Here is a 110,477-nt window from a genome sequence, read left to right as displayed (position 1 = left end):
CCTCCGCGTCGATACGCGAGATCGTGTTCGCGGGCAGGAGGACCTCCTTGCCGAAGATCCACACACCCGTGTCGACCACGAGGTAGGCGTCGTCCACCTCCTCGGAGTGCTTGTCGACCTTGCCGATGCTGCCGTCGATCGCCTCCACCTTGTAGCCGGTGAGGTCCGTACCGACGGCATAGTTGAAGGACGGCCGGTAATTCCACGCGTTCTCAGTCACGTACGAAACAACTCCTGATCCGGAATCGGCGGCGGTCTCCCTGAACGGGGCTCGGACTTCCGACCTTCTTCATGCCGGCCCGGGCCCTGTACGTCGACCACTCCCCTACGTGCCTTCGCGTGCCCCGTTCCGCAATCCGTACACCTGGGGCCCTGCTCACGGTGGCTCCGGGCGGCCTGCCGGGGCGGCCGGGTCTCGGCTCCGCTGGGCGAACCTGCGGTGTGGCCCGCCCGAACACCGGCGGCAGTCGCCGCCCCGTGCGGCCCGACGCCGCCGCGAAGTTGATCGCGGTCAGGGCTCCATGGTCACCTTCCCGACACCGGCCACCACCCCGCGGGCGTATCACCACCGTCAGCGGCACCACCCATCTGAACAAGACCCACGACGCGTCCGGCACGAGGCTCGATGAGATCCGCCGTGCACGACTCACCGGACGACCACGCCCTGAGAAGCGACCTCTCGGTGGACGGACACATCCGGTCAACTGTGGGACTGCGTGGGCGCGGGTGTGTGGACGAAACCAGGCGGGTCACGGGGCGAGAAGGGCCAAAGCCGCACCGAGGTGTCGTCGCCGCCTGTGGCCAGCCTCTTCCAGTCGGGGGTGAGGGCGACCGGCATGGAGCCCAGTCCTTCGGCGACCTCAGCCTCGCCGGTGACGGTTCGGGTCGCGGTGGACCACAGGAGCAGTTTCGTGGATCCGTCGGCGTAGGCGACGGTGGCGATCGCGCCGCCGTCCGGACCGGGCATCACCCAGTTCGGAATCACCCCCGAGGACGCCGAACTGCTCACGAACGGATGGTCCGCCATCCGCACCGCAGACCTCGACGTCCTGCGCTGCTGCGCCCTACGCCCCTGAACGCCCTGCTCGCCGCTGCCGGACTCCGGGCCGGTCTTGAGGACTCGGAGGCGCTGCTCGATGATCCGCACTGGGTGGTTTGGCGCGGCCGAAGACCGCAGGCGTACAGGGCTGCCTGAGGCACGCACGTGCCGAGGGTCGCGGGCAGGGCACGTGCCGCGCCGCGACGGCTGCGGGGCCCTTGAAGGCCAAGCCCGTTCGAAGCGCGGCACGGTGCTGTACACGGCCTCAGGTCGTGCCCTCCGCCCTCGCCGATCTCCCGAAGCAACCTGCTTCGGCACAGGTGCAGTTCGGCAAGCAGGCGCGCCAAGCCGGGACCGTACTTCGGATCGGTGCTCCCCCACGGCCCGTGCGCACGTCAGCAGTCGTGGGCCATCCGGAGTTCCGGCAGGTGGCGAGCGCCGAGGAGGCTCTCCCGGATCCGGGTGAGGCGCGCGTCGTCCACGATTGCGAGGCGCATGGCCGGTAACCACGGACGTCCCCACAGCACGCATCGCAACTCTTCACGGCATTCATCCCACCCGGCCTCGAAATCGTGGCAGAGCGGCCTGTCAGCACCAGGCCGCCTGCTCAGATCACTTGGGAGGGACCTTGTGGACGCTCGTGTCGTCGGGGCCCAGCCGTCGCCCGTCCGCAGACAGCACTTCCAGTTCGCGGAGGCGATGTCCCTGTCGGCGGTCGACCAACTCTGAGTGCGGTTCGCCGGGGGCGAAGAAGTTCTGTTCGCCCCACTGTCTCAGTGCCACGATGACGGGGAAGAGCGCGTTGCCCTTCGGAGTCAGTACGTACTCGCGGTAGGCGCTGCCGTCCGAGGCGGGGACGGATTCGAGGACACCTCCGGCGACCAGGGTGCGCAGACGCGCCGTGAGGATGTTCTTTGCCACGCCGAGGCTGCGTTGGAACTCCCCGAAGCGCCGACTTCCGTCGAAGGCGTCCCGCACGATCAGCAGGGACCACCAGTCGCCGATCGCGTCCACCGACCGGGCGACGGGGCATTCACTGTCGTCGAAGCGCGTCCTGGTCACCATGGCGTCCCTCTCTCTCACGACGGTTGCAACATGCTACCAATAAAGTTACCGTCATCACTGGTTGCAAGATGAGACCAGATGAGCTGAGGAGTGCTGATGTCGGGCGACGGTAGGACTGCGACACGACGAATCGGGACCCGAAGCGGGGAGGGTTCCCCGCCCGCCCCGCCCCGAGGCGTCTTCATCCTGTTCGCCGTCGCCTGTGGGGCTGCGGTGGCCAACGTCTACTTCTCCCAGCCGCTGCTGGTGACCATGGGGCACGACCTCGCCATGAGCCCAGCGCTTGTCGGCAGCGTGGTCACCCTCACGCATGTCGGATACGGGCTGGGGCTCTTCTTCCTCGTGCCACTGGGCGACGTGGCCAACCGCAGACGGCTCATCGTTGCCCAGTTGCTGCTCCTCGTTGCGGCGCTGGTCGCGGTGTCCGTCGCCCGCACGGCAGCGGTCCTGCTCGCGGGCATGGCTGCTACGGGGCTTCTCGCGGTCGTCACGCAGACCCTGGTGGCCTTCGCCGCGTCGCTGGCCCCTCCCACCGGGCGCGGACGGGTCGTCGGTCTGGTCACGAGCGGCGTGGTCATCGGAATCCTTCTCGCCCGCACCGCATCGGGCCTCATGGCCGATCTCGCGGGCTGGCGCTCCGTCTACCTCGCCTCGGCGTCGCTCACCGCTCTGCTCGCCCTGGTCCTGTACCGAGTGCTGCCACGCCACAGCGACGCCGCGTCGGCAACCTTGCGCTACGGACAGCTCCTGCGTTCCACGATCACCCTGTTCGCTCGGGAACGACTGCTACGCCTCAGGGCCCTGTTCGGTCTGCTGATCTTCGCCGCCTTCAGCACCCTGTGGAGCAGCATCGCGTTGCCGCTCAGCGAGGCTCCGTACTTTCTGTCTCACAGCGCGATCGGGGCGCTGGGGCTGATCGGCGTCGTCGGCGCGCTGGCCGCGACCGCGGCGGGCCGCCTGAACGACCGCGGACACTCTCGGCGGACCACCGGCATTGCCCTGACACTGCTCGCCGCCTCATGGCTGCCCTTGGCCTTCACCCGCAGCTCGCTCTGGGCCCTGGTCGTCGGGGTGATCCTTCTTGATCTCGCCGTGCAGGCGGTCCATGTCACCAACCAGACCCTCATCTACACCCTGCACCCGGACGCGGGCAGTCGGCTGATCGGCGGATACATGGTCTTCTACTCGATCGGCAGCGCCACCGGCGCCATCGCCGCGACTTCCCTCTACACGGTGGCCGGCTGGGGCGCCGTATGCGCGCTGGGCGCGGCGTTCAGCTGCCTCGGACTCGCACTGTGGGCGTTCACCCGGCACGGCACCCCGGCGCCCGCCGCCCACGTGACCTCTCAGAGCGAAGCCCGAGCGGTCTCGCTGAACGTTGAACGCTGATTGACGCGAGCGAGGGGTCGCCTCAGAGCCCGGCCTCACTCACGTCGGTAATCAAGAACCTGGGTCACGCCTCCGTGTTCTCTCCCCCCTCGGCCCCTCCCCTTCCCACCAAGGCCGCCGCTACGGCTACGGCTACGGCCGGAACGGCGGCTCCGAGAACGCGTGTCGGCGTCCCGGACTCGGTCGTGCCGACGAGCAGCAGCGGGCAGCCGTCCGCGCCCACGTACAGGGCGTCGATGAGGCCGCAGGTCGGGTCAGGCCCTTCCAGAACAAGGCGTGAACGAGGGCCGGGGGGATCGGCGAGCCGGCCATGGCGGCGGTGTGGGAAGCGGAGCAGAGGACGCCCCAGGCGGGCAGGAGGCCTGCGGGTGCCGAGAGCTGGTGTACGGGGCCGCGCCCCTCGCAGCAGGGAGTTCTGAGTCGGGTCCCGACCGGTCCCTGTCGTACCGGGAAGAAACAAGCGGCGTATGTCTGAATCCTTCGTCGACCTGGCACACATCAGTGCGCTGACTGTTGGAGAGCGCGTCCAGCACCTTGGGACGCGCTCTCCAGGCGGTCACCTGCGAGGACTGGAGATGCTGCTCGGGCCGGCGTCCAAGCCGGTGCGGGCGCTCGTCGGAGGGCGGCCCGATGTCGCCGAGCGGCTCCGGCGCCGTGACCATGCCCGTTCCGCACCGGACCGGACTTCGACTCCGCCACGTCCGGCGCTCCGCGGACTCCCACGGGACCCCGCGGTTCGCATCCCCGCGCCGTACGCCCACGGTGTCGGGATTCTGTCTCCGTGCCAGCGGTGGCAAGCCGGCATCGCCGCTACAGAGCGGCGCCAAAGAGCTACCTGCCTCCGGGTCGTGCTCCCCGGACATCCCGGACATCCCGGACATAGCCCGCCACCTGCGACGACGTCCGCGTCACAGGCATCGACCGGGGTACGAGGCGCCACGCCCACCACGGGCTCATCAGTTGTCCGTCCGCCTTCCGGGAAGCGCCGGAGCGCCACCGTCGGCACGACCGGGTCCCGGGCTGCCTGTGGATCGGCTTGGCCGTGAACCCGGCACGCGATCCACGACGGCACTGATGGGGTACCGCTTCCCTAGCCCGGCCTTCAGACCATACTGGTCGGGCCCCGATCGCCTACTGAACGGTTCCATGGCCAAGAACAGCACCTCATCGACCACCGCCCCCGATACCGCCTGGCTCGGGCGTGGGCGTCACCTCGGGCCCGAGCCCGAGCGGGACGTCCGGCGCAACCTGCTCGCTCTCAAGGCGGCCCGGGTGATCGACGACTTCCTCGACCTCGACCCCGTCGAGGCGGCGCGCTCCACCGACCTGTACCCGCGGGACGAGTCCGCCGACCCCGGCCCGTCCGCCCGCCGCCTCTTCGAGGCGCGCTGGCGTGTGGCCGACGACGTCACGGTGCGTGCGCAACTGACCACGTACGAGCCCGAGTCCCGCCGACCGAAGAACGAAGGTGTCACCTGGGTCCTCGCCGCCGAGGCCGAGCGGGCGTGGGAATCGAGCTGGCCCTCACCAGCCACCGTGTTCTGGCCCGACAGCGACCAGATCCCATGGGACGAGACGGTTCCGGACGTGCGTCTGCGGACGACGAACCACCTGCCGAAGGACGACGACGAGTTGCGCCGCCTGCTGCGGGCCTGTACCCGGCAGAGCTGGTTCATCCATGTCGTGGTGCACGAGGCGATGACGCCGGACGCCCTGGGGCGCCGGCCGATCACGGCGTTCCTGCCCCCGAGCCTGCGGCACCGGGTGGTCGAACACCGGGCCACGCCGGAACAGGCGCTGATCGCCGACTTCGTACTGAAGCGTGAGCTGGGTGTGGGAATACCGCGCGGCGGCGCCGTCATCCTGCCCCCGACACCGCAGGTGCCTGGCTACGACGCGGAGCACTTCACGATTCGCGACGTCTTCCTGGACGGCACGGAACCCACCAAACTCCTGGACAAGATCAAGGAGTTCGCCGCACTCCCCCAGCCACTTCCGGCCGACGCCGAACAGGTCCTGACGCGGCTGCGCCAAGGCTGGCACCTGCTCACCCCCGCGGAGGAACTGGTCCACGCACAGGCCATGGTCACCAGGTACGCCAAGGCACTCGAAGCCATGACAGCATCCTGCGACCTGTACCGGGAGGCCGCCGAGTCGGCGCTCGACGCGCTCGCCGAGGCGAACAGCGGCGCTGGCGTCCCCCGGACGGCATCACCGGCGACGGCAAAGGAGGACTCCTCGCCGTGGAAGAGCCTCGCGAAGACACTCGGCCGCCTTCGGGGCCCGAACCCCCAAGCGCCGGATACGGAGGTCCAGCAGCGTCCTCACGGCCAGTGAGACGGCCAGAACCCGGGGTCTCAGCAGTCACCGACAGCGAGGCCCCCATGGGCGAGGTCGACCACGTGGACGATCTGGCCTGCGGTGGCGAGGACCCTCCGGCCAACCTGATCGTGCTGTGCCCGAAGTGCCTTGCGGTCAAGTCCCGCGCGGCAGAGCTGCCTGAGGTCGGCACGGGGCCTCCAGGGGTATCGCCGTTCCGCCCTCCAGGCTCACCACCACAGGTCGGCCGCCGGGCGGCCTGCGGCAGGGGGCCCGGTTCATGCGGCAGCGGGACTCGCCGGGACGCTGCGGAGCGGCGTCGAGCCACCGTTCCGGAGTGCCGTCGTGCGGCCGGAATACGCGCCGAGCCAGCTCCCACGCGCAACGGTCTCACCCTCCGGCGGGGCCGTTTCGCATGTCGGTGTGCGAGTGGGCCGACACCTATCTCTGACTCGCTGGTGCCGCTCGTTCGCGGCGATCACGGACATGGCGACTGCTCCGGGTGTCGTAGCGGCTCAGTTGCCAGTCCCAGGTGCCGTTCCTGGAGCGCGTCCAGCACCAGTACCTGTCGTCGCTGCCGACAGGTACTGAGGGCCGTTGGGGAAGTTCGTGGTCGAGGCGCCGTACTCGCAGAAATCCTTCTGCCTCTCGGCCGTGCAGCCGCATGGTCTTGGGTGGTGCCGTGGATAGCGTAGTGTTGGACCTACCGACGCGGGGTGGAGCAGCTCGGTAGCTCGCTGGGCTCATAACCCAGAGGTCGCAGGTTCAAATCCTGTCCCCGCTACTGAAGTGATACGAGGCCCGGATCCTGTGGATCCGGGCCTCGTTCGTGCACCCGCACGTCGCCCTGAGGCTACCGGGCGTCGCGCCGCCGACGCGCGCGCTCGAACTCTGCGACATCCGAGATCCAGGGGCCGTGCTGGTCGAGTGCGACGCATCCGCCGCGGACGAAAGCGCTCACCAGGGTCCGGTACCCGCCGATCCCGTCGACCAGGCCGTACTCGACGCGGTACTCCGGCTCCGACCCGCCCACCCCCTCGCGCAGCGTCGTGATCCGGGCGATGGAGTCCGCGTAGAAGTGGAGCTGGATCCCTTCGCCCCTCTCCTCGTCCTCGATGGTGAACACCTCGTTGTCCGAGGCAGTGCGATCGCCTACGAACTCCCAGAACTCCGCAGTGGCAGTTCGGGGACCGTCCTGCAGCCACTTCTTCTCGACGCCCTTGTCGTCGGTGAACGACAGAGCCGTCTTTCTCGTACCCCCGCGGAAGTCGGCGCGGCGGCCGGCAGTCTCCTCGTCATCCTCCATGGGCGTGTTCCTGGAGCGGTTCGCGGCCTCCGAGCACATCAGGAAGTTCACGGTACGCACCGCGTCGTCGACGAGCTCAGGGTGTGCACGGCGCACGGCCGCTTCGACCGTCCTCTCCATCCGAGTCCAGTCGCTCTTGTCCGTGGCGCGCTTCCCGCGTCGCGGATCGCGGCCGATCCGCATCCCGGCGCACGCCTGCTCCGCGGTGGCGATCACCCGCATGACCTCGGGCAGCAGCGCGGGGTCGACCGCATCGGGCATCCGCCTCGGAACCGTCGAGCCGTGCACATACTGACCCGTGTACCGCAGAATCGCGGCGTCGAGCGGGCCGAGCACTGATCCGCGCTCGGCGCGACGGCGATCCGCGTGGTACTCCTGAGCTCGTTTCACGTTCGACGTCTCGGTCGCCGCGCGCATCGCCGCCCATACCTGACCACGCTCAAGGAGACCGATGTCGGCCCCGTGGGCGACGAGTCGGCTCCTGTCCCACCGGACGCGTCGGAAGAGCGCGTCGACGTCCGCGGGCGCGGCAAGCAGGATCGGGTCCAGGAGTGCGACGGCAGCGTTCTCGTCGAGCTTGCCCCGGGTTCCGGCAGCGTCGCACAGCGGAAGGACCGCACTCCACAACAGCAGGTGCCTGGCCAGGTCCTCCCGGATGACCGCAAGATGGGCTTCGCTGATCGAGAACGTGAACGTGCGAGGCTCGTGGTTGGCGTCGGCCCCGGCACCGAGCATCAGTTTCAGCTCGCCGGTCTCGCGGATCACCTTCGGGATCCAGCCGCTCGTGCGCGTGAAGACGATGTCTCTCATAAACTCAGTCTTTCCCCGGGTGGCACCGGCCGGCATCCCGGTGATGCTGCAGCCCCGCCCCGCGCCATCTGTTCACGACCACCGTGCGAATTCAACGTCGAGGCGTGGGTCGGTGCGAACCCAGACTTCGCCCCCGGCGGCCTCGGCCGGGGCGTCGGCTCGTTCGATCCCGAGGAACTCGATCAACGTGAGCAGTTCGGCTCGTTCGGCTCGGTCATCGTCGACACCATGCGAGTCGAAGAAGACGTAGTACTGGTCGCTCGGGTCCACACAGCCCGAATCTCCCCAGATCCGAGCGACTTCCTCGATGGCCGCTGCTTCCGTCGTGATCGTGGCGGCGCGGGCGGCTCCGCGAGTCTCCGGTGACGCGTCGAGGTCGGAGAGGTCGGAGAACCACTGGCCGAAGCGGTCGAGGCCGGCATATCCGTTCTCGAAGAACAGCATCGCGCTCGGAAGGTAGCGATTCCCCCTGTCGACCTGGAGGTATTCCGATCGGGGTCGGTCCGCATCTTTGATCCGGGAGATCACACCTTGCCCGGGCATGAGTACCAACCTCTGCCCCGACGCCTCGTCATTGATCGTGTAGGTGTCAGAAACTCGATCACGGAAGAACGCAGCGAACGCTACGTAGGCTTCCTGAGGGTCGCCCACGGAGACCTGTTGGTCGTTGCCGTCACCGACAGCGAAGACGAACTGTTTCGGTCCGGGGTTGTAGGGGCGAGCCATATGCGTCCTTCTTTCACGTGTAAGAGTTCCACCAGCGTAGGCAGGTCAGAACGGACGTACCGAGGGAGGCCCTCACGCGGGCCTTCACCGTGCCTTCCAGCGGTCGGTGACGAATTCGGTGGTGTGGTGGAGCACCCTCTCCGTCGACGCCACGGCAGGGAGCCAAGGCCGACGGGCTACCCCTCTCCGGGAAGATCCGATCCCGGCTGACTCCGCTGGTCCACGAGCCCATCGACTTCCACGGCCGCCATCCGATCGTCCTCGGCCACGGCGACGGGGCCTGCGGGAACTGAGGCCAGCTGGACCAGCCCTGATCGTGGAGCGCGGCACCGGACCGTTGCCGGTGACCTTGAGGAGCGCCGCCGACACCTCTGCCCGCTCGGGGCCGGCTCGGCGGGGTCCTTCGGCATCCGCGGAGCCATCGGGACCTCCGCCGTGATCGATCGTGCTTCCATCGCCGTCTCCTCCACATCGCTGGCGGCCGGCGCGTTCCTTGCACGGCCGGTTGACGTCCGTCACCGCTTTGACGGATCGGAACGAAAGCCTGTGGCAGGTCAGCGAGAACGAATGTCCGGCCGAGCGCTTCGAGGAGCGCCGCTCCCAGCTGCGGGCGGTCGCCCACCGGGTGCCGGGCTCGATCAGCGAGCCCCGACGATGCATCAGAGGAAGCCGCATGGCGGATCGGAGACGAGCACCGGGCCCAGCTCGACGTGCCCGGCTCCACCGGCCTGCTCGCCTAGAACCTCCCCCTGCGGCGGCACGCAGCCTGCGCCTGAGGAGACGGTCGAGGGTGCGCCTTCCCCAGCCCGGCTCTGAGGGCTTCCGCCCACTCCGTTCCGGCCGTTGGCCGCACCCCTGTGCATCGGCGGCCTATTGCCGTACGCAGCGCGGACCGGAACCGGTTTCGCGCCGGTTGGCCGGCACGTGGCACAGGTGCGGCGCGAGCGTGCCCCTGGACCGGGTTCGTAAAGCCCGTTGCCTCTACCGCTCCCGGCCGCACATGATCGGAGGGCTGTCGCGAAGCAGCAGTGGCGTCCCACGCCGCGTACCCGTCGACCGCCACCGCATCTGATCAGCCTTCAGGAGGACCGGGATGCACAGTCTGCCCTTCCCCAAGCCGGGACGCTTCTGGCGAGGGAATCTCCACACGCACTCCGACCGGTCCGACGGTGCCCTGTCTCCCGAGGCGACGGCGCGGTACTACCGGGACGCCGGATACGACTTCCTGGCCGTCACCGACCACTTCCGACCCGAGTACGGGTTCCCGCTGACGGACACCACTCCGCTTCGCGCGGGAGGATTCACCACTCTGCTCGGCGCCGAGTTGCACGCGCCGCGTACGGAGGCCGGTCCGTCGTGGCACATCGTCGCCGTCGGGCTCCCGCTCGACTTCGCACCGCCGAAACCGGAGGAGACCGGGCCCCAACTGGCCCGCAGGGCACGGGCCGCCGGTGCATACGTCGGCATGGCCCACCCGGCCGCCTCTCTCCTGAGCATCGCGGACGCCGAAAGCCTGGACGCCGCCCACGCTGTGGAGGTCTACAACGCGCTCGCCGCTCGGGAGGACCGCGGGGACAGCTGGCACCTGACCGATGTGCTCCTCAACCGGGGCCACGCGCTGCACGCCTACGCGGCCGACGACGCCCACCTCCAGCCTCAGGACCCACCGGGCTGCGCGGCCTGGGTCCAGGTCCGCGCCGAGTCCCTCGATCCGGACCGGCTCCTGGCGGCTCTCAAGGCGGGGCACTACTACTCGTCCACCGGCCCCGAACTGCTCGACGTCAGCCTGACGAGCGACCACATCACCGTCCGTTGCTCCCCCGTCCGCAAGATCCTGATCACCGGCGGCGCCCCCGGGGCCCAGGTCGTACAGGGCAAGGGCCTCACGGGCTGCACGCTCCCCCTGGCCATGTTCCATGGCGGATTCTGTCGGGTCACGGTCGAGGACCACACCGGCGGACGTGCCTGGAGCAACCCCGTCCACCTGGTGCCCACGGCGGCCGCCGACACGAGGTGACACTCTGCGCACGGTGGGCCTGAGCGGTCGGGGGACGATTCGGGCGGGGGTGCGACCGGCCTTGGGGGGTACGTGGTGGGGTGTGGGTGATCCGAGGGGCCGCCGTCGGTGCGGCCGACGGAGCGCGGGAGTACGCGGGTGCGCTCGACGGTGGTGCTGTCGGCAGATGGCACGGTCCCGGGTCCGCCGGGCTCCGTCGGGTGCCACCGGGCGTCGCGACGGCGCTGTTTCCCGCGTAGTTCAGTACCGTACATAGCAGCCGTTCCGTACCGTGCGGAGCGCCGGAAGGGACTCTCGATGGCCGGTCTGAGGCTGGGCCCGCTCCTGCGACACGTGGACTGGGAGTCGGGCACGAGCGCGACGGTATGGGTCGAGACGGACCGGGCGTGCACGGCAGAGGTCCGATGCCCGGACGGTGCCGGTGGATCGGCTCCCACCTTCTCCGTCGCCGGCCACTACTACGCCCTGGTGGTCGTGACCGGTCTCGCCCCCGGGTCCGCCACACCGTACGAGGTGCTGCTCGACGGCGAACGGGTGTGGCCCCTCGCGGACGCGCCCCAGCCGCCCAGCACCATCCACACGCCGTCGGTCCCGGCGACCGACGCGGTGGTCGCCTTCGGCTCGTGCCGGTGGGCGGCGCCCGCCGCGGGCAAATCCGATCCGGTGGGCCCCGACGTCCTCGACACCCTCTCAGCCCGGCTCGCCGCCGACCCGGAGGCCGAGCGTCCGGACGTTCTCCTCCTCCTCGGCGACCAGGTGTACGCGGACGAGACGTCCGCCGAGACCCGGGCCTGGATCGCCCGGCATCGGCGGGGCACCGACTCCGCCGCCCCACCGGACCAGGTCGCCGACTACGAGGAGTACACCCACCTCTACGACGAGTCCTGGGGCGATCCCGAACTGCGCTGGCTGCTCTCGACCGTACCGACCTGCATGATCTTCGACGACCACGACGTCATCGACGACTGGAACACGAGCGCCGCCTGGGTGGCCGACATGCGGGCGACGCCGTGGTGGCACGAGCGGATCACCGGCGGGCTGATGTCGTACTGGGTCTACCAGCATCTGGGGAACCTGTCCCCCGCCGAGCTCGCCGAGGACAAGCTGTACGCGGCGGTCGTGGCGGCGGACGACGGCACCGAGGCGCTGCGCGCGTTCGCCGAGCGCGCCGACGCCGACCCGGCGACGGTGCGCTGGAGCTACCGCAGGGACTTCGGCCGCACCCGGCTGCTGATGGTCGACACCCGGGCCGCACGGGTCCTGGAGGAGCAGCACCGGTCGATGCTGGACGCCGAGGAGGGAGCCTGGCTGCGGACGCAGGCGTTCGACAACCCCGGCGGCGTCGACCACCTGCTGGTCGGAACCTCGCTCCCCTGGCTGCTGCCCCCTATGGTCCACTTCGCCGAGAGCTGGCACGCGGCGCTGTGCCGGGGCGAGCGCGGGCCGCGCTGGGCACGCTTCGGCGAGTGGCTGCGCCGACGCGCCGACCTGGAGCACTGGGCGGCGTTCACCACGTCGTTCGAGAGGCTGACGGAGACGGTCGCCGAGGTGGGGAGGGCCGACGCAGCCCCGGCAACGGTGTGCGTGCTTTCCGGGGACGTACACCACGCGTATGTGGCGGAGCCCGTCTGGGCCGCGGGGAAGCAGCCACGCTCCCGCGTCTACCAGTTCACCTGCTCGCCCCTGCACAACTCGGTGCCCGCGGCCATGCGGGTCGCGTTCCGTTTCGGCTGGAGCCGCTTCGCCAAGGGGATCGGGCATCTCCTGGCCCGCCATGGCCGGATCGCGAGGCCGGCGGTCCGTTGGGAGCGCTCCGGTGGACCGTGGTTCGGCAATCAGCTGATGACGCTCACGCTGCGTGGGCGTACGGCGCGACTGCGGTTGGAGAAGGCCTCGGCAGGTGCGAAGCGGGGGCGCCGCGGGACGGACCGTTCGGGAGCGCGGCTCGTGGGTGTCCTCGACCGGAGTCTGACGGAGAGGAACTGACGCTCCGCCGGGGGGCTCGGCCCGCCTGCTCCATCAGGCCCAAGGTGGCGAGCCGCCTGCGGGGGCCGCGCCCCGCGAGCTCAGCGTGCCGCCGAGCGCCCCGACAAGGGTCCACGAGCTCTGAACTGGAGGGGGTTCGGCTCTCGGCGAGGCCGTCGGGGCAGGGCCCGGCCTCGGTCCTCCAGCGGACATCGACCGGCTCCGACGCCGCATTGTCGCCTTGGAGGACGAACTCCCTTACGTCTCAGGTGAGTCGGTGGCACGAACCGAGGAACCCGAGCCAGCCCGGGCAGCCCACCGCGGAGTGACTCGCGCCCCGGGCGTCTGACGAGCAGACCGACATCTCAGCGGCCTGGAGTCGGCACGCTCGACGGGTGCCACTCCCGCCTGAGCAACCCGTAAACCCACGAGTCGGATACCTCGCCGTTCACGACGCAGTCTTCCCGCAACGTCCCTTCCCGCACGAATCCGACCTTCTCCAGTATCCGGGCGGATGCCTCGTTGCGCGTGTCGGCCTCGGCCTGGACTCGATTCAGGTCAAGGGTGTCGAATGCCCACTGCAGCAGGGCGTGCGCGGCCTCTGTCGCGTAACCGAGGCCCCACATCGCGTCGTCGAGGCAGTAACCCAACGACGCACTGCGGTAGTCCGGGTCCCATCCGGTCAGGCCGCACCAGCCGACGAAGGCACCGTCAGAGGCACGGTCGATGGCCACCCGCGCCCCGGTGCCCTCGTCCTCGATCTTCCGGCACATCGCGATGAAACGATCGGCGCGGGCAGGTTCGGTCCAGGGTGGGGAGTCCCAGTAGCGCATCACATGGGTGCTGCTGTGCAGAGCGAAGAGGGGGGCCGCGTCCGCATCGGTGACAGGCCGGAGTCGCAGGCGGGCGGTGTGCAGTATGGGGGTGGCCAATGTCATGCGCACCATCTTGTGTCCTCGTGGGGCGGGAAGGACACCGAATTCTTCAGGGCGGATGCTCCTCACGGCAGCACGGCCCGCCGCCACGGACGGTGTCGGCGAAGACCGACGGGTCAGTACCCAGGTCCCTGGGGAGAGCCACGGGATGGGCCGGCCGTCGCGTCCCGCCGCCTCAAAGGGACAGGCGGGGATGAGTCACTGGGCAGAGGAGCCACCGGCGACGCCTTGAAGGCCCTCTACTCGGCGGATCCGGGTCGGTGACGCAACAGCCACCCGCCAAGGAGCGCCGCGCAAACTGCGACGGAAAGCAGGCCGCCGGCTAGGAAGGTGCCCCGCACCTCGGGAAGCGACAGGGTCCGTCTGCCCAGAGCGGCGCCCGCCGCGATGCCCCGGCCATTTCGCGGGGCTTCGTGACCTCGGGGGACCGATCCTCCGGCTTCGACGAATTCGTACAACCATCCGCACGCTCAAGAGTCATGTAAGGCGAGTGTGCGCCGTAGGCGTGTTCGTTTCGTTTCCAGGGGGATCCACATGACTCACCACATATCGCTGCGCGCCCGGGTGCTTCCGGCCGTGGCCGCGGCCGGGATGCTCGTGCCCGTCGTCGCGGGCGCGGCGCCCGCTTCCGCCGCTACCGCGCCGCAGGTCAGCTGCACGTCGGGCAAGGCCGGGCTCGCGGCCAAGCTCCAGAAGGACATCACCGCCGCTGTTGCCACACGCGGCGGAACTGTCGCCGTCGGCCTGCGCGACCGCACCACGAACACCACCTGCACCCTGCGCGCCACGGCCTCGTACGACTCGGCCAGCGTCGTGAAGGTGACCGTCCTCGCCACACTCCTGTGGGACGCCAAGAAGACCAACCGGCTACTGACCTCGCGCGAGTCCACGCTCGCCACCGCCATGATCACCAAGTCCGACAACGCGGCCACCACCTCTCTGTGGAACCAGCTCGGCGTCACCAAGGTGAAGGGCTTCCTGGCCGCCGCGGGCATGACACGGACGGTGCCGGGGTCCGGCGGCTACTGGGGGCTCACCCGGATCAACGTCACCGACGAGCAGCGGCTGCTCTCGCTGATCACCGCCAAGAACACGGTCCTGAGTGACAACTCCCGCGCCTACATCCTCAAGCTCATGGGGAACGTCGTCACCTCTCAGAAGTGGGGCACGCCCGCCGGCGCGCCCTCCTCCGTGTCCGTGCACGTCAAGAACGGCTGGCTGCAGCGCGCCACGCGCGGCTGGCGCGTACACAGCATCGGCACGTTCAAGGGCGGCGGCCACGACTACACGATCACCGTGCTCACCGACGGCAACAGCTCGATGAACTACGGCGTGAACACGATCCAGTCCGTGTCCAAGGTGATCCACCGGGATCTGACCCCGACCGCGTCCGCCGCACACCGCTTCAAGCCGACCGCCACGCCCAAGGAGGCGTACGTCGCTGTGCCCCAGGGCTGACAGCTGACACCCCGATCGGGCCAGCTCTGAGCCCAGGAGTGGGAGCCGGTCCCGGAAGGCGAGGTACCGGCCACCGGAGGCGAGGTACCGGCCTCCCGCGGCGACCGCGCGAGGCATTCGCCTCCGCCCGATGCGGCGAGGTCGATCGAGGGCGGCCGATGCGACGCCGAGCGTCATCGCTCCGCGGACATCGAACCAGAGACACGCCGGGTTCCGACTCGGCCTCTGGGGTCCGTGGCTGTGGGCGACCCGGTAGCTGAGAGGTCGCGGACGCGATCCTGGGTGATCCGGCTTCTCTCGTCAGCACCGGTCGACGAGCGGGGTCGGGTCGTCTCCTGCTGGTGCACACAAGGGTTCGCGTTCGAAGCTGCCGGTCGTCCGCTCCGGCGGACCGCCCGGGTCCGCCGGAGCGTCTGCCCGTCAGGCGACGTGGTTGTACGAGGCACCGTCACGGTGCATGTCGGTCTTCGCTCGGGCCTTGAACGGCGCGCGCCAGTTCCCGGTGCCGGAGTATAGGTAGACCGTCTTCTCGGACGGGCTGTAGGCGAGGAAGTCGGCCCTGCCGTCGTGGTCGACGTCTCCGGCGCCGACGAGCTCGGAGTAGACGCCCCAGCCGCGGCCGATCCTCTTCCGGGCCTCGTAGCTGCCGTCGCCCCTGCCGAGGTAGAGCCACAAAGTGTCGGAGGAGTCGCGGGCCACGAGGTCTCCCGCGGGGCCTCCGGCGATGTCGCCTGCGGCGGTGAGCTGGTTGTAGACGCCCCAGCCGGTGCCGACCTTCTTTCGCGCGGCGAAGGGGGCGGTGGCGGATCCGGTGGCCCTGTAGAGGTACAGGCCGCCGGTCTTGTCGACCGCGACAAGGTCGGGGCGACCGTCGCCGGTGAGGTCGCCACCGCCTGTGATCTTGTCGTACGTCTGCCAGCCACCGCCGATCTTGTAGCGCCCGGCGGCGAAGTACTTGTCATTGGCGCCCTGGTAGAGCCAGAGGACGCCGGCCTTGTCCCGGGCGACGAGGTCGGCGTGAGCGGAGCCCGCGACGTCGCCGACGGACTCGACCCTGTCGTAGATCTGCCAGCCGCCGCCGATCCTCGCCCTCGGTGCACCGTCCCTACTCCCGTCCGCCCAGAGCCCGCCGGAGGCGTCCCGGGCCAGCAGGTCCGCGGTCCCGTCGGCGTTGAAGTCGTGCAGGACGGCGTCGGGGTTCTTCGTCCGTGCGACGAGCGTGACGACCGGCTTGCCGTTCGCCCCGAGCGAGACCCGGTGGAGGGCACGTGGCTCGGTGCTCACGCTGCCGTGGACCAGCAGACTGCCGTCAGGAGCGTCACTGCTGCCGACCAGGTCGTCGAGCAGTCTGATCTTCTCGCCGGTGATCAGGTTGTGGGCCGTCAGGCCCCGGAGAGCCTCGGGCTGCGACCGCCCGCGCTCACCGTGGACGAGCCAGTCGCCGATCAGCGAGATGTCGATCTGCCCGGGCGTCTGCGTCGCGCCCAGAACGACCTCTCCGGTGCCTCGCGTCTCCCGGTTGCGGACCATCGCACGCACGGTCCCGTTCTCGGCCACGAGCCAGGCCACGTAGGTGGCTGAGGCGGCGGCGTCGAGGGTGTACGAGTTCCACGGGACGATGTGCGGCTCCGGCGTGAGTGTGGCGGTGGCGAGGTCGACCAGCCCCAGCGTGCGACCGGCGGGCCCCCGGTACCGGACGAGGGCCTCCGTGGACGTCCCCGGCTGCACCTTGTCGAAGACGCTCCCTCCCTCCGGAACGTCGGTGACGAGACGGCTCTCCCCCTCCTTGGTGTGCATCCGCAGTTGCTGTTCGCCATGGGCGTGCGTCCCCGTGAAGACGGCCCTTCCGGCGCCGCCGAGGTAGAGGAAGTCCTCGACGCCGTCTCCGGACGTCTTCTGTACGGTGAACGAGGTTCCGGTCGCCATGTCCGTGACCGGGAAGGACGCGCTGTCGGAGAGCACCGCGATCCTGTCGCCGGTCACCGAGACCCGGTTGCCGATCACGTCGATGCGCAGGTCGCGGGAGGCTCCGCCCGCGTAAGGGGTCCAGCGGAACGTGTCGGTGCCGTCGCTGTGGTCCGGGACGCTGGTGATGAACCCTTCCGCACCAGCGGAGACGAGCGAGGCTCCGGGTGCCAGCGCGAGGACGCTGTCGGACGTCGAGGCCGCGGCGGCCGCCGCGGCGACTGCGGGCGTGCCGCCGGTGGCGAACGTACCGGCGGTGACCGCGAGGACGGCGGTCACAGCGGCCGCCAGACGACGGCGGGGCGAACGGTGGTGCAAGGCTGATCTCCTCAAAGAACCGGGTACGGCGCGTGCTCGACCGGTCAGACACGCGAGTATGCCCAGCGGTTGTACGAGCGGCCCGACGGAGCGAACGCTAATCGCGCCGGGGGGCCAGAACAGACCGATGTCCCTCAGTACCGACTCCTGCCGGGGTAAGCGGGACAAGTGGTACCGGCGCTCGAACACGCGCAGGTCGCAACGGCCTGTCGGCTTCTCCTCCACCGGCGCGTGCCGGCCCGTGAGCCCGCTGCCTGGCCCGGACCTTGCCGGCTTGGCCGACGCCGGCGCACCGGGCGTTGTCGGCTTGGGCTACGACGTCGCATCCGGCGACGCGGGCGAGTCCGAGGTCGGAGTCGGAGTCGGGATCCGAGGCGGGACCGGGTCGGGGCCGGGTGTGACCTGGCGTACGGCGCCGTACTCGCGCGGTCATCGCGGCGTAGCGGCCCGGCTTCGACCGCGCAGGCCGAGGTAAGCCTCTCATCGTGGGACCGCTTCCTGCGTCGTCCTGCTCATCCGCCAGCTCTTCGACCGGCCCGTCCGACCGGGTAGCCACCGCCGAAGGCCGCCCGGCGCGACTTTCACCGGGCGGGTGGCTGCCCCGCATCACCTGGGGTCCCTGTCGGTTCGGCGGGCGCTGTGGGGTGGGCTGCGAGGCGGTGGGCTTCGGCCATGACCTCGGCATCGACCTGGCTCACGGCTCTGTCGCCGTATTCGAAGATGTCGTACTCGTCGTCGAGTTCGGCGAGCCGCTCGGTCAGGGGCAGTTCGTGTCCGAAGCGCTGGTGGATCCGGAAGGTGAATTCCCGAGGTGTGAGCTCCCCGGCAAGCATGCGGCGTGCGAGGGCTCGGGCGGCGGCTGCCTGGCCGCTCTCACTGGCGACCGGATAGAAGGTGAGGCCGAGTTCGTCGAGTGCGGTGGGAAGCAAGTCGTGGACGTCGTAGTCGGCCTCGGCGCGCGTGCGGGCGGCGAGGACGCGAAGGCCGGGGGTGTCGAGTCCGGCGACGAGCGCGTCACAGGCCGCGTCGACGACGTCGCTCGCGCGGATCTCCCCCGCGCTCCAGAGGGCTGCACGGTCCTGTAGAGCGATTGCCGCTGCTTCGGTGGACTTCACTCGCCCATGATTGCTTTCACGGTGCGCACCGGTCGAGCGAATTTGGTCGAAGCTGCTGTTCAGCGGTATGATCCGGCAGGGCCGCCATGCCCGCCCATCTGAGGGTCTCGACACGGGCGATCGGCCACCCCGCCGTGGGTGGAAGCCCGGAGCCGGCCAAGTAGGTCAGGACCGCGGGACGGCGAGGCGTGTCCTGGCCCTCGACCCGGCCGCGCTCTCCATGGCCCGGCTCCTGACGATCCAGCCGCGATGGCCGTCGACGAAGGTCTGCGGTCTTCGCCCGCTGTATCCGCCGGCTCCGCCGGACTTCTCCCCACGGCCGCCGCCTACCTGGAACGGTCGTCGTGGCGGTCCTCCACACCGAGGGCGCGCTGTCAGGGATTCTGGAGGCCGGAGCTGCTGGGGCTGTCGGGGGTGGAGGGAAGGATGTGGGATGTGTCGGTGGAGGCGCCCGCGGGGCCTTCGGGAAGCCGGCCGGGTTCTGTCGTGTCGTCGACGGGGCTGTAGCCGTCGTGGTGAGGACTGTGCTCTGTCGGACGTGCCGGCGGTGCTGAACTGAGGCCGTCCGTGTCTGCCTGGGGGGTGGGCTCATCCCTGTCCGGGTTGCTGCTGTTCCGGCTCATCAGGTGCCTCCGTTGCGGCGTTCGTGAGGAGTTCCAGAATGTCGATGTTCGCGCCGTCGACATAGATACCGGCGGAGCGAGTGATCTCCGAACTGAAGGTTCCGTCCGCCTTCATCCGGTAGGAGCGTTCGAGGAAGAGCCCCGGGGGGTGGGGGTAGAAAGCGGCGTAGGACCGTGATCCGTACCAGCCGCCCACCCACGTGCCGTCCTTCAGACGGGCGCGGACGAACGACGGAGGGCAGTCGCGGAACATGTGGTCCCAGGCCGTCGGGGTGCTGCGATAGGTGCCGCGCAGACGCCGTCGCTCCAGGCGGGAAACGCACCACGCGGCAGCGGCAGGGATGGCGAAGACGAGTCCGAGCACGGCAGCACCTGTGGCGCGGAGATGCTCGCGGAACACCGTCCACACGTCACCGGGCCCGGCGAACTCCAGGAGATGGGGGCCGATCACGAGGGCGTAGACGGCGTCGAGCGCCACGCTGGCGACGAGGGCTCGCAGCACCCGCTGGGCGATGTCCTGCTCGCCCGGCATGGCCCCTCTCCACCGCTCCCTCAGGAGTTGATAGGTGATGCCAGGTGCGATGACCAAAATGACGAGCGCAAGGTGCGCGACCGTCGCCGGAGCCCCGCCCATATCCCTCCTCCCCCCGTAACTAGACGAACGACTGAGCATGTTGGGGAGTTCCAGCTCCCCTGACAACCTCGCGCGGGGACGCTCCGCGCGTCGGCACACCGATCGGCTGCGGGAATGCTGCCTGCACCGTCGAGAGGCGCCCCACTCTGGGCATGTCACGGACCCTCGGGCGTCGGCTGCGCACGGTCTGACACGGGTGTCTTTCAGCCACCAGAACAGGGCGCGCGACCGGGCAGGAGGCGTCGGGCCTGTCGGCACCGACGCCTGCCGCGGCAGCTGGGGCCGCATGCGTCCCCAGCTGCCGCGGGCTCCGTGCGAGAGCCGATCCGCTGCTCGGGTCCGCACACGACCGTCAGCTGCTGACCAGCCGAGACGCGAGCGCGGTGCCCGCCTCGCCTCGGCGTCCGATGAGGCGACAAGGGATCCGGTCCGCGTCTGCCGGGCGCCGGCCAACGACAGCGCAGGACCAACGATCCGACGACCGGAGAGAAAACCTCTAGCACTCAACGGGCTTTTGGTCCAGACCTCTTGACGATTGGTCTAGTCCTTCCTAGGGTCGCGGGGACACTGCGGTGGGTGCCAAGGAAGGACACCACGCACTCAGGGACACGCAGGGTTGACAGGCCAGGGACCAGCCCTGCCCGCCGAACCTCACCCGAGGAGCATCCTTGAGCACTGAGACGCGACAGCGCCGAACCAGATCGCCACTGAGCATCACCCCGAACAAGCGGTCCAAGGCCCTCGCGGGCGCCACCGCACTCCTCCTCCCGCTGGCCGCCATGGTCGGCCTCGCCGCCCCCGCGGAAGCCGCCGCCTCGGCCACCGCCACGTACACCAAGGCCGCCGATTGGGGCTCCGGCTTCGAGGGCAAGTGGACGGTGAAGAACACCGGCGCCACCACGCTCACGTCCTGGACCGTCGAGTGGGACTTCCCCGCGAGCACCAAGGTCACCTCCGCCTGGGACGCCACCGTCACCAACTCGGTGAACCACTGGACCGCCAAGAACCTCGGCTGGAACGGCACCCTCGCCCCCGGCGCGTCCGTATCCTTCGGCTTCAACGGCACCGGCACCGGTGCGCCCACCGGCTGCAAGCTCAACGGCGCCGCCTGCGACGGCGGCACCACCCCTGGTGACAACGCCCCCTCCGCCCCGGGCAAGCCCGCCGCGAGCGACATCACCGACACCTCGGTGAAGCTGTCCTGGGCGGCCGCCACGGACGACAAGGGCGTCAAGAACTACGACGTCAAGCGCGACGGCGCCACCGTCGCCACGGTCACCGGCACCACCTACACCAACACCGGTCTGACCGCCGGCACCGACTACAGCTACACCGTGGTCGCCCGCGACACCGCCGACCAGACCGGCCCGGCCTCCGCCGCCACGGCGGTCCGCACCACCGGCGGCGGTGGCGGCGAGAACCCCGGCGGCAGTGGCAAGATCAACCTGGGCTACTTCACCAACTGGGGCAGCTACACGGTGAAGAACCTGGTGACCTCGGGCTCCGCCTCGAAGATCACGCACATCAACTACGCCTTCGGCAACGTGCAGAACGGCAAGTGCACCATCGGCGACCCCTACGAGGACTACCAGAAGTCCTACACCGCCGCCCAGTCCGTCGACGGCGTCGCCGACGTGTGGGACCAGCCGCTGAGCGGTCACTTCAACCAGCTGCGCAAGCTGAAGGCGCAGTACCCGCACATCAAGGTGCTGTGGTCCTTCGGCGGCTGGACCTGGTCCGGCGGCTTCGGCCAGGCCGTCCAGAACCCGACCGCGTTCGCGCAGTCCTGCTACGACCTGGTCGAGGACCCGCGCTGGGCCGACGTCTTCGACGGCATCGACCTGGACTGGGAGTACCCGAACGCCTGCGGTCTGACCTGTGACACCAGCGGCCCGGCCTCGATCAAGAACATGATGCAGGCCATGCGCGCCAAGTTCGGCCCGAACAACCTGCTCACCGCGGCCATCACCGCCGACGGCTCCAGCGGCGGCAAGCTCGACGCGGCCGACTACGGCGGCGCCGCGCAGTACATCAACTGGTACGACGTGATGACGTACGACTACTTCGGCTCCTGGGCCGCGCAGGGCCCGACGGCCCCGCACTCCCCGCTGACCTCGTACCCCGGCATCCCCGCGCAGGGCTTCAACTCGGCGGACGCGATCGCCAAGCTGAAGGCCAAGGGCGTCCCGGCCTCCAAGCTGCTGCTCGGCATCGGCTTCTACGGCCGCGGCTGGACCGGTGTCACCCAGTCCGCCCCCGGCGGCACCGCTACCGGCCCGGCGGCCGGCGTCGAGCCGGGCAACCAGTACTACAAGGTCCTGAAGACCACCTGCCCGGCCACCGGAACGATCGCGGGCACGGCGTACGCCCACTGCGGCACCAACTGGTGGAGCTACGACACCCCCGCGACCGTCGGCACCAAGATGGCGTGGGCCAAGAACCAGGGCCTGGGCGGCGCGTTCTTCTGGGAGTTCAACGGCGACACCGTCGACGGTGAACTCGTGAACGCGATCAGCAACGGCCTGAAGTAGTCCCCGGTACGACCCCGAGCCCGCCCGCCCCGACCCTGGGGCGGGCGGGCTGTTTCGTGACTGCTGACCGGCCGGCGCGTCCGCGTCTCAACCCCTACGCGAGCCGATCCCCACTGGGCATCGTGGCCGCCCTGGCTCAGAGGATCGCGTTGCAGATGCCCCAGCCATGGCCGATCTGCTGACGGGTCCAGACCGGTATGAGGCGGGAGTCGCGGTAGACGCTGTCGTACGCCCAGAGCTTGCCTGACGTGTCGCGGGCGAGCAGCGTCGTCCGCAGGTACGCCTCCGGAGTGCCCCTCACGAACCGGAAGGAGACGGGACCGCGGTCGGTGACCTTCCCGGCCTCGTCGGTCACTTCGAGGGTGGCCGTGACCGTACCGAGAGAGGCCCGCGGGGGGTACTGGCGTCGACGCGGATTTCCCGGAAGGGGCGGGACGCCGCGGGCGGGGTCAGCCGCGTGTCGCCGCGGTGAGTCGGGCCACGAGTTCCCGTACGAGTTCCACCAGTTCGGGTGGCTCGTGCACGGTGAACGGAACCGCCAGCAGGCCCATCCACAGGGCCAGTTCGTCCAGTGAGTGCGCGCCGGCCGTCACGGTGCAGGAGCGCGCGTCGCGTGGCGTGACGGTCGCCGCTGTGGCGGGCATGCGCTCTTGCACCTCGGCCGACGGCGCCTGGACGGTGAAACGGGCCTGGTAGCGATATGGGCCGGTGGACAAGGCGCGGGAGGTGTAGTCGGCGAGGTCCGGGGCTGGAGCGTGGCGAGGCGTGAAGCGGGGGCCGTTGGGGGTGCGCAGGGTCAGGCGATCGAGTCGGAAGGTGCGCCAGTCGGCGCGCTCGGTGTCGTAGGCGAGGAGGTACCAGCGGCGTCCGGAGAACACCATGCGGTGCGGCTCGGCCTCGCGACTGGTTCGGGTGGAGTCATGGGAGCGGTAGTGGAAGCGCAGGGTCTCGTGGTCCCGGCAGGCCGCCGCGATCGCCGTCAGGGTGTCCGGCGCGACCGTCGGTCCGCCCTGCGCCAGCGGCACCGTCATCGACTGGAGAGCTTGGACTCTGCGCCTGAGGTGGGAGGGCAGGACGCCTTCGAGCTTGACGAGCGCGCGCACGGCGGTCTCGGCGATCCCGGCCACGGTGCCGCCCGCGGCCGCGCGCAGGCTCACGGCGACCGCCACCGCCTCTTCGTCGTCGAGCAGCAGCGGCGGCAGTCGTGTCCCGGCGCCGAGCCGGTATCCGGCCACGCCGGCACTCGCGTGAACGGGGTAGCCCAGTGCGCGGAGCCGGTCCACGTCCCGGCGCACCGTGCGTGGGGTCACGCCGAGCCGGCCGGCGAGTTCCGTACCGGACCAGTCGCGGTGGCTCTGGAGAAGGGACAGCAGTCGCAGAAGGCGCGCCGAGGTTTCTTGCATGTCGGAAAGACTCCCTCACACCTAGGACCGTTCCTGTCCTAACCCGTCCGTAGCGTACTTCCCATGAGCAGCGACCTGACGAGCACCGGCCCCACCATCCGCCCTTTCCGCATCGATGTCCCGCAAGCCGATCTGGATGACCTGTGCCTGAGGTTGGCGCGCACGCGCTGGCCCGACGAACTGACCGGCATCGGCTGGTCCTACGGCGTCCCGGTCTCGTACGCGAGGGAACTCGCCGAGTACTGGCGCTCCGGCTTCGACTGGCGCGCGCAGGAGGCCGCGCTCAACCGGTTCGACCAGTTCACCACCGAGATCGACGCGCAGAACATCCACTTCCTGCACGTGCGGTCCCCCGAGCCCGACGCACTCCCCTTGATCATCACGCACGGCTGGCCGGGCTCGATCGCCGAGTTCATGAAGATCATCGGCCCGCTCACCGACCCGCGGGCCCATGGCGGCGACCCCGCCGACGCGTTCCATGTCGTCGCTCCCTCGATCCCGGGGTTCGGGTTCTCGGGGCCGACCACCGAGCCCGGCTGGGACCTGCACCGGGTCGCGCGAGCCTGGGCGGAGCTGATGCGGCGTCTGGGCTACACGCGCTACGGCGCCCAGGGCGGTGACAGCGGCGCCGTGATCTCGCCCGAACTCGGCCGGATCGCCCCTGGGCAGGTCGCCGGGGTCCACGTCAACGGCGGACTGGGGTTCCCGACCGGCGACCCGGCAGAGTTCGACGGTTTGTCGGCTGTCGAACTGGAGCGGCTCGGGCAGTACCAGGACGAGGACCAGAGTGGTTATGCGGCCATCCAGGCCACCCGGCCGCAGACCCTCGCGTTCGGCCTGACCGACTCGCCGGCCGCGCAGCTGGCGTGGATCGCGGAGAAGTTCAAGGAGTGGACCGACCCCTCCCATGAGCTCCCCGAGGATGCCGTCGACCGGGACCAGTTGCTCACCGACGTGAGCATCTACTGGTTGACCGGCACCGCCGCTTCCTCTGCCCGGCTGTACAAGGAGAGCGTGAAGTCCTGGGGCTCGGCCGTCACCGCGTCCGCGGTGCCCCACGGAGTCGCCGTCTTCCCCGGTGACCCGGGAGTGCGTCGCATCGCCGAACGCGAGCACAGGGTGGTGCACTGGTCGGAGTTCGATCGTGGCGGACACTTCGCCGCGATGGAGGCCCCCGACCTGCTCGTCGATGACATCCGGGCGTTCTTCCGGCTGGTCCGCTGAACCGTCGGCGTCCGGTGGGCCGTCGACATCCGCTGAACCGTCGGCGCCCGGTGGGCGGTCGGCGCCCGCTGAACCGTCGGCGCCCGGTGGGCGGTCGGCGCCCGCTGAACCGTCGGTGTCCGGTGATCCGTCGACGTCCGCCGCCTGAGGAACCGGGGCGCGCCCCCGGATCGGCGTCCCCGTGAACGACTCGCCCCGAGGAGTCCTGCCCACATGTCCGAACGTCTGCCCAAGGCTCCACGTCTGACCTGGTCCCAGGTGTGCGCCCGCCGATTGGAGCGGCACGGGCTGAGCACCCTTTCGGCGACTGCCCGGCCCGCGACATGTCGGCGCCATGGCCGGTACCCACGCCCAGGTCCTGTCGGCCGCCGAACTCGCCATCGGGCTCCGCCTGTCCGGCGGCGCCCGGGTCGACGTACGCGAAGCGCTCTGGTCGGAACAGAGCCTGGTCAAGACGTTTGGTCAACGGGGGACCGTGCACCTGTTCCCGACCCGAGACCTGCCGCTGTGGGTCGCGACCTTCCGTGCCGTCCCCGAGCCGAAGGCCTCTCCCCCCGGTCCGTGACCGACGAGGCGCTGGCCGCCCAGCCGTTCATCGACAACCCCGACGCCGTGGGGAGCGCCGTGGCGGGCCTCATCGCACGTGCCCAGGCGCCAGGGTCGGCCGATCCGGGCGTCGACTGCCGCATGGAGGCGATCAGCCTGCTCGCGATGGCAGCGCCCCTGGGCACCAGCGTCCTCGTGGGCCAGCGGGGCCGGAATCCGCCATCGCCGTACTCCGCCACCACCTGGACCGGATCTTCACCACCGTCGGGGCAACGGCGAGCGGCACGGCCCCCGATGGGCCCTCGGCCGCCTTCGGGGTACCGTTCGCGGCCCGTGCGGGACGGCTTGCGGCGCGATGTGTCACGGAAACGCGGGAGCGGCGTTCTACTCCCTGGAAGCGTTTCCCACGACGACAGGAATCCCATGGGCAGGATCAAACCCGGCAAGCCGCGCCGCCCCCGCGTCCCCCGCCAGCACGCACTCCAGGAACCGAACCAGCCCGGCACCGCCTACGTGGAACCGATCCGGATCCAGTCCGGCGGCGGGTCCACCTGCGTACCCGACGACGTGTGGAACGCCGTGCCCCTCGATGTCGCGGGCGCCGTCCTCTTCCTGCGCGCCTGCCGCTCGCAGTTCGAGACCCCGGACCCGGAGGAGTACGGACGGCACGAGGGCGTGAACGGCCCCGATCACGCGCGTGAGCTCTTCGCGGCGGCCGAGGCCTCCGGCTACGTCGACGTGAAGGGCTGCGACGCCTGTCCCGTCGGCGACCTCTGCACCCGTCAGGAGACGGAGGGCGAGTAGAGCCGATCGGCCGGGCGGGCATCGGCAGTCACCGTTCGGCGGCGGACCCTGTGGTCGTCGCGGGTGAGGGCAGAACGCCGTGAGACCAGCCGTACGGGGCCGGACTTGGGTCGGCCGCCTCGGGGACGGACCTACCCCCCGGGGCGGCCCGGCCGGAGCCCTGGGGGCCTCCGCGTGGATCGCCGCTCCCCGTCCGGCCATGGTCTTCATGGGCCGCCGTCCCGCCATGCGGCACCCCAGGCACCCACACCCACCAGGGCCACTCACCCGCCGGCCGAGGACCGCTCGGCTTGTTCACGGGTTTCCGGAGAAGACGGACGTGGTGCTCCGGGCCCCCGAGCGCGGGTCCGAAGCGTCCCTTGTCCCCGCGGACACCGCGTTGAACTGCGCGCCGGCGAGCAGTGCCAGGTTGGTGAACCACAGCCACACGAGGAAGACGACGATCCCCGCCAGCGAACCGTAGAGACGGCTGTAGGTCCCGAACTGCGTGTAGAGGGTGAAGAGCACCGAGGCACCGAGCCACAGGAACGCCGCCAGGGCGCCACCCGGGAACCCCTTCCACTTTCCGCGGGCTTGAGCGGGTCCGGTCCGGAAGAGGATGAGGATCAGAGCGGTGACGATGAGCAGAAGCACCGGCCACCGCAGGACGTCCATGGCGCCCGTTCCGGAGTATCCGGCCGATACGGCGAGCCGGCGGGCCACGGGGCCCGTGGCGACGAGGCTGGCGGCGCCCGCGACCAGCAGGGCCAGCAGGACACCGGCGGTGAGGACGAGGACGTGGGCCGCCCGCAGGGGCGGCCGCGTGTCCGGCAGCCTGTGCATCGCGTGCAGGGCCCGGCGGAAGACCGCCAGGTAACTGGAGGCCGACCACAGTGCGCTCAGGACGCCGCTGACGAGCAGGACCCAGAGGGAGGACGGCTCCGAGGTGAGGCCGTCCAGAGCCTCGCGGAGCACCTGGGCCGACTGGGGAGGCGCGTACGAGGTGAGGTCGAGGATCAGGCGCTCACGCGTGTCGGCCCCGGCCATGCCCACCAGGGAGACGGGGACGAGCAGGGCGGGCACCAGCGCGAGCACCGCGTAGTAGGTGAGGGCTGCCGCGTAGTCGGCGATGTTGTCGTTCCAGAGGCGTACGGCGGTGTCGCGCAGGGACGAGCGCGCTCGTCCCAGTCGCCCGCCGGCGCGGATCCCCGAGCTGCTGAGGTGCGTGCGTTGAGTGTTCGATGCCACGTTGACCTCCTGCCCGGCGTGGCCGCTCTCATCCTCCGTACTCCGCTCGACCTGCGGCCCCGTCGTGGCCGTCGGACGGCCTGCGCGGCCCCGCGTCCTTCTCTCCCTGCACGGCATGTCCGTCTCCCCCTACCTGGCCGTACGTACGGTCCACAGCGTGCTGGAGGCCACCCGGCCCCTCCGGACGTCACGTCACCTTCACATCTGTGCCGATCCGGCGGACGGGAAGTGGGCGGGTTGCCAGCGGTTGGCGGCCTGGGGGATGGTTGACCGAAGGCAACATTCCCTTCCATAGGTGAGGTGAGGGATTCGCACAGCGAGTCCTGGACATTTTGGCTGTATCCAGAGCGCACACCGTCGCAGAAGCAGAGCAGAACTCTCCTTGGGGCCGTGCCCCGTACCCCGTTCTGATAGCTGACGCCAGGGGCACTGTCATACAGCGCAACGACGCCGCCGGAGCACTTCTGCCCCGAGCGGCCCCCGGCGCGTCCCTCGCGGATGCGGCCCCGGGGTGGCTCTCCGCGGCGCATGCCGGCCGCCGGATCCCCGCCCAGGACCCGGGAACGTCGGCCACTCCGCCCTCCGGCGTGATCGAGGGCCGTTCTTTCGAGGCGCACCCCGGTGTCTGGGACGACGGCGCGGTTACCTGGTGGCTGATCGACGTCACGGATCACCAGCAGGCCCGGGAAGCCCTGCGCACGGAACGGGAGCGGACCGCGTTCCTCGCGAAGGCGTCCAACACCCTGCTGTCCTCCCTCAACCTGGGGCGCTGCATGGACGTGACCGCGCAGATGGCAGTCGAGAGCCTCGCCGATGTCGCACTGGTCATCGCGCCGGCCAGGGGGCACCGGCTCCCCGTGGTGACCTGTGTGCGCGGCGGTGTCCCCGTCCTGTCGCAGCAGAAGGTGAACCCTGACGACGTGCCAGGGCTGGGAGAGGCTCTGCGCGGGTTCCCGCCCGTGCCCTCCCGGTGGATCGACCCGTCGGCGGCGCCCGAGTGGATGGTGCCGCAGGGCTTCGGGGCAGTCGGCTCGGTGGTCATCACCCCGCTGCCCGGGCACGGCGTCCCGGCCGGCGCCCTGGTGCTGCTGCGCAGGGCGAAGAGCGCCGCGTTCACCGAGGAGGAAGAGGTCTTCGCCCGCCTCTTCGCCGCCCGTTCGGGGGCGGCGATGTCGGCCGCCCGCCTGTACGCGGAGCAGTCGGCGATCAGCGAGATCCTCATGCGGGATCTGCTGCCGCCGACCCTGCGTCAGGTGTCCGGGGTGGACTTCGCGGGCGGCTACCGGCCCTCGGGGGACCACGAGCGGATCGGCGGCGACTTCTACGACGTGCACCCCGCGTCCGTCGAAGGGGAGCCGTCCCTCGTCACACTGGGGGATGTGTGCGGCAAGGGCCTGGAGGCCGCCGTGCTGACGGGCAAGATCCGCAACACTCTGCACGCGCTGCTGCCTCTCGCCGATGACCACTCACGGATGCTGAGGCTGCTGAACAAGGCGCTCCTGAACTCGCACCACACCCGGTTCGCGACGCTGGTCCTCGCCTCGGCGGTCCGCCGGGGTGACGAGGTGGATCTCAGGTTGACCAGTGGTGGGCATCCGGCCCCGCTGATCATCCGCGCCGACGGCACCGTGCAGGAGACCGACACCCACGGCACGCTGGTCGGAGCCATGCCCAGCGTGTCCGCCCACACCGCCGCGGCCACCCTGGCGCCCGGCGAGTCCTGCGTCCTGTACACCGACGGCATCACCGAGGCCAAGGGCGGCCCGATGGGCGATGTCCTGTTCGGTGAGGAGCGCCTCGCGCGCGCGTTGGCCGGGTGCGCGGGCATGCCCGCCGAGGGCATCGTGGAGCACGTCCTGATGCTGGCCGCGGAGTGGCTGGGCGGCCGTCGGCACGATGACATGGCCGTCGTCGTGATCGCCGCGCCGCGTGCCCACCCTCCGCGTGCGGTGAACGGCGCGACCCGGGGCAGGTGCACCGGATGAGCATCGGTACGCCGCCCCTCCTTCCGAGCAAGCGGCAGTGTGAGCGGTTGGCGGAGTCCCTGTGGGACGCCGTCTCCGTCGGCGACGAGTACGCGGCCACCGGCGTGGTGCTGCGTGCTCTGGACGACGGCACCGATCCGGAGTCCGTACTCCTGGACGTGATCGCCGTCGTGCAGGGCAGGGTCGGCGAGGAGTGGGCGGCCAACCGGATCAGCGTCGCCCAGGAGCATGCCGCCACCGCCGTCAACGAACGGGCCGTGGCCGCCCTGGCCGTCCACACCGCCGCCCGCACCACCCCGACGCGGGGCAGGATCGCGGTGGCCTGCGTCGACGGCGAATGGCACGCCCTGCCCGCCCGTCTGCTGGCCGAGACGCTGAAGCTGCGAGGCTGGCGGGTCGACTTCCTGGGCGCTCAGGTTCCCTCACCGCATCTCATCGCGCACCTCCACCGCACGCGGGCCGACGCGGTGGCCCTCTCCGCTTCGATCGCCACGAGACTGCCCGCGGCGCACGCGGCGATCACCGCCTGCCAGGCCGTCGGGGTGCCCGTTCTGGTCGGCGGCGCCGCGTTCGGGGCCGAAGGGCGGTACGCCACCCTGCTCCGCGCGGACGTGTGGGCTCCGGACGCCCGTACGGCAGCGGACCGCCTCGCGCGGCGCCCGCTTCCGCGCCCCCAGGTCGAGCACCAGCAGTTGGACGACCTGCCGCACCTGGCCGACCAGGAGTACAGCCTGGTCACCCGTAACCGTGCTTCGCTGGTGCGGGCTGTCTTCACGGCGCTGGAAGACGCGTTTCCCGCCATGCGCGGGTACACCGATCACCAGCGCGAGCGCACGGCCGAAGACCTCGCGCACATCGTGGAGTTCCTCGCCACCGCGCTCTACCTCGACGACGAGACGCTCTTCACCTGGTTCATCACGTGGACCGCGCGGATTCTCGTGGCCAGGGAGGTACCCGCGCGGAGCCTGCCGCCGGCCCTCGGTCTTCTCGCCCGCGAGCTGAAGGACTTTCCGCGAGCCACGCGCATCCTCGAGCGCGGGGTGGAGGCACTCACCACCGGTCACTTCACCACCGGCGACTTCACGCCCGATCATTTCAACACCGGTGACTTCACCACTGATCACTTCACCGCCGCCGGGAACACTGGATGACCACCACGCCGCACCCCGACCACCTGCGGCTGATCACAGTCGCCACCGAGAACGACGTACGCATAGAACTCGTCGGAGACCTCGACTTCGACAACGCCGACCTGCTCCTGAGCGAGGTCACCGACCTGCTCGACAGCCGGCCGCGCCCGCGCGATCTGTACCTGGGCTTCGGTGGGGTCGGCCTGGTCGACTCCATGGGACTCAGCGTCCTGTTGATGATCGGCCGCCATACCGCCGAAGCCCGGGTGCGCCTGCATCTGGACGACCGGCCCGGGGCCCTGGACCGACTCCTGGCGCGCACCGGTACCAGCGCGTACTTCGCCACGTCGCCTGCCGCCGAAAGGGGAACCTCAGGTGCTCCGGAGAACGCGGCGACGGCCCGCCCCACCGGGCCGGACCACGCCGCGTAGGCCCCATCCGGCCCGGTCCGGGCAGCCTCGGAGGACCAATACCTCCACCTGCCCGTCGGAATGAGCCAGGCTCAGCGGCGGACGCCCGCGTACGCCGACGGGGAGATGCCGCCCTCCGCGCCCTCCGCGCCGCCGACCGTCCAGACCCGGCCCGCCGCGTCGGTCGCCGCCCCGTAGAGGTACCCGGCTCCGCGCGGGCTCTCGGTGCGGGTGAGCACACCCTTGAGGTTGAGGGTCAGGACGTAGTTTCCAGCGGGGTTGACGTCGGGGTTCATGGTCTCCCCCACGATCACCGGGCGGCCGGAACCGTCGAAGGCGATGTCGAACAGCTGGCCCGTCTCGGCCGGGGTGCGGACCGTGCGCCAGGCGCGCCCGTCGTAGCGTACGACCACGGGGCGCCGCCACAGACTCTCGTCCCTGATGTGGCCGACGGCCCAGGCGTCGTTCGCCGCCCGCACCTCGATGCCGTCGAACATCGCACCGTCGAGAGCGGGGGGCAGGGTCTGCTTGGTCCACGACGTGCCGTCGAACCGGGAGACGCCGTCGCCGATGGCGTGGACCACGCCGCGGGGTCCGACCTCCAGCTGGGAGACCCAGTTGAGCCCGGTGTTCGCCGGCAGCCGGGTCCAGCCGCCGCTGCCGTCCGCGTTCCCTCGGAACAGGGCAGGCACGTACTCCCCCGTCGCGTCGGTGTAGCCGCCGTGCGCCCAGACCGCGCCCTTCGCGTCCACGTCGACGGCCGACAGTGACGTATCGCTCGCGCCCTTGGGGAACGGCGGGGCGACCTCGCTCCAGGCGGTGCCGTTCCAGTGCTGAAGCAGCGCGCGCCCGCGATCCCAGTCCGTCTCGCCCACCGCTTCGTAGCGGGTGCCGACGGCCCACACCTCGTCGGGCGCGCCGACGGCGAGGTCCTCGAGGCGACCGTGGTCGGCAGGCTGCGGGGGCGCCTGCCAGCCCTCGGAGGTCCAGCGCAGCGCCACCGGCGCCCAGGGTCGGGTGGTCTCGTCGGTACGCTTGCCGACCGCCCAGGTGGCACCTCCTGCCGTCTCGACGTCGAACAGCACGCTGCCGCTGCTGCCCGACGGGCTGACGTCCCGCCAGTTCTGCGAGTCGGCGGCGGCGGGTGACGCGGCGACGGCGACGAACGCCGCCAGGCCGACGGCGACGGCGGTGGCCGCGCGGGGCACGGAAAGGGTCATGAAGGGCTCCCCCGAATCGAGTTGGGTCATGCATTCGCTCTCGATACCTTTGACGCGCCGAGCCCTTGGATATGTTTCACCCTCGCCTGAAACAGCGTGTGCGTGGTGTGCCGGTGGCCGAGGGCGCCGTGCGAGCACCCGGCATCGGCCGACTCCCGAAGCGCCCCGCGTCAGAACCTGCGGGGCGACAGCCTGTCGCAGTCGAGGAGCCGGCGCCTGGGGATCAGGCCGGCCCGGGCGGCGAGCGAAACGAGGAGCAGTGCTCGTCACCACCCCCGCGTCGCAGAGTCCGCGCGGCCCGACGGCGGGCCGTGTGCCACGGTGCACGCATTGTGCGCCACGGTGCACGCATTACCCGGCGCTTACGGGTAACACGCGGTCAATGACGAACGTAAACAAGGCGGGAGCCAGACCCGGTCGCCTCCTCCTGTTGCTACCCGTACAGACGGCCGTGGTCGCCGCGGTGGGGTTGCTGATCACCGGGCCCCTCTCGGACCACCCGCCGCTGTCCGCGGAAGACGATGTCAACCGTGCCCTGGCCGCCCATCGCACCCCCTCCGCCACCTGGCTCACCGACGGGGTGTCCCTGCTGGCCGACACCCAGAGCGTGATCGCCCTGACCGTTCTGGCCGCGGTCGCCCTGCTGCTGGCTCCCCGCGTGCCCCGGTGGCGGGAGGCGACATTCCTGGCCCTGACCGTGGCCGCGCAGTCCACGGTCTTCCTACTCGTCACCCTCGTCGTCAACCGCGATCGCCCCGGGGTGCCTCATCTGGACGCGGCGCCGCCGACGTCCAGCTTCCCCTCCGGTCATGTGGGCGCCTCCGTGGCTCTCTTCGGGGGCCTGGCCGTTCTCGCGGCCCGGCACCTGCGCGGTGCTCGGCGGAACGTCGTGGTGGGGTTGCTCCTGCTGATCCCGTTGGCCGTGGCGGCCTCCCGGGTCTACCGCGGCATGCACCACCCTTCCGACGTGGTCGCCGGCCTGCTGAACGGCGCCTGCACGCTGGCCCTCGTGGCGTCCGCGCTGCTCCCACCGCTCCGCCGGAACGCCGCAGGCTCGGCCCCGGACGCACACCCGGATCCGGACGTGGACCCGCACCCGGCCTCAGACGTGGACTCAGCCGCCGGCGGAACTCCGCGGGCCGTGGTGGTGCGCCACCCACACGCGTGCGGCGACGAGACCGCCGCCCGGGTCCGTGCCGTGCTGCACCATCACGGGTACACGGAGCAGCAGTGGACCCGGACGACACCCGAGGACCCGTCCGGCGCGCTGGCCGCGACCCTGGCCGGCACGGACGTCGACCTGGTCGTCGTGTGCGGCGGGGACGGCACCGTGCGAGCCTGCGCCGACGTGGTGGCCGGCACGTCGATCCCGTTGGCGATCGTCCCGTGCGGTACGGGGAACCTCCTCGCCCGCAACCTGCGGCTGCCGGCCGAACCTGCCGCGGCCTTGCGGGAAGCCCTGTCCGGGCAGACCGTCGGGCTCGACATGGGCCGGATACGGGGCGACGGACTCGCGCCGACCCGGTTCGCGGTCATGGCCGGTGCCGGATTCGACGCCGCCATGGTCCGGGACGCCTCGCCGCGGCTCAAGGAGAGCCTGGGGTGGGCCGCGTACGTACTCTCGGCCGTGCGGCACCTGTGGGACCCGAGGATGAGGCTGTCGATCCAGCTCGACGGGGGCCCCGTGCTGGAGCGACGGGCCCGCATGGTTGTCATCGGCAACGTGGGCACCCTGCAGGGCGGCCTGCCCCTGCTCCCGCAAGCCCGGCCCGACAGCGGCCGCCTGGACGTCGTCCTGCTCGACCCGCGCGGGGTGACCGGCTGGCTCGCCGCCGCCGGATACCTCCTCTCCCGCACATCGGGCCGCCGGGCGCCGCACGCGTCCGGCGCACCGGGCGAACGAGCACCGCACACGTCCGATGCGCGGGAACGGGAACGGCCCGCTGCGCACGGCGCGCTGGAGTACTTCGACGCGACCCGCGTCGATCTCCGCTTCACCCGCCCCCAGCCGCGCGAGGTCGACGGCGACGTCTTCCCGGCGGGCACCCGGCTGACCGCGGAGATCGAGCCGGGGGCGCTGCGGGTGCGGCTGCCCGCGCCCGCCCGGACAGGCACGCCGGACCTGGCCGAAGTGCCCGGCCCAGCCGACCGGACCACGGTGACCGGTACGCCGGGCAAGGCAGGCCCAGCTGTCACGGCTGGTACGGCTGGTACGGCTGGTACTGCAGGAGCGGGTGGCACGGCCGGAGTGGAAGGAGGAGACCATGGGCACCGCGACGCGCGTACCGCAGCGCAGTGAGGTCAAGGCCGTCGAGGCCGAGCTGCGCCAGCAGGGCGACAGTCTGTCCGGCGAGGACGCCTGGGCCGCGCTCCGCCGCTACGGAGGCTGGGCCCTCCTACGGGACTCCTTCGTCAGGTTCCGGTACGCCGACGGGTTCAGCCACTCCCGGGCCCTCGCCCTGCAGACCGTCCTGGCGATCCTCCCGTTCGCCATCGCGCTCATAGGCCTGTCCGGTGTGCTGCACACCGAGGAGATCGGGCGGATAGCCGAGCTGACGATCCGTCGGATCAGCGGCCCGAGCCAGGGAGTCGTGGACGACGCCCTGCGCGAGAGCCGTCGCCACGCGGGAGAAGGCGGCGCGGCGGCCCTCTGGCTGGGTCTGCTGTTCTCGGTGGCCAACGTCACCACCGGCATGTGCCAGGTGGAACGCGGCGCCAACCGCATCTACGGTGTGGAACGCGACCGCCCGTTCCTGCACAAGTACGCCCGTGGGCTGGTGATGGCCGTCCTGGCCGGGCTCCCCCTCGGACTGAGCTTCTGCGTCACCGTCCTCGGATCCGACCTGAGCCGCGCCCTGATCGAGGTCTACCATCTCGGCCCGGCCACTTACCGCGCATGGGACGTGCTGCGCTGGCCGGTCGGGATCCTGCTGGCCGTGCTCGCCACCAGTGTGGTGTTCCGCCGCTCGCCCCGCCGTACTCAGCCGGGTTACACATGGCTCGCCTTCGGCGCGACCGTCCATCTGCTGCTGTGGCTCGGTGCGACGTGGGCCTTGAGCCTGTACGTCGGCTCCTCCAGCTCGTTCACCATCGTGTACGGCCCGCTCAGCGCGTTCATGGCGCTGCTGCTCTGGTCGTACCTCACCTCTCTCGCACTGTTCCTGGGCCTGTCCTTCGCCGCCCAGCTGGAAGCCGTACGAGCGGGGGTGGCCGCTCCCGTCACGGAGGATCCCGGCGTCTGAACCGCCCGACAGGAGCTGTCCCTGCCCCTGTCCCCCGGCCGGCCGGAGCCTGCCCGTGCCCGTATCCCCCGTCCCCTCGCCCGGCGACACCCTTCCATCCCCACAACGTAAAGGAGCCGCAACAACCATGACAGAGCGTTCCCCTCGCCCCTGGCGGCGTCGTCTCCGACGGCTCGTGGCGGGACACGGCGGGCCCGACGCCCGGTTCGGTGCGCGGCTGGTGGTGGGCGTGGTGCTCACCGCCCTGGCGGCCGTTCCGTTCTCCCTCGCGCTGGTTCTCGTGGAGTCGCGCTGGGCCCCGCTGCACCGTCTCGACCAGGACGTGGCCGAACGCCTGCACCGCTCAGCGCTCGACCACCCCACCTGGGTCCGCGTGCTCGACTTCCTCACGCACGTCGCGTGGGGACCGCTGACCATGCGGCTCCTGGTAGCCGCGATCGTGCTGTGGCTCTGGAGGCGGCGGGCCCTGCGGCTGGCCACCTGGGCGGCCGTCACCGCCACGGCGAGCGGGCTGGTCGGCCTGCTCGCGAAGCATGTGGTCGAGCGCGCTCGACCACATCTGCCCGACCCCGTCGCCCACGCTCCCGGCTTCTCCTTTCCCTCCGGGCACGCCATGACGGCCACCACGTCCTGCGCCGTCCTGCTGCTGGTCCTGCTTCCGCTGGTACCCCGTTCGTGGCGGCCACTGCCGTGGGCCCTCGCCGTGGTGACGGTGCTCGGGGTGAGCTACACCCGGGTCGCGCTCGGCGTCCACTGGGTGAGCGACGTGGTCGGGGGCTGGCTGCTCGGGCTGGCCGTGGTCACCGCGACCACGCTCGCCTTCGAGGCATGGCGCGGCGACGTCGGGCGCCGGCGCACCACACCGGCTCAGGGTCTGGAGCCGGAAATCACGACCCCCGTGCCGGAACCGGCCAGTCGGCCTCGATCCTGACGACGCACGCGCTCAGCTTCAGGACGGGCGCCCGGAGGAGCCGGTCCGAGCCGGGCGCGTCAGGGTGAGAGGGGCCCGTCAGAGCGGAGTACCACCGAGCGCGGAGGTTCGGACGGTGGTCGCACAGGGTCGACCTCCGCACCGAACCCGGGCGCGCGCAGCGGACCCGAGGACCGATCGGCGCGCGATCGCCGTCACTCCCGCAGCGACGTGCCCCGCTGCTCCAACGTCTCCGAAAGGATCCGCACGGCCTTCGGACCGACACCGTGCATGGCCAGGAGTTCGCGCTGCGTGCGCTGCGCCACCTGGTCCAGAGTCTTCAGTCCCGCGCCCAGGAGAGCCCGCGTCGCCGGCCTGCCGATACCGGCGGGCAGGTCGCCGCCGGGTTCGTCGGCCGAGGCCTCCGCGGCGGCCAGCGATGCTGCGAGTTGCTTCGGTGCCCGGCTGAACCAGGAAGCCCGAACGAGGGCGTTCAAGTCCTTGCCGTTGATATCGGCCAGGAGCACGCGGAAACCGATGGGCCTGCCCGCCCGGATGACGCCCTCGCCGGTCGCATGCGCCGCCGCTGCGGCTTCCGTCTCGTCCTGCGGCAGTCGCAGGAGTACGTGGCCGTCCTTCGCCACCGAGACGAAGCCCTTGCCCCGTACGGAGAAGGCGACCCGGCCACGATCGGTGCCCTCCTCGACTTCCGGGAGGGCCATGGCGTACGCACGCAGGTGAACCACGGTGGTCATCCGTGCAGTCTTCCACCACGGTCGAGCGGACAGGGCCCGGCCGAAGAAGTCTCTGACGGACACCGCACAGGGGCACCGGGGAGAAGGCGTCCGCGATCATCCAGGCCCCTGGAAGCGCTCCCGGGCGGGTAGGCCCGGCCCGTGATCGCACGGCCCTGCGGCTACCCGGTGCCGCGGACCTGGAGCTCGTTCGGTGAAGGACCGCCCGGCCCCTACCGCGCCCCGCTCTCCGTCCGCGTCCGCCTGGCGACCGACGCGATCGCCCACGGCATCCGCAGACGTGCGGCAGGCCGGCGGCTCCCGGCAGATGAGACGGGCCGCGATGACCGACTACCGGACATGGGCGGCAGGACGGGCGAACAGGTCGGTGGGACGCGGTCGTGGTCCAAGCCCAGGGGTGCGCGATCCCGTCCCCTGAGGTCGTCGGACAGCCGGTCGTGAGCGGTGGCCGGAGAGGGTGGCGGGCGTCGGGCCGGGCTGAGCCGATCGCCATCGCTTCCGCCTGCCGGCTGGCGCTGGTGTGGGGCGGGGCCTGCGGGAAGCGGGCTGAAGTCGGCGCTCTGTCCGGCACAGGGCACATCGTCATCTAGGATTCAGGACGGCTGCTGGGCAGCGCCATGTCAACCTGCGCGGCGACCGCGAGTAGCGGTCCATCCCGCAGGTCGACGAAGATCGGTCCGATCGACGTCAGGCCGTGATCCCGCCCCCGACCAAGACCACATGACGCTCATCACAAGGCTCCTGGGAATCATGTGACAGCCGACGTGCGTCTCAAGGGTGCGGGAGCCGGCTCGCCCGCACGGACATGGGTTTCAGGAGAAGTGAGGTATGCCGGTGATCTGCGTCGGCGGCATGATCGGAATCGGCAAGACGAGTGTCGCCGAACTGCTCGCCAGGGAACTGGGCAGCGAAGTCTTCTACGAGAGCGTGGAGGACAATCCGATCCTTCCGCTCTTCTACACGGCAAGCGCCGAGGAGATCCAGGCGAAGCGTTACCCCTTCCTGCTCCAGCTCTACTTCCTGCAGACGAGGTTCGCCTCGATCAAGGCGGCGTACAAGCAGGACGACAACGTCCTCGACCGCTCCATCTACGAAGACTGGTACTTCGCCAAGGTCAATCACGACCTGGGACGGATCAGCTCTCTCGAGATGCGGGTGTACGAGGGCCTGCTCGACGAGATGATGCGTGAGATCGACGGCCTCCCGTACCGCAAGGCACCCGATCTCATGGTCTACCTCACAGCGGACTTCGAGACGGTGCTGCACCGCATCGGACTGCGGGGACGCGACTTCGAACAGGACGAGCAGCTCGTCGAGTACTACCGAACGTTGTGGTCGGGGTACGACGAGTGGGTGTACAAGCACTACACGGCCAGCGAGGTCCTCGTCGTCGACATGAACCGCAGGGATGTGGTGAACAACCCCGAGGACGCGGCCCGCCTGGTGCGAGAGGTCAGGGATGCCCTGGCCACGAGCAGGCATCAGCTCCTCTGAGCTGCCCTTGACCGTGAGGTAGCCGTGGTCGGGGACGTGGCGGCGTAGGAGGGGATCACCTTGTCGGTGATCCCCTCCCCTCCTTGCCGTGATCTTGGGCGAGGGCGACGTTTCAGGCCTTGGCGACCCGTAGGAGCCGGATCCACAAGGGGCCGTGGGCCGGGACGGCCGTTGTCGACCAGCCCGACCACCCACCGGTCCAGGCACTGCGTCACAAGTGGCGCCTGGACCTGCCCGGGATCGCGCGCGGCGAAAGTGACAGCACGCACGTTCAAGGCCTGCAGGAGGGGTTGTTCCTCAGACGGGCCGCGCGTCCCCGGACCCGCGCCGTACCCGTGGCGCTGACCGCCGAAGCGCGGCACGCGGTCGAGAACGCCGTCGACCGTCGGCTGACCGACGAGCAGAGTCTCGTCGGCGGCCATCGTTCACCGGGCCCGGGGGCGCTCCCGCGCCCCCTCGCCCTGCGGTGTCAGGCGCTCTCCGCCTGGTACATCCAGGCATGCTTCTCAAGATCGGCGGTGAGCCCGATGAGGATGTCCTGGGTGACCGGGTCAGGCGCGTCCGTGGCCTCGATCCGCTCGCGCATCCGCGAGATGACGGCGCCCAAGGCATCGACGAGGATCTTGACGGCGTCGGTGTCCTTGATCCAGCCGGTCGGGACGGTAGCGATGGCACTGCCCGAGGCCACCGTTTCGGCCCGGCCGTCCGGGTTCACCCCCACCGCCGAGGCTCGTTCGGCCACCACGTCGGAGTGCTGACGGGCGGTGGCGACGACCTCGTCGAGCTGGAGGTGCACCGAGCGGAAACGCGGCCCGACCACGTTCCAGTGGACCTGCTTGGCGACGAGGCTCAGGTCGACCAGGTCGACCAGTGCTCCCTGAAGGGCGTCCCCGACCGTCTTGAGGTCGGCTTCCGACAGCGGACTCTTCACGACAGACATGAACATTCTCCAACCATTGGTATGTTTCCTCCCCTCCACACATGACCGGGAAGACGCTCTTCAAACACCCCGAACAAGAGATCAGCGACACGGCGGTCGGAGTCACCAGGTCACCGCCCGCACGAAGCCCGTTCGGGCGGGCGGCGGCCGTCAGAGGGATCGCGCCAGGTCAAACGGATCCGGCACAGGAGCCGGATCCGCGCGCCGCCCCACCCTTGAGTAGCCGCCCGCACACGCTCGGCGCTGACGCGTCAGGCGGTGTGCGGCCTTCTCAGGGCGGCTCCCGCCGCATGGAGGCTGGCGAGGGCCTGACCGTAGGAGCGGAGCAGGCTGGTCTCCAGGTAGCTGACACCGAGCTCCTGGCAGTGCTCGCGGACGATGGTCTGAGCCCTGCGCAAGTGCGGGCTGGGCATGCTGGGGAAGAGGTGGTGCTCGATCTGGTAGTTGAGACCACCGAGGACGATGTCGGTGAACCGGCCTCCACGCACGTTGCGCGACGTCAGGACCTGGCGCCTCAGGAAGTCGGGCCGGTCGGCCCCCCTCAGGATCGGCATGCCCTTGTGGTTCGGGGCGAAGATCAAGCCGAGGTAGACGCCGAAGAGGCACTGGTGGACGAGGAGGAAGACGATCGCCTTGTCGGGTGGCAGCACCAGGAACAGCACGCCGAGGTAGCCGGCGAGGTGCGCGGCGAGCAGGGAACCCTCCCACACGCGGTGCTTGAGTGAGCGACCGAACAGCGACCGCACCCCGGCCAGGTGCAGGTTGAATCCCTCCAGCGTGAGCAGCGGGAAGAACAGGAAGGCCTGCGAGCGGCCGAGCAGTCGCGGCAGTCCCCTGGCCGCGCGGGCCTGGTCCTGCGTCCAGACGAAGATGTCCGGGTCGAGATCGGGATCCAGGTCCTCGTGATTGGGGTTGGCGTGGTGACGGGTGTGCTTGTCCTGCCACCAGCCGTACCCCATGCCGATACCGAGGTTCCCGGCAACGCGCCCCGACACCTCGCTGGCCCTGCGCAGCCGAAAGACCTGCCGATGGGCGATGTCGTGCGCGAGCAGCGCCACCTGTCCGAACACGAAGGCGAGGAACCCAGCCGCCGACAGCGTCCACCAGCTGTCGCCTATAAGGACGAAGGCCGTCCACCCGGCGACGTACAGGGCCGTGACGGCCATGATCCGCAGTGCGTAGTACCCGGGACGCCGGGCCATGAGCCCCGCTTCCTGGATCTTCCGGGAGAGCCGGGCGAAATCGCTGCCCTTGTCCGCCCGTATGGGAGGAGGACGCACCGTCTGTGAGGAGCTCATGATCAGAAACACCTTCCGTAAGGGCCGAACAGGCGAACGGGTGGGGCCCGGGCGGAACACCGCGCCCCGGGCCCCCCGGCATGCGGGTGACTCCCCACACAGCGCATACCCGGGATCACGGACTTGACTTACGCCTCGGCCCGGATCCTCGCGCATCCGCACCAGAGTCCGGTCGGCATCATCGAGGTGGGCCTCGCCCCGTCTGTCGGACCTGATCGTCCGCGCCCGCCCGGCTGCGTCCCCGCAGGCCGTCCGCACCCTCGTGGGGGCCGTCGTCGACCCCGCGAGGGCCATCTGGACGACGACGCGACGCCGACAGCCGCTCGCCCGCCCCTCCCCCTACCCGAACGGCCCCCGCGCGGTCATCCTCCTCTGCCTCACCCGAGGACCCGACGCAACGCTTTCAGGCGTCGGCGAGCAGGGAGTCGTACGGAGTGCTGGTGCGGCGGCCCGTCATGAAGGAGATGAAGTCACCTACGAAGGCGCTGCGGCCGTAGGCGCCGCCGGTGGCGGTGAGGTCGCGGTGGAAGGCGGTCCGGAAGAGAGCCCGGTACTCGTCCGCGTCGATGGCCCCGTCGCCGTCCCTGTCCGTGGCGTCGAAGAGCACCTCGGCGACGCGGATGAGCGCGGGACCCGCGAGGGACGGTACGGCGGCGGCGTACTCCTCGACGCTGACGCGGCCGTCGCCGTCCGTGTCGAGGGCGGCCTGGAGCTCTCGCCACCAGGCGGCGAAGGCGTCGTAGAGGCGGGTCTCCTCGGGTTCGTCCAGGTCGAGGCGGGTGGAGATCTCGCGGGCGATGGCGGCGAGGTCCGGCCAGTCGAGGTGGCCGTCGCCGGTCTGGTCCAACACCTGGCGGAAGAACTCCTCCGCCGAGCGTCGCCCCTCACCCGTGGTGGCGGAGGGCGCGGAGGCAGGGACGGGGTCGGCGCCCAACGGTGTGAGGAGGCGGAGCAGGGCCGACGCCCGCTTCATGCGGGCGCGCAGGGCGGTCACCGTCCGGGCGCGGGGGTCGTCGCTCCCGGGCGAGAGCGAGAGGACTTCGATGATGTTCTCGGCGTTGATCCAGCCTTCGGGCAGGAAGCGGGCGAGGCCGGCAGCGAAGTAGGCACCCTGCATGAGGGTCACCGCACCGGGCATCTCCGGCAGGCCGGCCCGCCGCCGGTACGGCTCGGGCAGCGAGGCGACGGTGATCGCGCCTAGGAGCGGACCGGCGACGGCCCGGCCCGCCGCCCACAACGTCGGGGCGCCGTCGAGGAGCGCCGGGGCGGGCAGGTGGTCGAAGAGCCGGTAGAGGATGATGCGGGCCGCCTCGGTGTTCTCCAGCTCGTTCTCGACGACCCGGTCGAAGTATCGCCAGAAGTCGTGCAGTTCCTCGGGAAGTTCATCGGCGTCGCCGTCGAGCGCGGCGAGGAAGGCGCGGTACTCGGCGTACATGCGCTCCATGGTGTCCTGGTCGATCGGCTGGCCGCTCAGCCGGCACATGGTGACGCCGCTCTCGAAGAGGGTGGCGACCACCCACGCGCGGGCCGCCCGGTCCATCGCCTCGTAGGCGCGGCCTCGGGAGTCGGAACCGCTCATGCGGGCGTGCAGCCGGTTGAGCCGGGCGGCCTCCCGTTCCCGTACCGCCGGGTCGGTGTCGAACATGCGCCGCATGCTGACGAAGGTGTTGCGGAGGCGGCGCCAGGGGTGGGCGACGAAGGTGGAGTTGTCGACGAGGGCGGCGCCGATCTGGGGGTGAGCGGCCTCGAGCACGGTGGCACGGATCAAGGCCGGCGCCCAGCGCGGGTCGTCGAAGAAGCCGCGGAAGTGCGAGTCAGGGCCGAACAGGTCTGCCTCGTCGGCCGTTCCGGTGGTTCCGGCTGTTCCGGTGGCGCCCGTGGTGCTGGTGGTTCCGGTGGTCATGATGGGTCTCCGTTGGTCCGGGGCGGCACGCCGCCGAAGCGGCGGTCGCGGCGCCGGTAGGTGTGCAGGCAGGCGAGGAAGTCGGGGGCCCGGAAGTCCGGCCACAGTGCCTCTGGGAAGATCCACTCGGCGTAGGCGACCTGCCAGAGCATGAAGTTGGAGATGCGCTGCTCGCCGGAGGTGCGGATCACCAGGTCCACGTCGGGGGTGTCGGGGAACGGCAGGTGGTCCGCGAACACCCGCTCGGTCACCTCGTCGGCGGGCGTCCCGCTACGGATCAGCGACCTTGCGGCCTCGACGATGTCCCGGCGCCCACCGTGATCGAAGGCGACGGTCAGCGTCATGCCCCGGTTGTCGGCCGTCAGCGTCGTCAGGTCGTCGAAGTCCCGCGCCAGCTCACGGGGGATGCGCGGATCGGCGACCCCGAGGAAGCGGCAGCGGATGCCCCGGGCGAGCAACAGCGGCGCGTGCTTCCGCACGACCCGGCGGACCAGACGCATCAGGTACTCGACCTCGGCGCCGGGACGGCTCCAGTTCTCGGTGGAGAACGCGTACAGGCTGAGCCATTCGACTCCGGCCGCCCGGGCCGCCTCGATGACGTCGATGACCGTGGTCTCCGCGGCCTGGTGGCCCGCCGTGCGGGGAAGCGAACGCTGCTGCGCCCACCGGCCGTTGCCGTCCATCACACAGGCCACGTGCCGCGGCACCGTACGCACCTGCTCGCCGGGGTCCTCGCCGCATGGTCGTCGGCCCGACCGGGCCTCCGGCACCGTACCTGCGTACGGGACTCCGTGGTCCACCCCGCCCGGCCCCGCCCCATCAGGAGCGGTACGACCAGTCCTCCCGCGCTCAGTCACGCCCACCCTGCCCCGCCGCCCCCGCCTCACCCACGCCCCACCGGCGCGCGCCCTCCCAGGAGTCTGGCAAGGGGAAAGGGGCCTGACCGGTGGAAAGGGGAGCTGTCACCCTTGGCGCGTACGTCCGAGTCGCTCGTCGTACCTGTCTCGGACGGTGCTTCCTCCGGTGATCGTCGTCGAAGCCCTCGCCCGGCTCTCGCCGATGCCGTGCCGGATCGTCGTCACGCGGCCGGGGGCCGCCACGGCGGTGCCGACAGTGGACACCGCCCGGGCATGGGTGAGCGCCCGCCTCTCGGGGGATTATGGCGGGCGCTCAGCAGTCATTCCGCTGTCCGGACCTTTCCGGATGCGGTCAGGGTGCCGTCCAATTGCGGTCCGGATTTAGTCCGGATGTAGTCCCGAAGCGGTCCGGATACGGTCCGGATGCGGTCCGGATACGGTCCGGATACGGTCCGGATGCGGTCCGGACCTTTCCCGATGCGGCCGACGCCGGATCGTACGGTGGTCAGTCGCGGGGCGCCCGCGTGGCGGTGTCGAGGTAGAAGGCGTCGATGCTCTGGACGGCCTGCTCGAACTCCTCCAGGTTCACCGGCTTGGTCACGTAGGCGTTGGCGTGGCTGCTGTAGGCGCCGTTCACGTCGTCGGGGGCGGAGGAGGTGGTGAGGACGACGACAGGGATGGTCTGCAGGGCCTCGTCGGTCTTGAGGACCTTGAGCAGGTCCCGACCGTTCATCCGGGGCATGTTCAGATCCAGGACGATGAGGTCGGGCCGGCGGGTGCCGGGCGCGCGCAGGTGCTCGAGTGCCGCGACACCATCGGTGACCTGTACCAGGTTGCGCTCGCCCCGCTCGGAGAGGGCCTCTTCGATCAGCATGGCGTCGGCCACGTCGTCCTCGACCAGCAGGACGTCGAAGGGCTGGGCAGGGGCGGTCATCATCGGTGCTCCATGGGTGCTGCGTCGGAGTGGTCGAACAGGCCGGGCCAACGCCGCCGGGCACCCTGACGGGTCATCCCGCATGCGTCGCCGATCTGGGGGTAGCCGGCACCCGCGCGAGCCGCGGTCAGCGCCGCAGCTCGTTGCAGCTGCTCGGCGGCCTTGTGGATGTGCTCCAGCAGGTGAAGCACGGTCAGGGCCTGCGCGGTCTCTCGCGGCGCGACGTCCGCCCCTCCCTCCGGAGCGACGATGTCCTCGTCGGAGAGATGGAGGGTGAGGCGTCTCGCCAACTGGGCGACCGCCGCTTTCGCGACGGCGGCGGTCTCGTCGGACGTGGTGCGCAGAACCAGATTCCTGCCAGGCATATCCGGCACTGTAGGCCCAGATCCGACCCCGCGACAACATCCGTTGTCGATCACCCTCTACAGTGTGCGCTGCCGCCCGTCTGCGTTGCGGGTGGTCACCACCGGAGGGGCATGCGGCATGAATGGAACGGCAGGATCGCACACGGGAAGGCGGTCGACCTGGACGACCCGTCGGTGGCTGCGCGCGGGCGTGGCGGCCTCACTGACGGTTCTCACCGTCCTGGGTCTCACCGGGACGTGGGTCCTGGGGCGGACGGCCTCACTCAGCAAGGACCTCGTGAGCGTCAGGTCGCCCTCACTGAGCACGACCTTCCGCCTGGAGTCGGCACTGCTGAAACAGGAGACCGGCATCCGGGGCTACGGGCTCACCGGAGCCGCCGACTTCCTGGAGCCCTACCGGCAGGGCCTCGACGAGCAGAAGACCTTCACAGCGCTGCTGCGGGGGCTGCTTGACGGTGAACCGGCCGCCATGAGGGACCTGGCCGTGGTGGAGGAGAGAGTGGAGGCCTGGCAGGAGCGGATCGCCCGCCCGATCGCGGCCGCCCCGGCCGGCTCGCCCTCGCCCCTGGCCACGGAGCGAGCCGCGGAGGGGAAGCGGGCTTTCGACGCGGTCCGCGCCGCGCTGAGTACGCAGCAGGGTCGTCTGAGTGCCGAGCGGGCGCGCGCCGAGGAGGACCTGGCGGACACGATGTCGCTGCGGAACTGGGTGTTCGGCGCGATCGCCGGGTTGATCCTTCTCCTCGCGGTACTGGTCTTCGAGGCCCTGCGCCGCGGCATCACCGCCCCCCTGGGGCGGCTCACCACGGACGCCAGGATCATCGCGGGCGGGAACTTCGAGCATCCCATCGTGCCGACGGGCCCTGCGGACCTGCGCCAGCTGAGCGGCGAGATCGACTCCATGCGCCGTCGGCTCGTACGGGAACTGGCGTTCGCCGAGGAGGCCCGCCAGAGGCTCGACGCGCAGGCGGCCGACCTCCAGCGGTCCAACGCCGAGCTGGAACAGTTCGCGTACGTGGCCTCCCACGATCTTCAGGAGCCGCTGCGCAAGATCTCCAGCTTCACCCAGCTCCTGCAGCGTCGCTATGGCGGACAGCTCGACGAACGGGCGGACCAGTACATCGGGTACGCGGTCGACGGGGCCAACCGCATGCAGGTCCTCATCAACGACCTTCTGGAGTTCTCCCGGGTGGGGCGCCTGCAGGACGATCTGAAGAGCGTGGACCTCGAGGAACTGCACGAGCGGGCGTTGTCCTCCCTGAGCATGAGCATCGAGGAGACCGGCGCGTCGATCACGCATGATTCACTGCCGTCGCTGACCGCCGTCGGACCCCAGCTGAGCATGTTGTGGCAGAACCTGATCGGCAACGCGATCAAGTTCCACCGCCCGGGCATCCCGCCGCGCATCCACGTCTCCGCCGAACGGGACGGCGGGCTGTGGCGGTTCGCCGTCACCGACAACGGCATCGGCATCGCGCCCGAGTACGCCGAGAAGGTCTTCGTGATCTTCCAGCGGCTGCACACCAAGGACACCTACAAGGGCAGCGGCATCGGGCTCGCGATGTGCAAGAAGATCGTCGAGTTCCACGGCGGCACCATCGCCGTGGACCCCGAACACCTCGACGGTGCCCGCATCACGTTCACCCTCGCCGGCGCCCCGGCCTCCGAACCAGCCACCGGGGCCCTGCCGGCGGGCGTCATGGCGGAGCGGACGCCGTGACCCTCACCCACACCCACGTCGCGACTCCGGCTCCCGCCGATCCGACGTACCGGATCCTCCTCGTCGAGGACGACGAGGCCGACGCCCTGCTCGTCGAGGAGCTCCTCCACGACACCGGGCTGCGGTTCGAACTGACCACCCGGACCACGCTCGCGGAAGCCCGCCCCGAGCTTTCCTCCCACGCGTACAACTGCGTGCTCCTCGACCTCCACCTGCCCGACATATCCGGTGCCGAGGCCGTGGCCGCCGTCCGGGCCCTCGCCCCGCACACCGCCGTGATCGTGCTCACCGGCCTGTCCGAGAGCCAGGCCGGCGCCGAGACCATGACCGCCGGTGCCCAGGACTACCTCGTCAAGGGCCGGGTCGAGCCGGAACTGCTCCGCCGGACCCTGCGCTACGCGGTCTACCGGAGCGAGACCGAGCGCGTCGCAGCCCAGGCCCAGAAGGCCCGGCTGCGCGCCGAGGAGAACGCCCGCCTCGAACGCCGACTGCTCGCGCAGCCCATCCTGGAAACCACGACCGTCACCGTGACCAGCCGCTACCTGCCCGGCGCGGAAGGTGCCCTGCTCGGAGGAGACTTCCTCGATGTCGTCGAGGGCGACGACGGACTGCTGCACGCGGTCGTCGGCGACGTGAGCGGTCACGGGCCCGACGCCGCCGCCGTCGGGGTCTGCCTGCGCGTCGCCTGGCGTTCCCTCGTCCTCGGCGGCCACCGCGGCCCCGCGCTCCTGGGGCTCATGGAACGCGTCCTGGTGGCCGAGTGCGGCGACGAGCCGCTCTTCGCCACCTGCACGATCATCACTCTCGACCAGAAGGCGGCCACCGCCACCCTCCACCTCGCCGGTCACCACGGTCCCCTCCTCACCACGGCCGAAGGCACCCGGGAGGTACCCGCGGCACACGGGACGGCTCTCGGCCTCGCCCCGGGGATCGGTCACTGGACGCCCACGGTCCTCCCGCTGCCCGCAGTCGGCGCGCTGACCGTCTACACCGACGGTCTCACCGAAGGCCACCACGGCTCCGGCCGCGACCGGCTCGGCGTGGAGGGCCTCCTGGACCTCATCCAGCAGATCCCGCCGGACGACCCCGCCGCGCACGTGGACCATCTGATCGCACAGGCACAGGCCCCGAACGCGGCACGCCACACCGACGACGTCGCCGTCCTCCGGCTGGACTGGAGCACGGCGCGGTAGGACGGCTCACGGCACCTGGAACGGACGCCGCGCACCACGCGGTCGGCGGTGCGCGGCGTCCGGGGCCCCGCGATCGGTATCGGCCGTCGGGGTCGGCCCGCCCCTCGGCTACGCCTTCGGGTCGTCCCTCATGACGCCCAGGAACCAGCCGGATACGTCGGCCAGCCGACCGCGCCAGATGGGAAACCGCACCAGCCGGTTGGGCGTCATGACAGCGACGTCCCGAAGGTGGATCCACCGGGGGAAATCAGTCGGCTTCGGAACCCCGGCCCGGTCCAGGGCCCGCTCGGCTTCCCTCTGGAACCCGGACAGGCCAGACATGCCCGAGCCTCTGGTCAGAGCGTCCCAGCTGTCCAAATACGCTTCGCGTCCGATGATGTTCCCGGAGATGATCCCTCCGGGGACGTTCAGAGTGACACCGACGGCGGCCTCCTTGGCCTCGTCGGAGTCCATCAGGTCGACCAGAAGCCGCAAGTCCATGTCGAGCACCGGTTCCACGATGCCCGGGTGTCCCACCTCAGTGTCGGGCTCCGTCGCGGGCCCTTCGGAATTCGACATGGCTGTCCGCCCCTCGTCAGTTGAGTTCTCGAGGCCCGCCTACCCCGGTCGACTCGGTTCGGAACTGTCAGGTCTCCCTTTTCCACGGGACGGCTCCCTCCGAGGTCACTCGGACGCCGGCCACAGGGCCCCACGGCCGGTGGGCACCCGCAGACCTGACCGCACTTCACCGCACGCCACTGGGCCCCGACCCAGGGGGGAGGTCGGGGCCCAGCGGTGCGACAGCGGCCTGTCAGCCTGTCAGTTCCGGAAGACGTCCTTGACGTCCTCCTTGGCCTCGCGGGCCTTGCCCTTGGCCTGGTCCGCCCGGCCTTCGGCGGTCATCCGCTCGTTGCCGACCGTGCGGCCCACGGTCTCCTTGGCCTTGCCCTTGGCCTGCTCGACCTGGGCCTTGCCCTTCTCCGTACCCGACATCGTGACCTCCTCGTAGATGATCCGGTTTGGTCTTGACCAGCGCCTGCTCCCGATCACCACGCTCAAACGTCCGTACCGCAGACGGTCGGGCGCGGCTGCTCGTCGTCATGGCGTCGGTGGCTCGACGGGTCAGGCCGAGTACGCGTCGCCCTCCGAGGCGCTCTCGTGTCCTACGAGTGCCCGCGCTGCCGGGCGCGCGGCTCCGCGCCGATCCAAGCCAGTACCACTTCCCGCTCAACGCCCTAAGAATCCCGTAAATATCGCACGCATGACCGAGGGATGGTGGGGCAGACGGTGCGTCGGAGGTTGATAAACATGGTTCCCCTGATTCTCGTTCTTCTGCTCGTACTCATCCTGTTCGGCGCCGGCTTCGCGATGAACGTCCTGTGGTGGGTGGCGATCGTGCTGCTCGTCCTGTGGCTGATCGGCTTCGTCGCCCGCCCGAAGGGCAGCAGCGGCCGCTGGTACCGCTGGTGACCGCACCGTAGTTCCGTACCGTGTGGCCGTGGGCCCACCACCTGACAGGTGGTGGGCCCACGGCCATGCCTGCGACCGCTGAAGTGACGGGGGGAACGAGTTCGTGCACGGTCGGCGGTGGACAGCTCATCACCGCACGCGTACGAGATCCTCCGCCGTTCCGGCCCCCTTTTCGGGCGGGCCGGGGTGAGGAGACGGAGACCTACGGCTGCTGCTGATCGGCGGCTCCGTGCCCGGCGGACGCGGAACGTCCCGCAGGTGGTGAGGTCCGGGGCGTCGGGGGCGGTGCCTCACCCTCGCCATCCGGGTCACGACAGGCACCGCCTGGCGGGCTGGGGCCCCGACCGCCTGATCGACCTGATCGCCAACGGGGCCGGGGCGATGACGCCGGCGGCGATGGCCGGACACGCCGGGGCCTCCGCGCAGCGCTGCTGCGCGGAGGCCCCGGCTACGCACTTCAGGTGGGGTCAGGCGGGGGTGATGTTCTCCGCCTGGGGGCCCTTCTGGCCCTGGGTGACGTCGAAGGTGACGGCCTGGCCCTCCTGCAGCTCGCGGAAGCCGGAGGAGTTGATGTTGGAGTAGTGCGCGAAGACGTCCGGTCCGCCGCCGTCCTGCGCGATGAATCCGAAGCCCTTTTCGGAGTTGAACCACTTCACGATGCCGCTGGCCATACCGCTGTCCTTCGATCTCTCGCCGGGAGTACCCGGTCGGGGTAAGAGGAGGAACCTTCCGCCTAGGGAGGGCGCCCGATCAGCGTCCTACCCCACCGCCCGCCCAAATATTCGATCTTCCCGACGAAAGACGTGGGCGGGGGCGCCCACGGGGCGGCGTGTGCATGAGGGTTCACCCCGGCTGACGGTCAGGCACGGCCCCTGGCCCCGCATGTCACCGCGCACCAGGCCGGCGACGCGCCGGCCTTCGATGCGGTCATAGCCCGCGACGGAGTCTCGTGCACCGGCCTGGGCAGGTCACGTACACGACCCGATGTCGTCCTGTCCGTCATGACGCTCTCCAGAGCCGTGGCTGCCACGCCGAGTACCGATCAGCCACTTTCCGGCACATGAGGGTGGGCGGTTCCAGCACGCCATGCGTCGCCATAGACGCCTCTGCCCATCACCCTCCGTCAAGGGCCTCCACCTTTTCGGCATGAGGTACGCCACAGGGGCCGCCCGAGGCGGGTCGGGCACTTCTACGGTCGCCGTGCGCTCTGGTAGAGGTGGTGGCGTACATGTTCGATTCACCCCCGAAAGCTGCTTATGAACCACGGTCCCGGCTCTCATTCCGACCTCGTCGGCTTCAGCATCGACCTCACCGTCGAGGAGGCGCGTCGGCGTGCCGAGGTCGTGGCAGCCCTTGGGCCCGATTGGGACCCCGTGGCCGTCATGCGTGAGGAGGCGGCGGCTCACGCCCTCCTGTACTCCGGCCTGGACGAGGAGCAGCAGAGGGTCCACGCCATGCTGGTCGCGGCGGGTGTGCTGCCCGGAGAGGGGCCGGGCCGTGCGTCTTCCGCTTGATCCCCACGCCGATCCGGCCCGGCGGGCCTGGGTCGCGTGTCCCGGCTGCGACGACGCCCGTGACTGCGCGAGCTGTCTGGACCGCCGGAACTGCCGGAGCCACTGGCGCTATCTGATCGGGAACAACGGGCCCCGGGTCCACCTGCAGTGCCCGAACTGCACCCACACGTGGACCCTCGACACCTCCCGTGAGCGGCGCGGCCGCCGGGCCTGAGTTCAGCAGATCCGGGGCAGCTGCTCCCCGAGCGGCATGTCGACGACGCGGGTGCCGCCGAGGCCGGTACGCGCGACGACCATGCCCGGGTGGGAGTCGACCGCCTCACCGATGACCGCCGCTTCGAGGCCCAGGGGGTGGGCGCGCATCGCGGCCAGCACGGCGTCCGCCTGCTCGCGCGGGACGAAGGCCACGAGCTTGCCCTCGTTCGCCACGTACATCGGGTCGAGTCCGAGCACCGCGCAGGCGTTGCCCACCGCTTCCGGGATCGGAACAGACCGCTCCTGGATGACGACGCCGGTGCCGGACGCCGCCGCGATCTCGTTCAGTGAGGCGGCCAGTCCGCCGCGCGTGGGGTCGCGCAGCACGTGCAGGTCCTGGGTGACGGCGAGCATGGCCTCGACGAGGCCGCCGAGCGGGGCGCAGTCGCTGTCGATCTCGACTCCGAACTCAAGGCCTTCCCGTACGCTCATGATCGCCACGCCGTGCATGCCGATCGGGCCGCTGATGATCACCACGTCTCCGGGCACCACCCGTTGCGGGCGCAGGTCGACTCCTTCGGGGATCAGCCCGATGCCCGACGTGTTGATGTAGATGCCGTCGCCGTGCCCGGCCTCCACGACCTTGGTGTCGCCGGTGACGATCTGTACGCCGGCGGTGCGCGCCGCCGCGCCGAGGGCTTGCGCCGCGCGGGCGACGACGTCGGTCTCGACGCCCTCCTCCAGGATGAAGCCGCAGGAGAGGTGGCTTGCCCGGGCTCCTCTCATGGCGAGGTCGTTGACGGTGCCGTTGACGGCGAGGTCGCCGATGCTGCCGCCGGGGAAGAACAGCGGGCGCACCACGAAGGAGTCCGTGGAGAACGCCAGGCGGGCGCCGCCGATGCGGATCTCGGCCGCGTCGGCGGTGTGCGCGAGGGCCGGTCCGCCGTAGGCGGGCGCGAAGACGTGTTCGATCAGCTCGGCGGACAGCGCTCCTCCGCCGCCGTGGCCCATGACGATGCGGGGGTGGTCGCGCAGCGGCGCCGGGCAGGTCCAGGCGAGCATGTCGGGTGCCGGCCGTGTGGCGTCGGCCGCCGGGGTGGTGCTGACGGTGGTGTCAGGCAAGGGAGCTGCCCTCCAGGGAGGCGGTGACCGGGGTCGAGGTGCCGGCGGCGGCGCGGACCGCCGCGGGCGGGCGCTGCTCCGGGGTGGCCGCGTCGAGTCGGCGGTAGAGGTAGTACGCGGCGCAGGCGCCCTCGCTGGAGACCATCGTGGCGCCGAGCGGGGAGCGGGGTGTGCAGGTGGTGCCGAAGGCCTCGCACTGGTTCGGTTTGAGCTGGCCCTGGAGGACTTCGCCGCTGCGGCACTCGGCGGGCTCGCGGGTGTCGATGCCCTCGACGGAGAAGCGGTGTTCGGCGTCGTGGTCACGGTAGCGTCCGGACAGGCGCCAGCCGCTGTCCGGGATGACGCCGATGCCGCGCCAGGCCCGGTCGGTGATCTCGAAGACGTCGCCGAGCATCGCCTGTGCTGCTGGGTTGCCGCCGTCGGTGACGGCGCGCTGGTAGGCGTTCTCGACGGTGTGTTCGCCCCGCTCCAGCTGGATCACGGTCCGGCGTACGCCTTCCAGGATGTCCAGCGGCTCGAATCCCGTGACGACGATCGGGACCTTGTGGCGTTGCGCGAGCGCGGGGTATTCGGCCGTGCCCATCACGCTGCACACGTGGCCGGCGGCGAGGAAGCCCTGGACGCGGCAGTCCGGGGACTGCATGATCGCGTCGATGGCCGGTGGAACGCGGACGTGGGACACGAGGAGGCTGAAGTTGCGGATGTCCCGCTTGCGTGCCTGATGGACCGTCATCGCGTTGGGCGGGGCGGTGGTCTCGAAGCCGATGCCGAAGAAGACCACTTCGCGGTCCGGGTTCTGCTCGGCGATCCGCAGCGCGTCCAGCGGGGAGTAGACCACCCTGACGTCGCCGCCTTGCCCGCGGACCTGGAACAGGTCGCGGCCGGTGCCGGGGACGCGGAGCATGTCGCCGAAGGAGCAGAAGATCACCCCGGGTCTGGAGGCGATCTCCAGGGCCTTGTCGATCATCTCCAGCGGGGTGACACAGACCGGGCAGCCGGGGCCGTGGATGAGTTCGATCTCCGCCGGCAGGAGTTGGTCGATGCCGTGGCGGATGATGCTGTGGGTCTGGCCGCCGCAGACCTCCATCAGGGCCCAGGGTCGGGTCACCGTCGCGCGGATCTCGTCGAGCAGCCGCTTCGCCAGGTCCGGGTTCTGGAACTCGTCGATGTACTTCACGGCCGCACCTCTCCGTGGACGTCGTCCTGCTCCTGCCATTCGCGCCCGGCCGCCTCGGCGGCTTCCCACGGGTCGCCGAACTCCTCCTGGAGCATGCCGAGGGTCTCGAACAGCTCCAGCGTCCGCTTGGCCGACTCCTCGTCGAGCCTCTGGAGGGCGAAGCCCACGTGGACGATGGCGTACTCACCGGGCTTCAGGTCCGGCAGGTACTCCAGGCACACCTCCTTGACCACTCCGCCGAAGTCGACGGTGGCCATCCGGGTGCCGTCCCGGTCCTCGACGTCCAGCACTTTTCCGGGTACCGCCAGGCACATGGGTCTCTCCTCTACTGTCGCTCTGGTCGTGGCGTGCCGGGGGCCTTCGGGTCCGTGACCCGGGCGGCGACGACGAGCTGGCCGAGAGCCAGACCGCCGTCGTTCGGCGGGATCAGGCGATGGCGCAGCACGGTGAAGCCGTCCTCCCGCAGTCCTCCGGCGCAGGCCGAGGAGAGCACGGTGTTGGCGAACACTCCCCCGGTCAGGGCGACGGTCTCCACTCCGGTCTCGCCGCGGGCGGTGGCGCAGACCGTACGTACCAGGCGGGCCACGGCGTAGTGGAACCGCGCCGCGACGACGGCCGCGGGGGTTCCGTCGAGGACGTCGGTGGTCACCGCGGCAAGCAGGGGTGCGGGGTCGACGGTGAGCGGAGCACCGGCCTGCGGCGAGCCGAACCGGAAGACGTACCGTGCGTCCTCCGCCACGCCGGGTGCGCCCAGGGCCGCGGCCTCCAGCTCGATCGCGGCCTGCGCCTCGTACCGCGCGTGGTGGCAGATCCCCGCGAGGGAGGAGACGGCGTCGAAGAGGCGTCCCATGCTGGATGTGGGCGTGCAGTTGAGTTCGCGCTCCAACTGCCTCTCCAGCAAAGGCAGTTCTCCGGGCGCGCAAGCTCGTGTGGAGGGCAGTGCGGGGTCGGCGGCGAGGCCCGCGGTCCGCAGGTGCGCCAGAGCCATGCGGTAGGGCCGTCGTACGGCCGCGTCGCCGCCCGGCAGGGGTACGTAGGCCAGGTGCGCGAACCGTGAGAAGCCGGCGTAGTCCGCGAGAAGGAACTCACCGCCCCACACGGCGCCGTCAAGACCGTAACCGGTGCCGTCGAAGGCCACGCCGATCACGGGACGCGTGCCGTCGAGACCGTTCTCGGCCATCGCCGCCGCGACGTGGGCGTGGTGGTGCTGTACGGGGACGACCGGTCGCCCGGCGGCGTGTTCGCGGGCCCATCGGGTGGATCGGTAGGCGGGGTGGCGATCCGCGGCGAGCAGACCGGGCCGTACGCCCGTGACGGACTCCAGCTGCCGCTCGGCGGTGGCGAGGGCGAGCTGGGTGGCGAGGTCGTCCATGTCGCCGATGTGGGCGGAGAGCCATGCCTGTCGGCCGTCGCCCAGGCAGAAGGTGTTCTTCAGGTCCCCGCCCACGGCGAGGGAGGGGGATACGTCGACGGGCAGGGCGACCGGAAGTGGCGCATAGCCCCGGGAGCGGCGCAGCGTCAGCTGCTCGCCGTCGCAGACGCGGACGACGGAGTCGTCGCAGGGCACATGGATCGGCCGGTCGTGCAGCAGCCAGGCGTCCGCCAGACCGGCGAGCCTGGTCAGCGCCTCCGTGTCGCCCGTGACGATGGGTTCGCCCGAGAGGTTGCCGCTGGTCATCACCAGTAGTCGGGGCCCCTCCCGGTCGGCCGCGCCCAGGCCGAGGAGGAGGTGGTGCACGGGGGTGTACGGGAGCATGAAGCCGAGGTCCGGGCTGCCGGGCGCCACCTCCCGCGCCGGAGCGGCCCCGTGGCGGGGCCGGGCGTCGTCGCGGCGGCGGAGCAGGACGACGGGCCGGACGCCGCCGGTCAGGAGTTCACCTTCGAGCGGGCCGAGGTGCGCGAGGGGCTCGATGTCGGCGAGGTCGGCGGCCATCATGGCGAACGGTTTGTCACCGCGCGCCTTGCGACGGCGCAGTTCGGCCACCGCGTCCGGGTTCGTCGCGTCGCAGGCCAGGTGGTAGCCGCCCAGGCCCTTGACGGCGAGGATCGCACCGGCGAGGAGCATCCGGCGTGCGGTGCCGATCGGGTCGCTGCCGGAATCCGGGTCCGGTTCGGTGCCCGAGGGTGCGGTGCCGTCCGGTGGGGAGACCAGCCGCAGGCGGGGGCCGCAGCGGGGGCAGGCGACGGGCTGGGCGTGGAAGCGCCGGTCGGCCGGGTCCGCGTACTCACGGGCGCACTCCGGACACATCGGGAAGCCGGCCATGGTGGTGTGGGCCCGGTCGTACGGCAGGCCTGTGACGATCGTGAACCGGGGGCCGCAGTGGGTGCACGTGATGAAGGGGTGCAGATACCGTCGGTCGGTCGGGTCCGCGAGTTCCGCGAGGCAGTCCTCGCAGGTGGCGGTGTCGGGCGGGACGAGGGTGCGGACGGCGCCGCCCTGGCGGGAGGGCACGATCGTGAACCCGCTCCTGCCGTTCGCGGTCACTTCGGCGGCCTCCACGGACTCCACCCGGGCCAGGGGTGGGGCGTCGGGCGCGAGGCGGTCGCAGAAGGCGGCGACGTCCTGGGGGTCTCCCTCGACCTCCGCGACGACGCCGTCCGCCGTGTTCGTGACGTGGCCGGACAGGCGCAGCCCGGTGGCGAGGGCGTAGACGAAGGGCCGGAAGCCCACGCCCTGCACGACACCGCGGACGACCACGCGGCTGCGCCGGGGGGCCGTGGCGGGTGCGGGTCCGGGCCGCGCCGTGGTCACGCGCCGGCCTGGGCCATCACCGGGGTGTGGACGCGGTTCCCCTCGGTCGTCGCGAGGGCCCGGTCGAGGAGGGCGCCGGCGCCGCGGCCGTCCCGCACCGAGCTGAGGACGATCTCGACCCCGGGATTGACCTGTTGCACGTTGGCGCGGAAGGCCGCCTCGTCGAACTCCGCCGCGTCGGCCATGTCGGTCTTGGTGACGATCACCAGCTGGGCGAGGCCGAACGCGGTGGGGTACTTGAGCGGCTTGTCCTCCCCCTCGGTGACCGAGGCGAGCACGACGCGCAGGGACTCCCCCAGGTCGTAGCCGGCGGGGCAGACGAGGTTGCCGACGTTCTCGACGAACAGCAGCCGGGTGGACTCCGGCAGCCAGTCGTGCAGGTGCCGGGCGACCATGTCGGCCTCCAGATGGCAGAGACCGTCGGTGAGTACCTGCTTGACGGGGGCGCCCGAGCGGGCCAGGCGGCGGGCGTCGTTCTCGGTGGCCAGGTCGGCGGTGAGCGCGGCGGTGCTGACGCCCTGTTCGGCGGCGAGGCGCAGTTCACGCTCCAGCAGCGCGGTCTTCCCGCTTCCGGGGCTGGAGAGCAGGTTGACCACGGTGGTGCCGCGGGCGGTCAGTTCGGTGCGCAGGATGTGTGCCGACGCCTCGTTCTTGGCGAGGACGGCACGCTGGAGATCGACGGCTCGGCACATGCTCAGCTCTCCTCGGTGATCGGTTGGTGTCGTCGTTCGTGCGCCGCTTCGGGGTCGGCCCAGCGGACCCGACGGATCTGCAGTTCGCGGCCGGAGAGGAGTGCGTCGGCCGCGGCGCCGCAGCCGGGACAGAGCAGCCGCGGCGGCATGCCGACCGGCCAGACCTCGTCGCACGGTGCGCAGCGCGCGGTGCCCGGGACGGTACGGGTGATGAGTTCGGCGCCTTCGACGACGGTTCCGGCGCAGGCGAGTTCGAAACAGAAGGCGAGGGCGTCGGCGACGACGCCGGCCAGCTCGCCCACGTCCAGCTCGATGCTGCTGACGCCGACGGCCCCGCGAGACCTCGCCGCGGTCTCGACCTGGTCGACGACGGCGACCGCGAGGGACATCTCGTGCATCGGTCTCCGTCCTGGGTGCGGGGGTGGGTCTCGGGCGCCATTAGAGGACGGGGGGCGGCGCGGCCGCGCCCGGCGCGCCGGGACCCCGAGGTGGTGTCGTCCGTTCGGTGCAGCCGCCGCCACCGGACCCGCGGGGCGTCACATCCTGCTGATGCGCAGATAGCGCCGGACGTCGGGGAGGACTCCCACGACGACGGCCAGGACGGCCAGGGCTGCGGTGACGGCGGCTGCGGCGCCGATGACGTTCCTGCGCATGGTGCTCTCCGTTTCGGTCTTCATACGACGGCTTCCTGGCGGACCAGTTCGGTCACCATCCGCACCGCGTCGGGCACCGCGGCGGCGACCTGGGGGCTGAGCCCGATGCCCTCGTCGAGGCAGGCCGGTTCGCAGCCGACGACGAGGATCCGCCGTGGCGGCGCGGCACCGGTTCCCGCGCACAGGGTGTCGAGCAGGGCGAGGACGGCGTCGGGGGTCATCCGGTGGCCGTCGAGCGGCGCGGGCTCCGTGCCTGAGTCGCGGTCGCCGGCCGCCGAGGCGTCGATCAGGTACAGCGTGCCCGGTGCGCCGCCGCGGGCGGTGACGTCGACGAGGACGAGGGTGTCCCAGCCGTCGAGGAGCTCGTAGGCGAGGTGCACGCCCCGGACCCCGACGTCGGCCAGCTCGACGGAGGAGGGGAGTTCCTCCCCGGCGAGCCGCCGCACGGTCTCCACTCCGAAGCCGTCGTCGCCGAGGAAGATGTTGCCCACCCCCGCCACGAGGGTGCGGGCCGGGCCGCGCTCAGGGGGGTCGGCCGCGGGGCCGTTCACATGTCCTCCAGGGCTTCGACCTCGTCGGGCTGGAAGTAGAGGAACCGTCCCTGTTCGCGGCGGATGTCCGCGCCCGGGTCGTCCTCCACGGTCACCGCGATGTGGACCCCGCCGTCGACGTCGTGGACGACCGCCTCCACCAGGGCGGTGCGCCCGTCGAGGAACAGGTCCTGGGCGTCCGAGCGGCGCAGCCTGGGGCGCAGGACGACCCTGCTGCCCGCGGAGACCGCGCGTCCGCCGACGAGGACGTGGTCGCTGCCCGGATCGACGTCGGTGTCACCGGCCGGGTCCCACCAGGGCGTCTCCGGTGCGAGGACGCTGTCCGCCGGTTGCGGCGGCCCGGTGACGCTCCGCAGGCTGCGTACCGCTCCGTGCAGACGCTCCAGGACCTCGGGAGGCATGGTGTCCGCCAGCTCGATCACGGCCGCGGCCCGGGCGTCGGTCCCTCTGGCCTCGCGCTTCTCCTCGTCGGTGAGGGCGGCGGTGCGCAGGGCGAGGATCTCGTCGATCTCGGTCGCGTCGTAGAGGGCCCCTGGGCTCTCGGGCGCGATGGCCGGATGGTCCTCCAGGATGATCGGCGAGGAGAGCATCAGGTCGTCGCGACCGGGTTCGCCGGCCAGGACGGGCCAGGTGTGCAGGTTGCTGCAGGCGGCGACGGCGCTCTTGGCCCATTCCGGCGGGTCTGTCATCGACAGGAAGGAGCCGCCGTCGAGACGGAGCAGTGTGTGCGTGGCGACGAGGGAGTGGGGCAGCGCCGCGTGCCGGTCGGTGTCCTGCCCGGCGGTCCACGCGCTGCTGTTCTCCACCGTGACCGAGAGGCGCTCGACGCGGTAGGGGCCGTCGAGTTCGGCCGCCGAGACCCGCAGTGTGCCCCTGATCTCCTCGCGTCGGCGTACCAGTCGCCCGAGGACGCGCCCTGCGGCGTCGGTGACGTCCTCCACCTCTTCGGCGGCGGGGCGGGTGAAGGGCAGGGCGGTGCCGTCGCCCCTCAGTTCGCCGACGGGGACGACAAGGGTGACGCGCTCCTCGACTCCCTCGTCCCAGGGCACCAGGATGCGGTCGGCCAGGCGGAGTTCGCCGGTCGGCGCGAAGGTCCCGTCCTCGCGCAGTTCCTCGACGGTGCGCCGCTGGGCGCGCAGGAAGCGGACCTCCACGGCGAGTTCGGCGCCGGTCCTCGGTTCCATGAGGCACTCGGTGTGCTGGAGGTCGTGCTCCTCCGCGGCGGCGCTCCAGGACGGTGGCACCAGGACCCCGAACTGCCAGCGCAGCCGGTTCTTGGCTGCGGACGCGCGGTACGGGTAGAGCACGTACCCCTCGAAGAGGACGGCGTCGGCGACGTGGCGGGCGACGGCGAACCGCGCCTCGGTGCCGGGCGTGAAGGCGACGGTGGTCATCGTGTCCTCTCCCCCGCCGCTTCGAGCAGGGACTCGACGGTGGCCTGCCAGGACGGGAGGGCCCGGCGGGAGCGGTAGGCGAGCAGGGCGTCCATGGCGTCGCCCGGCAGCCGGATCCAGCCGCATCCGGGGAAGTGCTGGTCGATCATCTCCCGCCAGACCTTCACGGGCATGCGGTGGGAGACCTCCTTGTCCCAGGGGACGGGCTCGACGTGGAAGCCGCCGGCGCCGGTGAAAGCGGTGCCGGAGAAGAGCAGGAGCAGCGGGATCTCGCCGTCGGAGAGGGCCCGGAAGTAGCGGGACGCGGCGATGTCGGTGTCGTAGGTGCACGGCACGACGAGGTCGGTCTCGATCTCGCCGGTGAAGCCGGGCACCATGACGGAGGCCTGGGCGAACTGGACCGGGTTGAGGCTGGTGCCCCACCGGGAGCGTTCGCCGAAGAGGTCGCCCAGGGCCGCGGCCTCGTGGTCGTCGTAGCCGCGCCGGGCGGGTTCGACGCGGATCTGGCAGCGCAGGGCCATGGCGTGGACCCGGGTGCCGCCGGTGGCGCTGATCCGCAGCCGGAAGACGAGCGTCGGCCCGGCCGCGTAGGCGTCGGCGCGGACGTCGGTGCACGTGAAGGAGAACTCGGTCACGGCCGGCTCCCCTGCGGCTCGCGGGCCAGGTCCCGTACGTGGGTGAAGAGGGCGTCGAGGTCGGCCCGCGCCTCCGCGCCTCCGTCGAAGCCCTGCCAGTGCAGTCGCATGCGGCCCACCAGTTCGTAACAGAGGTCGATCGGTACGAGGAAGCACTCGGTGCGGCCTTCGTGGCGGCGCAGCAGCAGGGCCTCCACGTCGGGTTCGAGGTGGGCGGCGAGCCCGGTGGCGTCGAGGAGGGACTTCCAGGCCTCGTCCTCCAGTTCGCTCTCGGTGGCCCCGGCGGGGCTCGGGTAGAGCACCACCGGCCGGTCGAGGGCGGAGTTGCGGAAGAGGAACGCGACGGAGACGGGGATCCGCAGCGACTCCCACGCCCGGTCGTCGACGCGGTGGCCCGGATCGCTCAGGAAGCGGCCGGGGACCGCGCGGAAGCGCCCCGGGGAGGCACCGGAGCGGTCCATGAGCTGTGAGCACGGGCGGCATGCGCAGACCAGGGCGCGCTGGTCGGTGTCGACGAGATGCGGATGGCGTTCCTCGGCCGCCAGCGGCGCCCCGCACAGTTCGCAGCGTTCCTCGCGGGGCGGGCGTGGGGTGGTGAACCGGCGCAGGCCCGTGGGCCGTTGGGTCCGGGCGGCGCTGTTCGGTGGCCCGTTCACGAGACGGCCGATGAGCGGCCGTCCGCGCCCGCGAGCGTGGGACGGGTGCCGATCTGGAGCAGGGCCGGCTCACGCGGGGCGCCGGTCTCCAGCTCCACGCCGGTGACCTCCGGGGCGAAGCACGCGAGGGCGTCCACGGCGGCCTGCCGGACGGACTCCTGGGTGCCGGCGCAGCCGCATCCGGAGGAGCCGGTGGCCCGCAGTCGCAACACGCCCGTCGCCGGGTCGAATCCGGCGTTCTCCACGGGCTGCGGCAGGGCGGACAGGGCACGGTCGATACGGGTCGGCGCGTCCTCGGGGTGCAGTCCGTGCAGGTTCAGGAGGCTCGCGACGAGTTCGTCCGCGAGCAGCGGGCCGAGCGGGTCGGCGGGCGGACGGGCGGCGGGGCGCCCGAGGATGTCGACGACGCGGGCGATGCCGCTGTCGGCACGCAGCTGCTGGGCGAGCTCGAAGACCTCGGAGAGGTCGCTCCCCGGGCCGAGGAGGGTGGGTGATGACGTCGTCATGAGCGAGATTCCTTCCATCCGAGTGCGGCCTGGTCTCCGCGAGCCGGACCGGGCGACTCCCGGTGTGGCTCGCTCGTACTCCGCCGGGCCTTCCGCCGTCACCCGCCGCAGGGGCCGTCAGGCCGGCCGCACGGGCTGCCCGCGCGGCCCCCCGACCTGCCCGGGACGTCCGCGGACGGCCGAGGCCGCGCGACCGTGGACGGTGCCACCGGATCCACGGATCACCGGATCCACGCACCAGGACGACGGGCTTCCGCAGAGCGCCGATGATCTGCCCGTACCCCTACGATCCGGGATCAATCGTCCGTGGTGGTGACGGCCAGGAGCGGGCTGCCGCTCGGTCTCCCCCGGCGCCCCCCGCTCGCATGCAGGGAGTCCGAGCCCCGGTCCGCCCTGCCTCCCGTACTGGTCCGCCCCTCGCCTCGCCATCCGCGCTCCGGCCCCTCGCTCAGGCCCCTCCTCCGACCTCCGACCCGAGGGGCCGGGCTTCACCGGCGTACGCTCGGAACAGAGTCCGGAAGGGGATGACGCGGATGTGTCGCTGGCTCGCCTACTCGGGTACGCCGATGCTGCTCGACAGCGTGCTGTACGCCCCCGAGCACTCCCTCATCAATCAGAGTCTCCACGCGCGACTGGGCGTCGAGTCGACCAACGGGGACGGATTCGGCATCGGCTGGTACGGCCCCGACGGCGACGGGACGCCGGCGGTCTTCCGCGACGTCGGGCCTGCCTGGAGCAACCGCAACCTGCGTGAGCTCGCCGCGCACCTCCGTTCCCCCCTGTTCTTCGCCCACGTCCGCGCCTCTACGGGCTCCGCGATCCAGGAGACCAACTGCCACCCCTTCCGCCACGGCCGGTGGCTGTGGATGCACAACGGAGCCATCGCCGACTTCCCCCGGCTGCAGCGCGAGCTCTGCATGGCGGTCGACCCGGCTCTTTTTCCGTCCATCGAGGGCTCGACCGACTCCGAGGTGATGTTCTACCTGGCGGTCACCTTCGGCCTCGACCAGGACGTCCCGGGCGCGGTGGCCCGCATGGCGGGCCTGGTGGAACGTCTCGGCCACGAACACGGCGTACCCGATCCCCTGCAGATGACGGTGGCGGTGAGCGACGGAGAGCGCGTGTGGGCCTTCCGCTACGCCAGTCAGGGACGACCCCGCTCGCTCTTCTACACGAGCAGAGCCGAAACGGTCCGGAGACTCCACCCTGAACTGCACTATCTCAAGGAGATCTCCGACGAGACACGCATCGTGGTCTCCGAGCCCCTGGGCGACCTACCCGGTGTGTGGAACGAACTGCCCGAGGGCAGCTACGCCACGATCCCCTCGGACCAGGGCACGGACTACCTCCCGTTCTCGCCGCTGCCTTGACCGAGGCCGTACGCAGGGGCGCGGGCATGCGCGGGATGTGACGTGGCGGGGCGGCCGCTGCCCTGGCCCGCGGGCGGCTCGCGGCGAAGCGCACCCGTCGCCGGGCAGGAGATTCCGTGGATCCGGATGAGTTCAGGGGCGCCGCGACCTCAGGCGCCGCAGCTCCGTCTCCGGGTCGGCGAAACGGCACCCGAGCGCGAGGGTGGAACTACTCCCCCACCGGTGCCGCGCGCGGGCGGCGGGCCAGGGCCAACAGTGGACCCGCGGCCAGGAGAACGGCGAGGACCGCGTAACCGGTGGTGAGGGTCGCGACGGTCGCGACGCCGGCGACGAGGAGGGGACCGCCCGCGTCACCGAGTTCGCGGCCGAGTTCGGCCGAGCCCATGGTCTGGCCCATGCGCTCCTCCGGTGTGGAGGCGGCGAGGGCGGCGAAGCCGAGCGGGGTGATCAGCCCGGTGCCGGTGCCGATGAGAGCGGCGGCCAGCAGGACTCCCGTCAGGCCGGGGAGCATCGCGGCGGCGAGGCCCGTGGCAGTGACGAGCAGTCCGGTGAGCAGTCCGGTACGGGTGGTCAGTCGGCCGGCGTCCAACGCGCGGCCGGTTCTGGGCTGGACGACAGCGGCGGTGGCGGCGAGGACGGACACGGCGGCGCCGGTGGCGACGGTCCCGAGCCCGGCGGCGGCTCCCGAGACGGGCAGGAAGCCGACGCCGACGGAGAGCGCGGCGGTGGCTGCGGCGAGTGCGGCGGTCGGGGCGAGGAAGGACCGGTCGGCCAGGCGGCGGGCAAGGTCGGCGACCGTCTGGCGCTCGCGGGGCAGCGGCGGTACGACGGGTACGGCGAGTGCCGCCCACACGGCGACGCCGGCCGCGCACAGGGCCATGACCGTGAACAGCAGGCGCAGGCCGCCCGCCCAGACGAGGACTCCGCCGAGGAGCGGGCCGAGGGTGTAGCCGATGGACTTGTAGAAGCCGTAACTGCCGAAGGCACGGCCACGTTTGGCCGCCGGGTTGAGGCGGGCGACGAGCGCGGAGGCCGAGGGGGAGAACGCGGAGGCGGCCGCGCCCTGGCCGAGGCGGGCGGCCCAGAGCCAGCCGGGGCTGTCGGCGACCGCGTACAGCGCGGAGGCGGCGGCGAAGGCGATCAGCCCTCCGAGGAGGACCGGCTTGCCGCCGATCCGGTCGGCGAGCGAGCCGAAGAGGGGCTTGAGGAGGACCTCGGCGCCGTCGTACAGGGCGAGCAGCCCGCCGAGGACGAGGAGCGAGGTGACGGCGTCCTCGGAGAAGCCCCCGAGGTTGGCGGCGATTCCGTGGGCGCCGAAGGCGGTGGTGAACCCCGCGGCGTACAGCGGCCACATGGCCGATCTCGGGGCGGCCTCGGCTATGGGCGCGGTGCTCACGCGACCTCCTCGTCACTGGTGTGCAGGGCGGCGAAGACGCGCTCCGCGTACTCCTCGCAGACGGCCGAGCACTCCTTGAGCCGTATCCCGGCCTCGGTGGCTTCTGGGGCGCCGAAGACATCCCGCGCGGTCAGATCGCGGTGCCAGCGCCGCAACCGCTCCAGGCTCTGCTCCTCTTCCTCCAGCTCGGCCAAGGTGAACTTGGCAATGCGGATCTCCTTCGCGATCTCGTCCTCGAACTTGCCGCAGTCCGCGAGGAATTCCGCCCAGTCCTCCGATCGGGCGGCGGTGAACATCTCCCGGAAGCGGGACGCGTCCTCGTCCGTACGTCCGGAGGCCTGGAGCGTCACACCCAGGCCGCCCGCGCCTTCGGTCAGTTCGAGGGCACGCCTCACGCCGTCCGCGAAGACCGGCACCTCCGGTACGGCCCAGATGCCCTGCCCCAGTGAGAGGGCGCCGATCTTGCGCAACTCCCGCCATACAGCCACTCGGTGGCGGGACGGGTCCGCGGGCAGCTTGATCACGAGGATCAGCCACCGTGTCGCCTGCTCGACGTGTGTCACGGCAGAGAATGTAGCAGGCGTTACATCGGAGACGGTGGCGTCTACGTGCCGGGGCGTCCGCGCAAGGGGCAGTGGCGCCTATGCGGCGCGGCGTCCGCGCCAGCGGAAGTGGACCGCAGCAGGGCGGTCCGGCGCGCGCATCCGGCACCGATCTCCGCTCCGAACGCGGGGCACGGTTTTCGGATCGGATCCGGTCGAGCCCGACCTGCCTCACCCTGCTGGTCCGACCTGGTTCGGCCCGATCGGGCCTGGTCCGGCCTGGTCCCGCCTGGTCCGGCCTGGTCCGGGAGACAGGCCCTAACGGGGCCGCCCGTATCGCCGGAGAACGTGGATGACCCGGATCACCGCGAGGGCTCCACCCACCCAAGTTCCAGCGGCCAGAAGGAACCTGTCGACAGCACGAGGAAGGTCCCAGACGGCTGCCGGACCGGCGATCGTCGCGAACATGACGGCACCGAGAAAGCATGCGCTCAGCAGCGCGTATCCGATCTCCACCGTGATCGCGTCTCGTTCCGCCTGACTCCGGCGTCGCATCGTCATGGTCGAAAGGATCGCATGTCGAAGGAGTCACATCGGGGCCGGCCGGGGTCCGTGCGGCGACCGGGACGCTGTCCGACTCGCAGGCCGGCGGCCCAGCGGTCCAACGCCAGGGCCTGGGCCCATCGACCAAGGACGGAGTCTCCTCGGGAGGCGGTCGGCACGGCCCGGCCAACCGCTCTGGGGCCGAACTCGGCACCGGTACGGGTACGGGTACGGGTATGGGCAGGATCTCCTCCCCGTGGGGACGAGGTCTCCGGGGATCCGGGCCTTCGCGTTTCCTGCTCACCCTCTGACCTCAGGGCAGGCGCCTGAGCGTCGTCACGTAAGGCAACCCGACCCCGGCGTCGCTAGGCGAAGACGAGCCGCGCAACCATCGACGCTCCGATGAGGGCGCCGATCCCTCCGGCCACTCGAAAGGCCGCGGGCGGCTTCGCCCCTCTGCGGCCGGGCTCGGGCGGGCCTGGGCCGCTGTCGCTGCCATGTCGCGAAGGACGGGCCGGCGCCTCTCCCCGTCACGCCGCCCCTGTCACCACGATGGTGTGGCCCCGCAGGGGTCGAAACGGGGGTTCCCTGGTCTCCGAATCCTCCTGTCGAGCGGCCGCGCCCGCCTGTCCCAGGACACCTCCCCTGGCACGGGCCGCGCTTACTCTCAGCCCTCGCCTGTGGCAGGGCGACAAGCACCTCGAGACCTGAACGCGTGAGACTCGACGATCGGGGTAACCGCATCGGGACCGTGACACCACATCGCCGGTGTGAGGTTCCCTCCGGGTCGGCGGGAGTGCCGGCCAGTTGATGAGGAGCCGGAGAAGCGCCCCATCCGAAGGCGGCTCAGCAGCATGCCCGTGGAGCCACGCCGAGTCCCCGGCCGGGCTGTACTGGGCCGTACACCCGCCGTTCCGCTAGGAGGACCGCCGTGGTTGTCCGTCACGAACTCGTCCGACGCTCCCCTCGGCCCGGGTGGGCCGTGCTCCTCTGTCCGACCTGTTACGGGGAGCGGGTGTCGGGCCCGTCCGGGCCGGTCCCGTTCGACGACATCCAGTCCGGGTACCCCGCTGCGGTACTCGATTCGGCTTGGTCCACGGGCCTCCGGGGGTTTCACGATCGTCCGTCTCCGGGAGCCCGGCAGGGAAAGGGAGCCGGAGGCCTCGGTCAGGTCCCTCGGCCCGGTCTCGGAGGAGCCGTGCACGACGCGGTGAGCGAGGCCGACCCCCAGCTGCGCCGCCGGAGCCCGGACCACCTGGCTGCGGTGAGGGCGCCCGAGGAGGTGCGCCGTGCCTGACGCAGTGGTGATCGGCGCCGGTCCCAACGGGCTGGTGGCCGCGAACCTGCTGGTCGACGCCGGGTGGAGCGTGGAGGTCCTCGAAAGCCAGGAGGCGCCGGGCGGGGCCGTACGAAGTGACCGCGGAGTGCACCCGGACTACGTCTCGGACCTCTTCAGTGCCTTCTACCCGCTCGCAGCCGCATCCCCCGTACTGGCCGGGCTCGATCTCGCCGCCGAGGGCCTGCGCTGGAGTCACGCCTCACGGGTGCTCGCCCACCCGCTGGCGGACGGCCGATGCGCGGTGCTCGAACGCGGCCTGGCGGAGACTTGCGCCGGACTGGAACGGTTCGCCGCCGGCGACGGGGCCTCCTGGGAGGCCATGTACCGGATGTGGAACCGGTTGGAGCCAGACCTCGTACGGGCTCTGTTCACGCCGTTCCCACCGATCCGCGCGGGGCTGCGGCTCGCCGCGAAGCTCCGGGGTCACGACGGGCTCAGACTGGCCCGGAGCCTGGCCATGCCCGTACGACGCTTGGGCGAGGAGCAATTCGACGGCGAGGGCGGCCGGCTCCTGCTCGCGGGAAACGCCCTGCACGCGGACCTGGCTCCCGAGGCGGCCGGCAGCGGCGGCTTCGGCTGGCTGATGTCGATGCTCGGTCAGAGCCACGGGTTCCCCGTGCCCGTCGGAGGGGCGGGAGCCCTCACGGCGGCACTCGTGCGCCGCCTCCGGAGCCGCGGGGGCATCCTGAGGTGCGGGCAGCGAGTCACGTCCCTCGTCATCCGCGGCAACACGGCTGTGGGCGTCGAAACGGCGGCCGGGGAGCACGTCGACGCACGCCAGGCCGTACTCGCGGACACCTCGGCCCCCGCCCTGTACCGGGAACTCGTCGGCGAGGAACACCTTCCGCCTCGCCTTCTGCGAGACCTGGAGCGCTTCCAGTGGGACTTCGCGACCTTCAAAGTCGACTGGGCCCTGTCGAGTCGGGTGCCGTGGACGGCGCCGGCGGCGGTCGGCGCGGGCACCGTCCACCTCGCCGACGGGGTGGACGGCCTGACCCGGTTCGCCGCCCAGATCGCCATGGGACACGTACCCGACGAACCGTTCGTCCTCTTCGGTCAGATGACCACCGCTGACCCCGGCCGCTCGCCCGCGGGAACGGAATCGGCGTGGGCCTACACCCATCTCCCGCAGCACGTCATCGCCGACGCGGGCCCCGACGGCATCACCGGCCGATGGGATCCCCGCGAACAGGAGGCGATGGCCGACCGCATCGAAACCCGGGTGGAACGACTCGCGCCCGGCTTCCGCGCCCTGATCGCCGCGCGCCGCGTCCTGGCTCCGCCGACCCTCCAGGCCATGAACGAGAACCTCCACGGCGGAGCCATCAACAACGGCACCACAGCGCTGCACCAGCAGACGGTCTTCCGGCCGACCCCCGGCACCGGCCGACCCGAGACACCGGTGAAGCACCTCTACCTCGCCTCAGCCGCCGCCCACCCAGGTGGCGGCGTACACGGCGCACCAGGCGCGAACGCGGCCCGAGCCGCCCTGGGCCCCCGCGCGCTGCGCGCCCCTCTCCATCGCGCCCAGCGCATATGAGCACCACCCTGATCGGCGACGCCACCGCGGCGAGGATCGCGCCGAACCGCGCTCACCGGCGGCGGTAGCGACCGGCGGATGCGACCCGTGGCCGCGTTTCACCTCGCGTGGCTGGCCGTGGCCGCGTTTCACCACGCGCGGCTGGGCCCCGACCCAAGGGGGAGGTCGGGGCCCAGCCGCGCGGTCCGAGGCCTGTCAGCGTCGGAATTCGTCCTTGACGTCTTCCTTGGCCTCACGGGCCTTGCCCTTGGCCTGGTCCGCGTGGCCTTCAGCGGTCATCCGCTCGTTGCCGACCGTGCGGCCGACGGCCTCCTTGACCTTGCCCTTGGCCTGCTCGACCTGCGCCTTGCTCTTCTCCGTGCCCGACATCGGGACCTCCTCCTAGATGAACCGGATTGGTCTTGACCGACGCCTGCTCCCGATCACCACACTCAAACCTCATGCCGACGAGGAACGGTGCGGCACGCGACGACTCGGACGCCACGGCCACGGTTCCCCGGCTCGGGACGTGGGAGCCCGCAAGGGACGGTGACCGGGTGGACGGCCAGCTTCGGGATCAGTCGCGCCCAGGCCCAGGTCTGCCGCTCCCGCGCCAGCAGGGGGAATCGACCAGCTCTCCCGCTCGACCCTTGGAAATCACCCTCCCCATCCCCCAGAGCTGCCGCGTCCCGCGCAGGCGTACCGAGGTGGGTGATCATGGACGATTCCGCCCTCTCGCCCGCGCGGCGTCGAGGGCGCGCCTCGGACTCCGCGGGTCAGCCGGCGGCCTCCATGGCGTTGAGCCCCCTCGCCAGGTCCTCCCTGTTCATCACCGGTGTGTAGGTGACCTTCGCGCCCAGCTCCAGGAAGAACGGCTCCGCGGTCTTCGGCATGTCGGCGCACTCGGCCAGGTCGAAGAAGATGTACGCCGTTCGGCTCCCGTTCTCGGTGGTGAAGTAGGCGGCCTCGGGCCTGATCACCGCCATGGCCTTCTCCATCGTCTTCTCCAGCGTGCCCTGCTTGATGGCCTCGTTGGACATCTGCGTGTCCATCTGAACCTTCAACAACATCCGCATGACAACCACCTCTCCCGGCTGAGGCCCAGACGTCCGGTCCGGGTCGCTGAAGCCGCTACCACCAGCGTCTCTCCGTACCGGCGCAGGAACCACTCGGCCCCCGAACCCGCCTTCGGCGACCGTGATTCCGGGACCCGCCCTGGCCACGCTCCTCATGATCGTCCGAGAATGCGTACCAGCGTCAGCAACTGCCGTCCCTCCTGTTCGGACGGTCCCGCCGTCAGGAAGGTCACTGGTGTCCCCGGTCACGGTCCCGCTTCACCGGAGAGCCCGCTCATGGGCTGTCCGAACCACCGCTCTGCTCATGCTGCTGACCGCGTCGATGCTCCCGGGGCCGGCTGTCGCCGACACCGTCGAGCCCGCCACGGCGCCGCCGGTGCGGACGCTTTCGTACAACGTCTGCGGAGCCTCCTCCGCCTGCCGCAGCAGCCTCGACCTGCCTACGTGGACCGCGGCCGTGAAGCAGCAGGTACTGGCCTGGGACACCGACGCGCTGCTCCTGCAGGAACTCTGCGTCGGCCAGTGGGCCGCACTGCGCGACGCGCTCCCCGGCTACACCGCCGTCTGGACCGAGACCACCAAGGCGGACGGCTGTGCCGCGTGGTCCACCGACAGGCGCTTCGGGCTGGGCGTCTTCGTCAAAGGCGCGGAGGCCCACTCCTACAGGGCGAACCTGACCACCGAGAAGGAGCCCCGCGCGGTGCTCTGCGCCCGAGCTCCCGTCGACGGCCGTGCCACCCTGGCCTGCACGACCCACCTCGACCAGGCGATCAAGCCGGACAACGGATCCTCAGAGGCCTTGTCCCACATCGACGCATGGGCCGCGGGGCTCCCGGTCGTCCTCGGCGGAGACCTCAACGCCGGCACGGCGTCGGCGTACGACCCGATGCTGGATCCCATCCGCCACGGCCGCCCCGGCACCGGCCCCTTCGCCGAAGCAGACGAGAACGACCGGGAACACTTCACATCCGAGTGCCTCGCCCAAGCCGTGAGCCAGTGCCGCTCGGGTGAACCGACCGTCGTCGTCAACGCCGTACCCAAGAAGTTCGACCACGTCTTCATGAGCGCCCGGGACTTCCACACCGTGCGCGCCGACGCCTTCGAACCCCGACCCGAGGGCTCCCTACCGCTCTCCGACCACCTGATGCTGCGCGCCGCCGCCCATCCCGAGCCCAGGCCTGGCAGCGGCGTCGAAGGAGACCTGACCGGCGACGGCAGGCCCGACTTCCTCGCCGTGAAGGACGACGGCGCCCTGCGCCTCTACTCCGGGACCGGTGGCGGCGGCGTCGCCCAGGCCCGTGTGATCGGCAGCGGCGGCTGGGCCGGCGCCGCTGTCAGCCACCGAGGCGACTGGACCGGCGACGGGCGCGAGGACGTCCTCGCCCGCATCGGCGACGCCCTGTGGGTCTATCCGAACAGGGGCAGCGGCGAACTCGGCCCCCGGATCGCCATGGGCGGTCGCCCTGTCGGCTGGACGAACATCACTCCCTTCGCGGCCGGAGACGTCGACGGCGACGCACTGCCCGATGTCCTCGTGCGCAGCGTGACCGGCCTGTGGCTCCATCGAGGCGCCCCCGCGGTCGACGGCATGCCCGCCTTCGCGCCGCGCGCCACGCTGAACATCGGAGACCCCGAATGGGCCGGCTTCGACGTGCTCCTGCCCGGCGACGTGACCGGTGACGGCCGACCGGACGTGTGGGGCCGCGACCGCGCCGACGGCACGCTCCGGCAGTACGCGGGCCGAGGCAACCAACACCTGGCCGACGGGACCGGGCTCACCGGCGGACCCTTCACGGTCGCCGACCGCCGCCTCGCGGTGTCCTCCGGCGACGTGACCGGCGACGGATTCGCGGACCTGTGGACCACGCGCACCTCCGGCACCGCGGAGAACCTGGAATTCCTCCCCGGTACGGCGACGGGGCCGGGCACACCGTCCACTGTCGGCACCGGCGGCTGGCAGTGGCAGGCCAGCCTGGGCTGAACTCCGCCATGTCCCGGCAGATGGCCGGTCGACCCCTGAACCACCACGCCACAGAAGATGGCCGACCGGACCTGGGCTGAACCACCACACCCGGGAGGGCCGCGGAAGAGAGCGGTGCCGCTCGGGGATTCGGGGGGGCGGACGGTCCTGGAAAGCCGGAAGGCCGCAGGATGCCGGCTCTCGTACCAGGGCGGTCGGCACGTTGCTGCTGAATGAGCCAGGTCCACCCCGAGACCGGCGGCTACTCCCAGCCGGTCGGTCCCTCCCCCGCGCCCGGTCCAGCGCCCGCCCTCCCGCGAAGGCCTGCGAGCCGTACAGCGGCGTCCACACGGCGTCGAAGGCCCCCGAGGGGGCTGCGGGGCCGATTCCCCGTACACGCTGGATCGCGCGCTTCACCACGCGAAGGTCGAGCCCCACCTGTGCTTCCGGCCGTCACCAGGACGCGGGCCGCCGCGAGTTCCCGACGTCGCACGGACCACGTCCGTCCTGCTCCGCCGCTGACGCGGCGGAGACCCGACGCAGCAGGGTCAGTCACGGGCCCAGGCATGCAGGGCGCGGTCGTCCGCGAAGGCGGCGACGTTCTTGTCGTGGGGACTGTCGGTGTACTGGTGGAAGGTCCAGCCCGCCTGGACGCGGGGGCGCCCGGCGGTGACGTAGTCCGCGATCCACAGACCGTCGCAGGCGTACGAGGTGGTGTCGACGTTCAGCCAGAAATCGCGGTTCGTGTAGAGAACGACCTTGTGGTGCGGCCGCAGTCGCTTCACCTCGCGGAGGAAGGCGTCCTTCTCCGCGCAGCTCGCTCGTGTGCCGTCGCCGGTCGTCTCCCAGTCCACGGCCAGCAGTTCGCCGTCCCGCACGGGGGCCTCTGCGACGAAGTACTCGGCCTGATCAGTGAGGTTGTCGGGCCAGAGGAAGTGGTAGTAGCCGACGACCAGGCCGGCGTCGCGGCCCGTCTTGGTCTGGGTGGCGAGCCTGGGGTTGACGTAGGTACGGCCCTCCGTCGCCTTGATGAAGACGAAGGAAAGGCCGTCGGTGTCGTAGGAGGACTGATACGCGCTTACGTCGATGCCGTGCAGCAAGGTGGTTCCTCGTCATGTCCGAACCGGGGGTGCTGCCTGTTGGATACCCCGCTCCACCAGGGTGGATCCCCTGCATGCTCCTCGAACGTCAGCTCCGGCGCGTCACCCGTGCGGGTGCCGCGCCGGAGCTGACGCCGACTGGTGCGGGCGGGCGCGGGTGGTCGCGGCGATCAGGCTCTACGCGTTCACCTTGAACATGACGCTGCTGAGCGGCCCCGCATGGGCTGACCCGAACAGGGGACAGAGGTACGTGCGTCGGCACGGCGGTCGAGCTGGCGAGCTGGTCGAGCCGTCTACCAGTAGTGACGGCGTCCGCCGACCGCGTGACCCACCGCCCCGAGGATCCAGAGGATGACTCCGATGACGACCAGGACGATCCCGATGGTCCACAGGATGGAGATGCTGGCGACGAACCCGATGACGAGCAGGATGACCCCGAGAATGATCATGATGACCTCCGGCCTCGCGGGTATCTCCATCCAGAGTATGCGCGTCCTCTGCGGGCGGCCTGTTCTACGGAAACGGGTCTGCGCACAGGTCTCCGGCGGCCGGGCTCGGAGCGGTAGGGAGCCCCCGCTCCGGTTGCCGCCCGTACCCGTGTAAGTGAGCTTGGAAGGGCGAAGCGACGGGGCGCGGGTGAGACCACCCTGCCCCGATCGTCCGATCCTCAGGAGGAAGCATGGCGCACCCCGAGCACGACCCCACGCGGCAGGAAGGTCCGGCGGACGGCGGGGCGGCCGGCACCCCCGGCACCCACGACGGCGGCGCGGACGGCGGAGCCGAAGGCCCCGCGGACGGCGGAGCAGCCGGCACCCCCGGCACCCACGACGGCGGCGCGGACGGCGGAGCCGAAGGCCCCGCGGACGGCGGAGCAGCCGGCACCCCCGGCACCCACGACGGCGGCGCGGACGGCGGAGCCGAAGGCCCCGCGGACGGCGGGGCGGCCGGCACCCCCGGCGTCCACGACGGCGGCGCGGACGGTGGAGCGGACGAGAGTGGCGGCGGCGTTTGAGCACCGCCTCCACGACTCTTCGGGACACGGCGGCCGACGATGGCTGCCGTGTCCTCGAAACACGTCTGATCGGTATCAGCCGCGAGGAATTCGCCACGGACGTCTGGGGGCGTGCCCCGCTGCTCACGCGCCGAGCCGACGACTTCGCCGACCTGTTCTCGGCCGCAGCGGTGGACGAGCTGATCTCCCGCCGCGGGTTGCGTACGCCGTTCCTGCGCGTCGCCAAGGACGGCTCGACTCTCCCCGAGTCGTCGTACACCTCTTCCGCAGGCGTCGGTGCTTCGGTCGTGGACCAGTTGGACGACACCGCGTTGTGGCGGAGCTTCGCCGACGGCGGCACCCTGGTGCTGCAGGCGCTTCAGCGCACCTGGGAGCCGATCACGGACTTCGCGGCGCGGCTCGGTACGGAGCTGGGCCACCCCGTGCAGGCCAATGCCTATGTGACCCCGCCGCAGAACCGGGGGTTCGACGACCACTACGACGTCCACGACGTCTTCGTCGTGCAGATCGCCGGCACCAAGCGTTGGATCATCCACGAGCCCGTGCACGCGGACCCGCTGCGCGACCAGCCCTGGACAGATCACCGGACCGCGATCGCCGATGCCGCCCGGGGCGATGCGCACATCGACACCGTGCTGGAGCCCGGCGACGTTCTCTATCTGCCGCGCGGTTGGCTGCACGCCGCCGAGGCGCAGGGCGCGGTGTCGATCCACCTGACCCTCGGCGTCCACAATTGGACGCGGTACGCGCTCGCCGAGCAGCTGACGCGGTCCGCCCTGGCACTGCTGCGCGACGACATCGAGATGCGCGGCTCGCTCCCTCTGGGGGTGGACGGGCCCGCCGGCGATCTCGACTTCGTGCGCCGACGTCTCGTCGACGCCCTCGCCGAGGCCGATCCCACCCCCCTGTTCCACCGCACCCGGCGCGGCCAGACACGCCCCGGCCCCATGGGGCCGCTGGCGCAGCTCGCGGCTGTCGACGGCCTCGGTCCGAACGCGCCGGTGCGGCTTCGCGAGGCATTGGAAGCACGGCTGGAGGGCCGCCGCCTGACGACCCGCGTCGGCTGGCTCGACTTCCCGGAGGCAGACCTGCCGAGAGTGCTCCGTGTCCTCGACGGAAACGTCCACCTCGCCGGCGACCTCGGTCTTCCCTTCGTCGAACGACTGCTGCGCGCGGGCGTACTGGTGCCTGCGGTGTCCTGAGGCCGGCCGGATGACAGCGCCGCCACGATTCTTCTGTTCCGATGCCGCTCGTCGTCGGGGCGACCCGATCGCGGGCACGGCTCCGTACGGCTCGGTCTGGATCCTCGTCGAGTACCGAGCCGGCTGGCCGACCAACGGCTTCGACGGTCTCGCGCTGGAACCCGAGGTGAAGGCAAGGGTCTACTCCGCCGCGCAGGTGGTGCGCGCCCGCATCCTGCTGATCAGGCGCCATGGACGTCTTCGGCAGGACGATCCGCCGCGCTGGGCCGTCCTGCGTTACGGAAAGGACGGCGATCACCGTCAGACGTGGGGCACCTGGCAGAGCAGTCAGGACCTCACGCAGATCGTCAACGCCTTGGAAACGCCCGGGGAACATGGCCGCACGCCTCTCGTCCTGGTCTGCGCCCATGGTCTGCACGACACCTGCTGCGCCGTCCGCGGCCGTCCGGTGGCCCGCGCGCTGAGTGACCGCTGGCCCCAACTGGTGTGGGAGTGCACGCACGTGGGAGGCGACCGGTTCGCCCCCAACGTCGTCGTCCTGCCCGACGGTGTCTACTACGGCGGCCTCGACGTCCCCTCTGCGGTGGCAGTGGTGGAAGAACACCTGGCGGACCGTATCCGCGCGGACCACCTGCGTGGATACACCGATCTCATCCCGCCCCAACAGGTCGCCCTTTCCGCCGTGCTTCACCACGCGGGATCGTCGGGCCGGCACGACTACGTCATCGAGGAAACGGTCCGCGACAACGACCGTTGGCGGATCCGTGTCACCGGCCGCCTCGCCGGACTGTCGAGCTTCGAGGTCGAGATCCGCGCCCGCAGGACACCACCCCTCCAGCTGACCTGCCGCGGGCTGTCGGCGAGCTCAGCGGTGTACTACGAGGTCACGTCGCTCGACGTCGGCTGAGCGGGCGCCCCTCCCCGGCGCCGGCCCCGTTCCTCGCCCGCGCATCCCCGCACCCGGTACGTCGGGGTGGCGTGCCGCACAGCGGTATCCGCAGCCGCGTCGCACCGGGCGCTGGCCGTGGCGGGCCTTTCGCGAGGTACGGGAGATGGGCTGAACCGCCACCGACGCCGTACGCGCGGAAGACCCGTTCACGGATCGCGACGGCGCAGTTCGGTCTCCTCCAGTCGGCCGCCGCGGCCCAGCAGACCGGTCGGCTCCAGCGGGTTCTGGCGCAGGAGCCGGGGCAGCGTCCGGCGGGACATCAGCGTGACGGCCATGGGGAAGAGGGGGCGGGCGAGCTGGCCGAGCCGCAGCCAGGGAGGTGCGTAGACGGAGGCGGAGCGGCGGTCGATTCCCCGGGCTATCCAGTCGGCGACCTGCTCGACCGAGTGGACGCGCCGTGCGGGTGCCGGCATGTGGGCGCGGAGTTCGTGGAGGACGGCGTGGTCGTCGACGCCCTTGATCATGTCGGTGTCGGTCCAGTGGAGGTAGACGATGCCCACGGTGACGCCCTCGTGAGCGAGCTCGGCCCGCAGCGAGCGGGCGAACGACTCCACTCCGGCCTTCGAGGCGCAGTAGGCGCTCATCATGGGGGCGGCGCCGAAGGCCGCGGTCGAGGCGATCTGGAGGAAGTGACCGCGTGTGGCGAGCAGGCCGGGCAGGAAGACCCGGGCAGTGATGGCGCTGCCGACCAGATTGACCTCGATGACCCGGCGCCACGTGACCGGGTCGGATCGCGCGAAGGGGCCGCCTTCGGCGACTCCCGCGTTGGCGACGACGACGGACGGCGGGCCGAGGTCCTCCTCGACCGCTTCTGCCACCCTCGCCATCGCCACGTCGTCGGTGACGTCGACCTCGTAGACGTGCGTCTCGACGGGCAGGGACCTGGCGACGCTCTCCAACGTCCGCGCCTCGCGGCCGAGGAGTGCGACGCGCATCCGGCGGGCGGCGAGTTCGCGCGCGAGTCCGGCGCCGAGGCCACGCGCGGCTCCTGTGACCACCGCCGTGCGCACGGGGGACGAAGCTACGGGCGCCATGGTTCCTCCTCGGTAGGGAAGCCTGGGGTGTACGCCGTGGGAAGCGTCCGCCGCCCCTCGCCCGGCTCCACCGGCCGATCCCGTCGGACGACGGCGGAGCGCCCTGGGGAAGCCCTCCGGTGCCTGCCACGCAGGGGCGGCGCCGTTCGGTGCGGGCCCAGTTTCGACAGTACACACCAGGGCCCGTCCTCACCTGTGGGCCGAGCGGTTGTGAGGGCCGGGAGACGACGCCCACGAGGCCGGGCAGAGGCCCCACGGGGCGGATCCGCCTTCGGTGGTTATTTCGTCTCGGGTGCGCCGTCGGATGCACTCCGGACGCGGGGGCCGCCGGACCCGACGCGCACCGCTTCCGTCCCGTACCGTTCCTTCGGCGCACGGCGCACGGCGCCCTGCTCCCTGCTTCCGGCTTCCGGCTTCCGGCTTGCGGAGGTGGCTGGCGCCATGAGGCAGCAGGCGCCATGAGGCAGCAGGCGCTCTTCTGACATGCGGACGCCACCACGTCCGGACGAGCGGACGTGGTGGCGGATTCCTGCGGGGTGGCGCTGCCGGTGGTGCCGCCGCCTCGCGGGGCGGCGGCGGTGGGTTCGCTCACCATGGAGTGCGGCACCGCGCGGCGCCTTCTGGCGTCGGTGCAGCCCAGCGGCCTCGGGTCGGGCGACCAGCGCTCCGGACGGGCGGCCGATTCAGGTGGCTGGTCCCTCTTCCGGACGCGCGATCGGTCTCGTTGCGGTCGGGCGCTTCAGCCGGGCCAGGTGCCGGTCAGGCGTCGGACGGTGGTGGCTCCGGCCCGCTCGACGGCGGCCTTGACGACGGCGAAAATCGCGCCCTGCACCGCGGCGGCGATCAGGATCTCCTGCCAGGTGCGGTCCTCGTCCATCGCGTCGGGTGCGTCGTCGTCGTGCCCGGCCCACTTCCAGGTCTGTCTGAAGGCGGCGCGTGCGAGCATGCCTCCGGCGAAGCCGAGCGCCAGGCCCGCCGGCCGGTAGACGAGTTTGGAGTTCTTCACCGGCTGCTCCTCCCCCGCCGCACCAGGAGGAAGACGCCGAGCACGGCGGCCGCGATGAACAGCGGAGTGCGGTTGGATCGGGCCGCGGCTCCTATCCGCCCGGCCTTTTCCAGGAGGGCGTCCGGGGTCTGTTCGGCGGCGAGCCGCCCGGCGTGGAGCGCCGTGTCGCGCGCCTGCACCGCGACGTGGCTCGCCTTGTCGAGGGCGGGCTCGGGGGTCTTGTCCTTCACCAACCGGCCGGCTCGCGTCGCGGTCTCGCGGAGCTGACCGGTGACGACAGCGGCCTTCTCCGCGGCCTGTTCCTTGATGTCGGCCGCCTTCTCCGCGGCCTGTTCCTTGAAGTCGGCCGCCTTCTCCGCGGCCTGTTCCTTGAAGTCGGCCGCCTTCTCCTTGACCTGGGCCTTCACATCGGCCTTCGCGGCCAGCGACTCCACGGTCCGACCGAGGTCCTCGCGGGTGTGCTCGACCATCTCGCGCAGTTCCTCCGGTGTCGGCGTGGATCCGTCGTCTCGGGGCTGTCGGCTCATCGGTGTGCCTTCTCCTTGATCTCGGCCAGGTCGGCCTTGATGTTGTCGATGGTCTGCTCGGGGACGGGCGTGCCCGCCTCGGTGATCTGCTTCCTCCCCGCGGCGGCCATGAACGCCGCGACCGCCGCCAGCAGAGCGGCGACGAGCAGAGCGGCGGCCCAGACCGGCACGAGCAGGGCCAGCGCGGCGATCGCGGCGCCGATCAGGGCTTGGGCGGCGAGAACGCCGACGAGGCCGGCGCCGCCGACCAGACCTCCGCCCCGACCGAAGCGTCTGCCCTTCTGGGTCAGCTCGGCCCGAGCCAACTGCATCTCCTCGCGGACCAGTTCGGACAGTTGCCGCGACGCCCGGGACACGAGGTCGCCCACGGACTCGTCCGCATGATCGGGGTCTGAGTGACGCTCAACGGCACTCATGGAATCACCGTCCTCCACTACCGGACTCGAAGCTTCGGCACGATCGGGTGCGTCGGGCCGCTGTCACGGAGAGCACCGCAGGAGCGGGCCCGACGCCCGATCGCTCTGTCGCGCGCCTACCCTCCGATTCACGGCCCACCCGTATCCGATGCCCCTGATTCCCACTCCCCTGCGCACAGCACGCGCGCGAGGGATCCCTCTCCGCCGCCCCCTGGCGACGGGCCTCGTCTACCACCGCACGTCGACGGCGCCTCACAGCGGACAACCTCGCCGTGGTACACGCCGGTGGTAGGGGCGACCGGCGCCCTACTCCTCGATCGACGAACGACGCCCGCCACTCCGGGCCGTCCTGACCGAGAGCGACAGCGTGGCGCGCGACCGATGGTCACCGCCCTCGCGCCTCACCCTCGCCCCTCGCCCTCACCCGATGCACAAATAGGACGTTTGGGTCGCGCCCTGGGGGTGAGGAGCCCAGACGGCGAAGGTTCTCACCCTGGAATGGAGCACACCATGCCGCTCGAAGGAAAGAACGTCCTCATCATCACGTCCAACTACGGGACGGAACAGGACGAGCTGCAGAAGCCGATGGCCGCCTTGCGTGATGCCGGCACGCGGGTCACGGTCGCCGCCCAGGAGGACGACGCGGTGCAGACCCTCGTCTCGGATCGCCGACCGGGTGCGGTGGTCCAGCCGGACATCACCCTGGCGAAGGTCTCGGCGGACGAGTTCGACGCCGTGATCGTGCCGGGCGGCACACTGAACGCCGATCAGCTCCGGACCGACCACGACGCCCAACGCCTGTTGTCGGCCTTCGCCGAGGCCGGCAAGCCGGTTGCGGCCGTCTGCCACGGCCCCTGGCTCCTCGTGGAGAGCGGACTGGTCCGGGACCGCGAACTGACCTCGTACCCCTCGCTCCGTTCCGACCTCGAGAACGCGGGCGGCACGTGGGTGGACGGGGAGGTCGTCGTCGACACCTCCGCGGGACACACCCTGATCACCTCACGCAGGCCGGACGATCTCGACGCCTTCACCGCGGAGATCATCCGCGCCCTCGGCTAGACAGGTCGGAGCGAGCGCGAGCTCCGCCGTGAACAGCGGCGACCCGGACGTCATCGCGAAGACCAACGACGCGTGCGTCGCAGCGGACCTGGTCTTCCACACGCCGGTGCCGGACGTGGCCGGGGTCAAGGCCCTCAAGCGGGTGTGGGAGATCCTCCCACGGGCGTCTCCCGACATCCACGTCGCCGTCGAGGAGACGATCGCCGAAGGCGCCAAGGTCGTCTCCACGAACACGGTGTCGGGCGTAGTCACCGAGGTCCGGGGCGTGTCCGGTCCTCGGGGATCTCGTGGGGGTCGGTCCGGGACGTGGTCGACGTCCTCTCCCGGCTCCGGCAGCTCGGTGCCGCTAGTCCTGACGAGCCCGCCGAGAGCGTTCACGGGCCCGGGGCCACCTCACCCGTCGGTGCGCGGCCCGCTCAGTCCACCAGCACCCCCGGATTGAGGATGCCGCGGGGGTCGAGGGCGCCCTTGGCGGCGCGCAGCGCGAGGGCGAAGGGCTCCGGTCGCTGACGGTCGTACGGTGGCCGGTGGTCGCGGCCGACGGCGTGGTGGTGGGTGATGGTGGCCCTGTGACGGTGGAGTACCTCGTTCGCCACCGCCTTGAGTTCGTCCCAGCAGGCGACCTCGTCGCCGGGGCGCCCTGCGGCGAGCACCGTGAAGTACGGCGCCGCGCCGTCGGGATAGACGTGCGTGAGGCGGCAGTTGACGGTGGCGGGGTGGCCGGAGATCTTGAAGGCCGCCTCGCCGACCTCCCGGCGGACCTCCTCGACGAGGGCGGGTACGCGATCCCAGGTTGCCGCCGTCTCGAAGGTCTCCGCGACGGCGCCCATCCGCGCCAGGCCGTCCCGGAGGTACGGCATCCGCAGGAACGCCGAGCGCCACGCGCTCACCGCCGCGTCGCCGGGCGCCTCCCCCGTACCGGATTCCGGCGTGCGCACCGGATGCCCCCGCCCCCGTCGATCGGCCCCTCGCCATAGGCGCCCAGTTATTCAGCAGCGCGACTATTCACTTTATTGATTAGACTGCCTCTCGGGGTTGGCACGCCGGTGCCACGGGAGAGACGGACGGTCCATGGGGAACGGTCAGTATCTGCGGTACGTCGCGCTGGGCGACAGTCAGACGGAGGGGGTCGGCGACGGCGACGACGTCACCGGGCTGCGCGGCTTCGCGGACCGGCTGGCCGAACGGATCGCGGTGGTGAGCCCCGAGGTGCGGTACGCCAACCTGGCCGTCCGGGGCCGGCTCGCCGGACAGGTCCGCGCGGAGCAGCTCGGCCCCGCGCTCGCCCTCCGCCCCGACGTCGCCACCGTGATCGCCGGAGTCAACGACCTCCTGCGGCCGCGGTTCGACCCGGACGAGACCGCCGCCCACGTCGAGGCGATGTTCGCCGCGCTCACCGCCGCGGGTACGCGCGTCGCGACCGTCACGTTCCCGGACATCACCCGGATCGCGCCCATCGCACGCCCCGTCGCACCCCGGATCCACGCCCTCAACGAACGCATCCGGGTGGCTGCGGCCCGGCAGGGCGTCGCTCTCGCCGAGACGTCCCCGCACGCCGCCGCCACCGATCCACGTCTCTGGGCCACGGACCGACTGCACGCGAGCCCGCTGGGCCACGACCGGATCGCCGCCGCGCTCGCGCAGGCGCTCGGCCTGCCGGGCAGCGACGACTCGTGGTCCCGCGCTCTGGAGCCCACCGCGCTCACGACCACCACCGCGGTACGCACGGCGGTCGGCGAACTGCGCTGGGCCGCCGGGTTCCTGGGCCCCTGGCTGCTCCGCCGTCTACGCGGCCGCTCCTCCGGCGACGGCCGCGCCGCCCGGCGCCCGGAGCTGCTGCCGGTGGGGGTGCCGTCGGTCGGCATATGAGGGAAGCACCCGGCCGGCATGATCGGGCGATCATGCCGGCCGGGTGCCGCGGAGCAGTGGGACGCCATCGTCACTCGATGATCGTGCCGAACAGGGCCACCGCGCCTCCGGCGGCGACCCCCGCGGCGATGAGGGCGTCGGGGACGCGGTGCGTGCTCAGGTAGGTCAGGCCTCCGGCCACCGCGGCGACCAGAAGGCTGAGCACGAAGACCAGTGCGGCGCGGAGGGAGAGGAGAGCTCGGTTGCTCGGGCCGGTCATGGTGACGGTGTCCTTTCGGTTCGGCCGGAGCGGGCGGATCCGGCGGAGCACGGGGCTTCGCCGGCCGTACGCGGATCGGCACGGTGCGGTCTGGAGCCAGACTGGCCTTGGGCGTTCGCAAAACAGAGGGGTGGATTCTGCGAACGACGGCCACCCGGTCCTCCCGCACCCGGCTCCGCCCGACGCGTCGGCCGCTACAGTGCGGAAGGTGGGGGTGGTCGGCATGCGGGTCGCCGTGGTGGATGAGCGCGAGGACGTCCTGGAGGGCCGGCTCGGCTGGCTGCGGACGGCCGGACACACCGCCGTGGGCTACAGCTTCGAGGCGGCGTTCGAGGAGACGGACTGGCATCGGTTCGACACCGTCGTACTGGACGGCCGGGACGACCGGGAGCATCCGGCGCTGATGGGCAGCGGCGAACTGCCCGACCGCTTCCTCGGTCCCAGGGTCGCGCAGCACATCCGCGAACTGGCTGGCAGGGAGCGGCCCGTGATCATCCTGGTGAGCTCGTACGCGCGCACGCACCCCGAGCTCTCCCTGCGGTGTCAGGAGGCCAGGGTCGACTACGCCTTCGACTACCTCGACGTGCCGTCCGCGGCGCACTTCGTCCGTGCGGTGGAGTCGCCCCGGGACATGGGCCCCCGGAAGCCGGTCGACTGGCGAACCGTCGGTTTCGTCGCACAGCCGCGGATCGGGGACGCGCTCGCCGCGGCCGAAGGCAGCAGGGCCACACGTCCGCTGGTGTCGGACGGCGCCTCGGCCGAAGGCGTGTCAGCCTACGAACGTCGCCGTCTCCGCGAGACCCTGGGCGGCCTCCTGCCCGTGGCGCTGTTCCGCACGGGCGAGCGGCGGCGGCTCGCGCACGGGAAGGAACTGCGGCCTCTCATGCGGCGCTTGCTCGGACTCAGAGCGGCGGACGACCCGCACAACGACCGTGGGGACACCGGTCGGTGACATGCCAGGACGCGCGAGAACGGGGCGGGGAGGCTCGTGAGCCGCGTGCGGTGCCTCCTGGAGTGCTTCGTGCACGGACCTGGAACCTCGCGGACGCAACGTACAACCTCGTCGTCGGAACGAAGAGCCCCGGCGTCGGAGGGGAGAAGCTCGTCGTCGGAGCGTAGGACCACGCGCCCCCAGGACGACTCTCGTGAGCCGCGTGCGTGCCTCGTCAGTAACGCCGCTCCAGCGGCGATCCGTTGGCGTGTTCGGACCGTCGAGACGGCATTGCCGTCGTCGTGGCGGCGACGTCATAGTGGCCTCATGGGTTTCCTCGGCTGGGTGGGACGTGCCTTCTCACGGGTCTACTGGCGGGAGAAGCCGCTCGTCGCCCGGATCCGGCCGCATCTGCCGGTGGGGGGCAGCGTTCTCGACGTCGGGGCAGGTGGGTGTCGGATCGCCGAGCTCCTCGGTGCCGACGGGCGGCTCTCGGTGACCGCGGTCGACGTCGTCGACCACAACGTCACCGACGTTCCCCTGCTGCTCTGTGACGGGGACACGCTGCCCTTCCCCGACAAGTCGTTCGACGCGGCGCTGCTCGTGTTCGTACTGCACCACGCGGAACATCCCGAGGCTCTCGTACGCGAGGTCGTGCGGGTGACCCGGTCGACGGTCGTGGTGATCGAGGACGCCCCCGGAACCCTGGCGCAACGCCTGTGGTGGAGGGCGTGGGACTACCTGCTGAACCACGCCGCGCATGACGACATCGGAGTCGCGCACCGCGCACGGAACGTCGCGCAGTGGGTGGCCTTCCTCCGGTCCTGCGGAGCCGCCCCCGTCTCGGCCCGGCGTTTCAGGGCTTTCTATCCGGTACTGCGTTCCTACCCCCACGTCGTACTGCCCGTCCCTGTCGACGCCACGACGCACGGGTGACATGGACGCCGGGCCGCCCCTCACACACGCTCACCGGCGTGCCACCCGCTCCGTCACCCATCGGTCCTAGCCCGTCATACGGTGCTTCGGGGCAGCCGTACCGCCGCCCTTCCGTCCGGGTTCAGAGCACCCCGGCGGTTCGCATGACGCGTACCGCCTCCTCGGTGCCACACTCCCCCGTGGCTTGCCCGGCGGTCAGGAGCGCCCGCCGCCGGTACTCCCCCGCCTCGGGCCCGCGGGTCATCGCCGTCATCATCTCCGCGAGCCGGGCGCTGTCCAGTCTCCGTCTCGGCACGGGGGTGGGTCCGACGCCGAGCAGCGCGAGTCGACGGGCGTAGTAGTGCTGGTCGAACTGGTGCGGTACGGCGGTGGAGGGGACGCCTGAGCCCAGCGCGGTCGTCGTGGTGCCGGCCGCGCCGTGGTGGACGACTCCGGCGGTACGGGGCAGCAGCCACGCGTGCGGTGCGTCGTCCACCACGTAGACCGTGTCACCGACCCGGCCCGCCGCCGTGCCGGAACCGCGTGGCACGGAGGTGATCAGACGGACGCCCGCGGTCGCGGCGGCGTTGACGCACATCGGCACGTCCGAGGCCAGGCCGACGCTGCCGAAGCTCGCGAAGACGGGGGCGGGGCCCTCGTCGAGGAACGTCGCGAGGCCGTCGGGCGCCTCCCAGCCGCTCGGTGCGGGCAGCTGCCACGGTCCGGTCAGCCGTACCCCGGGGCCCCAGTCCCTCGCTTCGGGGACGAGGAGGGTACTCGCGGCGAGGAGGACGGGAACGTCCGGGGGAACGAGGAGGGACCGTTCGGTGCGGTGTCGGGGCAGGCCCAGTTCGCGCCGTGCTACGGCCCCGCCGGGTCTGGACCACCACACGCCCGCCGACCACGTGAGGGTTCCGGCGGCGCGGTTGAGGACGCTGGTACGGGCGGGCCTGACCGCCTCCACGAGGCTCGGCCCCTCACGCGTGGGCAGGCACGGGGCGAACAGCACCACGGCGAGACGACATCCCAGTGCCGTGCGGAGCGCCAGCGCCGTGTCGAGGGTGAGGATTCCGCTGATGACCGTGTCCGTGGGGCGGACCAGGCGCGTGACCGATCGCGCGACCTCGGTCGCGGTGCCCCGTAACCACAGGCGGACGCCCGCCACCGCCACGAGCGGGCTGCGGTGCGCGTGGGTCATCGCCCAGCCCACCGGCCGGGACACCCTCCCCTGCCGAGGGAGACTCGCGCGCATGGACGCGAAGTCGATGCCCGCACGGCCGACAAGATCACGGAAGTCGTCCAGCGCGTGGATCACCACGTCGTGGCCTGCCCGGCGCAGCGTCCCGGCGAGGGCGACGCACGGCTCGACGTCCCCCCTGGATCCGAGGGCGAGAATGACGACGCGGCCCATCGGCGAACTGCGGCCCATCGGTGAACTCCTGACCTTAGGTGGCGTGCACCACGCCCTGATGGCGCAGGGCGTCGAGGGAGGACCGTGCCTCGGCGAGCGATCGTGCCGGGATCTCCACGTCGTGGTCGCCTGCGGCGTTGTCCACGACGTGGGCGGCGTGGGCGATCTGACGCCTCAGCAGGTCGATCTCCTCGTCGAAGCAACGGCGTCTGATGTCATCCGCTGTGGCCTGGAGGCTTCCCACCCACTGGTCGTGGAGGCGCAGGCCCAGGTCCCGGTTCCTGTTGTCGAAGGCCAGGACCGCCATGACGACGCTGGCGGGGATGACCAGTGTGCCGATGACCGACCGGAGGGGCGGGGCGCCGTACGGATTCATCTCGATGGCGACGAACGTCCAGGCCAGGCAGAAGGCGACGGTGCCCAGGCGCAGACGGGGTGGCAGTTCGGGCCAGATGATGCCCACCATGTAGAGCGTGGCCGTCAGCCCGATGATCGCGGGAACGATGATCCGCCCGTCCGTCAGCCTCCATTGGACGGGGAGTACGGCCGTCATCGCGAGGACCAGGAGCGCCGGGAGCAGTGTCGTGAGCCAGAGCAGGCGGATCCCTGCACTGAGGTCCTTCTCCCGTCTGTGCCTCCTCCGTCTCTCGGCCGCGAGCCCCAGTGCCGCGGTGGCCGCCATGGTGAGGAGGACCGGGGCGAGGGGGAGGTCCGCGTAGATCGGGTTGACGAGGGCGAGCAGGGAGCCTGAACCGAAGATCACGGCGGCGGGTACCAGGGCCAGCTTGCGTCCTTTCGCCGGCGGTACGTGCAGTGTCCGGCCGCCGACGGAGAGCCTGGCCTCGCCGGTCACGGGGTCGCTGGCCAGGACCTCCGCCCGGTGCCGCCCCGTCAGGTCCAGGGCGGTGAGCCGGGTCGTCAACGCGTCGGCCTGGGCGGGGGTCAGTACTTGGAGGCGTTGCTCCCTGTCCATCGTGAAGTGCAGGTGTTCCGCGACGGCGGGCCGTCCGAGACGTTGCGCGGCCGCTGTCTCCAGGAGGATGTCGGCGAGGTACCTCGCCTGTTCCCGGGTCCTGTCGGAGAGGTGCTGCTGTTCGCCTCGGAACTCGTGATGGGCGCGACGCGCCGTGTCGCCCACGGCCGTCTCGAGTTGGTACCACGTCCGGTTGAGGGCCTCCGCCACGGCACCGCCGCGTCCGAGGAGCAGTTCGTTGCGTGTCTGCAGGGCGACCATGTTGCGGAAGGCCTCGCGCTCCGTCAGGAACCTTCTCTGGTGCTGCCGTCCGGCGAGTTCGGTCACGGCGAAGGCGACGGCCCCGATGACGAGCATCCACCCGCCGTAGAAGAGGAGTTCGAACACGAACGGGTCGGCGCCGGCCGTGACCCGGGTGAGGTACATGACGCCGTCCACCGTGGCGACGTACAGCGCGCCGAGCAGCAGACCCCGGACGGCGATGAGCTCGATGGCGGTCGGGACCAGGAACATGAGCACACCGGAGTACGGCCACGTCGGTGGCACGGCGAGCGCGCCCAGGCAGGCGTAGACCAGGTCGAGCGAGACACGGGCCTTCATGAGGTCGCGCCCCGACCGGTGCATTCGCAGGGCGATGCCCGCGTCGGTCGCCGCGGCCAGCACGGTGATCGCGAGGACGAGAGGGCGGTCCTTGACCCAGCCCTCCGCGGAGACGATGTTGAAGACGTAGAGGGGTGCCCGCAGGCTGACGAAGAGGGCGGCCCGCGCGCTGGAGAACGTCATGCGCCCCAGGTGGTCCCTCGCCAGCTCCGTCATCGCCGCCCGTCGAGCACGCGCGGACGGGGCTCCGTTGCCCCGGCCGCATGGGCGACCCATCATGTCCCACCGGGAACACCCAAGGACAGAGGTATGCGGATTTGGGGAAATCATTCAGAGGATTATTGGCTTTCACCCCGCAAACAGCCTTAGCGCCGCCGTACGCTGCCACGATGTCCGCACTCGTCGTAGTGAACCCCCACGCAACGGGCGTCGACCGCGCCCGGCGCGACTGTCTCCTCGACGCGTTGCGCGGAGTCACACGGACCGAGCTGGCGGAGACCACCGGCCGCGGTCATGCCGTCGCGCTCGCCAGGGACGCGATGCGGGGGCGGACCGTGGACGTGGTGGTCGCGCTGGGCGGCGACGGCACCGTCAACGAGGTCGCGAACGGTCTTCTCTCCGACGGGGCCCACGGCCGGGTCCCGGCCCTCGGCGTGGCCCCGGGCGGTGCGACCAACGTCTTCGCCCGCTCCCTCGGTCTTCCGCGGGACTTCCGGGCCGCGGCGCAGGTCCTGCGGTGCCATGTGCGCGCCGCGCGGTACCGGACGATCGGCGTCGGCAGGGTCGACGAGCGGTACTTCCTCTTCGCCGCGGGAGTCGGCCTGGACGCCGCGATCGTCGCGGACGTCGAGGCTCAACGCCTGCGGGGGCGCCGGTCGAGCCTCTCGCGCACCGCGGGTACGGCGGTGCGCCATCTCCTCGTGCCCTCGTCAGCCGAGATGCGGCTTGAACGGCCGGGCTTCGGACCGTGCCACGGCATACGGTGGCTGGTCGTCTCGAACAGCGATCCCTGGACCTACGTGGGCCACCGGCCGCTGCGCGCCACACCACGGGCCTCCTTCGACACCCGGCTCGACCTCTACGCCCGTCGGACGACCGATCCCCTCGCCCTGATCCGCTCAGTCGCTCGTATGGCCGGCCGGACACCGCACGAGCCCCGCGCCGGTGAGCTGGTCGCCCACGACGTCGACCGGTTCACCGTCCTGTCCGACCGGCCCGTGCCCGTGCACGTCGACGGCGATCCGCTGGGGCACCGCGGCCAGCTGCGGTTCGCGTCCGTTCCACGCGCCTTACGCGTCCTCGCTCCCCCACCCCTCGCCCAGGAGGAACCCGCATGACGTTCTCGTACCGGCTCGCACTGACCGCGGCCCGGGTCGTGGTGGAAGGGCGCGGACCGCTGAGTGTCGACGGGGCGGACCACATACCGCGCACCGGTCCCACCCTGATCGTCGCCAACCACGACACGCCCCTGGACGCCCTGGTCGTCGGCGTCGCGGCACGCCGTCACCGGCAGGTCCGATTCCTGGCCAAGCGGTCCCTGTGGGAGCGACGGCCGCTCGGTGCCGTGCTCGACCGGCTCCAGCAGATCCCCATCGAACGGGGAGGGGAGAGCGGCGGCCTGGACGCGGCGGTGGAGGCGCTCCGGTCCGGTGCGTGCGTCTGTGTGTTCCCCGAGGGCACGCTCTCACGCGGGCGGACCCTGCGCGTCCGCAGCGGTGCCGCCCGCCTGCTCACGGCGGTGCCCGAAACCAGACTCATCGGGTGCGCCGTGACGGGTGCCGGGGCTCTCGCGTCGCTAACGCACCGACCACGGGTGCGGGTGGTCTTCCTCCCCCACTCCCGCGAACCCCGGCCGGCCGACTACGGCCTCAGCGTCGCGTCCGTCGAGAACTCCATGCGCACGATTCGTACGATCGCGCCGCCTTCGTCGTGAGTACTTCGGCGGCTGCGACCGGATCCATCAGCTCGTCGGAGCCGAGGTGCTTCGGGTTGAGGTAGCGAGCCTGAGCCCTCCCGCTCGGCCCTCGCCACTCCTCGGTCCTCGTCACTCCTGGGCGGGCCGGAGGAAGTCGGCGCCGATGGACCGGGCCGTCTCCTCGATCGCCGCCTGGTTCCCGTCCTGCGCCGTGAACAGGACCATGCCGATGCTGCCCTTGTCGGCCCAGGCGCACATCGCCCGGGGGGTGCCGATGATCGCCTCGGTGTACCGGAAACACCGCATCCAGGCGCCGTACGGGCCGGCGTCGGCACGCCAGGTGCCGTGGACGGTGCCGGCCGCCGTCATGTTCATGGGGATGGCATCGCCCTCTCCGTGCACGTAGGACTCCCGCATCTCGTGGAAGTCTCCCGTCGTGACGGCCACCAGGTATTCCGCGGCGGCGTCAGGAGCGGCGTCCTCGGCGACGTAGATCTTGGCCGTCGACGCTTCCCGCTCGTTGTCGGGCACGGCACCGAACGGGTCGTACTCCTCCTGGAGGTCGAAGCCCTTGAGGCCCCGGAAGGTGTCGTGGGCGACGATGTCGTAGCGGGGGTACGCGACGGAGGAGACGTACGCCGCGACGCCGACGACCAGCAGCAGAGCGAATCCGACCCCGGCGAAGGCGCACTCACGCCGGGTTGCGCGTGGCACGGGCGGCAGTTCCGGCGGCCCGGACCCGTCGCCCCCAGTGGCCGCTCCACCCTCCCGCACGGGTTCGGCCGCAGCCGCGGCCATCCGCTCGGCAGCCCGTTCGCGGGCGGTTCGCAGCTGCTTGCGGAGGGCTAGGAAGGGCAGCCCCATCAGCAGCCCCAACCCCACCGTCAGGCCGTACGGCACCGACGGCAGTACGGTGAGGCGGACGACCACGAGCAGAGCGACCACCGCACCGACGGCGCACCGGAATTCGAGACCCCGGCGCAGCAGGAAGCGCCACCATGTCCGGCCCGGGGCGGCGAAGGCGGCGGTCGTCCCGGCAAGGACGGCGAGCCGCAGGTCGTGCGGGGCAGCGGCCGCCCACCGGGCGGCCTGGGCGGCGGCGGCCTCGGGTGTCGGCGCGTCGGCGAAGGCACGGCGGGCGTCGAACGACTGCACCCGGCGCGCCGAGGCCTCGTCCTTGGCGCCGATGGAGACGGAGCTTCCCGCGCCCTCGGCGCGCCGCAGCTCCGCGGAGTCCGGAGCGATCTCCCGTAGGCGGGCGAGGAGGACAGCACCGCGGGCGTGCCGCCCCGGCCGGTCCATCGCGTCGGTGCGGGCGCAGAGTTCCGCGTACCCGGCGAGCAGAGCGATGTCGTCCGGGAAGGCGTCGAGGCCCTCGCGGAAGACCCGCTCGGCTGCGTCGTCGTGGTCGTCGTCGTCCTCGGCCAGGTGGGCACGGGCGAGCGCGAGGAAGAGGCCCACGTCAGGCCCGTCCGCGTCGAGCGCGCTGCGCGCGGCGGCCCGTGCCTCAGCCGGGCGGCCGACGGCGACAAGCACGTCGACCTGGCCGCGAACGTCGTCACGCACGTCGTCACGCACGACCAGGATTCCGGTACGGGTGATAGTTGCGGTCGCGGCCGCCGAACACCGGACCGCGAGGCCGGCTGGCGTCAACGGTGGACCGTGTCAGAGGGACCGGCTGGATCACGCCCCGCAGTTGTGCGCTGCCATGCCTCGCGAGCACGTCTCGAGCCACGAGTCACGCCCTCGCGTGACTGCCGTGTACTGCGCACCTCTGCCGCTACCTCCACGGAGGGCGCCGTCGACGCCACCGCGACCCAACGTCGGGGGGCCGGACTCGTCACCGTTCTCCGTCGGCGTACCGGGACCCCCGGACCGTCTGGTGGCCACTCCTGACGAGGTACAGGCCGCGCTGAAGGCTTCGACGACGTGTCACGTACCGCCGAGGCCGTCGACGGGGCCGCTGTCCGCAGGTCCGGCCCATCGCCGGTCCCCGTCAGCACGACATCGACCGATCCTCGGACGAGCCGACGGTTGTCGACGGGATCGCGAAGAAGGCCAGTGCCGCACCGACCGCCACAGTCGCCGCGAGCACCAGAGAGCCGGGGAGGGACCATGCCGCGACTGGTCCGGCCAGCGCCGCGCCCACGGCGAATCCGGTGATCTTCAGACTGGCTCCGGTGGTGAAGATCTGGGCTCGCAGATGTTCCGGGGCCTCCCGATGGCGGACGGCGAACAGGGCGGCGAGCTGGGGACCTTCGCCGATGCCGACCATGAGCACGGCCACGATGAGCACGACTGGATGGCCCGACGTCGCCAGGGCCAGCGCGGCGGCCTGGAGGACGGCACTGGCCCAGATGATCGTGTCGGGGGCCACCGAACGCGGGAACCGGGCCAGTACGGCGTTGGCCACCAGCGCGGCGACCGCCGCGCAGGAGAGCAGCACCGCGCCACGGCCGGCTCCGCCCAGGACGCGCTCGCCCAGGAGGGGGACGCACACCATCAGCATGCCCTGGGCGACGCAGGAGACAACCGAGGTGAGGGTCGCTCGGGCCAAGGACGGCCTTCCGACGATGACCCGCATGCCGGCGGCGAGGTCGCTGATGACCGAGGACTTCCGAGTGCCACGCCCTCGGCCCGGACCGGCTCGGCGCGCACGGGCAGGCAGCATCCACGCCGCCGGCACTGCCAAGGCGATGAGCACCGCGGAGACCACACCGGCCGTCGGGGCGCCCCACGCCTCTGCCACACCGCCCGCGAGGGCAGGGCCCGCCAGACTTGCCGCGCTGAAGGTCATGGCATCGAGCGCGTTCGCCCGGGACAGGCGATCAGCGTCCACGACACGGGGCAGTTGGGCCGTCCACCCTCCCGACAGCGCGGGCCCCAACAGACCGGTCAGAACCGCGATGAGGATCGTGACGGCAAACGGGAACCGGTCGATTCCCACGAGAATCGCCCCCAGCCCGGCCGCGTACAGGACAAGGGCCCCGGCCAGCAGGCGTCCCGGCCACTCCGCCCGGTCGAGGAGGGCCCCGAGCACCGGTCCTCCCCCCGCCGCCGAGATCGTTGCCCCCGCGAGCAACGACGCCGCGTCGACAGTCGACCCGGTGTGGGCGAATCCCGTCAGCAGCAGCGCCGGTCCCGACATCTCGTCCCCAGCGCGAGCTGCCATGGCCCCGGCAAGGTGACAATGGATAAAGTAACGCTTCGTCATGAGCGAGACGTTACGGAAGTAACTCAAATCTCAGCAAGATGCGTTACATTGTGCGAGTGACCTCCACCAACGCCGACTGGTCCACCCGGCACTCGGTACTGACCACGGCTCAGCGGACCGCCGCCCTGCTCAACGCTCTCGCCGGGGATTCCCCCGACCCGGCCGAAGTCGCCGATGTGCTCAGCGCATACGGCGAGGCGGACCCCATCGAGCTCACGCCCCGCGATGTCGCCGGGATGCGCGCCGCGGCCACGCTGCTGCGGCAGGTCTTCGCCGCCGACCACGCCGACGACGCCGCGGCCACCCTCAACCGCCTCCTGCGGGAACACACCGGGCCGCTCCGCCTCACCTCGCATGACGGCAGCACCCCCTGGCATCCTCACCTCGACCAGGACGACAACGCCCCCTGGGACGAGTGGCTCCTCGCCTCGTCCTGCATGGCCCTGACCGTTCTCCTCTGGGACCGCCAACGCCCGCCCGGCAGAATCTGCGCCTCCCCCAGCTGCCGGAACGTCTTCATCGCCCAAGGCAGCGGCCCGGAACGCCGCTACTGCTCCCGCCGATGCGCGACCCGCGAACGAGTCGCAGCCCATCGCCGCGCGCACGCCGCCGAGCAACCTCGCGAGGCCGACTAGAGCGCGCCAAGGAGCCGAAGCGGCACCACGCAAGCTCTACGGGGAACCACTCACCTGCGCTGCCTTAGCTGCGACAGGTCACCAGGCGTGGCTGGGCGTCAGGGCACCTACGCCGTAGACATCTTGACGCCCGGTCGCGTCCCATCGGGCAGAATGCCCTGGGTGGATGCCCTAAAGATCGAGAACCCCTGGACGCCCGCTCACCAAGCGGTGGAGTTGAGCGACCACGCGACGCTCACGCGCATCCTCGACGAGGGAGCCGACGCTGACGAGGTCTGCAGCCAGATGACTCTGCTGATGCACGCCATCGACAGAGAAGTCGATGTCGCGAACCAGTCGGGGGAACCGATCGACAGCGCACTGACCGCGATCCTCCTGGCATATGGTGCTGATCCACATCTCGTGGTCAACGCCACGGCACCGACTATGCAGCCTCACGCCCACGTGAGGGTCAAGAGCTCGCCCTCTCTATGGCCGCGTCGTACGGCCTGGTCGGGGGCGGTTTGACCGTGCTCTTCTCGAAAACCCCAAAGACGCTTCTTCCGGAAGCACGTGGAGGGATCCCCGGCCTCCGCGCACTCGCGCACTCGTGTGTTGCCTGTTCACTTCTCTTTGCGACGGCCTGAAAGTCGCAACCGCCAGCGGCGAGACGGTCCGCCCCGCCGGTCCACGGCGAGAGGCGTCTCCGGACGGGAGACCGGGGCCTGGAGAGCGGCACGGGACCCAGGGGAGAGCGGCGCGGCGCCGGTGCAGGTGGCCGCTTCAGTCCCCGATGGAGTGGTGTGACGGAGTGCGTCAGTAGGCTCCCCGTCATGACCAGTGATCTCGGGTTCATCTGCTCGTGCTGCGGGGCCCACCACCCTGAGTTGCCGATGAACTACACGGCTCACGCCTCGGCAGTCTGGGAGCCGGTGTTCGCGGAGGCCGACGACTGCCTGCTCTCGTCGGACCAGTGCGTCGTCCAAGCGCAGCACTACTTCGTCAAGGGCCTGATCGAGATACCCGTCATCGGCAGCGACGAGGTGTTCTCCTGGGGCGTCTGGGTCTCACTCAGCCGGGACAACTTCTCCCGGGCGGCCGACCTGTGGGACAGGCCCGGCCGTGAGGCTGAGGACCCGTACTTCGGCTGGCTCACCACGGACCTGCCGGTCTACCCGCCCACGACCCTCAACCTCAAGACCCACCTCCACACTCGCCCGGTCGGTGAGCGCCCCTGCGTCGAGCTTGAGCCCACCGACCATCCCCTCGCCGTCGAACAGCGCACGGGGATCACCCTTGACCGCGTACGGGAGATCGCGGCGGCCGTGTTCCACGCCGGGAGCAAAGAGCGGTGATGACCGACGCATCGGACGTGTCTGTGTCGCCGGTCCCGATCGCGCCGGCGGGGCTGAGCCGCAGGGCCCGGACGTTCGTCGAGGCGCACGGCATCCGTGTCCCCCGGCGGGACCTGCGGCAGCACCGTAGCGCGTGGATCGAGCACGGGATCCCCGCTGCGGAGATCGGGCGAATCGTGGCCTTCCAGGACCGCTGGGGCGGTATCGCGTTGCCGCCGGCCCCGTTCTACGAGGGCGGTCCGCGCATCCTCGAGGCCGACTGTCCCGTGGGCTCGGCCACGGAGGGTTGGTCGTTCCAGGCCGGGGACTGCCGGTCCTCCATGGCCTATGGATTCATGATCGGACCAGAAGGCGCGTTCGGGATCGACGGCTACCGCTGGACGCCCTTGCATGCCAGTACGGACGGATGGGTGGAGTCCCTGGCGCTGGCCGACCATGCGGGAAGGGAGGCCAGGACCATCACGACGCTCACAGGTGAGGCCGTCGACTCCCTCGACCTCGACGGGTACGAGCCGGTACCTGAAGTGCAGGGCCTGACCGACACCTGGTGGCGGGGCAGGGACTCGCTGATCGCCCTCTACCGCGGCGAGGCCGTCGGTCTTGACGCCCCTCAGTGTCTCCGAGCCCACGTCTACGGCGGCCTTGACGAGTGGGGCCTCCAAGGCGGCTGAGTGGGTATCGGCGGTGAGCCCCACCCGGACACCAGAAGCCGGTCCGGCTGGTGGCGCAGGATTCGGCCACTGCCGCTCCCGGCCCCACAAACCGGCGGGACGCAGCCTTTCCGTCACTGCGAGCGGCCCCTCGCGCGCAGTCGTCCCGGCGAGCCACGTGTCCATCATCGACGCATGTCTGGAGGAGCCCGACGAACCACTTCTCCAGCAGTACATCCAGGACGCCCGACAACTGACAGGCGTCCTGCGCTTCTGCGTAGACGAGAGCGTCGACCTCATCTTCCTCTGACGTCGAGGAGCCTCAGGCAGCCGATACCCCACCCCGACCGCCATTACGGGGCAGCCCATAACGCGGGCCGCCCCCGAAGTACGTGGACGCCTCGGCGAAGAACTCCTCACGGGGAGGTGCCGACGGGGGTTCGGCGAGTACCAGCCTGGCTGGATCGGCCGGTGACCATGCGCCCCCACAAGGAAAGGCGGCCCCTCCCGGACGGCATCAGACGAAGTGGTCGCGCGCTTCCTGCTGGCGGCCGCGCAGCAGACAGCTGACGGCCTCGTGCGGGTTCGTTCCCAGGAAGTAGGGGCCGGTGTGGTGAAGGAGGAAGAAGCGTCCGGTCTCGTCGATGACGATCATCGCGCCGTCGAACGTTTCGTATCCGACGGGAAACAACTTCCCTCCCAGGTTCCGTGCGAGTTCGGCAACGTCCTCGCTGCTCTCCGAGTAGATCCAGTGAGGTGTGAATCCGATGGCGGCCGACGGGGTTCCCGGAATCTCCAGACGAATCCCACCGAATTCCCGGACGAAGTCCTGAGCGGCCCGGAACGGTTCTACCGGGTGGCCTTCCTCGACGAAGCGGTCGGTCACGAACCTCAGGAACTGGGGCAGCTGGTCGCCGATGTCACGGCCCCGGAACCAGCCAGCGTCGGCGAGAACGGCTTCGACCGCCTCCGTTGTCATTCTCGGCATGTGCAAGCCCTCTCTCACACTCCAATGGCCGGGCGGGAGCATCTACACAGCACCGGTAGCGGCTCTTTTGGCTCGGCAGTCCGCTCTTGGCGTCGCTGGCGAGGTTGACGGCCTCGTGGGCGGGCACCTTCAGCCGCCCACAGTCGCCGAGGTGGCGTTTCACCGGCCTGGCGGGAAGCGGGCGGGCCTGGGGCCAGGGGTTCGGTACCCGCCGACAACAGCCCGCCGAGTTCGGGCGGGCCGCCGGAGGGCCGGGCTGAGATCCTGGGACCCATGAATTCTGCGGATCCTCCTCTTCGCCCCTTGCCGACGGACCCTCCTCTTCGCCCCCTGCTTGTCGTGGACGGTGCCAATGTCGTGGGTTCGGTGCCGGACGGCTGGTGGCGCGACCGGCGAGGGGCGGCCGAGCGGTTGCGTGACCGGCTCGCCGCCACCGGCGGCCCCGCCGATGGCCCGTACCCAGGCCCGTACGAGATCGTCCTGATCGTGGAAGGCCGTGCCCGGGGTGTCGCCTCCGTTCCCGGCGTACGGGTCGAGGAGGCACCTGGCAGCGGTGACGATCTGATCGCCCAGTTGGCTCTGGAGGCGCGCGGCCGGCCGTGCCTGGTGGTCACGGCCGACCGGGAGCTGCGTCGGAGGGTGGAGGAGGTGGGCGCCCGCTGTGTGGGGCCACGGAGTCTCGTCTCCGACGGGTCCTGAAGGGTGTGGAGGTGCGGGGTCTCGGGTCTGACGGGACCGGTGGTGTGGGTGCGCTGCGGCAGGTGGTTCCCAGCTGAGCGGGTGAGGGGTGGGCCGGCGGGTTGCCGGGCACAGTCCTCGATCGGTGCAGGCCTGGGTGGGGGCCGGGTTGTTCCGCGCTCTCGTTGCCGGATCAGTTCGCTCGCGACGGCATGAGGGGAAGCCTGACCGTGGCGAGGAGACCGCCGGCCGGGCGGGGAACGAGGTCGAGGGTTCCGTCGTGGGCGCGGACGACGCTGTGCACGATGGCCAGGCCGAGGCCGACGCCGGCATGTTCGTCGGTGCGCACGCGTTCCGTTCCGCGTTGGAAGGGCTCGGTGAGGGTCGGTACGAGTTCCGGTGGGAGCGGGCGGCCTGTGTTCTCCACCCTCAGCACGCTCGTGTCGCCCTGGCTCTCGGTGTGGATCGTCACGGTGCCGCCGGTGGGGAGGTTGTGGACGATGGCGTTCTGGACGAGGTTCGTCACCATCCGCAGCAGGAGTTCCATGGAGCCGCTGGTACGGGCCTCTCCCCCGGTGACGTCGAGCGTGATCGCGCGTTGCTCGGCCAGGGGCAACAGTGTCTCGGCGGCTTCCTCGGCGATGAGGGAGAGGTCGACGCTCTCGCGGGTGAAGTTTCCGCGGCCGCCGCGGCTCAGCAGCAGGAGGGCTTCGGTGAGGTCGATCGCCCGCGTGTTGACGGCCTGCAGGCGTTCGATGAGTTCGCCCCGGTCCCGCGTGGGGTCCTCGCGGGCGACGTCGAGGAGCGTCCGCGAGATCGCCAGCGGGGTGCGCAGTTCGTGGGAGGCGTTCGCGGCGAACCGCTGCTGCTCGACGACGTGGGACTCGAGTCGGTCGAGCATCGAGTCGAAAGTGTCGGAGAGCTCCCGGAATTCGTCCTGGCGGCCTTTCATGCGGATCCGGTGGGACAGCGAACCGGTTCCGGCCGTCCGTGCCGCGGTCCTGATCTGGGTGAGCGGTGCGAGCATCCGACCGGCCAGGACCCAACCCCCGACGAGGCCGAACACGAGCAGGGAGACCATCGCGACGGCTGCGGCGGGGGCGAAGGTGCGCACGAGGAGGTAGCGGTTGGGTGCGACCCCGAGGAGGCCCTGGGAGTTGTCGGGTACGTAGCGCAGCAGGAACACCCACACCACGGCCAGCAGGAGAGCGCCGGCGATCCCGAGGAACCCGGCGTAGCTGAGGGTGAGTTTCAGGCGGACGCTGAGGCCTCGGCGCCTATGCATCCGTACTGCCGGAGCGGGTGGGGCCGGGGCGGGTGGCGTGGGGATCATGGGGGTCGTGGGGATCATGGGGATCAGTGGGGTGGGCGCCCTTGGTGCCGGGGCGGCTGGTGTGGGGCGCGTTGATGCCGGGACCATGGGTGGGGGCTGCGGTGGGGTCGGGGCCGGTTGGGTCGGGGCCGGTGTCGATCCGGTAGCCGACTCCCGGCACCGTAGCGATGATCCATGGTTCGCCGAGGCGCTTGCGCAGCGCGGAGACGGTGATGCGGACGGCGTTGGTGAGGGGGTCGGCGTTCTCGTCCCAGGCACGTTCCAGCAGCTCTTCGGCGCTGACGACCCCGCCCTCGGCGGCGACGAGGACTTCCAGCACGGCGAACTGTTTACGGGTGAGCGCGACGTAGCGTCCCTCGCGGAAGACCTCCCGGCGGAAGGGGTCGACCCGCAGGCCCGCGATCTCGCGGACCGGAGGCCGGGCGTGCGCGCGTCTGCGGTCGAGCGCCCTCAGCCGCAGGACGAGCTCCCGCAGCTCGAACGGTTTCGTGAGGTAGTCGTCGGCGCCGAGCCCGAACCCGGAGGCCTTGTCGTCGATCCGGTCCGCGGCGGTGAGCATGAGGATCGGGATGCCGCTGCCGGAGGCGACGATGCGCCGGGCGACCTCGTCGCCGGAGGGGCCGGGGATGTCGCGGTCGAGGACGGCGAGGTCGTAGGAGTGGACGCTGAGCAGTTCCAGGGCGGAGTCGCCGTCGCCGGCGATGTCGGCGGCGATCGCCTCCAGCCGCAGACCGTCACGGACGGCCTCGGCGAGGTAAGGCTCGTCCTCCACGATCAGTACGCGCATGGCTGAAGCCTAAGCAGGACCGCATATCTCCGACGTATGCAAAGGCGGCGCGCGCACCGGAGCACTGCTCAGCCTGCCCGTGAGCACTGCTCAGCCTGCCCGTGTCGGCGCGGGGCCGGTTCCCTCCGGCATCCCCTCCAGTGGGTCCTCCGACGGCCGCTCCGAGGGGCCGTCCGACGGCGCTACCGCCATGGTGCGCCACCAGCGGCGTGACGCCAGCGCGGCCAGCGCAGCGCCGGCCGCGTTGACCAGTACGTCGTCCACGGAGGACACCCGGTCCAGCCGGAGGGCGTACTGCGCGGTTTCGACCAGGACCGAGCAGCCAGCCCCGAGCGCCAGGATCCGGGGTACGGACGCCAGGGCCGCGAACCGCACGGGGGCGAAGAACCCCAGCGCCGCGAAGACCAGCAGGTTGCCGGCGATCCCGAGCGTCCCCATCATCAGCAGGTCCCGCAGCGGTACCAGGCTCACCCGGGCGGGGACGGTGCCCGCGCCGGCGCCCGGCATCATGGTCATCCACAGGAACGGCGCCGTCCCGTGCACCATGCCCACCTCGGCCAGCGAGGTCCGCCACGCCGAGGTGGCTCCGGTGGCACGTCGGCGGCGCGCCAGGGCCCACACCACCAGCATCGCCAGCGGCAGCGCGACCAAGGTCATGAGCACGACGCCGTTGAACGTGTCGAGGCAGCCGTGCCACCGCCCGGCCATGCACACCGGGGCGGACATCATGAGCGGCCTCCACACGACGAACGCGGCACTGACGATGGCGAGGATCGTCAGACTGAGGAGCACGACCCTCCGCGCGCGGCGGGACGATGCTGACAGGGGTGCGTCGACGTGGTCCATGCCGCCATTGCAGACGGAGGGCCGTTGCGGTGGCGTATGCGATTTTCGATACATCCGCGATACGTCCACTCCCTGTCATCAGGGGGCAGACGCAACTCGACCTGGCGGCTGTCTCGCCGCTGATGATCGCGTTGGCCCGGCTTGAGTCGGTGGCCAGGTGGGTGGGGAGACCGGTGGGTTCGGAGACCGGTGGGCCGGGAGACCGATGTGGCCGGAGGCCCGTGGGCAACTGGGCCGCCGGGCCGGTCAGGCGGCCGTCAGTCGACGCTGGCCGGTTCGGCCGTGGACATCGCACTACCGGTCAACGCAAGACGACGTGAGGCCCGGATCCTATGGATCCGGGCCTCACGTCACTTCAGTAGCGGGGACAGGATTTGAACCTGCGACCTCTGGGTTATGAGCCCAGCGAGCTACCGAGCTGCTCCACCCCGCGTCGGTAGGTCCAACAGTACGCCATCCACGGCACCACCCATGACCACGCCGGTCTCCTCGTAGACGGCATCACACAGACCTGTCCGCCCGGGGCATCCGCCCACCCGCCCGACTCATGCCTCACACCGCATCTCCCCAGGTGGCTGAATACGCCCGGCTGGTGCGGTGAGCCTGCGTCATGCGTGGGCGTGGGTGTGGGCGTAGTCGCGGTCGCGGTCACGCCAGGGGCCCTCCGGCACCAGGGCGTCGAGCACGGCCAGCAGTTGTGGCGGCTCCACCAGGTCTGGCAGCGCGCTCAGGTCCCTCCATGCGATCCAGACGGGCGTCCCCAGGTTGACCTGTTCACCGGGGAGCAGGCCCGTGCGCACGAGGGGTGGCTGCTCGTAGGCGAACCGCGCGACGAAGAAGTACTCCGTCCCGATGTACCGCTTCCGTTCCACCGGACATCGCGGTCGACCGGTACCGACCGATCGAGCACGCTGCCGGGTCGAGTCCGGTCTCCTCGGCCAGTTCGCGTCGTGCCGCCACCAGCGGCGTCTCGCCCGGATCGATGCCGCCACCGGGAGGCTCCCAGAGCCATGTCCCGTCGAGCGGGTCACGCCGGTGCGGCAGGAGCAGGCGATGGCAGGTGTCCAGGCAGACGACTCGGGAGGCGGGGCGGTGTGGTGCCTCCACCGCCCTGACGCTATGCGGTGTGCGAGATGTCGATCAAGACCTGCGTCGCGTTGATCGACATCTCCGACACGCTCTAGTACGGGCCGCCACGGAAGAGCACGCTGCCGTGGTGGCGTGGGCGGTCGCCACGTTCGTGGGCTGCGTCGGAGCGGTCGGCCGGGGTCGAAAGCCGGGCGAGGGACCGGAGGGTCGTCAGGCCGGCCAGCACGTCGTCACGGCGCTCGGCGGCCTTCATCCAAGCCGGCAGCCGGGCGAACATCGCCATCGTCGGAGAAGCGTGGCGCTCGCGCAGCCGGGCCCCCACGTATGCGGCGAGGGCGTCGACGTGCTCCTCGTCGTAGGCCCACAGAATCCGTCCCGCACAGCGGGTCTGGAGCCACAGCGGCCGCCGGAAGAAGGGGTCCTCGGTTCCGCCGGGCACCGCGCCGACCAGGCCGGCACCCCGCTCCTCGGCCGTCCACTCGGCGACCGCGCCGCAGCCGCCGCAGGTGAGGCGGCGGGGTTGGAAGAGCAGGGCACTGAAGTACTTCGGCGCCGCGAGACCCGGCAGAGGTACGACAAGCGCGCGGCCACCACACCTCGGGCAGACGACGAGCACCCGGCCGGTGAACTGGACGAGCCACATGCCGTGGTCGTGGTGGCGGACAGGGTCGGGGTGCGCGGACTCGGAACTCATGACGGACACTCTGCCAGGCCGAGCCTGCACGCCCCCTCCGCCCGACCACCGCCCCGCCCGGCCCCGCCCCCCCGTGCCATCCCGTCCCATCCCGTCCCATCCCGTCCCGGCGACCGCGATACGACGCTCGATGCCGCCACGTACAGGGCTGCCGACGCCGTCGCGCCGGAACGATCGAGGGAGGAGAAAATGCGTTCCAGCGTCGAGCACGCGCGCCCGCTGGTGACAGAGTCGAGGTCCTCACCGTCGGCACCCCGCACCAGGCTGATGCCGTCATCGACATCGCCGTATCCGCAGCTGCCCATGCACACGGCTGCCAAACGGTCGTGCCGACTGACGATCTGGGTCCACGCCGTGGGGAACTCGGCCCGGGTACGGGGAGCTGCCCTGTCCGGACCGCGCGGCGGGCGGTCACCAGGTCGAGCCGCGTAAGGGGAAAGCTGCATCGCCACCGGATCGCGACGCCTGAATCTGGGTCGAAGTCCGGCGACGGTCGCACTCCGGAACGCCCGTCAGAAGTGCGTCGTGATCCCGAAGACGCGACGAAGGTGCGCCATGTCGTGCAGGTCGCGTTCCGATGGCTCGTAGCCCTGGTGGAAGGAGACCTGCTGTTCGGCGGACAGGCAGGGGACTGACGTTCCGTGGATGGTTCCCGTCACGAAGCATGAGGACGGATAGATGAACGGGCGCTCGGGTGCGGGCGACGCCTGCACTGCTGAGCCGTCATCGGCGACGATGAGCGGGTGGAGGTCGATCTCTCGACCGTCCGGCGCCGTCAGGACGAATCGGATGGGGCGCCAGTTCAGCGTCTCCACGAACCCGGCCTCGTGGAGGGCTTCCAGTACTGCGGTCTCCTGATCCTGCCGGTGCATCAGGTCCAGGTCGCGGTGGTCTCGCGTCTGCTCGCCGACCAGGGCGTCGATACCCCATCCCCCACCGATCCAGACGTCCGCCTTCGCCTGGCGCAGCAGGTTGAGGACGAACAACACGGCGTCAGCTTTCATCACTCGGGAAGGCTAGAAGTGTCCGCCCCGAGGCGCGAACGTTTGCCTCCGGACTTCGGTCGGCTGGGACCTGTCCTGTCGATCATGTGACAGTTCGTCGAGATAGGCCCTGATTCGCCGCCACAGGAAAATGGATCTTCGTCCGCTGCCACGGCTACCAGCTGTCAGCTGTGGCAGGGCGCTGGCATGTCCGGACCCATTGCGTACCCGGTCTTCCGCACTCCCGACCCGGTACGGGTGCTGCGCGTGGTGCGTCAGCTTGCGGCAGCGGGCGGCCGGCCGTGTGCAGCGTCGAAGAGAAGTTCGCAGCCGTGGTAGGACCGAGCACCGGTGAGATCTGGTGGTCCGGCTTGATCTGGCCTGATGTACCGGACCGTGACAAGGGGCGTTGCGGCCGGTACGGAGCTGAGCTGCGGCGCCGGGCTCGTCCGCTGCGCAGGCCTGACCGGAGATGTCCTCGCCTCCGCACCTGCCGGTGACCCACCAGAACACCCCCTACGAGGCCACAGTGCCTGTAGCCCTCTGTGTCGCGGCCGTTCTATTGTGCGGGTCGAAAGCCCTCCTCGCCGCCATCCCTCTCGTGGACATCCCCTTCTCACCGAGCGCCGCGGCGAACTGGTCGACCACGCCCGTCGCCTGCTGGCCACCAGCAGCGACCGCCGCGACCGCGCTCGCGTGCTGAACGCGCTGAAGGCCTGGGGCCACGACACCAGCCATCTGGAGAACGCAGCCGATGTCGCTGTCCGCGCACGCTCCGCCCGCCTCAGGGCCGAACGCGCCTCCCGGCAGGCCGACTGGACAGGGGCGTATACAGCGAACATCCGCCGTTCTGACTCGGATCCGCCCCCATCCGCCGCCGCTCCCACGACCGGATCGGTCACCTTGGACTTCCCGCATCCAGGGTGACCGAGATGAACCGACTGACGGGTTCACGTGAACCGAAGTATCACGTGCGGGCTGGCTACGGTATGTGCACCTTCACGGGTTCCGTTTCTGGGGCGCTGTGCCTCTCCGCCCATGTTTCGAGGGCAGCTCGGCAGGCGTGGTCCAGGTAGTTGAGGCCCGAGAGGTCCAGTTCGATGGGGCGGTCGTCGGGGAGTGCTTCGAGGCTGTCCAGTATTTTCGGCAGCCGCAGGAACGTGGCGTTGCCCGACAGGTGGACCTGGATCGGTCCCGCTCCCTTGTCTATGACCTCCGTCTTCAGGTGCGACGTGTCCCACGCCGTCTTCACGATCGACAGGGCGAGACCGATCAGCACGCCCTCGAACATGTTGACCAGGACGATCGCCATGGCCGTGGCCACCAGGATCAGGGCCTCGCCCCGGTGTGCGCGCCACATGCCGACGAGTTGCCGCCGGGGGATGAGTTTCCATCCCGCGTGGATGAGGATGCCCGCGAGCGCGGGCAACGGGATGAGCGCCAGGGCGCCGGGGAGCAGGGCCGCGAAGAGGAGCAGCCACAGTCCGTGGAGTACCCGGGAGGCCTTGGTGCGGGCTCCTGCCTGGACGTTGGCCGAGCTCCGCACGATCACCGCGGTGAGAGGCAGTGCGCCCAGCAGGCCGGACACGGCGTTGCCGGCGCCCTGGGCCATCAACTCCTTGTCGTACCGGGTGCGGGGGCCGTCGTGGAGGCGGTCCACGGCGGCTGCGCTGAAAAGGCTCTCGGCGGAGGCGATCAGGGTGAACGCGAGGACCGTTCCGATCACGCCGACGCTCGCCAGATCCCCGAACGCCGAGAGCCCTGGGAGCTGGAGCGCGCTCAGAAGACCCGTCACCTCGACCGTCGCCACGGGCAGGTCGAGGACGAGTGTGGCCAGGACGGCCAGCAGCACCGCTGCGAGCGCTCCGGGGACGACCCGTACCTTCTTCGGCGCCCGCTGCCACAGGACGATGACGGCGATGGTGCCGACGCCGATGGCGAGAGAGATAAGTGCGGTGGCATCGCCCACCGCGTCCGCGGCTGCTCCGGGCAGGCCCGTGATCTTGTCGAGCCCGGAGGCGGGGGCGTCGGCTCCGGCCGCCGCGTAGAGCTGCCCGGCGATGATGATCAGCCCGATGCCGGCCAGCATGCCTTCGACGACGGAGATCGAGATGGCCCGGAACCAGCGCCCCATCCCGAAAGCGCCCATGGCGATCTGGAGCAGGCCGGCCGCGAGCACGATCACTCCGAGCGCGGCCAGCCCGTGCTCGCGGACGGCCTCGAAGACGAGAACGGTCAGCCCGGCCGCCGGCCCGGAGACCTGGAGGCTGCTGCCGGGGAGGAGTCCGACGACGATGCCGCCCACGATGCCGGTGACGAGGCCGAGTTCGGCCGGAACGCCGGAGGCGACCGCGACACCGACGCACAAGGGGAGGGCGACCAGGAAGACGACGAGCGAGGCCGCGAAGTCCTGGCGCAGGTGGGGGAAGTTCTTCGCCGCGGTCCTGGCCCTGCTCACAGCGCCTCGAAGACGTCAGTGTCGGCACGGTGTTCCCGTACGGAGCCGGTGTGGACCTCGTAATACCAGGCGTGAATGCGCAACACCTCTTTCTCCAGGCGCTGTTGCACACAGGGGTAGGAGCGCAGGCACAGTACCTGGGTGAGGATGTGGTTCTGCACCGCCGCTTCCACGGCCGGGTCCGCGACGTCCGCGACGTCCACCCCGGCCGGATCGGCCGACTCGCCGGCGGCGTGTGCGAGCCAGTCCCGTACGGCGGGTACGAGGGAGAGGTCGTCGCCCCGCACGAGGGCGCCGACCGCTCCGCAGTGGGAGTGGCCGCAGACCACGATGTCTCGCACCCCGAGAACCGCCAGGGCGTACTCGATGGTCGCCGCCTCGCTGCTCGGGCTGCCCGACAGGTAGGGCGGGACGATGTTCCCGGCCGTGCGCAGTTCGAAGAGTTCACCAGGCCGGGCGCCGGTGATGAGGGCGGGTACGACGCGCGAGTCGGAGCAGGTGATGAACAGGACCTGAGGGGACTGGCCTTCTGCCAGTCTGGCGAACTCCTCAGGGCGCTGTCCGAAGGTCCGGGCGTTGTCGATGAGGGGCTGCATGGTGGTTCCTCCTGGCGGGCCACGATGGGGACGCCGGACGTGCACGTGTGCATGGGGGCAGGGAGATGGGTGGCTGATGAGCGGGGGGAGAAGGCAGAACGAGCGGGGGCAGGCGAGAGCACTGCTCTCAGAAGCGACAGGCCTTCGCAGTGTCGTTTCTGCCGACCGGAACAGGTCTGACGGTGCCGTCGAACAATGCCGAGGAGAACCGCGGTTGCGGGCCGAGGCCCACCGTCTCCGGATTCCCCGCATGTTCGAGGTTCACGGAGATGGAGGACTCAACGAGTCGAGCGGGCCGACGCGCGCGAGGGGTGCGTCCGGAAAGTATTTCGGCGTTCCGGGCGAGGAATGTACGGAACATCTGCACCTCCTTTTTCACATGCTGCCGGGCGACCATTCCCCGACCTATAGCACTCACCAAGACTTGGTCAACAGCAGGTCAAGAGAGAAGTTACCCGTGCGAAGTCGCCCGGTGGGACGACACGGCGTCATGCGGCGCAGAGAGTCTCAAAAGTGTGGGCGACTTGACGTGATCCGCCGCCTTGGCGAAGCAGGCGGGACGGCGTACAGCGACGCGCTGCCCGGGCAGAGCCGGGCAAGGCAAGGCAACGCAAGGCCGGGTCGAGTCGGGTCGAGTCGGGCCGGGCCGGGCCGGGCCGGTCTCCAGCCGGTCCGCGTGGCGCAGCAGGGCGCGGGCCTCGGTCAGGAAGAAGTGGCCGTCCGAGGTGAGCCGGATGCGCTGCTGGCTGCGCTCGAAGAGCGTGAGGCCCAGGCTCTTCAAGAGCTGGGCGATCTGGCGGCTGAGGGGTGACTGGGAGATGTGCAGCCGTTCGACGGCGCGTCCGACGTGCTCGGTCTCGGCGACGATCGCGAAATAGCGGAGTTGTCGCAGGTCAAGAATGTGAGACCTGAAAGGACTGAAGTGAGTCCAAGTGAGTCTTGGACCACCTGCGTTCCATCGAGGACCGCCTGAAGCGGCTCAAGACCGACCGCCTCGACATCGTGTGGGTGCACGACGTCGCCCAGGACTTCTACGGGGACGAGTGGCTGGCCGCTGACGAGAACGCCCGTACAGGAGCCTTCCGCGCCCTACAGAAGCTGCGCGAGGAGGGCGTCATCAGGGCCTGGGGCTGGGCGTCAACCGCGTGGAACCGCTCGAGCCCACCCTCGATCTGGACGAGCCGAAGCCCGACGCCTTCTCCTCGCCGGCCGGTACACGCTCCTCGACCACGACCGGGCTCTGCAGCGCCTGCTCCCGGCAGCCTCCGCCCGAGGCGTCGACATCGTCGTCGGTCCCGTACAGCTCGGGAATCCTCGCCGGAGGAACGCACTTCGAGTACCAGAAGGCCCCTGTCGCCGTCGTCGAGCGAGTCGACCGGATCAAGGCGGTCGCCGACCGCCACGGCGTCGGCATCAAGGCCGCCGCCCTGCAGTTCTCCCTCGCCCACCCGGGCCGCCGTCGCGGCGATTCCCGGCGCGACGGAGCCCAGCCGCATCGCGGAGGACACCGCAGCGCTGGCGGAGAGGGTGCCGGGGGCCTTTTCAGAACCCGTCCCCAGCCGCGCTCACTCATGCCGGGCAGGAACCGGCCGGTCAGGCGCACCGCGGACAGAACTCGCGGCGCCAATCCCCTGAGTGGAACCCGTAACCAGCGCCGTACGCCCTGTCAGATCGATCTGCATCAGGGATCTGCTCCTCACGACCGCGAGCTTCTGCCGCCACCTGCCTTCCCTCCTCGGCCGAAGGACACGACAGCACATGCCGCACCCTCCCCCGAACGGCCCCGACACCCTGACGCCGCCGACGCCGCCGACGTCCCCGACGTCCCCGACGTCCCCGACGTCCCGGCCACGGGCACGGATCGCGTCGGCCCGTCCGGCAGCAGGGACGATTCTCCGGTGAACGAGGCTACGCCGTTGGCGTGCACACTGCGGCAGGAACCATTCGGCGGCAACGCGCCGCGAGATGATCCGCTCCGACGGAACGCTGCCGAGCCGCGGCGACCGCCCCTCCTCCATGCGAGACTCACCCTTCGGAGCACCTGACGATGAGTTACGGGACCACCCTGCGCGAAGACATCGCGAAGCCGGGCACCACCCCCTTGATCGGCGTGTACGACATGTACTCGGCGTCCGTGGCGGCGGGGCACTACGACGGGTTGTTCGTGTCCGGATTCGGCTTCGCGGCGTCCTACTACGGACTGCCCGACATCGGGTTCATCGCCTGGCCGGACATGATGGCCTTCGTGCAGCGCCTGCGCGGCGCCTTTCCGCACCACCATCTCCTGGTCGACATCGACGACGGCTACGTCGATGCCGAAGTGGCCTGCCACGTCGTGGAGGGTCTCGAACGAATCGGCGCCTCGGGCGTCATCATCGAGGACCAGAAACGCCCCCGCCGGTGCGGTCACGCCGACGGGAAGCAGGTGCTGCCGCTGGCGGAGTACCTGGCGAAGCTCGACATGGTGCTCGCCACGCGCAAGGACCTGGTCGTCGTCGCCCGCACCGACGCCACCGACGAGGCCGAGATCATCGCCCGGGCGAAGGCCCTGGCCGCCACCGATGCCGACGTCGTCCTCGTCGACGGCGTCCGCAGCGTCGAGTGGATCGAGCGGATCCGCGCCGTGGTCGGCGGTAAGCCGCTGCTGTTCAACCAGATCGCCGGTGGCAAATCCCCACGGCTCTCGCTGGGCGAACTCGACGAACTCGGAGTCGACGTCGCGATCTACAGCACGCCGTGCCTCTTCGCCGCACACCGGGCGATGGACACCGCCCTGACGGAACTCCGGCTCGCCGACGGACGTCTGCCCGCCGACGAAGGAGGCCAGGAGATCGGCGTCGCCGAGTCCACCCGTCTGCTGGCCAAGAACCTCACGCGACGCCCCTCTGTCCCCGCTCCAGGTCTACGGGACAGTACGAGCACCAGCGTGTGACAGCTACCGCGCCGCTACCCGGACCAATCCCGAGCACGGACGCGCGCTCCCCCCACACACCGCACCACCGACCCTCGCGGAAGGACGGGATCCTGTGGATGGCTGACGTAGCGGCACAGGGGTGATCGTTACGGGATACGCCTCAGGTGGGGTGTCGCCGGTGTTCCGCGTCATCTGTTGGAGCACCTTCGGACGGTGGCTTCACCGGCGTCGTCGATGACGTGGTGGATGCGATCGCGGGTCTTCGAGGTGCGCTCCTTGAGACCGGCACGAGCGTCGTCTCCCCCTCCGTGATCCACAGCCGTTTCCCGCCGTCGAGCGTGATCCACCCGCGCTCGATCAGGACCTCCGACTCGGTCCGCAGGCCGTCCTCGGGCCTGAGGGAGGTGCCTCGGTGATGGAGGAAGGACAGCAAGGCCCGATGCTCGGCGAGCGAGGCATGCCTCCGCAACGCATCGACTCAGCTTGGCGGCATGAGCAGCCGAGGCAGCTCGGCCGTCTGGTTCTGCGCGCCGGGCCGCAGTCCCGACGCGGCGCTGTTGGCCCACTCCAGGGTGACCACGGGAGCGGTACCACTGCCCACCACGACGTCGGCCCCGGCGAACCGCTCGCCCGGGGCGGTCTTGGTCTTCAAGGCTTCGGCGACACCCCGAGCGCCCTCGGCGGACTCCGTCACGGCGCACAGTCGCTCCCGCGAGGTGCCGTCGTCCGCGGCGCGGGCGCCGATCGCGAAGAGAGTCAGCCCGGGCAGCCGGCCGGCGGGGTCCTTGCCGTAGAAGGTCGCGTGGTAGGCGTCCTCGCCGAGGCAGCGGACGGCCGTCTGGTATGCCGGGTCGTCGGCGACCGAGCGCTCGGGCGCGGTCAGCGGCGCGATCCCGCTGTTCTTGGCGGACGTGGAGGTGCGGACGGAAGCCGAGACGCCGACCCTGGCATCAGCCTCGTGCAGCTGCACCCCCTCGTCGGTCTTCGAGTCCGTCCTCCACCCGCGCTTCACCAGCGCACCGGTGACAGCCGCGACATCGAAGCGGCCGGTGAGACGGGCGGCCTGCGATCCGACCTGAACCGTGGTGTCCACATCGCTCTCGTCGAAGCCCTGTGTCGTACGGGGCGGGTCGCCCTCGTGCCGAGCCTGGACCACCTCGGCGATCCCGTACCCGTCCAGGGGGCCGTACAGCTCCTTGTCCTTGCCGACCAGGCGCCGGGTTTCGCTCACGTTCCAGTAGGTCAGGTACGTACCCACGGCGTCCTGGCCGATGCCGTCGAGTGCGGCGGAGAGCCGCCCGCCATCACCCCCCGCGCCATCCCCCGTGCCACCGCCGCAGGCTGCGGCACCCGCCGTGAGAACCCCGGCGAGTACAAGCCCCGCGATGCCGCGCCGTGAGCGTTGGCCGTACGCCGTCATCTCGTTCCCCTGATCCTTCGCATCCCAGATGCCCTGCTGCGCGCCCTGCCGCTGTCCGCGGCATTGTTCCAGCTCGGTCCAGCCGCGGCCGAGACCGGGCCGAACGCTCCGGACCAGGACCGCAGCCCCTGCCCCTCCGGCGCAACGCCGCGCACGGGCGGCGGCGCCACCGCCCCAGAGGGGCTCTGCGGCTTCTCGAAGCAGCGACAGCGTCACCTTCAGTACCCCTCGCGGGTAACCCTCAGTCCGCGAGAAAGGCTCCCTCTCGACAAGGGCTGCAGACGAAGACGTAGCCCAGCTGACCGCCGAGGTTCATCGAGGTCTCCCGGGTTGTCCCCTCCTCCAGGTGTGCCGCGAACTCCATGGCGCCGGTGCAGGAGGGACACACGGGCAGGCGGTCGTCCTCGAGATAGGAAGGGCTGCCTCCGAGTGACCCGAGCACCTCGCGCTGCTTCCCGAATCGTTCTTCGGGTTCCCGCTTCCATCCCGCGCGGGCAAGGTCGTAGGCGTCAGGCTCGATCCCTCCCTCGCCGCAGGCATCTTCGGGGTCGCTCGTCACCACGTGGGTGCGGATGGCCGAGGTGGTCGGCAGCAGTGTCAGTCCCGCCTCGGGTACGGCTACCGGCCGCAGTTCCTCGCGGGGAAACAGATAGACCCGGTTCGCGCTGGAGCTCGCATCCCAGAACTCGCACGCCCCGGGGTCGTTCTGGCACAGGAAAACAGACAGGACACCGTCCTCGACGGGGAGATGGGCGAAGAACTGAAGCGGTCCGCCGCAGCCGCACAGGGGCCAGGCGAATCCGGCCGGAGCCAGCGGCACGCCTCCGGTACGCGGGACGTCGGAATCGGCCGGTGCGGAGCCGTCGTAGATCATCAGCGTTGTCTGCATGGCGAGAGGCTACTGGCCGCCTGTGACAGACCCTAGGGGAAAGGCGCCTTACCCGGGACACCGCGGATCAGCCCACGTCCTGGTCCTCGTCCCCGGGGCCGGCCTCGGCCGGGTCGCGCAGAGGCCGCAGGAACTGGGCGGACGTGTCCGGCCAGTGCGTCTCGATCCGGCGGACGCCCGGCGCGGGGTCGCCGCAGCCATCGGTGCGGCGGTGGCATGAGGCGTAGCGGGTGGGTGGGGGGGTGACGCCGTGGGTGGCGAGCGGGGCAGGCAGGGTGGACGGGAGGCGGTCGTTCTCCGCAAGGCTCACCCGTACGACCACGTGAGGGTGGCGGGCGATCTCCTGGGCAAGGTCGGCGAATAGTTCTGGGACGCCGGCGACCCGCTCAGCCACAGCCGGGTCAGGGTGTCGGGCCTGGACGGCGGGGATGGGGTGCGGCAGGTCCCGGGCGTAAAGGCCAGTTCGGCACGGATCTCCGGGCCGGGATGCGTGGCAAGCGTCCCATCGGAGAGGGGACGACGTCGCCATGACAGTGGGGGGCGCGGGCGGCTTCGGCGTTGCCGACGGGGGCGGTTCGGCTCAGGCGGGTGGCCGCCGACGTGCCGCTGGGCGGGCGGCGGGTTGACCAGGTGGGTGGCGATCGCAGCGCGGACTCCGACAGCAGGACGACCGTTCCGCCGGGTCGAGGCGGCCCCGCACGAGCCGGGGAGGTCAGTGCTCCAGCGCGGGAAGGGCGTCCAGGCCTGTGTCGCGCATGATGCGCTCGATCGTCTCGTACACGGCGCTGTCGGCACCGATGACGGTTTCGACGCCGCCGGGGAGCAGGTCCCGTTCCCGGTACCAGTCGCGCAACTCCGGCTCACCGACCTCGTTCGCGATCGGCTTGGTGGCATGACGAGCCAGGGTTTCCTCGAACGGCACGTCAAGGTAGTAGCCGCGGGTCGGACCGCGGTGGTCGGCGCGCAGCCGGGCGAGCA

General features: G+C 70.9%; 106 protein-coding genes, 2 tRNA genes and 5 pseudogenes (2 of these 113 only partly in view). 45 read left to right on the top strand and 68 right to left on the bottom strand.

Annotation, left to right across the window (positions count from 1 at the left end; all coding sequences use genetic code 11):
• From ACRRSS_RS17765 to ACRRSS_RS17755, 3 genes are all read right to left on the bottom strand, one after another.
• A protein-coding gene (locus ACRRSS_RS17765; RefSeq protein ID WP_435972108.1) for a PRC-barrel domain-containing protein crosses the window boundary here: on the bottom strand, positions 1–220 show its 5' portion. 143 nt of this gene lie to the left of the window's left edge; the window shows 220 of its 363 coding nt (coding positions 1–220); its start codon is at positions 218–220; its stop codon lies off the left edge, out of view.
• 480 nt (positions 221–700) lie between these two features.
• On the bottom strand, positions 701–1,009 hold the full coding sequence (locus tag ACRRSS_RS17760) for a hypothetical protein (RefSeq protein ID WP_435972107.1): 309 nt from the start codon (positions 1,007–1,009) through the stop codon (positions 701–703).
• A 642-nt stretch (positions 1,010–1,651) separates the two neighbouring features.
• Positions 1,652–2,104, bottom strand: a complete 453-nt coding sequence (locus ACRRSS_RS17755; RefSeq protein ID WP_435972106.1) for a winged helix-turn-helix transcriptional regulator — start codon at positions 2,102–2,104, stop codon at positions 1,652–1,654.
• 96 nt (positions 2,105–2,200) lie between these two features.
• Here ACRRSS_RS17755 and ACRRSS_RS17750 point away from each other — a divergent pair, with 96 nt between their 5' ends.
• The 3 genes from ACRRSS_RS17750 (at position 2,201) to ACRRSS_RS17740 (ending at position 6,596) form a co-directional block, all read left to right on the top strand.
• Entirely contained in the window at positions 2,201–3,493 is a 1,293-nt protein-coding gene (locus ACRRSS_RS17750) for an MFS transporter (protein WP_435972105.1), read from the top strand.
• A 1,146-nt stretch (positions 3,494–4,639) separates the two neighbouring features.
• Positions 4,640–5,830: a hypothetical protein gene (locus ACRRSS_RS17745; protein ID WP_435972104.1), complete on the top strand. Its 1,191-nt coding sequence runs from the start codon at positions 4,640–4,642 to the stop codon at positions 5,828–5,830.
• Between the two features lie 692 nt (positions 5,831–6,522).
• Positions 6,523–6,596 (top strand) — tRNA-Met (locus ACRRSS_RS17740).
• 69 nt (positions 6,597–6,665) lie between these two features.
• Here the strand turns inward: ACRRSS_RS17740 and ACRRSS_RS17735 are convergent.
• Positions 6,666–7,928, bottom strand: coding sequence for a DUF6357 family protein (locus ACRRSS_RS17735; protein WP_435972103.1), 1,263 nt, complete (start codon positions 7,926–7,928; stop codon positions 6,666–6,668).
• Positions 7,929–8,000: 72 nt separating this feature from the next.
• The gene (locus tag ACRRSS_RS17730; protein ID WP_435972102.1) at positions 8,001–8,654 is read right to left on the bottom strand and encodes a hypothetical protein; all 654 of its coding nucleotides are present in this window, start codon (positions 8,652–8,654) and stop codon (positions 8,001–8,003) included.
• 1,093 nt (positions 8,655–9,747) lie between these two features.
• Here ACRRSS_RS17730 and ACRRSS_RS17725 point away from each other — a divergent pair.
• Positions 9,748–10,671 (top strand): CehA/McbA family metallohydrolase, encoded by a 924-nt coding sequence (locus ACRRSS_RS17725; RefSeq protein WP_435972101.1) that lies wholly within the window; start codon positions 9,748–9,750, stop codon positions 10,669–10,671.
• A 297-nt stretch (positions 10,672–10,968) separates the two neighbouring features.
• Positions 10,969–12,657, top strand: coding sequence for an alkaline phosphatase D family protein (locus ACRRSS_RS17720; protein WP_435972100.1), 1,689 nt, complete (start codon positions 10,969–10,971; stop codon positions 12,655–12,657).
• A 344-nt stretch (positions 12,658–13,001) separates the two neighbouring features.
• Here the strand turns inward: ACRRSS_RS17720 and ACRRSS_RS17715 are convergent, their stop codons facing one another.
• Complete coding sequence (locus tag ACRRSS_RS17715; RefSeq protein WP_435975362.1) at positions 13,002–13,574, bottom strand: GNAT family N-acetyltransferase; 573 nt, start codon at positions 13,572–13,574, stop codon at positions 13,002–13,004.
• Positions 13,575–14,105: 531 nt separating this feature from the next.
• Here ACRRSS_RS17715 and ACRRSS_RS17710 point away from each other — a divergent pair.
• A complete protein-coding gene (locus ACRRSS_RS17710) occupies positions 14,106–15,029 on the top strand; it encodes a serine hydrolase (protein WP_435972099.1) in 924 nt (307 codons plus the stop codon).
• 420 nt (positions 15,030–15,449) lie between these two features.
• Here ACRRSS_RS17710 and ACRRSS_RS17705 read toward each other — a convergent pair whose 3' ends face one another.
• The 3 genes from ACRRSS_RS17705 to ACRRSS_RS17695 all read right to left on the bottom strand — a co-directional run bounded on the left by ACRRSS_RS17705 (position 15,450) and on the right by ACRRSS_RS17695 (position 19,684).
• Positions 15,450–17,312, bottom strand: a complete 1,863-nt coding sequence (locus ACRRSS_RS17705; protein ID WP_435972098.1) for an FG-GAP repeat domain-containing protein — start codon at positions 17,310–17,312, stop codon at positions 15,450–15,452.
• Positions 17,313–17,893: 581 nt separating this feature from the next.
• The gene (locus ACRRSS_RS17700; RefSeq protein WP_435972097.1) at positions 17,894–18,427 is read right to left on the bottom strand and encodes a hypothetical protein; all 534 of its coding nucleotides are present in this window, start codon (positions 18,425–18,427) and stop codon (positions 17,894–17,896) included.
• Between the two features lie 588 nt (positions 18,428–19,015).
• The gene (locus tag ACRRSS_RS17695; RefSeq protein WP_435972096.1) at positions 19,016–19,684 is read right to left on the bottom strand and encodes a DUF6338 family protein; all 669 of its coding nucleotides are present in this window, start codon (positions 19,682–19,684) and stop codon (positions 19,016–19,018) included.
• Between the two features lie 668 nt (positions 19,685–20,352).
• Between ACRRSS_RS17695 and ACRRSS_RS17690 the strand changes: the two genes are divergently transcribed.
• Complete coding sequence (locus ACRRSS_RS17690) at positions 20,353–22,215, top strand: glycosyl hydrolase family 18 protein (protein WP_435972095.1); 1,863 nt, start codon at positions 20,353–20,355, stop codon at positions 22,213–22,215.
• A 136-nt stretch (positions 22,216–22,351) separates the two neighbouring features.
• Here ACRRSS_RS17690 and ACRRSS_RS17685 read toward each other — a convergent pair whose 3' ends face one another.
• Together ACRRSS_RS17685 and ACRRSS_RS17680 are read right to left on the bottom strand one after the other, a co-directional pair.
• The gene (locus ACRRSS_RS17685; protein WP_435972094.1) at positions 22,352–22,570 is read right to left on the bottom strand and encodes a hypothetical protein; all 219 of its coding nucleotides are present in this window, start codon (positions 22,568–22,570) and stop codon (positions 22,352–22,354) included.
• A gap of 94 nt (positions 22,571–22,664) precedes the next feature.
• Positions 22,665–23,618 (bottom strand): helix-turn-helix transcriptional regulator, encoded by a 954-nt coding sequence (locus ACRRSS_RS17680; RefSeq protein ID WP_435972093.1) that lies wholly within the window; start codon positions 23,616–23,618, stop codon positions 22,665–22,667.
• A 63-nt stretch (positions 23,619–23,681) separates the two neighbouring features.
• On the opposite strand from ACRRSS_RS17680, the gene ACRRSS_RS17675 reads away from it, so the two are divergent.
• The 4 genes and pseudogenes from ACRRSS_RS17675 (at position 23,682) to ACRRSS_RS17660 (ending at position 26,192) form a co-directional block, all read left to right on the top strand.
• The gene (locus ACRRSS_RS17675) at positions 23,682–24,842 is read left to right on the top strand and encodes an epoxide hydrolase family protein (protein ID WP_435972092.1); all 1,161 of its coding nucleotides are present in this window, start codon (positions 23,682–23,684) and stop codon (positions 24,840–24,842) included.
• A 334-nt stretch (positions 24,843–25,176) separates the two neighbouring features.
• The gene (locus ACRRSS_RS17670) at positions 25,177–25,407 is read left to right on the top strand and encodes a DNA glycosylase AlkZ-like family protein (protein ID WP_435972091.1); all 231 of its coding nucleotides are present in this window, start codon (positions 25,177–25,179) and stop codon (positions 25,405–25,407) included.
• Positions 25,401–25,645: pseudogene (locus tag ACRRSS_RS17665) on the top strand (TetR/AcrR family transcriptional regulator); the annotation flags it as partial. The gene ACRRSS_RS17670 and the pseudogene ACRRSS_RS17665, both read left to right, overlap by 7 nt.
• Before the next feature lie 166 nt (positions 25,646–25,811).
• Positions 25,812–26,192, top strand: coding sequence for a hypothetical protein (locus ACRRSS_RS17660; protein ID WP_435975525.1), 381 nt, complete (start codon positions 25,812–25,814; stop codon positions 26,190–26,192).
• Positions 26,193–26,486: 294 nt separating this feature from the next.
• Here ACRRSS_RS17660 and ACRRSS_RS17655 read toward each other — a convergent pair whose 3' ends face one another.
• Positions 26,487–27,419 (bottom strand): YihY/virulence factor BrkB family protein, encoded by a 933-nt coding sequence (locus ACRRSS_RS17655; RefSeq protein WP_435972090.1) that lies wholly within the window; start codon positions 27,417–27,419, stop codon positions 26,487–26,489.
• 410 nt (positions 27,420–27,829) lie between these two features.
• Between ACRRSS_RS17655 and ACRRSS_RS17650 the strand changes: the two genes are divergently transcribed.
• Genes ACRRSS_RS17650 through ACRRSS_RS17640 form a run of 3 tightly spaced genes read left to right on the top strand, consistent with a single transcriptional unit; the run spans position 27,830 to position 30,965 of the window.
• The gene (locus ACRRSS_RS17650) at positions 27,830–29,404 is read left to right on the top strand and encodes a PP2C family protein-serine/threonine phosphatase (protein WP_435975361.1); all 1,575 of its coding nucleotides are present in this window, start codon (positions 27,830–27,832) and stop codon (positions 29,402–29,404) included.
• Positions 29,401–30,555 carry a cobalamin-dependent protein gene (locus ACRRSS_RS17645; RefSeq protein WP_435972089.1) on the top strand — a complete coding sequence of 385 codons (1,155 nt, stop codon included), beginning with the start codon at positions 29,401–29,403 and terminating at the stop codon, positions 30,553–30,555. The genes ACRRSS_RS17650 and ACRRSS_RS17645 overlap by 4 nt, the downstream gene beginning before the upstream one ends.
• On the top strand, positions 30,552–30,965 hold the full coding sequence (locus ACRRSS_RS17640; protein WP_435972088.1) for an STAS domain-containing protein: 414 nt from the start codon (positions 30,552–30,554) through the stop codon (positions 30,963–30,965). The genes ACRRSS_RS17645 and ACRRSS_RS17640 overlap by 4 nt, the downstream gene beginning before the upstream one ends.
• Before the next feature lie 71 nt (positions 30,966–31,036).
• On the opposite strand, the gene ACRRSS_RS17635 is transcribed toward ACRRSS_RS17640, so the two are convergent.
• On the bottom strand, positions 31,037–32,164 hold the full coding sequence (locus ACRRSS_RS17635) for a hypothetical protein (protein WP_435972087.1): 1,128 nt from the start codon (positions 32,162–32,164) through the stop codon (positions 31,037–31,039).
• Positions 32,165–32,546: 382 nt separating this feature from the next.
• On the opposite strand from ACRRSS_RS17635, the gene ACRRSS_RS17630 reads away from it, so the two are divergent.
• The 3 genes from ACRRSS_RS17630 to ACRRSS_RS17620 all read left to right on the top strand — a co-directional run bounded on the left by ACRRSS_RS17630 (position 32,547) and on the right by ACRRSS_RS17620 (position 36,337).
• Positions 32,547–34,463: a diacylglycerol kinase family protein gene (locus ACRRSS_RS17630; protein WP_435972086.1), complete on the top strand. Its 1,917-nt coding sequence runs from the start codon at positions 32,547–32,549 to the stop codon at positions 34,461–34,463.
• On the top strand, positions 34,429–35,406 hold the full coding sequence (locus tag ACRRSS_RS17625; protein WP_435972085.1) for a YihY/virulence factor BrkB family protein: 978 nt from the start codon (positions 34,429–34,431) through the stop codon (positions 35,404–35,406). The genes ACRRSS_RS17630 and ACRRSS_RS17625 overlap by 35 nt, the downstream gene beginning before the upstream one ends.
• A gap of 127 nt (positions 35,407–35,533) precedes the next feature.
• Positions 35,534–36,337, top strand: coding sequence for a phosphatase PAP2 family protein (locus tag ACRRSS_RS17620; RefSeq protein ID WP_435972084.1), 804 nt, complete (start codon positions 35,534–35,536; stop codon positions 36,335–36,337).
• A 194-nt stretch (positions 36,338–36,531) separates the two neighbouring features.
• Here the strand turns inward: ACRRSS_RS17620 and ACRRSS_RS17615 are convergent, their stop codons facing one another.
• The gene (locus ACRRSS_RS17615; protein ID WP_435972083.1) at positions 36,532–37,071 is read right to left on the bottom strand and encodes a hypothetical protein; all 540 of its coding nucleotides are present in this window, start codon (positions 37,069–37,071) and stop codon (positions 36,532–36,534) included.
• A gap of 828 nt (positions 37,072–37,899) precedes the next feature.
• Here ACRRSS_RS17615 and ACRRSS_RS17610 point away from each other — a divergent pair.
• The gene (locus ACRRSS_RS17610) at positions 37,900–38,565 is read left to right on the top strand and encodes a deoxynucleoside kinase (protein ID WP_435972082.1); all 666 of its coding nucleotides are present in this window, start codon (positions 37,900–37,902) and stop codon (positions 38,563–38,565) included.
• A 469-nt stretch (positions 38,566–39,034) separates the two neighbouring features.
• Here ACRRSS_RS17610 and ACRRSS_RS17605 read toward each other — a convergent pair whose 3' ends face one another.
• From ACRRSS_RS17605 to ACRRSS_RS17580, 6 genes are all read right to left on the bottom strand, one after another.
• Entirely contained in the window at positions 39,035–39,505 is a 471-nt protein-coding gene (locus tag ACRRSS_RS17605; RefSeq protein WP_435972081.1) for a Dps family protein, read from the bottom strand.
• A 251-nt stretch (positions 39,506–39,756) separates the two neighbouring features.
• On the bottom strand, positions 39,757–40,803 hold the full coding sequence (locus tag ACRRSS_RS17600) for a fatty acid desaturase family protein (protein ID WP_435972080.1): 1,047 nt from the start codon (positions 40,801–40,803) through the stop codon (positions 39,757–39,759).
• A 403-nt stretch (positions 40,804–41,206) separates the two neighbouring features.
• Complete coding sequence (locus tag ACRRSS_RS17595; protein ID WP_435972079.1) at positions 41,207–42,706, bottom strand: oxygenase MpaB family protein; 1,500 nt, start codon at positions 42,704–42,706, stop codon at positions 41,207–41,209.
• On the bottom strand, positions 42,703–43,422 hold the full coding sequence (gene uppS, locus ACRRSS_RS17590) for a polyprenyl diphosphate synthase (RefSeq protein ID WP_435972078.1): 720 nt from the start codon (positions 43,420–43,422) through the stop codon (positions 42,703–42,705). Before uppS ends, ACRRSS_RS17595 begins: the two co-directional genes overlap by 4 nt.
• A 646-nt stretch (positions 43,423–44,068) precedes the next feature.
• Positions 44,069–44,500: a response regulator gene (locus tag ACRRSS_RS17585; RefSeq protein ID WP_435972077.1), complete on the bottom strand. Its 432-nt coding sequence runs from the start codon at positions 44,498–44,500 to the stop codon at positions 44,069–44,071.
• Positions 44,497–44,862 carry a hypothetical protein gene (locus ACRRSS_RS17580; protein WP_435972076.1) on the bottom strand — a complete coding sequence of 122 codons (366 nt, stop codon included), beginning with the start codon at positions 44,860–44,862 and terminating at the stop codon, positions 44,497–44,499. The genes ACRRSS_RS17585 and ACRRSS_RS17580 overlap by 4 nt, the downstream gene beginning before the upstream one ends.
• Positions 44,863–44,980: 118 nt before the next feature.
• Between ACRRSS_RS17580 and ACRRSS_RS17575 the strand changes: the two genes are divergently transcribed.
• Complete coding sequence (locus tag ACRRSS_RS17575) at positions 44,981–46,579, top strand: sensor histidine kinase (protein ID WP_435972075.1); 1,599 nt, start codon at positions 44,981–44,983, stop codon at positions 46,577–46,579.
• Positions 46,576–47,772, top strand: coding sequence for a PP2C family protein-serine/threonine phosphatase (locus ACRRSS_RS17570; RefSeq protein WP_435972074.1), 1,197 nt, complete (start codon positions 46,576–46,578; stop codon positions 47,770–47,772). Before ACRRSS_RS17575 ends, ACRRSS_RS17570 begins: the two co-directional genes overlap by 4 nt.
• Before the next feature lie 108 nt (positions 47,773–47,880).
• On the opposite strand, the gene ACRRSS_RS17565 is transcribed toward ACRRSS_RS17570, so the two are convergent.
• Positions 47,881–48,330, bottom strand: coding sequence for a hypothetical protein (locus ACRRSS_RS17565; protein ID WP_435972073.1), 450 nt, complete (start codon positions 48,328–48,330; stop codon positions 47,881–47,883).
• A gap of 240 nt (positions 48,331–48,570) precedes the next feature.
• Positions 48,571–48,744 (bottom strand): CsbD family protein, encoded by a 174-nt coding sequence (locus ACRRSS_RS17560; RefSeq protein ID WP_435972072.1) that lies wholly within the window; start codon positions 48,742–48,744, stop codon positions 48,571–48,573.
• A gap of 315 nt (positions 48,745–49,059) precedes the next feature.
• Between ACRRSS_RS17560 and ACRRSS_RS17555 the strand changes: the two genes are divergently transcribed.
• A complete protein-coding gene (locus ACRRSS_RS17555) occupies positions 49,060–49,221 on the top strand; it encodes a hydrophobic protein (protein WP_351907526.1) in 162 nt (53 codons plus the stop codon).
• A 467-nt stretch (positions 49,222–49,688) separates the two neighbouring features.
• Here the strand turns inward: ACRRSS_RS17555 and ACRRSS_RS17550 are convergent, their stop codons facing one another.
• Entirely contained in the window at positions 49,689–49,892 is a 204-nt protein-coding gene (locus ACRRSS_RS17550; protein WP_351895942.1) for a cold-shock protein, read from the bottom strand.
• 140 nt (positions 49,893–50,032) lie between these two features.
• On the opposite strand from ACRRSS_RS17550, the pseudogene ACRRSS_RS17545 reads away from it, so the two are divergent.
• The 3 genes and pseudogenes from ACRRSS_RS17545 to ACRRSS_RS17535 form a co-directional block, all read left to right on the top strand.
• Positions 50,033–50,219, top strand: a pseudogene (locus ACRRSS_RS17545) (IS5/IS1182 family transposase); the annotation flags it as partial.
• A 258-nt stretch (positions 50,220–50,477) separates the two neighbouring features.
• Positions 50,478–50,735: a DUF6400 family protein gene (locus ACRRSS_RS17540; protein WP_435972071.1), complete on the top strand. Its 258-nt coding sequence runs from the start codon at positions 50,478–50,480 to the stop codon at positions 50,733–50,735.
• The gene (locus ACRRSS_RS17535) at positions 50,719–50,949 is read left to right on the top strand and encodes a hypothetical protein (protein WP_351895949.1); all 231 of its coding nucleotides are present in this window, start codon (positions 50,719–50,721) and stop codon (positions 50,947–50,949) included. Before ACRRSS_RS17540 ends, ACRRSS_RS17535 begins: the two co-directional genes overlap by 17 nt.
• A gap of 2 nt (positions 50,950–50,951) precedes the next feature.
• Here the strand turns inward: ACRRSS_RS17535 and hypE are convergent, their stop codons facing one another.
• The 12 genes from hypE to ACRRSS_RS17475 all read right to left on the bottom strand — a co-directional run bounded on the left by hypE (position 50,952) and on the right by ACRRSS_RS17475 (position 61,068).
• Positions 50,952–51,992 carry a hydrogenase expression/formation protein HypE gene (gene hypE, locus ACRRSS_RS17530; protein WP_435975360.1) on the bottom strand — a complete coding sequence of 347 codons (1,041 nt, stop codon included), beginning with the start codon at positions 51,990–51,992 and terminating at the stop codon, positions 50,952–50,954.
• A gap of 52 nt (positions 51,993–52,044) precedes the next feature.
• The gene (gene hypD / locus ACRRSS_RS17525; RefSeq protein ID WP_435972070.1) at positions 52,045–53,229 is read right to left on the bottom strand and encodes a hydrogenase formation protein HypD; all 1,185 of its coding nucleotides are present in this window, start codon (positions 53,227–53,229) and stop codon (positions 52,045–52,047) included.
• On the bottom strand, positions 53,226–53,543 hold the full coding sequence (locus ACRRSS_RS17520) for a HypC/HybG/HupF family hydrogenase formation chaperone (protein ID WP_435972069.1): 318 nt from the start codon (positions 53,541–53,543) through the stop codon (positions 53,226–53,228). The genes hypD and ACRRSS_RS17520 overlap by 4 nt, the downstream gene beginning before the upstream one ends.
• 11 nt (positions 53,544–53,554) lie before the next feature.
• A complete protein-coding gene (gene hypF, locus ACRRSS_RS17515) occupies positions 53,555–55,981 on the bottom strand; it encodes a carbamoyltransferase HypF (RefSeq protein ID WP_435972068.1) in 2,427 nt (808 codons plus the stop codon).
• A complete protein-coding gene (gene hypB, locus ACRRSS_RS17510) occupies positions 55,978–56,673 on the bottom strand; it encodes a hydrogenase nickel incorporation protein HypB (RefSeq protein WP_435972067.1) in 696 nt (231 codons plus the stop codon). Before hypB ends, hypF begins: the two co-directional genes overlap by 4 nt.
• 2 nt (positions 56,674–56,675) lie before the next feature.
• On the bottom strand, positions 56,676–57,071 hold the full coding sequence (locus ACRRSS_RS17505; RefSeq protein WP_435972066.1) for a hydrogenase maturation nickel metallochaperone HypA: 396 nt from the start codon (positions 57,069–57,071) through the stop codon (positions 56,676–56,678).
• A 138-nt stretch (positions 57,072–57,209) separates the two neighbouring features.
• Positions 57,210–57,350 carry a DUF6893 family small protein gene (locus ACRRSS_RS17500; RefSeq protein ID WP_351895961.1) on the bottom strand — a complete coding sequence of 47 codons (141 nt, stop codon included), beginning with the start codon at positions 57,348–57,350 and terminating at the stop codon, positions 57,210–57,212.
• The gene (locus ACRRSS_RS17495) at positions 57,347–57,877 is read right to left on the bottom strand and encodes a hydrogenase maturation protease (protein WP_435972065.1); all 531 of its coding nucleotides are present in this window, start codon (positions 57,875–57,877) and stop codon (positions 57,347–57,349) included. Before ACRRSS_RS17495 ends, ACRRSS_RS17500 begins: the two co-directional genes overlap by 4 nt.
• Positions 57,874–59,271, bottom strand: coding sequence for a hypothetical protein (locus ACRRSS_RS17490; protein ID WP_435972064.1), 1,398 nt, complete (start codon positions 59,269–59,271; stop codon positions 57,874–57,876). Before ACRRSS_RS17490 ends, ACRRSS_RS17495 begins: the two co-directional genes overlap by 4 nt.
• Positions 59,268–59,906, bottom strand: coding sequence for a DUF6084 family protein (locus ACRRSS_RS17485; RefSeq protein WP_435972063.1), 639 nt, complete (start codon positions 59,904–59,906; stop codon positions 59,268–59,270). Before ACRRSS_RS17485 ends, ACRRSS_RS17490 begins: the two co-directional genes overlap by 4 nt.
• The gene (locus ACRRSS_RS17480) at positions 59,903–60,562 is read right to left on the bottom strand and encodes a DUF5947 family protein (RefSeq protein WP_435972062.1); all 660 of its coding nucleotides are present in this window, start codon (positions 60,560–60,562) and stop codon (positions 59,903–59,905) included. The genes ACRRSS_RS17485 and ACRRSS_RS17480 overlap by 4 nt, the downstream gene beginning before the upstream one ends.
• Positions 60,559–61,068 carry a hypothetical protein gene (locus ACRRSS_RS17475; RefSeq protein WP_435972061.1) on the bottom strand — a complete coding sequence of 170 codons (510 nt, stop codon included), beginning with the start codon at positions 61,066–61,068 and terminating at the stop codon, positions 60,559–60,561. The genes ACRRSS_RS17480 and ACRRSS_RS17475 overlap by 4 nt, the downstream gene beginning before the upstream one ends.
• Positions 61,069–61,601: 533 nt before the next feature.
• Here ACRRSS_RS17475 and ACRRSS_RS17470 point away from each other — a divergent pair.
• Positions 61,602–62,438 (top strand): class II glutamine amidotransferase, encoded by an 837-nt coding sequence (locus tag ACRRSS_RS17470; RefSeq protein WP_435972060.1) that lies wholly within the window; start codon positions 61,602–61,604, stop codon positions 62,436–62,438.
• A 208-nt stretch (positions 62,439–62,646) separates the two neighbouring features.
• On the opposite strand, the gene ACRRSS_RS17465 is transcribed toward ACRRSS_RS17470, so the two are convergent.
• The 3 genes from ACRRSS_RS17465 to ACRRSS_RS17455 all read right to left on the bottom strand — a co-directional run bounded on the left by ACRRSS_RS17465 (position 62,647) and on the right by ACRRSS_RS17455 (position 64,931).
• The gene (locus ACRRSS_RS17465; protein ID WP_435975359.1) at positions 62,647–63,792 is read right to left on the bottom strand and encodes an MFS transporter; all 1,146 of its coding nucleotides are present in this window, start codon (positions 63,790–63,792) and stop codon (positions 62,647–62,649) included.
• A gap of 38 nt (positions 63,793–63,830) precedes the next feature.
• Entirely contained in the window at positions 63,831–64,397 is a 567-nt protein-coding gene (locus ACRRSS_RS17460; protein ID WP_435972059.1) for a Chromate resistance protein ChrB, read from the bottom strand.
• Positions 64,398–64,694: 297 nt separating this feature from the next.
• Complete coding sequence (locus ACRRSS_RS17455; RefSeq protein ID WP_435975358.1) at positions 64,695–64,931, bottom strand: DUF6332 family protein; 237 nt, start codon at positions 64,929–64,931, stop codon at positions 64,695–64,697.
• A 1,277-nt stretch (positions 64,932–66,208) separates the two neighbouring features.
• Between ACRRSS_RS17455 and ACRRSS_RS17450 the strand changes: the two genes are divergently transcribed.
• Positions 66,209–67,798, top strand: coding sequence for a phytoene desaturase family protein (locus ACRRSS_RS17450; protein WP_435972058.1), 1,590 nt, complete (start codon positions 66,209–66,211; stop codon positions 67,796–67,798).
• Positions 67,799–67,993: 195 nt separating this feature from the next.
• On the opposite strand, the gene ACRRSS_RS17445 is transcribed toward ACRRSS_RS17450, so the two are convergent.
• Both ACRRSS_RS17445 and ACRRSS_RS17440 read right to left on the bottom strand, forming a co-directional pair.
• Positions 67,994–68,167, bottom strand: coding sequence for a CsbD family protein (locus ACRRSS_RS17445; RefSeq protein ID WP_351896018.1), 174 nt, complete (start codon positions 68,165–68,167; stop codon positions 67,994–67,996).
• A 386-nt stretch (positions 68,168–68,553) separates the two neighbouring features.
• Entirely contained in the window at positions 68,554–68,853 is a 300-nt protein-coding gene (locus tag ACRRSS_RS17440; RefSeq protein WP_435972057.1) for a hypothetical protein, read from the bottom strand.
• A 304-nt stretch (positions 68,854–69,157) separates the two neighbouring features.
• Between ACRRSS_RS17440 and ACRRSS_RS17435 the strand changes: the two genes are divergently transcribed.
• Complete coding sequence (locus ACRRSS_RS17435) at positions 69,158–70,834, top strand: FG-GAP-like repeat-containing protein (RefSeq protein ID WP_435972056.1); 1,677 nt, start codon at positions 69,158–69,160, stop codon at positions 70,832–70,834.
• A 527-nt stretch (positions 70,835–71,361) separates the two neighbouring features.
• Here ACRRSS_RS17435 and ACRRSS_RS17430 read toward each other — a convergent pair.
• Together ACRRSS_RS17430 and ACRRSS_RS17425 are read right to left on the bottom strand one after the other, a co-directional pair.
• Positions 71,362–71,913, bottom strand: coding sequence for a glycoside hydrolase family 25 protein (locus ACRRSS_RS17430; RefSeq protein ID WP_435972055.1), 552 nt, complete (start codon positions 71,911–71,913; stop codon positions 71,362–71,364).
• Between the two features lie 293 nt (positions 71,914–72,206).
• The gene (locus tag ACRRSS_RS17425; protein WP_252547627.1) at positions 72,207–72,362 is read right to left on the bottom strand and encodes a DUF6131 family protein; all 156 of its coding nucleotides are present in this window, start codon (positions 72,360–72,362) and stop codon (positions 72,207–72,209) included.
• A gap of 230 nt (positions 72,363–72,592) precedes the next feature.
• On the opposite strand from ACRRSS_RS17425, the gene ACRRSS_RS17420 reads away from it, so the two are divergent.
• Genes ACRRSS_RS17420 through ACRRSS_RS17410 form a run of 3 tightly spaced genes read left to right on the top strand, consistent with a single transcriptional unit; the run spans position 72,593 to position 75,034 of the window.
• Complete coding sequence (locus tag ACRRSS_RS17420) at positions 72,593–72,925, top strand: BatC protein (RefSeq protein WP_435972054.1); 333 nt, start codon at positions 72,593–72,595, stop codon at positions 72,923–72,925.
• Positions 72,922–74,127 carry a cupin domain-containing protein gene (locus ACRRSS_RS17415; RefSeq protein ID WP_435972053.1) on the top strand — a complete coding sequence of 402 codons (1,206 nt, stop codon included), beginning with the start codon at positions 72,922–72,924 and terminating at the stop codon, positions 74,125–74,127. Before ACRRSS_RS17420 ends, ACRRSS_RS17415 begins: the two co-directional genes overlap by 4 nt.
• Before the next feature lie 10 nt (positions 74,128–74,137).
• Complete coding sequence (locus tag ACRRSS_RS17410) at positions 74,138–75,034, top strand: sucrase ferredoxin (protein ID WP_435972052.1); 897 nt, start codon at positions 74,138–74,140, stop codon at positions 75,032–75,034.
• A gap of 188 nt (positions 75,035–75,222) precedes the next feature.
• On the opposite strand, the gene ACRRSS_RS17405 is transcribed toward ACRRSS_RS17410, so the two are convergent.
• The 4 genes from ACRRSS_RS17405 to ACRRSS_RS17390 all read right to left on the bottom strand — a co-directional run bounded on the left by ACRRSS_RS17405 (position 75,223) and on the right by ACRRSS_RS17390 (position 78,059).
• Positions 75,223–76,110, bottom strand: coding sequence for an SDR family oxidoreductase (locus tag ACRRSS_RS17405; protein ID WP_435972051.1), 888 nt, complete (start codon positions 76,108–76,110; stop codon positions 75,223–75,225).
• A gap of 739 nt (positions 76,111–76,849) precedes the next feature.
• Positions 76,850–77,116 carry a DUF4235 domain-containing protein gene (locus tag ACRRSS_RS17400; protein WP_435972050.1) on the bottom strand — a complete coding sequence of 89 codons (267 nt, stop codon included), beginning with the start codon at positions 77,114–77,116 and terminating at the stop codon, positions 76,850–76,852.
• Positions 77,113–77,643, bottom strand: coding sequence for a DUF3618 domain-containing protein (locus ACRRSS_RS17395; RefSeq protein ID WP_435972049.1), 531 nt, complete (start codon positions 77,641–77,643; stop codon positions 77,113–77,115). The genes ACRRSS_RS17400 and ACRRSS_RS17395 overlap by 4 nt, the downstream gene beginning before the upstream one ends.
• Complete coding sequence (locus ACRRSS_RS17390; RefSeq protein WP_435972048.1) at positions 77,640–78,059, bottom strand: phage holin family protein; 420 nt, start codon at positions 78,057–78,059, stop codon at positions 77,640–77,642. The genes ACRRSS_RS17395 and ACRRSS_RS17390 overlap by 4 nt, the downstream gene beginning before the upstream one ends.
• Before the next feature lie 510 nt (positions 78,060–78,569).
• On the opposite strand from ACRRSS_RS17390, the gene ACRRSS_RS17385 reads away from it, so the two are divergent.
• Positions 78,570–79,118, top strand: coding sequence for a type 1 glutamine amidotransferase domain-containing protein (locus tag ACRRSS_RS17385; RefSeq protein ID WP_435972047.1), 549 nt, complete (start codon positions 78,570–78,572; stop codon positions 79,116–79,118).
• A 28-nt stretch (positions 79,119–79,146) separates the two neighbouring features.
• Complete coding sequence (locus ACRRSS_RS17380; RefSeq protein ID WP_435972046.1) at positions 79,147–79,560, top strand: nuclear transport factor 2 family protein; 414 nt, start codon at positions 79,147–79,149, stop codon at positions 79,558–79,560.
• On the opposite strand, the pseudogene ACRRSS_RS17375 reads toward ACRRSS_RS17380, so the two are convergent.
• A pseudogene (locus ACRRSS_RS17375) lies at positions 79,535–80,026 on the bottom strand (FAD-linked oxidase C-terminal domain-containing protein); the annotation flags it as partial. The gene ACRRSS_RS17380 and the pseudogene ACRRSS_RS17375 overlap by 26 nt on opposite strands.
• 163 nt (positions 80,027–80,189) lie before the next feature.
• Here ACRRSS_RS17375 and ACRRSS_RS17370 point away from each other — a divergent pair.
• A complete protein-coding gene (locus ACRRSS_RS17370; RefSeq protein WP_435972045.1) occupies positions 80,190–80,987 on the top strand; it encodes an SGNH/GDSL hydrolase family protein in 798 nt (265 codons plus the stop codon).
• Positions 80,988–81,057: 70 nt separating this feature from the next.
• On the opposite strand, the gene ACRRSS_RS17365 is transcribed toward ACRRSS_RS17370, so the two are convergent.
• Positions 81,058–81,246 carry a hypothetical protein gene (locus ACRRSS_RS17365; protein WP_435972044.1) on the bottom strand — a complete coding sequence of 63 codons (189 nt, stop codon included), beginning with the start codon at positions 81,244–81,246 and terminating at the stop codon, positions 81,058–81,060.
• A gap of 208 nt (positions 81,247–81,454) precedes the next feature.
• On the opposite strand from ACRRSS_RS17365, the gene ACRRSS_RS17360 reads away from it, so the two are divergent.
• The gene (locus ACRRSS_RS17360) at positions 81,455–82,198 is read left to right on the top strand and encodes a hypothetical protein (RefSeq protein WP_435972043.1); all 744 of its coding nucleotides are present in this window, start codon (positions 81,455–81,457) and stop codon (positions 82,196–82,198) included.
• A 306-nt stretch (positions 82,199–82,504) separates the two neighbouring features.
• Complete coding sequence (locus tag ACRRSS_RS17355; protein WP_435972042.1) at positions 82,505–83,113, top strand: class I SAM-dependent methyltransferase; 609 nt, start codon at positions 82,505–82,507, stop codon at positions 83,111–83,113.
• 121 nt (positions 83,114–83,234) lie between these two features.
• Here the strand turns inward: ACRRSS_RS17355 and ACRRSS_RS17350 are convergent, their stop codons facing one another.
• Together ACRRSS_RS17350 and ACRRSS_RS17345 are read right to left on the bottom strand one after the other, a co-directional pair.
• On the bottom strand, positions 83,235–84,521 hold the full coding sequence (locus ACRRSS_RS17350; protein WP_435972041.1) for a glycosyltransferase: 1,287 nt from the start codon (positions 84,519–84,521) through the stop codon (positions 83,235–83,237).
• A 16-nt stretch (positions 84,522–84,537) separates the two neighbouring features.
• The gene (locus ACRRSS_RS17345) at positions 84,538–86,259 is read right to left on the bottom strand and encodes a hypothetical protein (protein ID WP_435972040.1); all 1,722 of its coding nucleotides are present in this window, start codon (positions 86,257–86,259) and stop codon (positions 84,538–84,540) included.
• 206 nt (positions 86,260–86,465) lie between these two features.
• Between ACRRSS_RS17345 and ACRRSS_RS17340 the strand changes: the two genes are divergently transcribed.
• On the top strand, positions 86,466–87,413 hold the full coding sequence (locus ACRRSS_RS17340) for a diacylglycerol/lipid kinase family protein (protein ID WP_435972039.1): 948 nt from the start codon (positions 86,466–86,468) through the stop codon (positions 87,411–87,413).
• Positions 87,410–88,009 carry a lysophospholipid acyltransferase family protein gene (locus ACRRSS_RS17335; RefSeq protein ID WP_435972038.1) on the top strand — a complete coding sequence of 200 codons (600 nt, stop codon included), beginning with the start codon at positions 87,410–87,412 and terminating at the stop codon, positions 88,007–88,009. The genes ACRRSS_RS17340 and ACRRSS_RS17335 overlap by 4 nt, the downstream gene beginning before the upstream one ends.
• A gap of 111 nt (positions 88,010–88,120) precedes the next feature.
• On the opposite strand, the gene ACRRSS_RS17330 is transcribed toward ACRRSS_RS17335, so the two are convergent.
• The gene (locus tag ACRRSS_RS17330) at positions 88,121–89,569 is read right to left on the bottom strand and encodes a hypothetical protein (RefSeq protein WP_435972037.1); all 1,449 of its coding nucleotides are present in this window, start codon (positions 89,567–89,569) and stop codon (positions 88,121–88,123) included.
• 418 nt (positions 89,570–89,987) lie between these two features.
• Complete coding sequence (locus tag ACRRSS_RS17325) at positions 89,988–91,205, bottom strand: MFS transporter (protein ID WP_435972036.1); 1,218 nt, start codon at positions 91,203–91,205, stop codon at positions 89,988–89,990.
• A 38-nt stretch (positions 91,206–91,243) separates the two neighbouring features.
• On the opposite strand from ACRRSS_RS17325, the gene ACRRSS_RS17320 reads away from it, so the two are divergent.
• The 5 genes from ACRRSS_RS17320 (at position 91,244) to ACRRSS_RS17300 (ending at position 94,134) form a co-directional block, all read left to right on the top strand.
• Complete coding sequence (locus ACRRSS_RS17320) at positions 91,244–91,840, top strand: CGNR zinc finger domain-containing protein (protein WP_435972035.1); 597 nt, start codon at positions 91,244–91,246, stop codon at positions 91,838–91,840.
• Positions 91,841–92,002: 162 nt separating this feature from the next.
• Positions 92,003–92,347 carry a hypothetical protein gene (locus ACRRSS_RS17315; RefSeq protein WP_435972034.1) on the top strand — a complete coding sequence of 115 codons (345 nt, stop codon included), beginning with the start codon at positions 92,003–92,005 and terminating at the stop codon, positions 92,345–92,347.
• A gap of 365 nt (positions 92,348–92,712) precedes the next feature.
• Positions 92,713–93,174, top strand: coding sequence for a DUF2199 domain-containing protein (locus tag ACRRSS_RS17310; RefSeq protein WP_435975357.1), 462 nt, complete (start codon positions 92,713–92,715; stop codon positions 93,172–93,174).
• Complete coding sequence (locus tag ACRRSS_RS17305; RefSeq protein WP_435972033.1) at positions 93,174–93,845, top strand: hypothetical protein; 672 nt, start codon at positions 93,174–93,176, stop codon at positions 93,843–93,845. The genes ACRRSS_RS17310 and ACRRSS_RS17305 overlap by 1 nt, the downstream gene beginning before the upstream one ends.
• Before the next feature lie 157 nt (positions 93,846–94,002).
• Positions 94,003–94,134, top strand: coding sequence for a hypothetical protein (locus ACRRSS_RS17300; RefSeq protein ID WP_435972032.1), 132 nt, complete (start codon positions 94,003–94,005; stop codon positions 94,132–94,134).
• Between the two features lie 207 nt (positions 94,135–94,341).
• Here ACRRSS_RS17300 and ACRRSS_RS17295 read toward each other — a convergent pair whose 3' ends face one another.
• Complete coding sequence (locus ACRRSS_RS17295) at positions 94,342–94,830, bottom strand: SUKH-3 domain-containing protein (RefSeq protein ID WP_435972031.1); 489 nt, start codon at positions 94,828–94,830, stop codon at positions 94,342–94,344.
• Positions 94,831–95,085: 255 nt separating this feature from the next.
• On the opposite strand from ACRRSS_RS17295, the gene ACRRSS_RS17290 reads away from it, so the two are divergent.
• On the top strand, positions 95,086–95,511 hold the full coding sequence (locus ACRRSS_RS17290; protein WP_435972030.1) for an NTP pyrophosphohydrolase: 426 nt from the start codon (positions 95,086–95,088) through the stop codon (positions 95,509–95,511).
• 172 nt (positions 95,512–95,683) lie between these two features.
• Here the strand turns inward: ACRRSS_RS17290 and ACRRSS_RS17285 are convergent, their stop codons facing one another.
• The 11 genes and pseudogenes from ACRRSS_RS17285 to ACRRSS_RS17235 form a co-directional block, all read right to left on the bottom strand.
• The gene (locus ACRRSS_RS17285; protein ID WP_435972029.1) at positions 95,684–96,775 is read right to left on the bottom strand and encodes a sensor histidine kinase; all 1,092 of its coding nucleotides are present in this window, start codon (positions 96,773–96,775) and stop codon (positions 95,684–95,686) included.
• Positions 96,768–97,610: a response regulator transcription factor gene (locus ACRRSS_RS17280; protein ID WP_435972028.1), complete on the bottom strand. Its 843-nt coding sequence runs from the start codon at positions 97,608–97,610 to the stop codon at positions 96,768–96,770. The genes ACRRSS_RS17285 and ACRRSS_RS17280 overlap by 8 nt, the downstream gene beginning before the upstream one ends.
• Before the next feature lie 90 nt (positions 97,611–97,700).
• A complete protein-coding gene (locus ACRRSS_RS17275; RefSeq protein ID WP_435972027.1) occupies positions 97,701–98,456 on the bottom strand; it encodes a VanZ family protein in 756 nt (251 codons plus the stop codon).
• A gap of 359 nt (positions 98,457–98,815) precedes the next feature.
• Positions 98,816–98,889 (bottom strand) — tRNA-Met (locus ACRRSS_RS17270).
• Between the two features lie 175 nt (positions 98,890–99,064).
• A complete protein-coding gene (locus ACRRSS_RS17265) occupies positions 99,065–99,328 on the bottom strand; it encodes a hypothetical protein (protein WP_435975524.1) in 264 nt (87 codons plus the stop codon).
• Positions 99,231–99,563 (bottom strand): NUDIX hydrolase, encoded by a 333-nt coding sequence (locus tag ACRRSS_RS17260; RefSeq protein ID WP_435972026.1) that lies wholly within the window; start codon positions 99,561–99,563, stop codon positions 99,231–99,233. The genes ACRRSS_RS17265 and ACRRSS_RS17260 overlap by 98 nt, the downstream gene beginning before the upstream one ends.
• A gap of 73 nt (positions 99,564–99,636) precedes the next feature.
• Positions 99,637–100,239, bottom strand: a complete 603-nt coding sequence (locus ACRRSS_RS17255) for a hypothetical protein (RefSeq protein ID WP_435972025.1) — start codon at positions 100,237–100,239, stop codon at positions 99,637–99,639.
• 512 nt (positions 100,240–100,751) lie between these two features.
• Positions 100,752–101,243, bottom strand: a complete 492-nt coding sequence (locus ACRRSS_RS17250) for a nucleotidyltransferase domain-containing protein (RefSeq protein ID WP_435975356.1) — start codon at positions 101,241–101,243, stop codon at positions 100,752–100,754.
• Positions 101,244–102,204: 961 nt separating this feature from the next.
• Positions 102,205–103,680, bottom strand: coding sequence for a SulP family inorganic anion transporter (locus ACRRSS_RS17245; RefSeq protein WP_435972024.1), 1,476 nt, complete (start codon positions 103,678–103,680; stop codon positions 102,205–102,207).
• A complete protein-coding gene (locus ACRRSS_RS17240) occupies positions 103,677–104,276 on the bottom strand; it encodes a carbonic anhydrase (protein WP_435972023.1) in 600 nt (199 codons plus the stop codon). The genes ACRRSS_RS17245 and ACRRSS_RS17240 overlap by 4 nt, the downstream gene beginning before the upstream one ends.
• Before the next feature lie 640 nt (positions 104,277–104,916).
• Positions 104,917–105,177: pseudogene (locus ACRRSS_RS17235) on the bottom strand (LysR family transcriptional regulator); the annotation flags it as partial.
• A gap of 47 nt (positions 105,178–105,224) precedes the next feature.
• Between ACRRSS_RS17235 and ACRRSS_RS17230 the strand changes: the two are divergent.
• Positions 105,225–105,911 (top strand): annotated as a pseudogene (locus tag ACRRSS_RS17230) (aldo/keto reductase); the annotation flags it as partial.
• A 412-nt stretch (positions 105,912–106,323) separates the two neighbouring features.
• Positions 106,324–107,208 carry an isocitrate lyase/PEP mutase family protein gene (locus ACRRSS_RS17225; protein WP_435972022.1) on the top strand — a complete coding sequence of 295 codons (885 nt, stop codon included), beginning with the start codon at positions 106,324–106,326 and terminating at the stop codon, positions 107,206–107,208.
• 460 nt (positions 107,209–107,668) lie between these two features.
• Here ACRRSS_RS17225 and ACRRSS_RS17220 read toward each other — a convergent pair whose 3' ends face one another.
• The 4 genes from ACRRSS_RS17220 to ACRRSS_RS17205 all read right to left on the bottom strand — a co-directional run.
• Positions 107,669–108,610 carry a hypothetical protein gene (locus ACRRSS_RS17220; RefSeq protein WP_435972021.1) on the bottom strand — a complete coding sequence of 314 codons (942 nt, stop codon included), beginning with the start codon at positions 108,608–108,610 and terminating at the stop codon, positions 107,669–107,671.
• A gap of 241 nt (positions 108,611–108,851) precedes the next feature.
• On the bottom strand, positions 108,852–109,499 hold the full coding sequence (locus tag ACRRSS_RS17215) for a hypothetical protein (protein ID WP_435972020.1): 648 nt from the start codon (positions 109,497–109,499) through the stop codon (positions 108,852–108,854).
• Positions 109,500–109,566: 67 nt separating this feature from the next.
• Positions 109,567–109,809, bottom strand: coding sequence for a hypothetical protein (locus tag ACRRSS_RS17210; protein ID WP_435972019.1), 243 nt, complete (start codon positions 109,807–109,809; stop codon positions 109,567–109,569).
• 402 nt (positions 109,810–110,211) lie between these two features.
• On the bottom strand, positions 110,212–110,477 hold the end of the coding sequence (locus tag ACRRSS_RS17205) for an AAA family ATPase (protein WP_435972018.1). The gene runs 271 nt beyond the window's last position; the window shows 266 of its 537 coding nt (coding positions 272–537); its start codon lies beyond the right edge, outside the window; it ends in the stop codon at positions 110,212–110,214.

It is taken from the genome of Streptomyces sp. Qhu_M48, assembly GCF_051305195.1.
In the GTDB taxonomy this organism is placed as follows: domain Bacteria; phylum Actinomycetota; class Actinomycetes; order Streptomycetales; family Streptomycetaceae; genus Streptomyces.
Note: the sequence above shows the minus strand (reverse complement) of the source record. Positions and strands in the feature narration are given on the sequence as shown.

Coding starts and splice junctions, on each gene's coding strand:
- ACRRSS_RS17620 (WP_435972084.1), top strand. CDS start 35,534: ATGACAGAGCGTTCCCCTCGCCCCTGGCGGCGTCGTCTCCGACGGCTC.
- ACRRSS_RS17355 (WP_435972042.1), top strand. CDS start 82,505: ATGGGTTTCCTCGGCTGGGTGGGACGTGCCTTCTCACGGGTCTACTGG.
- hypE (WP_435975360.1), bottom strand. CDS start 51,992: ATGCTCGCCTGGACCTGCCCGGCGCCGCTGCGCGACCACCCCCGCATC.
- ACRRSS_RS17215 (WP_435972020.1), bottom strand. CDS start 109,499: ATGCAGACAACGCTGATGATCTACGACGGCTCCGCACCGGCCGATTCC.
- ACRRSS_RS17240 (WP_435972023.1), bottom strand. CDS start 104,276: ATGCAGCCCCTCATCGACAACGCCCGGACCTTCGGACAGCGCCCTGAG.
- ACRRSS_RS17695 (WP_435972096.1), bottom strand. CDS start 19,684: ATGGGCGGGGCTCCGGCGACGGTCGCGCACCTTGCGCTCGTCATTTTG.
- ACRRSS_RS17625 (WP_435972085.1), top strand. CDS start 34,429: ATGGGCACCGCGACGCGCGTACCGCAGCGCAGTGAGGTCAAGGCCGTC.
- ACRRSS_RS17500 (WP_351895961.1), bottom strand. CDS start 57,350: ATGAAGACCGAAACGGAGAGCACCATGCGCAGGAACGTCATCGGCGCC.
- ACRRSS_RS17755 (WP_435972106.1), bottom strand. CDS start 2,104: ATGGTGACCAGGACGCGCTTCGACGACAGTGAATGCCCCGTCGCCCGG.
- ACRRSS_RS17720 (WP_435972100.1), top strand. CDS start 10,969: ATGGCCGGTCTGAGGCTGGGCCCGCTCCTGCGACACGTGGACTGGGAG.
- ACRRSS_RS17635 (WP_435972087.1), bottom strand. CDS start 32,164: ATGACCCTTTCCGTGCCCCGCGCGGCCACCGCCGTCGCCGTCGGCCTG.
- ACRRSS_RS17475 (WP_435972061.1), bottom strand. CDS start 61,068: ATGACGACGTCATCACCCACCCTCCTCGGCCCGGGGAGCGACCTCTCC.
- ACRRSS_RS17470 (WP_435972060.1), top strand. CDS start 61,602: ATGTGTCGCTGGCTCGCCTACTCGGGTACGCCGATGCTGCTCGACAGC.
- ACRRSS_RS17405 (WP_435972051.1), bottom strand. CDS start 76,110: ATGGCGCCCGTAGCTTCGTCCCCCGTGCGCACGGCGGTGGTCACAGGA.
- ACRRSS_RS17465 (WP_435975359.1), bottom strand. CDS start 63,792: ATGTGGCCGCTGTACGCCGCGGGGTTCACCACCGCCTTCGGCGCCCAC.
- ACRRSS_RS17630 (WP_435972086.1), top strand. CDS start 32,547: ATGACGAACGTAAACAAGGCGGGAGCCAGACCCGGTCGCCTCCTCCTG.
- ACRRSS_RS17255 (WP_435972025.1), bottom strand. CDS start 100,239: ATGAGTTCCGAGTCCGCGCACCCCGACCCTGTCCGCCACCACGACCAC.
- ACRRSS_RS17455 (WP_435975358.1), bottom strand. CDS start 64,931: ATGCGACGCCGGAGTCAGGCGGAACGAGACGCGATCACGGTGGAGATC.
- ACRRSS_RS17275 (WP_435972027.1), bottom strand. CDS start 98,456: ATGGACCACGTCGACGCACCCCTGTCAGCATCGTCCCGCCGCGCGCGG.
- ACRRSS_RS17565 (WP_435972073.1), bottom strand. CDS start 48,330: ATGTCGAATTCCGAAGGGCCCGCGACGGAGCCCGACACTGAGGTGGGA.
- ACRRSS_RS17395 (WP_435972049.1), bottom strand. CDS start 77,643: ATGAGCCGACAGCCCCGAGACGACGGATCCACGCCGACACCGGAGGAA.
- ACRRSS_RS17660 (WP_435975525.1), top strand. CDS start 25,812: ATGGGCAGGATCAAACCCGGCAAGCCGCGCCGCCCCCGCGTCCCCCGC.
- ACRRSS_RS17350 (WP_435972041.1), bottom strand. CDS start 84,521: ATGGGCCGCAGTTCGCCGATGGGCCGCGTCGTCATTCTCGCCCTCGGA.
- ACRRSS_RS17735 (WP_435972103.1), bottom strand. CDS start 7,928: ATGAGAGACATCGTCTTCACGCGCACGAGCGGCTGGATCCCGAAGGTG.
- ACRRSS_RS17610 (WP_435972082.1), top strand. CDS start 37,900: ATGCCGGTGATCTGCGTCGGCGGCATGATCGGAATCGGCAAGACGAGT.
- ACRRSS_RS17540 (WP_435972071.1), top strand. CDS start 50,478: ATGAACCACGGTCCCGGCTCTCATTCCGACCTCGTCGGCTTCAGCATC.
- ACRRSS_RS17440 (WP_435972057.1), bottom strand. CDS start 68,853: ATGCGGATGTTGTTGAAGGTTCAGATGGACACGCAGATGTCCAACGAG.
- ACRRSS_RS17710 (WP_435972099.1), top strand. CDS start 14,106: ATGACTCACCACATATCGCTGCGCGCCCGGGTGCTTCCGGCCGTGGCC.
- ACRRSS_RS17600 (WP_435972080.1), bottom strand. CDS start 40,803: ATGAGCTCCTCACAGACGGTGCGTCCTCCTCCCATACGGGCGGACAAG.
- ACRRSS_RS17305 (WP_435972033.1), top strand. CDS start 93,174: ATGACCGACGCATCGGACGTGTCTGTGTCGCCGGTCCCGATCGCGCCG.
- ACRRSS_RS17555 (WP_351907526.1), top strand. CDS start 49,060: ATGGTTCCCCTGATTCTCGTTCTTCTGCTCGTACTCATCCTGTTCGGC.
- ACRRSS_RS17725 (WP_435972101.1), top strand. CDS start 9,748: ATGCACAGTCTGCCCTTCCCCAAGCCGGGACGCTTCTGGCGAGGGAAT.
- ACRRSS_RS17680 (WP_435972093.1), bottom strand. CDS start 23,618: ATGCAAGAAACCTCGGCGCGCCTTCTGCGACTGCTGTCCCTTCTCCAG.
- ACRRSS_RS17645 (WP_435972089.1), top strand. CDS start 29,401: ATGAGCATCGGTACGCCGCCCCTCCTTCCGAGCAAGCGGCAGTGTGAG.
- ACRRSS_RS17550 (WP_351895942.1), bottom strand. CDS start 49,892: ATGGCCAGCGGCATCGTGAAGTGGTTCAACTCCGAAAAGGGCTTCGGA.
- ACRRSS_RS17505 (WP_435972066.1), bottom strand. CDS start 57,071: ATGCACGAGATGTCCCTCGCGGTCGCCGTCGTCGACCAGGTCGAGACC.
- ACRRSS_RS17575 (WP_435972075.1), top strand. CDS start 44,981: ATGAATGGAACGGCAGGATCGCACACGGGAAGGCGGTCGACCTGGACG.
- ACRRSS_RS17385 (WP_435972047.1), top strand. CDS start 78,570: ATGCCGCTCGAAGGAAAGAACGTCCTCATCATCACGTCCAACTACGGG.
- ACRRSS_RS17580 (WP_435972076.1), bottom strand. CDS start 44,862: ATGCCTGGCAGGAATCTGGTTCTGCGCACCACGTCCGACGAGACCGCC.
- ACRRSS_RS17225 (WP_435972022.1), top strand. CDS start 106,324: ATGAGTTACGGGACCACCCTGCGCGAAGACATCGCGAAGCCGGGCACC.
- ACRRSS_RS17670 (WP_435972091.1), top strand. CDS start 25,177: ATGGCCGGTACCCACGCCCAGGTCCTGTCGGCCGCCGAACTCGCCATC.
- ACRRSS_RS17640 (WP_435972088.1), top strand. CDS start 30,552: ATGACCACCACGCCGCACCCCGACCACCTGCGGCTGATCACAGTCGCC.
- ACRRSS_RS17520 (WP_435972069.1), bottom strand. CDS start 53,543: ATGTGCCTGGCGGTACCCGGAAAAGTGCTGGACGTCGAGGACCGGGAC.
- ACRRSS_RS17715 (WP_435975362.1), bottom strand. CDS start 13,574: ATGACATTGGCCACCCCCATACTGCACACCGCCCGCCTGCGACTCCGG.
- ACRRSS_RS17365 (WP_435972044.1), bottom strand. CDS start 81,246: ATGACCGGCCCGAGCAACCGAGCTCTCCTCTCCCTCCGCGCCGCACTG.
- ACRRSS_RS17390 (WP_435972048.1), bottom strand. CDS start 78,059: ATGAGTGCCGTTGAGCGTCACTCAGACCCCGATCATGCGGACGAGTCC.
- ACRRSS_RS17560 (WP_435972072.1), bottom strand. CDS start 48,744: ATGTCGGGTACGGAGAAGGGCAAGGCCCAGGTCGAGCAGGCCAAGGGC.
- ACRRSS_RS17280 (WP_435972028.1), bottom strand. CDS start 97,610: ATGCGCGTACTGATCGTGGAGGACGAGCCTTACCTCGCCGAGGCCGTC.
- ACRRSS_RS17435 (WP_435972056.1), top strand. CDS start 69,158: ATGCTGCTGACCGCGTCGATGCTCCCGGGGCCGGCTGTCGCCGACACC.
- ACRRSS_RS17250 (WP_435975356.1), bottom strand. CDS start 101,243: ATGAAAGCTGACGCCGTGTTGTTCGTCCTCAACCTGCTGCGCCAGGCG.
- ACRRSS_RS17595 (WP_435972079.1), bottom strand. CDS start 42,706: ATGACCACCGGAACCACCAGCACCACGGGCGCCACCGGAACAGCCGGA.
- ACRRSS_RS17425 (WP_252547627.1), bottom strand. CDS start 72,362: ATGATCATTCTCGGGGTCATCCTGCTCGTCATCGGGTTCGTCGCCAGC.
- ACRRSS_RS17335 (WP_435972038.1), top strand. CDS start 87,410: ATGACGTTCTCGTACCGGCTCGCACTGACCGCGGCCCGGGTCGTGGTG.
- ACRRSS_RS17220 (WP_435972021.1), bottom strand. CDS start 108,610: ATGACGGCGTACGGCCAACGCTCACGGCGCGGCATCGCGGGGCTTGTA.
- ACRRSS_RS17320 (WP_435972035.1), top strand. CDS start 91,244: ATGCGTTACATTGTGCGAGTGACCTCCACCAACGCCGACTGGTCCACC.
- ACRRSS_RS17340 (WP_435972039.1), top strand. CDS start 86,466: ATGTCCGCACTCGTCGTAGTGAACCCCCACGCAACGGGCGTCGACCGC.
- ACRRSS_RS17605 (WP_435972081.1), bottom strand. CDS start 39,505: ATGTCTGTCGTGAAGAGTCCGCTGTCGGAAGCCGACCTCAAGACGGTC.
- ACRRSS_RS17345 (WP_435972040.1), bottom strand. CDS start 86,259: ATGACGTTCTCCAGCGCGCGGGCCGCCCTCTTCGTCAGCCTGCGGGCA.
- ACRRSS_RS17285 (WP_435972029.1), bottom strand. CDS start 96,775: ATGCATAGGCGCCGAGGCCTCAGCGTCCGCCTGAAACTCACCCTCAGC.
- ACRRSS_RS17585 (WP_435972077.1), bottom strand. CDS start 44,500: ATGATGACCGCCCCTGCCCAGCCCTTCGACGTCCTGCTGGTCGAGGAC.
- ACRRSS_RS17730 (WP_435972102.1), bottom strand. CDS start 8,654: ATGGCTCGCCCCTACAACCCCGGACCGAAACAGTTCGTCTTCGCTGTC.
- ACRRSS_RS17370 (WP_435972045.1), top strand. CDS start 80,190: ATGGGGAACGGTCAGTATCTGCGGTACGTCGCGCTGGGCGACAGTCAG.
- ACRRSS_RS17420 (WP_435972054.1), top strand. CDS start 72,593: ATGGCGCACCCCGAGCACGACCCCACGCGGCAGGAAGGTCCGGCGGAC.
- ACRRSS_RS17615 (WP_435972083.1), bottom strand. CDS start 37,071: ATGACCACCGTGGTTCACCTGCGTGCGTACGCCATGGCCCTCCCGGAA.
- ACRRSS_RS17745 (WP_435972104.1), top strand. CDS start 4,640: ATGGCCAAGAACAGCACCTCATCGACCACCGCCCCCGATACCGCCTGG.
- ACRRSS_RS17445 (WP_351896018.1), bottom strand. CDS start 68,167: ATGTCGGGCACGGAGAAGAGCAAGGCGCAGGTCGAGCAGGCCAAGGGC.
- ACRRSS_RS17290 (WP_435972030.1), top strand. CDS start 95,086: ATGAATTCTGCGGATCCTCCTCTTCGCCCCTTGCCGACGGACCCTCCT.
- ACRRSS_RS17325 (WP_435972036.1), bottom strand. CDS start 91,205: ATGACGAAGCGTTACTTTATCCATTGTCACCTTGCCGGGGCCATGGCA.
- ACRRSS_RS17490 (WP_435972064.1), bottom strand. CDS start 59,271: ATGACCACCGTCGCCTTCACGCCCGGCACCGAGGCGCGGTTCGCCGTC.
- ACRRSS_RS17675 (WP_435972092.1), top strand. CDS start 23,682: ATGAGCAGCGACCTGACGAGCACCGGCCCCACCATCCGCCCTTTCCGC.
- hypB (WP_435972067.1), bottom strand. CDS start 56,673: ATGTGCCGAGCCGTCGATCTCCAGCGTGCCGTCCTCGCCAAGAACGAG.
- ACRRSS_RS17750 (WP_435972105.1), top strand. CDS start 2,201: ATGTCGGGCGACGGTAGGACTGCGACACGACGAATCGGGACCCGAAGC.
- ACRRSS_RS17310 (WP_435975357.1), top strand. CDS start 92,713: ATGAACTACACGGCTCACGCCTCGGCAGTCTGGGAGCCGGTGTTCGCG.
- ACRRSS_RS17410 (WP_435972052.1), top strand. CDS start 74,138: ATGACAGCGCCGCCACGATTCTTCTGTTCCGATGCCGCTCGTCGTCGG.